The sequence below is a fragment of the Streptomyces sp. NPDC007991 genome, assembly GCF_042958445.1.
Classification (GTDB): domain Bacteria; phylum Actinomycetota; class Actinomycetes; order Streptomycetales; family Streptomycetaceae; genus Streptomyces.
Window position 1 is genome coordinate 1 of record NZ_JBIBJD010000022.1, and the last position, 89,333, is coordinate 89,333.

General features: G+C 68.4%; 123 protein-coding genes. 28 read left to right on the forward strand and 95 right to left on the reverse strand.

The annotated features are described in order from the left end of the window. The first annotated feature begins 156 nt into the window (after positions 1–156). A complete protein-coding gene (locus ACFZDA_RS39420) occupies positions 157–1,050 on the forward strand; it encodes a hypothetical protein (RefSeq protein WP_391090994.1) in 894 nt (297 codons plus the stop codon). 246 nt (positions 1,051–1,296) lie between these two features. Here ACFZDA_RS39420 and ACFZDA_RS39425 read toward each other — a convergent pair whose 3' ends face one another. Together ACFZDA_RS39425 and ACFZDA_RS39430 are read right to left on the reverse strand one after the other, a co-directional pair. Continuing rightward, entirely contained in the window at positions 1,297–2,373 is a 1,077-nt protein-coding gene (locus ACFZDA_RS39425; RefSeq protein WP_391090996.1) for a tyrosine-type recombinase/integrase, read from the reverse strand. Continuing rightward, the gene (locus ACFZDA_RS39430) at positions 2,370–2,645 is read right to left on the reverse strand and encodes a hypothetical protein (RefSeq protein ID WP_391090997.1); all 276 of its coding nucleotides are present in this window, start codon (positions 2,643–2,645) and stop codon (positions 2,370–2,372) included. The genes ACFZDA_RS39425 and ACFZDA_RS39430 overlap by 4 nt, the downstream gene beginning before the upstream one ends. Before the next feature lie 132 nt (positions 2,646–2,777). Here ACFZDA_RS39430 and ACFZDA_RS39435 point away from each other — a divergent pair, with 132 nt between their 5' ends. After that, complete coding sequence (locus ACFZDA_RS39435; protein WP_391090999.1) at positions 2,778–3,290, forward strand: hypothetical protein; 513 nt, start codon at positions 2,778–2,780, stop codon at positions 3,288–3,290. Positions 3,291–3,448: 158 nt separating this feature from the next. On the opposite strand, the gene ACFZDA_RS39440 is transcribed toward ACFZDA_RS39435, so the two are convergent. Together ACFZDA_RS39440 and ACFZDA_RS39445 are read right to left on the reverse strand one after the other, a co-directional pair. Then, positions 3,449–3,676, reverse strand: coding sequence for a DNA-binding protein (locus tag ACFZDA_RS39440; RefSeq protein ID WP_391091001.1), 228 nt, complete (start codon positions 3,674–3,676; stop codon positions 3,449–3,451). 153 nt (positions 3,677–3,829) lie between these two features. Beyond that, positions 3,830–4,114 (reverse strand): hypothetical protein, encoded by a 285-nt coding sequence (locus ACFZDA_RS39445; protein ID WP_391091003.1) that lies wholly within the window; start codon positions 4,112–4,114, stop codon positions 3,830–3,832. Between the two features lie 109 nt (positions 4,115–4,223). Between ACFZDA_RS39445 and ACFZDA_RS39450 the strand changes: the two genes are divergently transcribed. The 3 genes from ACFZDA_RS39450 to ACFZDA_RS39460 are packed head-to-tail and all read left to right on the forward strand — an operon-like array spanning position 4,224 to position 5,024. Then, on the forward strand, positions 4,224–4,595 hold the full coding sequence (locus ACFZDA_RS39450; protein WP_391091005.1) for a type II toxin-antitoxin system Phd/YefM family antitoxin: 372 nt from the start codon (positions 4,224–4,226) through the stop codon (positions 4,593–4,595). Between the two features lie 17 nt (positions 4,596–4,612). Beyond that, a complete protein-coding gene (locus ACFZDA_RS39455; RefSeq protein WP_391091007.1) occupies positions 4,613–4,762 on the forward strand; it encodes a hypothetical protein in 150 nt (49 codons plus the stop codon). A gap of 7 nt (positions 4,763–4,769) precedes the next feature. Next, positions 4,770–5,024 (forward strand): hypothetical protein, encoded by a 255-nt coding sequence (locus ACFZDA_RS39460; protein ID WP_391091009.1) that lies wholly within the window; start codon positions 4,770–4,772, stop codon positions 5,022–5,024. 81 nt (positions 5,025–5,105) lie between these two features. Here the strand turns inward: ACFZDA_RS39460 and ACFZDA_RS39465 are convergent, their stop codons facing one another. The 29 genes from ACFZDA_RS39465 to ACFZDA_RS39605 form a co-directional block, all read right to left on the reverse strand. After that, positions 5,106–5,756 (reverse strand): hypothetical protein, encoded by a 651-nt coding sequence (locus ACFZDA_RS39465; RefSeq protein WP_391091011.1) that lies wholly within the window; start codon positions 5,754–5,756, stop codon positions 5,106–5,108. A gap of 10 nt (positions 5,757–5,766) precedes the next feature. After that, positions 5,767–8,172, reverse strand: a complete 2,406-nt coding sequence (locus ACFZDA_RS39470) for a polysaccharide deacetylase family protein (protein ID WP_391091013.1) — start codon at positions 8,170–8,172, stop codon at positions 5,767–5,769. A gap of 9 nt (positions 8,173–8,181) precedes the next feature. Beyond that, positions 8,182–8,511 (reverse strand): hypothetical protein, encoded by a 330-nt coding sequence (locus ACFZDA_RS39475; protein ID WP_391091015.1) that lies wholly within the window; start codon positions 8,509–8,511, stop codon positions 8,182–8,184. 377 nt (positions 8,512–8,888) lie between these two features. Further along, positions 8,889–9,182, reverse strand: coding sequence for a hypothetical protein (locus ACFZDA_RS39480; RefSeq protein WP_391091017.1), 294 nt, complete (start codon positions 9,180–9,182; stop codon positions 8,889–8,891). A gap of 12 nt (positions 9,183–9,194) precedes the next feature. After that, complete coding sequence (locus ACFZDA_RS39485; protein ID WP_391091019.1) at positions 9,195–9,560, reverse strand: hypothetical protein; 366 nt, start codon at positions 9,558–9,560, stop codon at positions 9,195–9,197. A gap of 2 nt (positions 9,561–9,562) precedes the next feature. Further along, a complete protein-coding gene (locus ACFZDA_RS39490) occupies positions 9,563–10,462 on the reverse strand; it encodes a hypothetical protein (protein WP_391091021.1) in 900 nt (299 codons plus the stop codon). Beyond that, positions 10,462–10,857, reverse strand: a complete 396-nt coding sequence (locus tag ACFZDA_RS39495) for a hypothetical protein (protein ID WP_391091022.1) — start codon at positions 10,855–10,857, stop codon at positions 10,462–10,464. Before ACFZDA_RS39495 ends, ACFZDA_RS39490 begins: the two co-directional genes overlap by 1 nt. 156 nt (positions 10,858–11,013) lie before the next feature. Then, complete coding sequence (locus ACFZDA_RS39500) at positions 11,014–11,349, reverse strand: hypothetical protein (RefSeq protein WP_391091024.1); 336 nt, start codon at positions 11,347–11,349, stop codon at positions 11,014–11,016. After that, on the reverse strand, positions 11,346–13,517 hold the full coding sequence (locus tag ACFZDA_RS39505; protein WP_391091026.1) for a hypothetical protein: 2,172 nt from the start codon (positions 13,515–13,517) through the stop codon (positions 11,346–11,348). Before ACFZDA_RS39505 ends, ACFZDA_RS39500 begins: the two co-directional genes overlap by 4 nt. 275 nt (positions 13,518–13,792) lie before the next feature. Beyond that, positions 13,793–14,896: a hypothetical protein gene (locus tag ACFZDA_RS39510; protein WP_391091028.1), complete on the reverse strand. Its 1,104-nt coding sequence runs from the start codon at positions 14,894–14,896 to the stop codon at positions 13,793–13,795. Next, positions 14,893–15,834, reverse strand: a complete 942-nt coding sequence (locus tag ACFZDA_RS39515) for a hypothetical protein (protein ID WP_391091030.1) — start codon at positions 15,832–15,834, stop codon at positions 14,893–14,895. Before ACFZDA_RS39515 ends, ACFZDA_RS39510 begins: the two co-directional genes overlap by 4 nt. 16 nt (positions 15,835–15,850) lie before the next feature. Continuing rightward, complete coding sequence (locus ACFZDA_RS39520) at positions 15,851–16,744, reverse strand: hypothetical protein (protein ID WP_391091032.1); 894 nt, start codon at positions 16,742–16,744, stop codon at positions 15,851–15,853. Continuing rightward, on the reverse strand, positions 16,734–22,037 hold the full coding sequence (locus ACFZDA_RS39525; protein WP_391091034.1) for a phage tail tape measure protein: 5,304 nt from the start codon (positions 22,035–22,037) through the stop codon (positions 16,734–16,736). The genes ACFZDA_RS39520 and ACFZDA_RS39525 overlap by 11 nt, the downstream gene beginning before the upstream one ends. A 21-nt stretch (positions 22,038–22,058) precedes the next feature. Continuing rightward, positions 22,059–22,304, reverse strand: a complete 246-nt coding sequence (locus tag ACFZDA_RS39530) for a hypothetical protein (RefSeq protein ID WP_391091036.1) — start codon at positions 22,302–22,304, stop codon at positions 22,059–22,061. A 143-nt stretch (positions 22,305–22,447) separates the two neighbouring features. After that, complete coding sequence (locus ACFZDA_RS39535; protein ID WP_391091037.1) at positions 22,448–23,002, reverse strand: hypothetical protein; 555 nt, start codon at positions 23,000–23,002, stop codon at positions 22,448–22,450. A gap of 111 nt (positions 23,003–23,113) precedes the next feature. Beyond that, on the reverse strand, positions 23,114–23,584 hold the full coding sequence (locus ACFZDA_RS39540; RefSeq protein WP_391091039.1) for a hypothetical protein: 471 nt from the start codon (positions 23,582–23,584) through the stop codon (positions 23,114–23,116). Between the two features lie 101 nt (positions 23,585–23,685). Continuing rightward, positions 23,686–24,102 carry a hypothetical protein gene (locus ACFZDA_RS39545; protein WP_391091041.1) on the reverse strand — a complete coding sequence of 139 codons (417 nt, stop codon included), beginning with the start codon at positions 24,100–24,102 and terminating at the stop codon, positions 23,686–23,688. Between the two features lie 26 nt (positions 24,103–24,128). Then, entirely contained in the window at positions 24,129–24,515 is a 387-nt protein-coding gene (locus tag ACFZDA_RS39550) for a hypothetical protein (protein ID WP_391091043.1), read from the reverse strand. After that, a complete protein-coding gene (locus ACFZDA_RS39555) occupies positions 24,512–24,964 on the reverse strand; it encodes a DUF6093 family protein (RefSeq protein WP_391091045.1) in 453 nt (150 codons plus the stop codon). Before ACFZDA_RS39555 ends, ACFZDA_RS39550 begins: the two co-directional genes overlap by 4 nt. After that, positions 24,964–25,353, reverse strand: coding sequence for a hypothetical protein (locus ACFZDA_RS39560; protein WP_391091047.1), 390 nt, complete (start codon positions 25,351–25,353; stop codon positions 24,964–24,966). The genes ACFZDA_RS39555 and ACFZDA_RS39560 overlap by 1 nt, the downstream gene beginning before the upstream one ends. After that, on the reverse strand, positions 25,350–26,195 hold the full coding sequence (locus ACFZDA_RS39565) for a hypothetical protein (protein WP_391091049.1): 846 nt from the start codon (positions 26,193–26,195) through the stop codon (positions 25,350–25,352). The genes ACFZDA_RS39560 and ACFZDA_RS39565 overlap by 4 nt, the downstream gene beginning before the upstream one ends. Beyond that, on the reverse strand, positions 26,192–26,518 hold the full coding sequence (locus ACFZDA_RS39570) for a hypothetical protein (protein ID WP_391091051.1): 327 nt from the start codon (positions 26,516–26,518) through the stop codon (positions 26,192–26,194). Before ACFZDA_RS39570 ends, ACFZDA_RS39565 begins: the two co-directional genes overlap by 4 nt. 98 nt (positions 26,519–26,616) lie before the next feature. Next, positions 26,617–26,907, reverse strand: coding sequence for a hypothetical protein (locus tag ACFZDA_RS39575; protein ID WP_391091052.1), 291 nt, complete (start codon positions 26,905–26,907; stop codon positions 26,617–26,619). 2 nt (positions 26,908–26,909) lie between these two features. Continuing rightward, positions 26,910–27,959, reverse strand: coding sequence for a major capsid protein (locus ACFZDA_RS39580; RefSeq protein WP_391091054.1), 1,050 nt, complete (start codon positions 27,957–27,959; stop codon positions 26,910–26,912). A gap of 15 nt (positions 27,960–27,974) precedes the next feature. Beyond that, positions 27,975–28,391, reverse strand: a complete 417-nt coding sequence (locus ACFZDA_RS39585) for a head decoration protein (protein WP_391091056.1) — start codon at positions 28,389–28,391, stop codon at positions 27,975–27,977. A gap of 108 nt (positions 28,392–28,499) precedes the next feature. Continuing rightward, positions 28,500–29,306 carry a hypothetical protein gene (locus ACFZDA_RS39590; RefSeq protein ID WP_391091058.1) on the reverse strand — a complete coding sequence of 269 codons (807 nt, stop codon included), beginning with the start codon at positions 29,304–29,306 and terminating at the stop codon, positions 28,500–28,502. 65 nt (positions 29,307–29,371) lie between these two features. After that, the gene (locus ACFZDA_RS39595) at positions 29,372–31,225 is read right to left on the reverse strand and encodes a hypothetical protein (protein WP_391091060.1); all 1,854 of its coding nucleotides are present in this window, start codon (positions 31,223–31,225) and stop codon (positions 29,372–29,374) included. An 824-nt stretch (positions 31,226–32,049) separates the two neighbouring features. Next, entirely contained in the window at positions 32,050–33,582 is a 1,533-nt protein-coding gene (locus ACFZDA_RS39600; RefSeq protein WP_391091062.1) for a terminase large subunit domain-containing protein, read from the reverse strand. Then, a complete protein-coding gene (locus tag ACFZDA_RS39605) occupies positions 33,569–34,111 on the reverse strand; it encodes a hypothetical protein (RefSeq protein WP_391091064.1) in 543 nt (180 codons plus the stop codon). Before ACFZDA_RS39605 ends, ACFZDA_RS39600 begins: the two co-directional genes overlap by 14 nt. A 113-nt stretch (positions 34,112–34,224) precedes the next feature. On the opposite strand from ACFZDA_RS39605, the gene ACFZDA_RS39610 reads away from it, so the two are divergent. Next, the gene (locus ACFZDA_RS39610) at positions 34,225–34,656 is read left to right on the forward strand and encodes a hypothetical protein (protein WP_391091066.1); all 432 of its coding nucleotides are present in this window, start codon (positions 34,225–34,227) and stop codon (positions 34,654–34,656) included. Positions 34,657–34,854: 198 nt separating this feature from the next. Here the strand turns inward: ACFZDA_RS39610 and ACFZDA_RS39615 are convergent, their stop codons facing one another. From ACFZDA_RS39615 to ACFZDA_RS39660, 10 genes are all read right to left on the reverse strand, one after another. Continuing rightward, entirely contained in the window at positions 34,855–35,391 is a 537-nt protein-coding gene (locus tag ACFZDA_RS39615) for a hypothetical protein (RefSeq protein WP_391091068.1), read from the reverse strand. 191 nt (positions 35,392–35,582) lie between these two features. After that, positions 35,583–37,751, reverse strand: a complete 2,169-nt coding sequence (locus ACFZDA_RS39620) for a hypothetical protein (protein ID WP_391091070.1) — start codon at positions 37,749–37,751, stop codon at positions 35,583–35,585. Positions 37,752–37,775: 24 nt separating this feature from the next. Beyond that, positions 37,776–39,743: a hypothetical protein gene (locus ACFZDA_RS39625; protein ID WP_391091072.1), complete on the reverse strand. Its 1,968-nt coding sequence runs from the start codon at positions 39,741–39,743 to the stop codon at positions 37,776–37,778. 300 nt (positions 39,744–40,043) lie between these two features. Then, positions 40,044–41,555: a DUF2637 domain-containing protein gene (locus ACFZDA_RS39630; RefSeq protein ID WP_391091074.1), complete on the reverse strand. Its 1,512-nt coding sequence runs from the start codon at positions 41,553–41,555 to the stop codon at positions 40,044–40,046. Positions 41,556–41,575: 20 nt separating this feature from the next. Further along, positions 41,576–41,791 carry a hypothetical protein gene (locus ACFZDA_RS39635; protein WP_391091076.1) on the reverse strand — a complete coding sequence of 72 codons (216 nt, stop codon included), beginning with the start codon at positions 41,789–41,791 and terminating at the stop codon, positions 41,576–41,578. A 15-nt stretch (positions 41,792–41,806) separates the two neighbouring features. Next, on the reverse strand, positions 41,807–41,989 hold the full coding sequence (locus tag ACFZDA_RS39640; protein WP_391091078.1) for a hypothetical protein: 183 nt from the start codon (positions 41,987–41,989) through the stop codon (positions 41,807–41,809). Between the two features lie 97 nt (positions 41,990–42,086). Beyond that, complete coding sequence (locus tag ACFZDA_RS39645; RefSeq protein WP_391091080.1) at positions 42,087–42,587, reverse strand: hypothetical protein; 501 nt, start codon at positions 42,585–42,587, stop codon at positions 42,087–42,089. Further along, positions 42,587–42,901, reverse strand: coding sequence for a hypothetical protein (locus ACFZDA_RS39650; RefSeq protein WP_391091082.1), 315 nt, complete (start codon positions 42,899–42,901; stop codon positions 42,587–42,589). Before ACFZDA_RS39650 ends, ACFZDA_RS39645 begins: the two co-directional genes overlap by 1 nt. After that, positions 42,898–43,191, reverse strand: a complete 294-nt coding sequence (locus tag ACFZDA_RS39655; RefSeq protein ID WP_391091084.1) for a hypothetical protein — start codon at positions 43,189–43,191, stop codon at positions 42,898–42,900. The genes ACFZDA_RS39650 and ACFZDA_RS39655 overlap by 4 nt, the downstream gene beginning before the upstream one ends. Further along, on the reverse strand, positions 43,191–43,352 hold the full coding sequence (locus ACFZDA_RS39660; protein WP_391091085.1) for a hypothetical protein: 162 nt from the start codon (positions 43,350–43,352) through the stop codon (positions 43,191–43,193). The genes ACFZDA_RS39655 and ACFZDA_RS39660 overlap by 1 nt, the downstream gene beginning before the upstream one ends. A 283-nt stretch (positions 43,353–43,635) precedes the next feature. Between ACFZDA_RS39660 and ACFZDA_RS39665 the strand changes: the two genes are divergently transcribed. The 5 genes from ACFZDA_RS39665 to dnaB all read left to right on the forward strand — a co-directional run bounded on the left by ACFZDA_RS39665 (position 43,636) and on the right by dnaB (position 47,942). After that, positions 43,636–43,860, forward strand: coding sequence for a hypothetical protein (locus ACFZDA_RS39665; RefSeq protein ID WP_391091087.1), 225 nt, complete (start codon positions 43,636–43,638; stop codon positions 43,858–43,860). 135 nt (positions 43,861–43,995) lie between these two features. Then, positions 43,996–44,727 carry a GntR family transcriptional regulator gene (locus ACFZDA_RS39670; RefSeq protein ID WP_391091089.1) on the forward strand — a complete coding sequence of 244 codons (732 nt, stop codon included), beginning with the start codon at positions 43,996–43,998 and terminating at the stop codon, positions 44,725–44,727. 239 nt (positions 44,728–44,966) lie between these two features. Next, positions 44,967–45,251 (forward strand): hypothetical protein, encoded by a 285-nt coding sequence (locus ACFZDA_RS39675; protein ID WP_391091091.1) that lies wholly within the window; start codon positions 44,967–44,969, stop codon positions 45,249–45,251. A 230-nt stretch (positions 45,252–45,481) separates the two neighbouring features. Continuing rightward, positions 45,482–46,501: a hypothetical protein gene (locus tag ACFZDA_RS39680; RefSeq protein WP_391091093.1), complete on the forward strand. Its 1,020-nt coding sequence runs from the start codon at positions 45,482–45,484 to the stop codon at positions 46,499–46,501. 43 nt (positions 46,502–46,544) lie between these two features. Continuing rightward, positions 46,545–47,942 carry a replicative DNA helicase gene (gene dnaB / locus ACFZDA_RS39685; RefSeq protein ID WP_391091228.1) on the forward strand — a complete coding sequence of 466 codons (1,398 nt, stop codon included), beginning with the start codon at positions 46,545–46,547 and terminating at the stop codon, positions 47,940–47,942. 369 nt (positions 47,943–48,311) lie between these two features. Here dnaB and ACFZDA_RS39690 read toward each other — a convergent pair whose 3' ends face one another. Next, positions 48,312–48,860, reverse strand: coding sequence for a hypothetical protein (locus ACFZDA_RS39690; RefSeq protein WP_391091095.1), 549 nt, complete (start codon positions 48,858–48,860; stop codon positions 48,312–48,314). Between the two features lie 476 nt (positions 48,861–49,336). On the opposite strand from ACFZDA_RS39690, the gene ACFZDA_RS39695 reads away from it, so the two are divergent. The 10 genes from ACFZDA_RS39695 to ACFZDA_RS39740 all read left to right on the forward strand — a co-directional run bounded on the left by ACFZDA_RS39695 (position 49,337) and on the right by ACFZDA_RS39740 (position 54,750). Then, positions 49,337–49,945, forward strand: a complete 609-nt coding sequence (locus tag ACFZDA_RS39695) for a hypothetical protein (protein WP_391091097.1) — start codon at positions 49,337–49,339, stop codon at positions 49,943–49,945. Between the two features lie 318 nt (positions 49,946–50,263). Beyond that, positions 50,264–50,725: a hypothetical protein gene (locus ACFZDA_RS39700; RefSeq protein WP_391091099.1), complete on the forward strand. Its 462-nt coding sequence runs from the start codon at positions 50,264–50,266 to the stop codon at positions 50,723–50,725. A 2-nt stretch (positions 50,726–50,727) separates the two neighbouring features. Continuing rightward, positions 50,728–51,801 carry a hypothetical protein gene (locus tag ACFZDA_RS39705; protein WP_391091101.1) on the forward strand — a complete coding sequence of 358 codons (1,074 nt, stop codon included), beginning with the start codon at positions 50,728–50,730 and terminating at the stop codon, positions 51,799–51,801. Positions 51,802–51,955: 154 nt separating this feature from the next. Then, a complete protein-coding gene (locus tag ACFZDA_RS39710; protein WP_391091103.1) occupies positions 51,956–52,315 on the forward strand; it encodes a hypothetical protein in 360 nt (119 codons plus the stop codon). A 118-nt stretch (positions 52,316–52,433) separates the two neighbouring features. Then, the gene (locus tag ACFZDA_RS39715) at positions 52,434–52,961 is read left to right on the forward strand and encodes a hypothetical protein (protein ID WP_391091105.1); all 528 of its coding nucleotides are present in this window, start codon (positions 52,434–52,436) and stop codon (positions 52,959–52,961) included. After that, the gene (locus tag ACFZDA_RS39720) at positions 52,958–53,308 is read left to right on the forward strand and encodes a hypothetical protein (RefSeq protein ID WP_391091107.1); all 351 of its coding nucleotides are present in this window, start codon (positions 52,958–52,960) and stop codon (positions 53,306–53,308) included. The genes ACFZDA_RS39715 and ACFZDA_RS39720 overlap by 4 nt, the downstream gene beginning before the upstream one ends. Continuing rightward, entirely contained in the window at positions 53,305–53,712 is a 408-nt protein-coding gene (locus ACFZDA_RS39725; RefSeq protein ID WP_391091109.1) for a hypothetical protein, read from the forward strand. The genes ACFZDA_RS39720 and ACFZDA_RS39725 overlap by 4 nt, the downstream gene beginning before the upstream one ends. Positions 53,713–53,729: 17 nt before the next feature. Further along, positions 53,730–53,867, forward strand: coding sequence for a hypothetical protein (locus ACFZDA_RS39730; protein ID WP_391091111.1), 138 nt, complete (start codon positions 53,730–53,732; stop codon positions 53,865–53,867). Then, complete coding sequence (locus ACFZDA_RS39735) at positions 53,864–54,364, forward strand: hypothetical protein (RefSeq protein ID WP_391091113.1); 501 nt, start codon at positions 53,864–53,866, stop codon at positions 54,362–54,364. The genes ACFZDA_RS39730 and ACFZDA_RS39735 overlap by 4 nt, the downstream gene beginning before the upstream one ends. Beyond that, positions 54,361–54,750: a hypothetical protein gene (locus tag ACFZDA_RS39740; RefSeq protein WP_391091115.1), complete on the forward strand. Its 390-nt coding sequence runs from the start codon at positions 54,361–54,363 to the stop codon at positions 54,748–54,750. The genes ACFZDA_RS39735 and ACFZDA_RS39740 overlap by 4 nt, the downstream gene beginning before the upstream one ends. Here the strand turns inward: ACFZDA_RS39740 and ACFZDA_RS39745 are convergent. Next, entirely contained in the window at positions 54,747–55,823 is a 1,077-nt protein-coding gene (locus tag ACFZDA_RS39745) for a hypothetical protein (protein ID WP_391091117.1), read from the reverse strand. The two genes, ACFZDA_RS39740 and ACFZDA_RS39745, sit on opposite strands and share 4 nt — an antisense overlap. 277 nt (positions 55,824–56,100) lie before the next feature. On the opposite strand from ACFZDA_RS39745, the gene ACFZDA_RS39750 reads away from it, so the two are divergent. After that, positions 56,101–56,304, forward strand: coding sequence for a hypothetical protein (locus tag ACFZDA_RS39750; RefSeq protein ID WP_391091119.1), 204 nt, complete (start codon positions 56,101–56,103; stop codon positions 56,302–56,304). 291 nt (positions 56,305–56,595) lie between these two features. Here the strand turns inward: ACFZDA_RS39750 and ACFZDA_RS39755 are convergent, their stop codons facing one another. From ACFZDA_RS39755 to ACFZDA_RS40000, 50 genes are all read right to left on the reverse strand, one after another. Further along, positions 56,596–57,342 (reverse strand): hypothetical protein, encoded by a 747-nt coding sequence (locus tag ACFZDA_RS39755; RefSeq protein ID WP_391091121.1) that lies wholly within the window; start codon positions 57,340–57,342, stop codon positions 56,596–56,598. A 125-nt stretch (positions 57,343–57,467) separates the two neighbouring features. Beyond that, on the reverse strand, positions 57,468–58,124 hold the full coding sequence (locus ACFZDA_RS39760) for a hypothetical protein (RefSeq protein ID WP_391091123.1): 657 nt from the start codon (positions 58,122–58,124) through the stop codon (positions 57,468–57,470). Between the two features lie 93 nt (positions 58,125–58,217). After that, the gene (locus ACFZDA_RS39765; RefSeq protein WP_391091230.1) at positions 58,218–58,544 is read right to left on the reverse strand and encodes a DUF6233 domain-containing protein; all 327 of its coding nucleotides are present in this window, start codon (positions 58,542–58,544) and stop codon (positions 58,218–58,220) included. A gap of 5 nt (positions 58,545–58,549) precedes the next feature. Continuing rightward, positions 58,550–59,356: an NERD domain-containing protein gene (locus ACFZDA_RS39770; RefSeq protein ID WP_391091125.1), complete on the reverse strand. Its 807-nt coding sequence runs from the start codon at positions 59,354–59,356 to the stop codon at positions 58,550–58,552. After that, positions 59,299–59,700: a hypothetical protein gene (locus ACFZDA_RS39775; protein ID WP_391091127.1), complete on the reverse strand. Its 402-nt coding sequence runs from the start codon at positions 59,698–59,700 to the stop codon at positions 59,299–59,301. Before ACFZDA_RS39775 ends, ACFZDA_RS39770 begins: the two co-directional genes overlap by 58 nt. A 199-nt stretch (positions 59,701–59,899) precedes the next feature. Next, entirely contained in the window at positions 59,900–60,301 is a 402-nt protein-coding gene (locus ACFZDA_RS39780; RefSeq protein WP_391091129.1) for a hypothetical protein, read from the reverse strand. Then, positions 60,298–60,540, reverse strand: coding sequence for a hypothetical protein (locus ACFZDA_RS39785; protein WP_391091131.1), 243 nt, complete (start codon positions 60,538–60,540; stop codon positions 60,298–60,300). The genes ACFZDA_RS39780 and ACFZDA_RS39785 overlap by 4 nt, the downstream gene beginning before the upstream one ends. Positions 60,541–60,584: 44 nt before the next feature. Then, a complete protein-coding gene (locus ACFZDA_RS39790) occupies positions 60,585–60,995 on the reverse strand; it encodes a LuxR C-terminal-related transcriptional regulator (protein WP_391091133.1) in 411 nt (136 codons plus the stop codon). Next, positions 60,992–61,420 (reverse strand): hypothetical protein, encoded by a 429-nt coding sequence (locus ACFZDA_RS39795; RefSeq protein ID WP_391091135.1) that lies wholly within the window; start codon positions 61,418–61,420, stop codon positions 60,992–60,994. The genes ACFZDA_RS39790 and ACFZDA_RS39795 overlap by 4 nt, the downstream gene beginning before the upstream one ends. A gap of 91 nt (positions 61,421–61,511) precedes the next feature. After that, positions 61,512–62,348, reverse strand: coding sequence for a phosphoadenosine phosphosulfate reductase (locus ACFZDA_RS39800; protein ID WP_391091137.1), 837 nt, complete (start codon positions 62,346–62,348; stop codon positions 61,512–61,514). A gap of 164 nt (positions 62,349–62,512) precedes the next feature. Continuing rightward, entirely contained in the window at positions 62,513–63,298 is a 786-nt protein-coding gene (locus ACFZDA_RS39805; RefSeq protein ID WP_391091139.1) for a DNA methyltransferase, read from the reverse strand. Positions 63,299–63,395: 97 nt separating this feature from the next. Beyond that, the gene (locus tag ACFZDA_RS39810; protein ID WP_391091141.1) at positions 63,396–63,548 is read right to left on the reverse strand and encodes a hypothetical protein; all 153 of its coding nucleotides are present in this window, start codon (positions 63,546–63,548) and stop codon (positions 63,396–63,398) included. Between the two features lie 15 nt (positions 63,549–63,563). Continuing rightward, positions 63,564–64,025 (reverse strand): hypothetical protein, encoded by a 462-nt coding sequence (locus ACFZDA_RS39815; protein WP_391091143.1) that lies wholly within the window; start codon positions 64,023–64,025, stop codon positions 63,564–63,566. A 158-nt stretch (positions 64,026–64,183) separates the two neighbouring features. Further along, the gene (locus ACFZDA_RS39820; protein WP_391091145.1) at positions 64,184–64,411 is read right to left on the reverse strand and encodes a hypothetical protein; all 228 of its coding nucleotides are present in this window, start codon (positions 64,409–64,411) and stop codon (positions 64,184–64,186) included. A 154-nt stretch (positions 64,412–64,565) separates the two neighbouring features. Then, positions 64,566–65,135: a hypothetical protein gene (locus ACFZDA_RS39825; protein WP_391091147.1), complete on the reverse strand. Its 570-nt coding sequence runs from the start codon at positions 65,133–65,135 to the stop codon at positions 64,566–64,568. Further along, positions 65,132–65,584, reverse strand: a complete 453-nt coding sequence (locus ACFZDA_RS39830) for a WhiB family transcriptional regulator (RefSeq protein ID WP_391091150.1) — start codon at positions 65,582–65,584, stop codon at positions 65,132–65,134. The genes ACFZDA_RS39825 and ACFZDA_RS39830 overlap by 4 nt, the downstream gene beginning before the upstream one ends. Then, the gene (locus ACFZDA_RS39835; protein ID WP_391091152.1) at positions 65,581–66,183 is read right to left on the reverse strand and encodes a hypothetical protein; all 603 of its coding nucleotides are present in this window, start codon (positions 66,181–66,183) and stop codon (positions 65,581–65,583) included. The genes ACFZDA_RS39830 and ACFZDA_RS39835 overlap by 4 nt, the downstream gene beginning before the upstream one ends. A gap of 214 nt (positions 66,184–66,397) precedes the next feature. Continuing rightward, on the reverse strand, positions 66,398–66,616 hold the full coding sequence (locus ACFZDA_RS39840; protein WP_391091154.1) for a hypothetical protein: 219 nt from the start codon (positions 66,614–66,616) through the stop codon (positions 66,398–66,400). Beyond that, the gene (locus ACFZDA_RS39845) at positions 66,609–66,905 is read right to left on the reverse strand and encodes a hypothetical protein (protein ID WP_391091156.1); all 297 of its coding nucleotides are present in this window, start codon (positions 66,903–66,905) and stop codon (positions 66,609–66,611) included. Before ACFZDA_RS39845 ends, ACFZDA_RS39840 begins: the two co-directional genes overlap by 8 nt. Beyond that, positions 66,898–67,299: a hypothetical protein gene (locus ACFZDA_RS39850; RefSeq protein ID WP_391091158.1), complete on the reverse strand. Its 402-nt coding sequence runs from the start codon at positions 67,297–67,299 to the stop codon at positions 66,898–66,900. Before ACFZDA_RS39850 ends, ACFZDA_RS39845 begins: the two co-directional genes overlap by 8 nt. Further along, the gene (locus ACFZDA_RS39855) at positions 67,296–67,994 is read right to left on the reverse strand and encodes a hypothetical protein (protein WP_391091160.1); all 699 of its coding nucleotides are present in this window, start codon (positions 67,992–67,994) and stop codon (positions 67,296–67,298) included. Before ACFZDA_RS39855 ends, ACFZDA_RS39850 begins: the two co-directional genes overlap by 4 nt. Positions 67,995–68,029: 35 nt before the next feature. Continuing rightward, positions 68,030–68,224: a hypothetical protein gene (locus tag ACFZDA_RS39860; RefSeq protein ID WP_391091162.1), complete on the reverse strand. Its 195-nt coding sequence runs from the start codon at positions 68,222–68,224 to the stop codon at positions 68,030–68,032. Continuing rightward, positions 68,221–68,889 carry a hypothetical protein gene (locus ACFZDA_RS39865; RefSeq protein WP_391091164.1) on the reverse strand — a complete coding sequence of 223 codons (669 nt, stop codon included), beginning with the start codon at positions 68,887–68,889 and terminating at the stop codon, positions 68,221–68,223. Before ACFZDA_RS39865 ends, ACFZDA_RS39860 begins: the two co-directional genes overlap by 4 nt. After that, positions 68,886–69,302 carry a hypothetical protein gene (locus ACFZDA_RS39870; protein ID WP_391091166.1) on the reverse strand — a complete coding sequence of 139 codons (417 nt, stop codon included), beginning with the start codon at positions 69,300–69,302 and terminating at the stop codon, positions 68,886–68,888. Before ACFZDA_RS39870 ends, ACFZDA_RS39865 begins: the two co-directional genes overlap by 4 nt. Then, positions 69,299–69,619: a hypothetical protein gene (locus tag ACFZDA_RS39875; RefSeq protein WP_391091168.1), complete on the reverse strand. Its 321-nt coding sequence runs from the start codon at positions 69,617–69,619 to the stop codon at positions 69,299–69,301. The genes ACFZDA_RS39870 and ACFZDA_RS39875 overlap by 4 nt, the downstream gene beginning before the upstream one ends. Before the next feature lie 12 nt (positions 69,620–69,631). After that, positions 69,632–70,078, reverse strand: coding sequence for a hypothetical protein (locus ACFZDA_RS39880; protein WP_391091171.1), 447 nt, complete (start codon positions 70,076–70,078; stop codon positions 69,632–69,634). A 76-nt stretch (positions 70,079–70,154) separates the two neighbouring features. Then, complete coding sequence (locus tag ACFZDA_RS39885; protein ID WP_391091173.1) at positions 70,155–70,340, reverse strand: hypothetical protein; 186 nt, start codon at positions 70,338–70,340, stop codon at positions 70,155–70,157. A 10-nt stretch (positions 70,341–70,350) separates the two neighbouring features. After that, positions 70,351–70,662 (reverse strand): hypothetical protein, encoded by a 312-nt coding sequence (locus tag ACFZDA_RS39890; protein ID WP_391091175.1) that lies wholly within the window; start codon positions 70,660–70,662, stop codon positions 70,351–70,353. 206 nt (positions 70,663–70,868) lie between these two features. Next, positions 70,869–71,096 (reverse strand): hypothetical protein, encoded by a 228-nt coding sequence (locus ACFZDA_RS39895; RefSeq protein WP_391091176.1) that lies wholly within the window; start codon positions 71,094–71,096, stop codon positions 70,869–70,871. A gap of 138 nt (positions 71,097–71,234) precedes the next feature. Further along, positions 71,235–71,780 (reverse strand): hypothetical protein, encoded by a 546-nt coding sequence (locus ACFZDA_RS39900; protein WP_391091178.1) that lies wholly within the window; start codon positions 71,778–71,780, stop codon positions 71,235–71,237. 232 nt (positions 71,781–72,012) lie between these two features. Next, the gene (locus tag ACFZDA_RS39905) at positions 72,013–72,288 is read right to left on the reverse strand and encodes a hypothetical protein (protein ID WP_391091180.1); all 276 of its coding nucleotides are present in this window, start codon (positions 72,286–72,288) and stop codon (positions 72,013–72,015) included. Between the two features lie 897 nt (positions 72,289–73,185). Next, positions 73,186–74,268 (reverse strand): ParB/RepB/Spo0J family partition protein, encoded by a 1,083-nt coding sequence (locus ACFZDA_RS39910; protein WP_391091181.1) that lies wholly within the window; start codon positions 74,266–74,268, stop codon positions 73,186–73,188. After that, entirely contained in the window at positions 74,265–75,428 is a 1,164-nt protein-coding gene (locus ACFZDA_RS39915) for an AAA family ATPase (protein ID WP_391091183.1), read from the reverse strand. The genes ACFZDA_RS39910 and ACFZDA_RS39915 overlap by 4 nt, the downstream gene beginning before the upstream one ends. A gap of 136 nt (positions 75,429–75,564) precedes the next feature. Next, positions 75,565–75,720, reverse strand: a complete 156-nt coding sequence (locus tag ACFZDA_RS39920) for a hypothetical protein (RefSeq protein ID WP_391091185.1) — start codon at positions 75,718–75,720, stop codon at positions 75,565–75,567. Next, positions 75,720–75,896, reverse strand: a complete 177-nt coding sequence (locus ACFZDA_RS39925) for a hypothetical protein (protein ID WP_391091187.1) — start codon at positions 75,894–75,896, stop codon at positions 75,720–75,722. Before ACFZDA_RS39925 ends, ACFZDA_RS39920 begins: the two co-directional genes overlap by 1 nt. A 69-nt stretch (positions 75,897–75,965) precedes the next feature. Beyond that, positions 75,966–76,184 (reverse strand): hypothetical protein, encoded by a 219-nt coding sequence (locus tag ACFZDA_RS39930; protein WP_391091189.1) that lies wholly within the window; start codon positions 76,182–76,184, stop codon positions 75,966–75,968. Positions 76,185–76,347: 163 nt separating this feature from the next. Beyond that, positions 76,348–76,671, reverse strand: a complete 324-nt coding sequence (locus tag ACFZDA_RS39935) for a hypothetical protein (RefSeq protein WP_391091191.1) — start codon at positions 76,669–76,671, stop codon at positions 76,348–76,350. A 56-nt stretch (positions 76,672–76,727) separates the two neighbouring features. Next, the gene (locus tag ACFZDA_RS39940) at positions 76,728–77,507 is read right to left on the reverse strand and encodes a DciA family protein (protein ID WP_391091193.1); all 780 of its coding nucleotides are present in this window, start codon (positions 77,505–77,507) and stop codon (positions 76,728–76,730) included. After that, a complete protein-coding gene (locus tag ACFZDA_RS39945) occupies positions 77,504–77,881 on the reverse strand; it encodes a hypothetical protein (protein WP_391091195.1) in 378 nt (125 codons plus the stop codon). The genes ACFZDA_RS39940 and ACFZDA_RS39945 overlap by 4 nt, the downstream gene beginning before the upstream one ends. Before the next feature lie 11 nt (positions 77,882–77,892). Next, complete coding sequence (locus ACFZDA_RS39950) at positions 77,893–79,170, reverse strand: winged helix-turn-helix domain-containing protein (RefSeq protein WP_391091196.1); 1,278 nt, start codon at positions 79,168–79,170, stop codon at positions 77,893–77,895. 350 nt (positions 79,171–79,520) lie between these two features. Next, positions 79,521–79,844, reverse strand: a complete 324-nt coding sequence (locus ACFZDA_RS39955; RefSeq protein ID WP_391091197.1) for a hypothetical protein — start codon at positions 79,842–79,844, stop codon at positions 79,521–79,523. Further along, positions 79,841–80,308, reverse strand: coding sequence for a DUF6221 family protein (locus tag ACFZDA_RS39960; RefSeq protein WP_391091199.1), 468 nt, complete (start codon positions 80,306–80,308; stop codon positions 79,841–79,843). The genes ACFZDA_RS39955 and ACFZDA_RS39960 overlap by 4 nt, the downstream gene beginning before the upstream one ends. After that, on the reverse strand, positions 80,305–81,195 hold the full coding sequence (locus ACFZDA_RS39965) for a hypothetical protein (protein ID WP_391091201.1): 891 nt from the start codon (positions 81,193–81,195) through the stop codon (positions 80,305–80,307). Before ACFZDA_RS39965 ends, ACFZDA_RS39960 begins: the two co-directional genes overlap by 4 nt. Before the next feature lie 248 nt (positions 81,196–81,443). Next, positions 81,444–81,872: a hypothetical protein gene (locus ACFZDA_RS39970; protein WP_391091203.1), complete on the reverse strand. Its 429-nt coding sequence runs from the start codon at positions 81,870–81,872 to the stop codon at positions 81,444–81,446. Beyond that, a complete protein-coding gene (locus ACFZDA_RS39975) occupies positions 81,869–82,708 on the reverse strand; it encodes a WhiB family transcriptional regulator (RefSeq protein WP_391091205.1) in 840 nt (279 codons plus the stop codon). Before ACFZDA_RS39975 ends, ACFZDA_RS39970 begins: the two co-directional genes overlap by 4 nt. Continuing rightward, positions 82,705–83,007, reverse strand: coding sequence for a hypothetical protein (locus ACFZDA_RS39980; RefSeq protein WP_391091206.1), 303 nt, complete (start codon positions 83,005–83,007; stop codon positions 82,705–82,707). Before ACFZDA_RS39980 ends, ACFZDA_RS39975 begins: the two co-directional genes overlap by 4 nt. 34 nt (positions 83,008–83,041) lie before the next feature. Continuing rightward, positions 83,042–83,344, reverse strand: a complete 303-nt coding sequence (locus ACFZDA_RS39985; protein ID WP_391091208.1) for a hypothetical protein — start codon at positions 83,342–83,344, stop codon at positions 83,042–83,044. 91 nt (positions 83,345–83,435) lie between these two features. Next, positions 83,436–84,632: a DNA cytosine methyltransferase gene (locus tag ACFZDA_RS39990; protein ID WP_391091210.1), complete on the reverse strand. Its 1,197-nt coding sequence runs from the start codon at positions 84,630–84,632 to the stop codon at positions 83,436–83,438. Beyond that, positions 84,632–85,669, reverse strand: a complete 1,038-nt coding sequence (locus ACFZDA_RS39995; RefSeq protein ID WP_391091212.1) for an AAA family ATPase — start codon at positions 85,667–85,669, stop codon at positions 84,632–84,634. Before ACFZDA_RS39995 ends, ACFZDA_RS39990 begins: the two co-directional genes overlap by 1 nt. Positions 85,670–85,764: 95 nt before the next feature. Next, complete coding sequence (locus ACFZDA_RS40000) at positions 85,765–86,559, reverse strand: hypothetical protein (protein WP_391091214.1); 795 nt, start codon at positions 86,557–86,559, stop codon at positions 85,765–85,767. A 245-nt stretch (positions 86,560–86,804) separates the two neighbouring features. Between ACFZDA_RS40000 and ACFZDA_RS40005 the strand changes: the two genes are divergently transcribed. From ACFZDA_RS40005 to ACFZDA_RS40030, 6 genes are all read left to right on the forward strand, one after another. Next, positions 86,805–87,227: an HNH endonuclease gene (locus ACFZDA_RS40005; RefSeq protein ID WP_391091216.1), complete on the forward strand. Its 423-nt coding sequence runs from the start codon at positions 86,805–86,807 to the stop codon at positions 87,225–87,227. Beyond that, complete coding sequence (locus ACFZDA_RS40010; RefSeq protein ID WP_391091218.1) at positions 87,224–87,649, forward strand: WYL domain-containing protein; 426 nt, start codon at positions 87,224–87,226, stop codon at positions 87,647–87,649. The genes ACFZDA_RS40005 and ACFZDA_RS40010 overlap by 4 nt, the downstream gene beginning before the upstream one ends. Before the next feature lie 9 nt (positions 87,650–87,658). After that, positions 87,659–87,931, forward strand: a complete 273-nt coding sequence (locus ACFZDA_RS40015; RefSeq protein ID WP_391091220.1) for a hypothetical protein — start codon at positions 87,659–87,661, stop codon at positions 87,929–87,931. Positions 87,932–88,059: 128 nt separating this feature from the next. After that, positions 88,060–88,395, forward strand: coding sequence for a hypothetical protein (locus ACFZDA_RS40020; protein ID WP_391091222.1), 336 nt, complete (start codon positions 88,060–88,062; stop codon positions 88,393–88,395). 13 nt (positions 88,396–88,408) lie between these two features. Further along, positions 88,409–88,603, forward strand: coding sequence for a DUF6011 domain-containing protein (locus tag ACFZDA_RS40025; RefSeq protein WP_391091224.1), 195 nt, complete (start codon positions 88,409–88,411; stop codon positions 88,601–88,603). Between the two features lie 57 nt (positions 88,604–88,660). Continuing rightward, positions 88,661–89,143: a hypothetical protein gene (locus tag ACFZDA_RS40030; RefSeq protein WP_391091226.1), complete on the forward strand. Its 483-nt coding sequence runs from the start codon at positions 88,661–88,663 to the stop codon at positions 89,141–89,143. Positions 89,144–89,333 lie beyond the last annotated feature (190 nt).

Here is an 89,333-nt window from a genome sequence, read left to right on the forward strand (position 1 = left end):
TCGAGTAGGTGGCAAAACTTCGGCCCCCACCCACTAACCGCAGTGCGCGCGACCCCCACCCCCGCACTTCCCCACGTCCCGCACCACAACAGCAATGGGGCAGAGGTAGCTCAGAAGTTTTGAAACTTGATCAATGATGCGGGCACACTATGGGGCATGGACGCTGAGGAACTGCTGCACACCTGGCTGGAGAACTCCGTGCTGCGCCACTCCACCCGCGTCGAATACACCCGCGAACTCGCCGGCCCTAAAGGCTTCCTCACCTGGTGCGTGGCTCAGCGGCCCCCCGTCGACGCGCTCACCGCCCGCCCCCAGGACATCGCCGCCTGGGCCGCCCAATGCCACCTGAACCGCTACCTCGACGGACGTCCCTTCGACGGGCCCGACGCCCTCGCCTACCTCGCACAGAAGCACCCCGACGCTGCCCGCTCCCACGACCGGCGCATCACCGCCCTCACCCAGTACTTTGAGGCCGCCCAGGAACGCGGCCTCATCACCCTCCCCCCGAACCTCACCGTCCTGCGCTCCGGTGTCCCCAGACCCGCCGGCGCCAAAAACCGCCTCACCCCCATGGAACGGGCCACCCTCTTCTACTGCATTGGCGTATGGGGCCCCAACCACTCCCGCCACTACCAGCGCGACCGGCTCGCCGTATACCTCCTCCTCGAAGGCCTGCGCCCCTCCCAAGTCGTCCGCGTCGACACCCGCCACCTCTACCCCCAGACCGACCACACCTGGGAGCTGCGCGCCCCCGACGACCACGAGAACACCGGCAAACAGTTCGTCCTGGAGCCGATGACCGGGGCAGCCCTCAAGGAGTACCTGAAGGTCCGGCCCGAACCGGCAGACCCGGGCGTCCACACACTGCTGCTCAACCACAACCGGCAGCCCTTGCAGTACCAGTGGGTGAACAAGGTCGTCGGCCAGATGGCCGCCACACACCCCCTGCTCGCCGACCGGCAGCCCGACCCCGAAACCGGTGAAGCGCAACCCCCCGTCACCGCGGACACCATCGCCCACACCGGGTACTGGGACACACCCGCCAGCTGAGTAGGATCATGATCCGTTCACACACGGCCCCGGGGAGAGTGCACAGCGATGGAATTGGTAGAGGGCGAGTACGAGTTCACCTGCGACGAATGCGACGGGGACGGGTCCGTGCAAGTCGCCCAGGTCGACGAAGACACCGATGAGCCCCAACTCGTCTGGGACAGGTGCGACGACTGCCGCGGGCGAGGAGCAAGCGGCCGAGAAGATCGAATACGGCCAGACCCCACTGCGTATGCCCGCGGCTGGCTAGTCAGCGTCCTCCGCAGGTAGGCGCTCCGCAATTCGGGCAGCGATCCGATAGCCGGGGCTATTGTCGAGCCGTCCGCGGCGCCGGTCGTAACGCCGGGTGGTGCGCGGGTCCTTGTGATCGGCGAAGTCCTGTACGTGGTGCAGCTTGGCGTCTGGCGCGTCAAGGGCGTGGGTGACGGCGTCGTGCTTGAGGACGTGCGGGTGGAACGTGGCCGCGTTGGCGATGCCGGCCTTCTTGGCCAGGCGCCGCACGAGCCGCCACACGTAGGCGGGGTCCAAGGGCTTGCCGGTGCGGGTCTGGAACAGCGGCCCGGTGGTGCGGCCACCTAGGCAGACGTCGATGGCGTGCCCGGTGGCCGGGGGGACGACCTTGGGTTTGCGGCGGCCGCCCTTGAGTCGGACGTTGAGGATGCGGTGGCCCTTGTCGTAGCCGAGGTCTTCGACTTGGGCGCCGAGGGCGGAGTCGAGGCGCAGGGCGACGGTGTACATGGTGAGCAGGAGGGCGTAGGAGCGGGGTCCGTCCTCGTATGCCGCAGCGAGTAGTAGCGCGGACTCTTCTTCGGTGCTGCCTTGGGTGTTGGAGCCGTCTTGGTCCAGTTCGGGGCGGGCGACGAGGTCGAAGGGGTCGAACTCGGCGGCGCGGGCACGGACGGCGTAGGTGTAGAAGGAGGAGCACGCCGACAGGAGGTTCGCCCGTGCGGCGTCGGAGCGCGGCGGGCCCGTCGGGGCCTTCTCGCCGCGGTGGCCGCCCTTGACTGGTTGCATGGTGGGCGCGGTCTCGAGGTGCCGGGAGAACGCTTCGGCCAGGGGGAAGCGGGCCTGGAGAGGGTGCTTGCCGGTGCCGCGGGCGTAGGTGTCCCAGACCCGGTACTGGCGGACGTAGGTGCGGCGGGTGTTGGGGGTCTTCTGTCGGGCGATCCAGGCGCCGACGATGCCGGGGTAGGGATCGCCGTCCGGGTAGTGCTCGGCCAACTCGGTGGCGAAGTTGAGGGCTTCGGGGGGCCAGTCGTCGGCGGCGCTGCGGGTGCGCGCGGCGAGCTGGCCCGGGCGCGCGGTCGGTACGAGTTCAGTCATGACGCTCGGGGGTGTTCTCCGCGACGGATGTACTGACCGCTAAGGCGGTCGAAGATGAGTACCTGCCCGGGCTGAACTCCGATGCTCTGCCGAATCGGCATGGCGTACAGCGCGCAGCCGTCCAGACCCTTGGCGTCCTCTGGGTTGAGAAAGACCTCAAGGTCGTTGGAGTTGGTGATGGTGATCGCCCAGTCTCGACTGCGGTGGATCTCTGACCAGAGTTCGGGGCGCAGTCGCATGAGACGCTCGAACGCTTCTGCAGGGTCGCTCATCGGCAACTCCTTTGGGCCTCCTGGACCCCCCACCGTGAGACGTCCACATAACAGTAATTATGTAGTAGGTGAGGCTTCGTGATCCCCGGAAGGCTAGTCAGAGTGTCGGTGGGGTCCTGTAGAACCGAGCCCATGGAACCCGTCAGCTCCGCCAGCATCAAAGCAGTCGGCAGCATCGCGAGCGCACTCATCAGCCGGTACCGTCCCGTGGGAGTGGCGCGAACCGGGAGCCCCGAGGACCGCGCACAGGCATACCGGCGTTTCCTCGACGCGACGACAGCGGCCTCCCTGCCCTCCCACTGGATACGCCAGCTGCACGGGGCTGGGGTCCCATCCGATGACAACCTGGTCGACCATCTGCTCGCACGCCAGTCAGACGCCAACGTAGAAATGGCGTGCGCTCTGGACGGCATACGGCTGTGCGCTCCCGAGTATGTGATCACCAAAGCCGAGGAGTACATGGCGATCTGGTCGCCGAACACGTCAGTGGATGCGGCGGGGTTCAAGGTACTGCTGCAAGAAGCCACGAACGCCCGCATTGCCTTCCTTAACGCCGCACGCCATGATCTGGACTACAACCCCAAGTGGTGGCAGTTCCTCGCGCGTCGACGAGAGCGGGCCTATCTCAAGGCTCAGAAGTCCTGAGCAGGTCCGGCGTCGAAGAACGGAAGGTTATCCGACGCCACAGCGGATGACCCCCGCGACGAACTACTAGAACGGGCTCGGCTGGTAGATCCAGTAGTAGTTCTGGTAGATCGACTCTCAAGTCCTAGTTATGCGCGTCGCCTGGAGCCGTCCTGTGATTAGGAGTCCTCAAGCAGACGCACCAGCGACGCGGTGATCACGCGGTGGCGAGCGCCGAGCGGGACGAGCTTTACCGGCGCCTCGCCACGGATGATCAACTGGCGGAGGTGCTCCTTCGAAACGCCGAGCGCAGTGGCGGCCATCGGCACGCTGACCGTCGCCGGCCATGCCCGGATCTCGTCCAACGTGGGGCAGTCCGGTTTGTTCGCGACACTGGGCTGTTCCATGGGCAGACGCTATGCGGCGCAGCACGCGCATCGTCACCAGTAGAAGGAAGTAGTAACCCCTCGGGTGAGGAACATTATGACGAGCCAGCTTGCACGTTCCTCGACGCGACAATGCCTCCGCTGCGTGCGGAGGCATCGAGGGCGAGACCGGCTCTACCGGTCCTTGCGAGGATCACCGGCCGCCAGATCGTCCGGCGTGATGGGGCCGAACGCGATCTTGCCAGGGTCGATGCCGAACTGAATCTTCCCGGACGTGATGGCGCCATCCGGGATCTTCGCGTAGTGCACGAGCGGCAGGGGCTCCACCGGCCAAGGGGACGGGCCAGGCGCATGCACCTTAGCCGGACGCCCGCGCTGGCGAATGAAGTAGGCGATGACGGCACCCACGAACCCGCCCATGAAGGCGGCTGTACAGGTGAGGATCGTGGAGAGGTCCATGCCTGCATGATGGCAGACCGCACTGACATTCGGCTGTGGCATGGTCCTGCCCGGTTGAGTGTGCAGAACCCACTTGCGATCACTTCCTTACAGCCCTTAAGGTTTATTCATGGAGAAGTCCTACGGCATCGAAGCCGCCCGCGCGCAGCTCGGCGACATCGCCGACCACGCCCGCACCACCGGCGAGACCATCGCCCTCACCCGGCACGGCCGGACCGTCGCCGTCATCGGGCCCGCCGAAGCGGTCAAGCCCACGCAAGGCATCAAGGTCGGTCTCCACTTCCCGCACGTCGACTGGACCGCCTACCTCCCCGTGGTTCCGAGGACCGGCGAGTTGATCGAGTGGGAAGACCCCGAGCACGGTGGGGGTCGCTGGGAAGTGACCGAGGTGATTCACGTCGCTTCCCCGGACAAGGCCGACATCGCCCTGACGCTGGATCCCGCCGACGAAGACGCCCGCAAGCAAGTCAACGAGAAGTGAGAAGTAGGGACCCGACCATGACGGTTCTCGCCCTAAGCATCCTGTCCCTCGTGGTCAGCATCAGCGCTCTGCTGTACACACGCCGGGGCTACCTGCGGGAGAAGGCGCGGCTGGCTGCGCTGGAGGCCCGCTACCCGCACCTCGTCGACCGCGACACCGAGAAGTGAGGACACCGTGACCGCCATCACCCCCGCCCGCATTCTGGCCAGCACGGTAGCCCGGGATCAGGAAGTGTTCGCCCGTGACGCGGGTTATGCGGCTGAGCTGTTGAAGCTGATCGCCGACACTCCTGACGCCGCGCACGTTGTTGGTGACCTGACACGGCTCTCCCAGCAGGTCTCGGAACTCATCCGTCGCGCCGCCACGATCAAGGCCAGTTCCGAAGCGCTGGGGATGATGGAGACCGTCACTAGCGTCACCGAGAAGTGAGCTTAGGTCTGCCGGAGACAGGGCTGCTCATGCCGCCATCGTACGAGCGTGCCGAGGCAGCGGACGGGCCGGACCTCAGACCTACGAGGCGCCCATCCAGATGGACTGGCCGGCCGTGTTGCTGGACGGGGTGATGTCCGTCAGAGTCGTCCGGCCTGTTCCGTTGATCGCGTACCGGTAGGCGGCTGCGGACTGGTTGACGTTGGCGAACCCCAGGAACGGCATGTTCGTCTTGTAGAGGACCGGGGCCACGGCCGCATTGAACAGCAGCGCACCCCAGTACATGCCGGGGGTCACCGCCTGCGCGGCGGACAGGGTCGCGGACTTGGCGGCGTTGCCGCTGGTGATGACACTGTCCAGGCTGGCGGTGGACAGCAGGGTGCCGGTCGGGCTGATGAGCCCGGCCCAGGACTGCCCGGCGGTCGGGGTGGTCGCAGCGGTGCCCATGAGGAACCACAGCTTGGAGATGGTGGTCGCGCTGCGCACGGGCAGGGCGGTCAAATACACCGTCCCCAGGACGGGCGTGAGGGTGGTGACCGCGAGTTCAGGGCTGTAGGCCCACGACACCATGCCGTGGTCGGAGGGCTGCGGCACACTCGGTGTGGCCAGGGCGCTGCCGGCGACAGTGAGGGTGCCGTCCACGGCCAGGTTCCCGGTGACCGCGGCGTTGCCGGACAGGCGCCATGCGCTGCGGAGGCGGGACCAGGCGAGGGGGAGGTCCTGAAGGGCCACGACGGTCTCCTTAGCTGTAGAGCCGGAGGACGTCGCCCACCGGGAGGACGGGGATACCGCGGGCCGCGATCGCATCCATGATCAGATCGAAGTCGGATTGTGAGCACTGGTTGGCGTTCGCCGCGGTACCGGCGACCACCTCGTGGAAGGTGAGGATCGTCCAGTCGCCGTCCAGTTGGCAGCGGTCCAGCGCTCCCCCGGCGCCGACGAGGTTGGCGGGCAGGCCCTTGGCGGCGGCGCCGGCCAGGGAGCCGATGCCGGTGATGGACCGCATCCGCAGGGGCATCGACGGCGGGAAACTCTCGAGGTTGTCGGCGCTTGAGATGCCGCGGCCGCTGGCGAAGTAGCGGCAGGCGAGGGACTCGATGGAGACGTTGTCGCTGGTCCTCGAGAACCAGCCGCCCGGGTAGGCGAAGCTGTCGGACGCGAACCCGTTGGAGACCATCCACATGCGGGTCTTGCGGATGTCGTCCTCGACGGTGGCCGCCGACAGGGTGTTGTATTTCGCGTTGTGGGCCGCAGCCGTATAGGCATGCCCGGCGACCTCCCACCCGGAGTTGTTCTGCACGGACTGGAGCTGTGCCGTGGTCAGGTATCCGCCGGTACCGATGACGTCGCAGATCGTGTATAGCGTGCCCCTGAACCCCAGAGTGTCCATCTTGGGGCGGGCCGCGGTGAACTGGCTGGCGTAGGAGTCGTCGAAGGTGATGGAGACGACGCCACCCGGGAAGGTCTCCGTCGTGTCCGACACGACCTCCACGGCCTGGAGGTTCACGGTGAGCGCGTTGCCGGTGTTGTCGTCGACCGTCTGCACCAGGAAGTCCGTGAAGCCGGACGTCACGGACGGGACGCCGGTGGATGAGATCGAGTACGTGCCGGCCGCCGAGCGCACATCCGCCCACGACAGCGTCACCACCGCCCACTCACCGGACAGGATCTGGTTCTCCGCTGTGGAGGCGTGGGTGTGCAGGCGCCACTGGAAGTAGTTCGCCAAGCTGCTGGAGCCGACCTGCACGTTGATCTGGTTCAGGTGCGTCACGTCGCTGATCTGGAGGATGAGTCGGATGGCCTTGCCCGTCAGATCCGGCAGGGTACTGGCCAGGCGGCGGATGTTGGCCACGGCACCGGTGCCGGTGGTGACGACCTGGAAGGACTGCGTGCCCCGGCAGAACGTGCCGGTGTCGTTCGCATTCGAGGAGGCCACCCCGGACCCGCTTGCGGTCCACCCGTGCCCGGACTGGAACTGCTGCGACCAACTCGCCTGCCGGTACGCAGGCTGCGGCCCGGGAGCGACCATCGGCAGCGCGAACCCCGACGCGGTGAGCCGGCCGGAGACGTCCAGGTTCCCGGTGACGGACATGCCCGAGGACGGGTCGATGCTGTGCTTCACCGCCCCGTATAGGGCGTCCACGTACTCCACACGGCCTGCGATCTGCGTGTTCTGCGCGTCCGCGGAGAGCCGCATGTAGGCGCGTTGGGTGCCGTCGAAGCCCGTGCCGGACCAGTTGGAGACGATGAGGTCGGCGCCGGTGGCCTCAAGGTCGAGAGCTGACCCGCCGCGTCGGAAGCGGTACCCCTTGTCGTTGTCTCGGACCGTGAGGTCGGCGCCTGAGACTAGGACGGGTCCCGCAGAGTTGACGCCCGACAGCCAGGCAGTGCCCAGCTCTATAGCGGAGACCCTGGTCAGGCAGTCCTGAACGAACCCGTCGAGGTCAGTGACGGTGGTGTTGAGGGTGCCGAGGTCCGTGGATGTGGCGAACTTGTTGTCGGCCCACGTTCGGTCGCCGTGCGGGTCGGTGGCGTTGGTGTGGGCGGTGACCTTGGTGGTGGCGTCGGCGGCCGCCGTGGTGGTGGCGAGGGCTTGGGCGTCGTCGGCCTTGGCCTGCGCGCCTGCCGTGGTTTCGAGGAGTGCCGTGTCGGCGATGCCGTGCACGCTGGTGGTGTCGGCGGCGTGCGCGGTAGTGGACGCCGCTGCGGTCCCAGCCGGATCGGCTGCCACGTCGGTGGCGTCGAGGACGACGACGCCCTGCTGGCCGTTGACCGACTGCACCAGACTGGTGACGGCCCCTTCGCCGGTCTGGGCGTCGGCCAGGGAAGCGCGGATGCTGCCCACCCAGTGCGTTCCGGTGTCGGGAACGACGACATAGGAGACGATCGGCGTGCCGGACAGGGTGCGGCCCTCGGTGATGGCCCACAGGGTGTCGCCCGAGTCGGAGGTGATCTCGGAGTTCGGTGTGAGGTCCACCGACCACACCCCGTCCGTACCAGCAGTGATTGCCTTGGCCTGGATCACCTCCCCCGGCACGCTGGACACGTAGCCGACAGCGGGCTTGCCGGTCACGTCGACCAGAGCCGCCTGCATCTCCACCCGCTGCGGCGCGGACGCCCCGATCAGTTTCCCGGTCACCGTGGTCATCGTGTTCTCCTACTGGCGGCGTCGGTCGAGCAGGCCCAGCGGCATCAGGCTGGACGAACCGGAGTTGTCGCTGGGCTCTTGCTGCTGGCTCGGGGAAGGGGAGGATTCCGGCGTAGGACCGGGGGTAGCGGTGCTGGTCTGCGTGCAGTAGTAGCGCGGCCGGTCCGGATCGAAGTCGTCGACCGGCGTGCAGCGGTAGGTGTTGCCGTCCTGGTCGGTGTACGTCCACTCGCTGGGCGGCGCACCGTCCTTGCCATCCGTTCCGTCAGCGCCGTCCTGCCCGTCTTGGCCCGGGGCGCCGGTGGCGTCCTGACCGGGCGGTCCCGACGGGCCGGGCACCGTGGAGTCCGCGCCCGGCGGCCCGGCCGGTCCTGTAGGGCCCGGGCTGGGCGTGATGGTGGGTGCGGGTTTCCCCGAGGCCCCTGGTGGGCCAGGAGGACCAGGCGGTCCGCTGGGGCCCGGCGCCCCTACCGTCGCCTGCCCCGGTTCCCCCCGCGAACCGGGCGGGCCGGCCACCGGCTTCTTCCCCAACGACTCAACCTGGCGGGCCAAAGCGTCACGCGCTTCGTTCGATGTCCGCAGATCCTCCTGAAGGGTCTGGACGGACAGGATAATCCAGGCGACCGCAAGGCCCAGGACGATCGCGGCAACAGCCGTCAGGGCGTCACCGCGCCGACCTTTGCGTTCCTCGGCCCGTATCTGCGATCTCGTCTTTCTCATCCGGTCCCCCGCGACAGCAGGATGATGACCGGAAGGAGAATCCCGATCAGCGGTACTACGACCGCGCCGATCAGCCACCGGCGCGTAGCGACCAGCTTCTCTGTGTCCTTCTCCCGGAGCGTCTCCAGCGTGGACACCCTCCCGGTCAAGGCTTCATGCCGAAGGTCGTAGATCCTCTGGTCGACCTTCTCGTCCATGCGGCGACCGAGTTGCTGAATGTCGTCGCGGACGTCGGCGAGCCGATCTTCGAGTCGCCGGACCATCTCTCCGGGCGTCGGCTCGTCGCTCATAGTGGGTTCCGGTCAGGCGACCGGCGCGGACGGCTTGCTGGCGGAAAGGGCGGGTGTGGCCGGTGTGACCTGTCCGCGGGTGACGAACATCAGGACCGCCAGGACGAATCCGTTGATGGCTGCCACATGGGTGGGCGCTGCTTCATAGCCGAAAGCGGCGACACCGGAGGCGATCGTAGCGACGGCGGTGGTGAAGGCCTGCACGGCGATCGGCCGGGTGAGTGCCGCGGCGATCGCGCCGAGGATGGCGGAGCACCCGGCGACGATCCAGCCGGCTTCTTCGGCGTCCAGGCCGCCGACGTTGAACGTGACGGCCAGGCCGAGCACGGCGGCGAGGCTGTTCAGCCACAGAGCGGGTTCGCGTCCGAAGATCTTCATGGTCAGGCTCCCTTGGTGATGGTCGCGCGTATCTGCGCGACTTCGCTGCGCAGCGCTTCGAGCTGCTTGAGGATCTCGTCGGTCGCTTCGGCGGCGCGCCGGCTGTGGGCGTAGCCGGAGCCGAGGGCCGTGTTCACGGTGATGCGGCCGTCGGCGAGGCCCTTGTCGGTCGGCCACTGCTTCTTGACCCAGTCGCCGAGGCTGATCTGGTCGGACAGCTGCACGTCGCCCTCCGGGAGTGTGGGAGTGGTGGGGGCTGGCTTGGAGGGGGCGGGGGCGCTGGTGCCCTTGGCGCGGGAGAGGATCGCGGCCATGGGCAGGAGTCCAGGGTCGCCGTGGTCGTTTTCGGGGACGTGCTGGTGCCCGCAGTGCCCGGTGAAGTCGTTCCACTTGGTGGCGCTCATACGGACACCGTTGTTGCCGTAGCTGCCCGGGTAGGCCTTGAACGTGACGTTGCTGGTGAGTGGCACGCCGTGGTTGTCGTGGGCCCACTTGGCGAAGGCGGCCAGGTCGCGGATCGCCCAATCAGGCAGTTCCGGCGTGTACAGGTGGGCGTAGCCGGCCTTCGTCCACTTCGCATGGGTGGTCGGGTCGCAGGTGCCGACGATCTCGACCTGCACCACATTGAGCGTGTTGGTCTCCACGCCTCCGGACTTGTTGACGAGGGCCCGGCTGGAGACGTCGAAGTCGAAGTGCTGATACCAGGCGAGCCGCTTGGCCGCGAAGTCGGGCTTGGCGGTGAAGTTCGGGGCGTTGGATCCACCGTCGTAGGACGGCAGGGACGTTCCCTCCGTCGTGTGCCAGACGACGACGTTGGACTCCATCGCCGAGCCCTGGTATCGCGACCCGTACCAGTAGGTGGTGGATGCGCCGGGGTAGCGCTGCGGTCCGGTCTTGGTCATCAGGACTCCCTCGGGAGGGGGCTGACGCGCGGCACCTGGAGGCGTTCCCAGGCGACTTGGTCGGGGATGCCGGACACGTCGCCGCCCTCCTTGGGGCGCAGCGTGCGCTGGAAGCGGGTGAAGGCGTCGCGGTGGGCGTTGGTCCAGTCCGCGCCCATGGGCCGGCCATCCGAGTGACCCTCGGCCTCGAGGCGGCGGGCCATCGCGCTGACGATCGGCGAGTGGCGGCCGCCGTGGAAGAACTCGGCGCCCGGGTAGGGCTCATAGGCGGCGGTGGTGTCGGCAGCGGTGGGGGCCGGTTCGACGCTGGATGCCGTGTCAGTCTCGGGGCCCGTGCTGCTGGTCTTCTTCCGGGCAGCCGTCGGCTCGTCCTGCTGTGTGGTCGGATCGGGCATGGCCCGGACTCCTGGATCTTCCCCGCGCCCAGGTGAATGGTGTGGCGGACCGCTGCGTGCGATCGTCCCTCTGTGGTGGAGCTGTCGGGCGGAGGGTCGCCCTGGTGATCAGGGTATGGGCGGTCGGGCCGCCCGTTCCCCCGGCTTCCCCGCGGTTCAGGACATCTCAGGCTGGGGGTCCAGCTTCACGACCTCAAGGATCGGCCGGTAGGCGCCGCACGGGCCGCACACCATGCGGATGGTGCCGGCGTTGGAGTACACCTCGGGCTCGGTCGTGGATGTGTTGAGGTTGATGCACGTCTCGGTGACGCATACCGAGGTGACCTCGTACCAGGTGCCCGGCTCCACCGATACGACCACGCCCAGAGTCTCGTCCGGCGGGGGCGGCGGCGGGGGCGGGACCTCTTCTTCCGGCTCTACCGGCTCGATGACGACCGGATCGGATGCCGGCTGCGGTTCGGGCTGGGGGGTGGGCTCAGGTTCAGTGCTCATACTCCGTACGCAATCCATTCGATGACGGTGGCGGTTGTGTTCGTGCGTGTGCACCAGACGGTGAAGCCGGTCGCCGACTGGCTGGTGACGCCGACGCCGGTGACCTGAGTACCGGGCACGGTGGTGGCTGGGCAGGCGACGACGCGGATGTTGGTCCCCTTCAGGCTCAGTCCGGTCACGGCCTGGCTGGTGGGCGTGTTCGCAACGGGGGTGATGGTGAGCCGCCCGGCGGCGACGTTCCCCGCGGAGAGGATGCCGTCGAGGGTGAGGTTGCCGTCCTTGCTGACGGCGAACTTCTCCGTGCCGTTGAGGAGGAGACGCAGCAGGTTCCCCGTGTATCCGGAGGCGGCATTGACGTACAGGGCGCTGCTGGAGGACGCCGCGGGCAGGATTTCCATCCGGCCGCCGGTGATCTGCGCCAGGTTGGCGTACAGGGCCAGGAGGCTTTCCTGACTGGTGTCGGAGCTGTTTCTGTATCCGATCGACGCGGCGGTGCCGGTCATGGCGATACGGCCGCCGATGATGGTGGTGGAGTTGCTGTTGCGGATGCGTTCAGCGACCCAGAAATCGTTACCGAAGAACGTTCTCCACTTCACGTCGGGGAACGTGGAGCCGGTGAACTGTCCGCTGTTCAGGCCGAGGTCTGCCGAGCTGGCGGTGCCGTCGACGACGTTGATGGCTGCCTCGTTGGTGCCGGCGGAGTTCGTGAGGCGGATGGTCGGATAGAGGGCGTCCGGGTCGAGGAACATCAGGCTGCCGTTCGTGCCGACCAGGGCGAGACCGAGGCCGGACATTTCCGCTACGGCGCGGTTGGTGTCGTCGTAGACGAGGACCTTGTTGACGTTCCCTTCGTTGATGGTGACGCGTTCTCCGGTGGCGGCGGTTTGGAGGACGGCGCCGGTGATGGTTCCGCCGGTGATGGTTTTGCCAGTGATGGCGTCGGCGGCGAGGGCGGTGGCGTCGACCGCGCCGGCGAGGATTTTGCTGGCGGTGATGGAGTTAGCTGCGATCTTGTCGCTGGTGACGGCGAGGGCGTCCAACTTGGCGGTGGTGACCGCACCGGATGCGATCTTGTCTGCGTTGACGGCGCCTGTATCCAGCTGCGCGGTCTGGATCGCCCCGGCAACGACCTTCTGGGTGGTGACCGCCCCGTCCTGGATCTGCGTGCCGCCCAGGACCGGGCGTACGGATGCGTTGTCGAAGCGGATGAACCCGGCGGTCGCGGACCCCGATTCCACGCGGGGCACAATGCGTGCCGTGGTGGCTGGCGCAGTTACGGTGCCGGAGATGCGGGTCCACGTCTCCCGTACCGGGCTGGTCACAGCGACCTTGCCGTAGGAGATGACCGCCCCGGCGGCGGTCTCCCACCGGGCGTGGATGCTGAGCTCGGTGCCGACCCAGTCGTTGGACACCCAGTAGTCCACGGCCAGGTTCCACTGCTCGCCGGGCAGGGTTGCGGCGGAGGTGAGCGCCACTGACCGGAACAAGGGTGTGGCGGAGGTGGCGTCAATCTTCAGGGAGGTGGGTGAGCCGTTGCCTGCGGTGGTGTCCTGGCTGGCGAACGTTGATCCGGCGACGAGGGATGCGGTGTAGGGGCCTTCGAAGGACGGCTCGGTGAGGATGCTGGCCCCGCCGGTGACGGTGAGTTTGTCGGTGGTGATGGCGCCGGCCGCGACCTTGTTTGAGGTGACGGAGTTCGCTGCGATGGTGGTTGCGGTCACCGCATTGGTTGCGATCTTTCCGGCCGAGACGGCTGAGGCTGCGATCGCGGGGCCGGTGACCGCGTTGTCGGCGATCTTCCCGACTTCCACAGCCGCGTCCGCCAGGTTCTCTGCCAGGACCGCGGACTCCTGCAACGCAATCGTGCCGACCGCGTCAGCTGCGATCTTCCCTTCCGTCACCGCACCGTCGGCAAGTTTCAGCTCGGTGACCGTTCCGTCCGTGGGCACGACCTGTGTGGGACCGGCCGGGCCTGCCTGCGCGGACGGAGTGCTGGCGGTGCCGGAGGTGGAGCGGGCCAGCAGCCGCACATACACCGGGTCGTCGGTGACCACGACGACGGTGGAGCCCTGCGGCGACTCGATAGTGCCCTGCAGCGTGGTGGCGTCAGGGGTGAATCCGTCCGTGGTGGAGGCGTGGACTTCGACGCGCTGCCAGTCCAGCGGCATCACCGCCCCGTCGGCAAACGCCCCGTCCCAGGAGGCGGTGATCCCGCCCAGGACGGAGGCGAGGATCGGCGTCGTCGGCTGCGGCGGGGGCGGCCCGTTCACAATGTTCACCGCGGTCGTGCCGTCGACTTGCAAACCGACCAGCCCCCTGAGGCTGCCGGTTCCGTCACGGACCTCCAGCGACGTGTCGTCGATGGACGCGTGGGACAGGCGGGCGGAGGCCTCGATACGGTCCAGGCGGGCCCTCAGGGCGTGCAGTTCACGGCCGATATCCACTACTGGCCTCCATACGAGAACATGGCGGCGGGCTTCAGCGAGACGACGGCCTGCGGGCCGCCCGCCGCAGTCGGCTTGATGGACCATCCGGTGACGCGACACCAGCCGGTGTACGACACCCACGGGTTGTGGACGCGGGTGTAGATGTCGTCACCCACCTGCCAGGACCCGAACGGGGCGGCGGGGGTGTCGCGCAGGGTGACCTGTTCGACCGCGCCGAGGGTCTGCCGCCAGGCCCGCTCCCACTCCACGCGCTGCTTGAGAATGTCGACGCCCTTGACCTCAGGGAATGCGGCGGAGGCTTCGAGGCGGAGTCGGCCGTTGCGGACGGCGGAGATCTGCCTGAGCTTGGCGGATCCGTCGCCGGCGCCGGTGCCGATGACGACCTGGGCGTAGTCGTCGCCCGCGAGGGCCTCCTCGGGCTCTTCGATGATGTTGACGCCGCTGGAGAACTCGATGTCTTTGCGGCGTGCCCCAAGCCGCGGCCAGCCCAGTTTGATGCGCTTGACCACGTCCGTCTTGGCGGAGTTCCAGGCGGTGGTGCAGGTGTATTCGGGGGTGCCCTGGTCGGAGACGAGTTCGTCGACCTGGTCCCCGAGGGAGGTCTGGTCGTACCAGTAGGAGTGCCACACCTCGGCTGGGGTGCCGACCTTCGATGTGGATGTCGTTGCATCGACGGTGACGCCCAGGTCGCCGTCGGGGATCGACTGCGCGTACTCCCAGATGTTGCGGATGACGTCGCACCGGTCGGTGTACACGTAGGGGCCGCGGCCTCCGTGCTCGCCGTCCAGGTCATATCGCTTCTGGAGGTACGAAGACCAGGAGGCGGCTTCGATGGCGTAGTCGTTGCCCTGGGCGCGGACGTCCCAGATGAGCCCGCCCCACTCGATCTGCCCGTCGGACTCCACGTAGATCTCGGTGGTGCCCGGGTCGGCAAGGGTCGGGTTGGAGGCAACCAGGCGCGGGGAGAGGGTGCCGCGCAGTTCGCCCGGGCCGGACAGTTCGGGCCCGTACTCCAGGTCCGTGACGGGAAGCGCAGTCGACAGCCACGCCCCGGTGAGGGCGTGCCGGGTGAGGACCCTCACCGGCGGCGCCTCGGTCACCGCGGGGCCTCCTCGAACTGCACATCGGCGACCAGCGTGGTGCCGGAGTCGACGTAGATCCGGCCGACCTGGCTGGTGTCCGCTGCGGCGGCGCGCACGCGAAGGAGCTGGGTGGTTCCGCGGTAGACGGAGGGGATGGTGAGGGTGTCGGCGATGACGGCGCCGATCCGGCGGGCTCCGGTGCCCTGGTTGTCGTCGAGGGTGGTGGGCTGCACGGTGAGGCTCAAGCCGAACGTGGCGGACAGGTAGCCCCAGAAGTTGCCCAGGTCGTAGCGGATCGGGCTGACGTCGATCTTCACGATGGCCTTGGTCGCCCAGTCGGGGATGGTGATGTTCCAGCCCGCGGCCGTGGAGAAATAGCTGTAGCCGGTGCTGGAGCCGATGCCGGTGCTGATGCTGGCCGGGGACTGCGTGACCATGGTGCGGGACTTACGGGGGTTGGCGACCTTCCGCAGGTCGGTGATCATCGCTGTGGTGATGGTGGACGTGGACGCCGGGATGTCGATCCGGGCCAGCGGGATCCCGGTACGTCCGTCGGGGATGGTGGTGGCGGAACTGGAGACGTTGGAGATGACCTGGAAGTAGGCGATCTCATCGACCTCCGGGTCCAGGCTCCCCTCGTACTCGGGGTCCTCCACCCGCACGATGACCATGTCGGAGCGGCCGGCGCCGGATCCGGTGGCGGCGATGTCCACGTCGGAGGAGCCGATGTTGCACACCGAGTAGGTGCCCTGGAAAGTGTTGGCGCGTCCACGGATGACGCCGGAGCCATCGGAGACGATGACGCCGCCGCCGGGGGTGGAGCGCTGGGAGACCTTCAGGTCGTCGCCTTGGGTAATACCCTCAGCGCCGTTGGACAGGTCACGCACGAGCATCCTGAACTGCTGCGCGCTGTGGGTGGCCCCGTTGGTGAGGAGGGGCCGGGGAAACAGGGCCATGGTGTCGGCTCTCCTTCTAGAGGGCTGTATAGGCGTCGCGCCAGGTCACGCGGAGGCGTGCGGAATTGGTGGAGTCGAACGCGGTCCAGCGCATCTCGGACGTGCCGGTCGGCAGGGAGAACAGGTCGATGCGGCTACTCGGGGACAGGTAGGTGGAGGCGTTGCCGCCGTTGTCCCAGGTGACGGTCCGGTAGCCGGGCCGGGTATCGATCTCCACCCAGCGGCCCGCAGCCACGTTCAGCGTGGGCAGGGAGAGGGCGCGGCCGGTGGCGACGTTGGTGATGGTGACGTTCGCGCACGGGCCGAAGATCCGCAGGATGGGCCAAGCGTCGGCGGTTCCATCGTTGGTGACCCATCCGGGCCGGTCCGCGGCAACCGTGCCGTCCTGTACGTAGATGGGCGCTACGACAGGGGCTGCGAACCCCCCGCCGGTGAGCCAGCCCAGCGGCAGCTCGGTGGTGGACTCTTCATCCGCGTAGAGCGTCGGGTCGTGGGCCAGCAGCTCAATGTCCAGGGGCACGTAGCCGTGGATGACCTGCTTGTACTCCGGGTCCAGCTTCCGGGCGCGCACGGTCAGCCGTTTCACCGGCCGGCCGGGCCGCTTGATGCGCAGCGTCATCCCCTGCCCGCCAACGAGCCGCACTGCGGCCGCGTCGGTCGCAGCCTGAAGGGTGGCGACCATGTCGTGACACGCGGCCGGATTCCCGGGGATCTTGATGGCGGCGTCGAACTGGATCTGTCGTCCGGCCCAGTAGTCGGGCCCTGCGAACTGGCCGTCCATGCTGGGCTGGTCCACATCCGATTCCCGCACCGGTGGGCGACCGAGTCCTGTGGTCTCGATGACCTGCACGCTGGTGCCGGCGCCGATGACGACGCCCCCAAGGTCGTACTGCCAGTCCTCAAGCGGCACGGGCGGCCACCCCTCCCCTGCGGGCCCGGCGTACCGAGCGGCCAACCTGCGATGCGATATCCGACGCGGTCGCCCCCGTGCGCACGGCGGTGACGGTCACGTTGGTGGGGCTGGACTCGCGGACGATGACGACCGGCCGGGTCGCGCGGGCGTCGGTCAGGCCCAGGCCGAAGCGGTGCGCCACGTCGTGCAGCACCGGGAGGGCGGAGCGGCGCTTGCTGGGGCTGAGGGGTAGGTATGCCTCCCCGTGCGTCTCCGGCTCAGCGAAACGGATGATGCCGCCGCGGGTGGCGTACATGCCTGCCCGGATGCCGCCGTCGGCGTAGGCCTGGAACCTGTTCGCTTTGATCAGGTCGGCCATGAACCGGTCCGCGCGAGGGCCGAGACTGCTGGAGATCTGCTTCTTGGCCTTGTTCGCCACCTCGATGATCTCGTCCTCGCCGAGTCCGGTGGTGGAGGCCACTTCGTGGATGCCGGTCTTGTTCGACTTGATCGCGGCGATGATCTGCACCAGGGTTTGCACCTGGTCTGCGGTGAGCGAGCTGTTCGCGGTCTTCGCTGCGGCGTTGGCCTTGGCGGCTTTGCCCTTGTCTTTGACTGCGGCGTCGGCGAGTTGCTGCGCGGCCTCGTCGCCTTGCGCTGCCAGCTGCGCGGCGAGGTCGCCGTAGCCCATCGCGGCCAGCTTCGCGAGGTCGTCGGCGAACTCTTTGTTCATCTTGTTCGCGTTGCCGAGTTGCCGCGTGTAGTCCGTCAGGGATGCCTTCGCAGCCTTCTGCAAGTTCCGGAGGGCGGCGGCCATGTCGTTGATGTACTTGGTGCTGCCCGTGGCCATTTTGTGGGCGAGTTTCATGCCGTCCTCGCCCATCGCCGCCAGGGCCTGGGCGACGTCACCGCCGACCCGGTCGGCGACCTTCTCGAGGTCCTTGTTCCAGGCGAGGGTGGCCTTGGAAGCGGACTTGAGTTTCTTCTCGACCGCGCCGATGTCGAAGTACTCGACTTCCTTGGTCTGCCACTTCCCCTTGACCTTGACCTTTACTTTCTTGGTCTTGTGTCCGGCCTGCCCGGCGTCCGAGGCGCTGTAGAGGGAGCCGGTGTTGGGGTCGTAGCGCCAGTCGGTGACGTTGCCGTCGGCGTTCCACTGGATCTGGCTGGGGTCGCCGCCCAGCCGGCGCACGATCTCCTCGGTGATGGCCCGGGAACGGGGTCGCTTAGACGGGGCGAAGGGAACGTAACCCTCACCCTGAGTCTCGGGCTCACCCCACACGCGCCACGATCCGGCGGGGGCGATCTGGGCTACGTGGTTTTCCGCACCCGCGGCGAAGTGGCGGACGCCTCCGCGCTGGATGCCTCCGTTTGCGTAGTAGTCGACCACGGCACCGTCAGCGTGCGCGGACATGCCGCCCTCGCCCTGAACGGGGCGGCTAAGAGTGTTGGACTCGACGATCGTTCGCCTACGGGTGGTGATGAGATGGTTCGTATAGGTGGTGGCCGTTTTGCCGTTGAGGGCGTCCAAGGCGCGGCGCACTGCGGCGATGGCGCCGATGGCCTGACCGTTTGCGGTGAACACCGCCGTCTTGCCGTTGGGTAGCTGCCTGGTCTTCAGGCCTACCGCCTCAAGAGCTCGGATGGCGGCGGCGTTCAGCGTCGAGACGGTGATCTGCTTGGCGCCCGGTGTTCTCTTCACCTGCGCCTGGACCTGCTGGAGTTGCTGGATGGCCTGTGCCGTCTCAGCGTTGACGTGGACGTCCTTGCCGCTGGGGGTGGCGCTCAGCTTCTGAATCAGCTGGTCGAGCTGGTCCCGGGCTTCCTTCGTCGGCGCGGTGATCTTGTATTCGCGGGTGCCGGGAATCAGTTTGATCTTGTAGCCGAGGTCTTCGAGCTCCTTCTTCGCGCCCTCGCCGAGCGCGTCGACCTTGATGGTCTTCTTGTCCGGGAACTGCTCGAACCGGGCCTGCACCGCAAGGAGCTCAGACAGGGTCTGGTCCACGCCCTGCGTCTGAAGCAGGATCGACACCTGCCCAGGGATCAGGCCCAGAGAGTCGGCGACCGCGCCGGCCTGCTTCTCGGTCAGGCCGTAGCCAGTGCCCAGGTCGATGGCGGCCTGACGGGACTTCTCCATCTCCCCGCGGGCCGCGGCCAATGATTCCGGGAGGCCCTTGCCCTGGGACTGGGCGAAGTCGTAGGCGGCGATCGCCGCTGACGCTGACCCGTCGGCGATCGTGTTGAGGGTGTTGAAGAGGGACTGGCCGTTCTTCGTGGTCGTGTCCAGTGCCCCGTTGGCCTGGAGGAGGGCCTTGCCCCAGCCGTCGGCCTTGTCGACACCGGCGGCCATGGCCTCGTTGGCGTTGGTGATGGCCTCGTTCACGCGGGCCTGCGCCGCCTGCAACGAGACGCTGCCGCCGGACAGCAGGTCGAGGGCGTCACGCAGGGCGCGGGTTCGGGAGTCGGCGTCGGCGGTTTTGTCGGCGAGCGCGGCCACGGCAGTTTTCAGCCGGTCGTAGGCGCTGACGCCGTCGCCGGTGCCCTTGGTTGCCGAGTCCAGGTCACGGGCGTTCTTCGCTGCTTGCTTGGCGTCCCCCGACATGCCCCGTAGAGCCTTGGCGGCCGCCCCGTAGGCGCTTGATGACGCTTCGGCGGCTTTCGCCTCCTTGGTCTGCCGCTCCAGCAGGCCCCCACCGTGTGTTCCTGCGGCAGCGACCTCGGCCTGCTTCTTGGCGAGGACTTCCATCTTGGAGGCGAGATCGTCGACGCTTTCGCCCTGTCCGAGGTAGGAGTCGGTCAGGTCGGACAGGCTGTAGCCCATCGTTCCCATGACATCGGCCAGGGACTTGCTGGTGCCCGCGAGTTTGGTGTTCTGGATGTTCTGGGCGGCCTGCTGGCGCACCGATTCGTCGATGACGCCGTTGGACTGGCGCATGGCCTGGGTGAGGCCGTCGATGTTGGCTTTATGCTCGGCGGCCTTCGCTGCGGCCTGCTGCTGGGAGGATGCCAGCATTCCCAGGCCGACGGTCAGGCCGGTGAGGGCGAGGCCCCAGGGGCCGCCCATGGCGCCCATCAGGCCGCCCATGGCGCCGCGTAGTCCGGCTCCTGCGGCTGAGGTGACGCCGCGGACGGCTCCGGCGAATCCGGTAGCGCCTGCGGACGCGGTACGGAAAGCCTCGCCCATGCGGCCGATGAGCGGCACCCGGGTCTGGAGGACGGCGAAGGCGGCGCCGTAGCGGGACAGGGACTGGCCGGCGGATGCGGCCAGCGTCCGCTGCACGGTCATCTGGTCGTTCAGGGAGCGGAAGGCGGTGGTGACCCGCCCGGACACGGTGGAGGCCAGGCCGGCCATGCGGGGCTGGATCCGGGAGACCAGCATCGCGGCCAGGACGAACTGCTGGATGGGGCCGGGCAGCGCCCCGAACGCGGAGACCAACCCGGCAACGATGTGCCCGATCGGGACGAGGATCGCGGACAGGGATCCGATCGCGCTGGCCGCAAGGTCGGCGGCCGTGACGATCGTGTCCAGGGTGGAGGAGACGGTGCTGCCCTCGCCGCTCAGCCCGGCGAACGCCTCAACGACGGGTTCGACGCCATGGCCGAGGTTGGTGAGGACGTCGATGACCATCTTCCCGGCGGACAGCACCAGGTGCAGGAAGTCGGCCAGGGCTTGTGCGCCGAGGTCTTTGAATCCGCCGGCCATGTCGCTGACGGCGTCGGCGATCCCGGAGAACTGTTCCCGGGCGGCTGCGGCGATGTCCGGGCCGAAGAGGGTGGCGGCGTCGTTGATGTAGTCGAAGAACGCTTTGATCTTCGGGGTGGCGGTGTTGAGGCCGTCGGTGACGCCGCGGACCAGGAACTCCAGCCCCGGGGCCATGCCCTGGTAGATCGTCAGGCCGGTCTGGCGGGCCTGCGTCTTCAGCTGGAGCATCGCACCGGCCAGGCCCTTGCCCTTGGCTTCGGCGATCGCTGATGCGGCCCCGGTCTGGGACACGGCCTGCATCAGGTTGTCGAACGATTCGACGCCCTGGTGGGCCAACGCGATCGCACCCGACATGGCAGGCTTGCCCATGGCCTTCTTCACCGCGGCGGCGAAGTCCTGCTGCGTCATGTGGTGCTGCGCCTTGGACAGGCCGTCGATGACGTACCTGAGGCCCTTGAACCGGCCTTGGGCGTCCCACGCCTGGATGCCCATGGCCTCGAGGCCTTCGGTCATCTGCTTCGTGGGAGAGGCCAGGTTGGCGAACATTCCGCGCAGGGTCGTGCCGGCGGTCTGGCCAAGGATGCCCGCCTTACCGAGCATGCCGACCGCAGCGGCGGCTTCCTGCATGTTGACGCCGAGGCCGTGAGCGACGGGCCCGGCATATTTCATCGCGTAGTAGATGTCGATAATGTCACCACTGGCCGCATTTGCGGTGGCGGCCAGTGTGTCGGCGGCAACGCCGGCCTGGTCGGCGCCCATGCCGAACTGGTCCATCATGTCGCCGAGGTACTTCGCGGAGTCTGCGGCGTCGACCTGCGCGGCGGAGGCGAGGACCAGGCTGGCGCGGGTGGCGGAGATGGCCTGGTCGGTACGGAACCCTGCCTTGGCCAACTCGACCATGGCTTCGGCGGCGTCCGCAGCCGTCGCGCCGGGCAGCCGCAGGTCATTACCGAGCTGGTCGGCGGTCGCGGACGCGCGCTGCATCTGCGCGGCGGTGGCGCCGGTGGTGGCGCCGAACGCGTTCATCGCCTGCTGGTACTCGTTGCCCTCCTTGACGAGGTCGGCGGCCCCCATGGTGAGCGCCCCGCCGGACAGCAGCACCGCCATGCTCTTCAGGTGCTCGCGGGTGCGGCTGGTTTCCTCCCGGTAGCGGCGCATGCCCCGCACCCCGGCATCGCCGATACGGCCCATGCGGGCGTCGGCGCGGCGGGCAGCATCGGCCAGGCGCAGCAGGTCCCGGATCGCGGTGTCGATCTGCCCGGACATGCGGGCCAGTTGCTGCCCGGTGGTGCGGGAGTGGTCGCCGAGCGTGTTGACGTGCCGGTTGGCGGTGCGGGCTGCGTCTCCGTACCGGGTCAGGCGCCGGGCGACGGTGCCGGCGTTGTCGCCGAGCCGGTTCAGGTCGCGTGCGGTGCCGCGGGCCGTGCTGCCGAGGGTTCGGATGTGCCGGGACGCGGTTTGGGATGCCTGCCCGAGCTCCCGGACTTCCGTTTTCGCGGTGCGGGCTGCTGTCCCGAGGCTGCGGGCGTTCTTCGCGGCGCTCTTGAGGGCCTGGGCCAGGTCGTTGCCGTGTCCGCGCAGGTCAACGGACAGATTCCAGTTGGCCACCCGGCCCTCCCTTCATGTCGGTCAGTCGTCGTTGTCGGTGCGGCGTTTTTGCAGTTCGCGGATCAGGTCCAGGGCGGCCTGCTGGGAGGCCGGGACCAGGCCGACTTTCATCCCGTGCGGGGGCTCCCCGTCCCGGGACAGTTCGGCCTGCTTGTCGGCGATGACTTCGCAGCCCACGCATTTCTGCACGACGGCCACATACCGGTCTTCTTCGTCTTCGCCGCCGTGGTCCCAGTCGTCGTGCCGGGTGCCGCACTGCGGGCACACGGTGCGCTGGTAGTCGCGGTAGGCGAGGGCTTTGGCCCGGTCCCGTTCGGACCAGCGGCCGTCACCGATGCCGAGGAACTGGCTGTGCGGGATGCGGTACTCCTCGCACAGTTCCAGCTCTCGACGGAAGCGCTCATCTCGGATCAGCCTTTTCCCAGGTCCGCGCGGGTCTCGCCCTGCACCTGCCAGGCCGTGTCGAACAGTTGGGCGGCCTCGCCCTCCGACCAGTCGGTGAGGTATTCGGTGGCCTCGTCGACGGTGATGCCGTCCAGGGAGGAGGCGGCGATCAACTCGGGGCCGAGGGTTTCGGGGTTGAATGCCAGCCCGTCCTCGGCCTGCTCTTCCGTCGCCGGGTGCTCCTTCTTCAGCGCCTCGAAGTCGGGCCGGCGCATCGCCTGGAACCTGAGCACGATCGCGGCGTCGTCGAACGCCCGTTGCGCGGCTTCCGTGTCGGCCTGGGCCGTCGTGAGGGTCTTCTTCAGGTCCTTGTCGCCGGGGTCGGCTTCCGCTGCGATGCGGGCCCGCCGCTCGGCGTACTGGGCCGCTGCGAGGCGCTGCTTGACGTCCTGGTCGTCGCAGATCGTCATCGTCATGACGGGGCGCTGCCGGGCGGCGAGACGCTCCCGGGTCTTGGTCCAGTGCGGATCGCGGTCGACGGCGTTCTGCGGCGGCTGCGCCTTGGTGCTGGTACTGGTCATGGGGTGGTCCTCCAGGGAAGGGGACCTGGCCGGGCGCCACAGTGGACGCCCCTTCCCGAACGCGTGCGGGCCCGGCCAGGCGACTAGGGGGGATCAGCGCTTGGGCGGGGATCAGGTCGCCGGGACGGTGGCGTTGAGCAGCGGCCGGTCGGTGATGGAGAACTTCACCATGATCTTCGCGGCTTCGTTGTCGGCGGTGATGGCCGGACTGTTGGAGGCGACACGGACCGGATGGACGTCCATGCCCTTGGTGCCGCCGGTCTTGCCCTTGCGGCAGATGATGACGAAACCGGTGGTGCCCTTGGCGAGGTCGGTTTCGATGGTGTCGGTGGTGTCGTCCTCGTAGAACGTGAGAGACGAGTCCGAAGCGGAGTCGTCGCCGGGGATCTTCGACACGAACGTGGAGTCCATGTCGGGGGTTTCGATCTCCTGGTTTTCCAGGGAGAACCCGTCGACGGCGGCGATCTGCTTGGTGTAGTCGGTGGCGCCGGTGATCTCGGCGAGGGTGGGCATGTAGCCCGCGTCGGTGATGGTGTCAGCAAAGAGGATCTTCGTGACGCCCTTGCGGTTGAACCTGGCCATGGTGTGGACCCCTACAGCGGCTGATAACTGTGTGGCGGCCACCTGCCTGGTGGCGTCCGCGGGGGTCCCGCCGCGGTGCGGTCTTTCCGCCTGGCCCAGGGTCAGGCGGGGGTCAGGTCAAACCTGAACCTCTGCACGTCATTGATGATGGCATCGTTCGGATCACTCGTTCCCCCGGGCTCTATCTCCACCGAACGGCTGGTGTTCTTCACCCCGGGCAGGTTGAGGGCGTTCACCCACAGCCCGGTGACCGGATCGCGGGCGAGGAACGCGCGGCGGGCCTTGTCGGCCATCCACAGGGCCTGGTCCAAAGTGCCGGCCGATCCGGGCCTGGACGGATCAGGCCCGGACACGGACGTGATCTGCACGATCAGCGTCATGTCCTCGTTGTCATCGGCGAGCGGCGCCCCGGACACGGACGCATCAACGACGTACTGGATGTAGTACGGGGGCTCGGCCTGCGGCATCCGGCCGTCCCCAACCGGCTTACTGGTGGCGGCGGCGAGCAGCGTGTGCACGGCCTTCGCCGCGAGCCTCTTGTCGATCACAGCAGCACCTCCGCAACGGCGAGCCGCATCTGCGCCATGAGGGTGTCCCCGATGAAGGGCAGGGCGGGCTGCACATGCGGGAAGGGCGGCTGGTTGAAGGAGCGTCCCAAGCTGTCAGTGCCGACGAACCCGAACTCCAGGCGGCGGCCTTGCGGGGCCATCGTGCCCAGGGTGCAGATCGCCCCGTGCGGGATGCGCCTCGTCTCGGCTTGCCACGAGTTGCGGTAGGCGCCGGTGATGACGTTCGGGCCGGGCCGCCCGGAGGCGTTACCGCGGATGCGCGCCTTCCCCAGCTCACCTGTGTGCTGCACGCCGCGCGCGATGGCCGGGCCGATGCGGGTGGAGGCCCTCTCGAGTCGCTCGGCGAGTTCGTCGGGGGTCACAGTGCCTCCCGGCGGGGGGCCTGGTTCTGGTCCAGGGGGGTGATGCGGACGACTTCCACCGTTCCGGCCCGCCCGGGGTCCTGACAGGTCCAGGACCGGCCGATCAGCGCCGTGCGCGCCGGGTTGTGCACGGTGACGACAGTGACGAGGGCGTCCTTCGGGGCGACCGGTGCCGTCAGTGGGGTGAGCAACCGGTAACGGGACTTGGTTTCCTGCACCCACGGCTGCCCCGCGTCGGGAGTGGCGGAAATCTCCGACTGGGCGGTCCCGCCCTGCACCGCACCCGGCCCCTCGTACAGCACACCCCCGGGCGGGTACTCCAGCAGGCCGGTGTCGTCGTTCAGGACCGGTTCACCAGTGGCGGGCAGGGTGATACGGACGGTGTCGACGAGGAGGTTCGTCCCGATCCACGCCGTCACCCCTGCCAGGGCTGCATCGAGGCCGGCCATCACACTCCCCTGCCCCGGGCCCAGTCGGCGAGCGTGGCCAGCATCGCGGCGGTCAGGCCGTAGCGTTCGTCGGACAGGTCGTCCCGCTCGAGGGCGGCGCCTTCGAGGGCGGCCGGGTTGATGTTCTTCAGGAAGGCGGCGATCTGCTCGCCGAGGTCGTGCGCAGGGTCGGCGACGGCAACCCGTGCGAGGCCTTCCCAAATGAGGGTGTCGGTTTGCCGGGTGTGCAGGACCAGCATGGGCAGCGAGTCGGCGATGGAGTGCTCCAGCTGGTATCCGACGATCTGTCCGGGGGGCAGTGGGGTGCCGTCCAGGGTGACGGTGGCGTGTCCGGGCTGGGCGTCGATGCGGACGTTGTGCGCCTGCGGTTCGGCTGGCTGCTCGGTCATACGGGGTCTCCTGAGACGAGGCCGCGGCGGCCGTTGAGGTCAGGGCGCGGGATCCAGGACCGTATGCACCCGTGGTGGGCGATGGGGTAGGCGGCCGCGTCGTCAGCGGAGCGGATGGTGCCGCTGGCGTGGTCGGTGTCCTGATGGGAGACGAACCCGCACTCGCTTCCATCCACACACGCAAACCACGCCGCCTCGAGATCCAGCCGACCAGCGTTGATCGCGCCGTGGTTCGCGGTCACCACGCCTTGGTAGCCCAGAGCGGACCGTGCCCAGTCCTTCACCGGGTGCCGGGCGTTGTTGCGGTAGATGACCGTGGACAGCGGATGGTCGGCGGTCAGGCGAGCAGAGTCGATACCAGCGTGGTTGCGGCCCAGGGTGACGGCGCGGGTGGCGTCCTGCGCTGCGCGGGCGAACGCTTGGGCGCGGCGTACTGCTTCTTGGATGCGGCCGATGAGGTCGGTGTAGAAGGTCGCGGTGAGGGCTGTCACGGCGGCCTGATGGTCGGCGCTCCACTGGAACAGGCTGGTGTCGGCGCCGGCTTGGTGCAGGGCCCGCTGGGCGCCGTCGCGGTAGGCGATGGGCAGGTCCTGGGCTGCCCAGCGTTCAGCCAGAGCGCGGGTGAGGCGGTTGAACTCGCCGACTTCCTGGTTGAAGGAAGCCATGACGGTGCGGATACGGGTGGTGGACCCGAGGCCGGGCCGAAGGCGCTCCAGGGTGCGCAGGAGGGCGTCCTGAGCGGTGGCCAGGCGCTGCCACTGCCGGACAAGTTCGGCTGTCGCCGCGGCGATGAGGGCGGTGAGTGCCGCCCGGTCGTCGGTGGCAGGTGCGGCGGTGGTCATCGCCGGGACCGTGCTTTCAGGTAGAGCACGCCGAGGGTGTCGGGGTTACTGCCGGCCGGATCGTCCGGGGCGGGCGGTTGCCCGCTCTCAAGCTGCGCGATCTTCCGTTCGTAGGCCTTGATGTTCTCGGTGTAGGACACGCCGACGACGGAGGTCACGGTCACGGTCGACGGCTGTTCCAGCAGTGCGGCAAGGCGTTCACGCAGGATCTCGAGTGCGACGGCACGGGCGGTGCCCAGACGGGCGTAGCGGGTCTCGAGGTCGCTGGATGGGGTTGCGGCGCCGAGCTGGGCTTTCAGCCAGGCGAGTACGGCGGCGTCCATGCCTGCTGGCCTCCATCAGACGGGTGAGTGCAGGAAGGGGTGGTGCGGGTGCGGGCCCGCCCTGTTGGCGCCCCCACCAGGGGCGGGCCCGCACGCCGCTATTCGCCGCTGGCGCCCTCTCCGGCGGCGTTCCGGCCCCGAGCCGGCTTCTTGGCCGCGGTCTTGCGTGCGGCCTGCTTGTCGCCGTCGTCTCCGGTCTCGTCTTCGCTGGATGACGAGGAGGTGTCGGCGTTCTTCTTCTCGACGGTGGGGAGTTCGCCGTCTTCCCACGCGTCGGGGTTCTTCACGAGCGCCGCGTATTCGGGTGCGGGCTCTTCACCGGCTCGCAGATGCACCATGAGGCGCGTCTGCGGGTCCTTCACGAAGGTGTCCACTGCAAGCTTCGCCATGGTCAGAACACCTTCGCGGTGATGTGGATGTCCGGCACGTACAGCACCGGCATCGCCACGGCGGAGCCCTTGGTCCACACCTGTACGGGGTCGTCCTGCCAGCCGTGGGTGACGATGATCCCCGGCGCCTCTTCCAGCTCGATGGCCGGGTTGTCGCCGGTCGTCAGAGCGATGGATTCGGCGGTGATGCCGTACTGAGTCTCGCCCCACTGGGTGCGGTTCGGCGGCACCATGATCCACCGGTCTACTGGCAGGGGGCGGGCCATGGTGCCGTCGTCCTTCGGGATCTGCACGTCGTAGATCTCGACCGGCGGGAGGTTGTAGCGGGCGCGGACCGCGTCGACCTCGTTCGGGGCCAGCGTGGCGGTGGGCGTGTTGGAGGGGTTCACCGACCCGTAGTAGGCGGCCCGGTAGGCGTCGTTCCCGGAGAGGAGCGCGCGCGCCTGGTAGGAGGTGAGGACCTTCTCCGGCATCGGCGCACCCGAGGCGCGCAGCGTCTCCAGCCACGCCATCTCGTCGGCGATCGGGTCCGACGTCGGGTCGGTCCACGGGGTGGCTGCGGTCGGCATGTTCGCCGACGGCACCTGCGCGTCGTACTCCACCGTCAGGCCGTTCTCGCCGGTCAGCGTGAACTTTCCGTCGGTGAGGAGGTCGCCGACGGCGAGTTCGAGGCGGGAGCGGATGGACTTGGTGTGCGCGGCGACGTCGTCGAACAGCATCTCCACCAGTTCGGAGGCGTCCTGACCGCGCCGGACGGCGAGGAGGATCGTCTCCAGCTCTCCCACGAGGTACTTCTGGCCGAGCGGGGGAAGCTGGCCCTCGGTCTCGATCTGCTTGACCTCGCGGGACGCGATCGGGGTCTGCGCGTCGTAGGCGCGGTACTTCGCGGCGTTGACCCGGCGGCTGGTGCGGCGGGTCTTGTACTTGACACCGTTGATCTGGCGTTCGGGCATGACGTTGCCGGTGAGGGCGTAGGACGCCTCGGTCTGCACGGCTCGCGCGAAGGCGATGATCTCAGTGGCCGTGATGTCCCTGAGCAGGGCTTCAAGCATCAGTGATCACCCTTTTCAGGAGAGGTCGGAGAAGACGATGTGGTCGGTGCGGGATGCTGCGGCCGGGACCGTGAAGGCCACCGGGAGCTTGGAAACGTCGACGTCGCCGACGATGCGCAGCGCGGCACCGATCTTGGTGGAGCCGGTGTTGAATGCGGTGTCGAACTCCAGGAGCCCGGCGAACACTTCGGTGCCGTCGGCGGCGGCGGAGTCGTACGGCCCGTACAGGCCGGATGCGGTGACCTTGCCCAGCGGCGTCCCGGACGGGATCAGGTTGGGCAGTCCGTTCGCGGCGGCCGTGTAGTCGGTGCCGGACGTGAACTGGGCGAGGTCGAGGGTGACCGTCTTGTTGGTTTCGGTGCCATACGTCGACAGCAGCCAGCGGCGGTCTGCGGTGACGGTGGTCTCCGTGGTGGTCGGCTGGATGTCCACGCCGATCTCCTCCCGTGGAAATGGGGATCGTTGATCTTGGGGCGGACACCGGGTGGGGTGTCGTCCACGGGAGGAGAGGCGTGGTCCCTCGGTCTACAGGGCCGCGGGTTAGGCGGCGTCGGGCTTTCGGGCGTAGCCCATCTTCACGGCGCGGGCATGGGCGCGGGCTTTGACGTCGTCCTTGCTGGGCGTGGTGCGGGCCGGGGGGCCGCCGGCGGGGGCGCCTCCGGGGGCGGGGGGAAGCGTGTTGGGCTGCGGGGCGGGCGCGGCCCCGAACAGTTCGGGGCGACGCTGCTTCAGCTTGGTCGCCGCTGCGGCGATGGCGTCGGCTTCGGCGTCCGGGGTGGCCGCGAGGTCGCGCTCCAGCATGGCGAAAGCGTCCTGAAGGTTGGGCTGGTCCTCGAGGTCGACAGCACCCAGCCGGACCAGGGCCATCTCGAGTTGCAGGTCTCGGCGCGCCTTGGCGGTCTCGGCGTCACGCTTGGCGGTCTCCGCTTCGCGGGAGGCGATCGCCTGTTCCTTCTGGGCGAGTTCCTCGGCGCGGCGCTGCTCTTCGGTGAGCATGGCCTTGCGGGCGGCCTGGGCTTCCTTGAAGGACTCGGCGAAGGCCTTCGGGTCGAACGTGTTGACGTCGAAGTCGATGCCGGCGGCTTCGGCTATCTCCCGGTAGGCGGCGTGGCGTCCGCGGCGCCGCTGTTCGGTCATGTTCTGGGTGAACTTTTCCTGCGGCATGACGACCTGGTCGCCGTCGTCGACCGGGGTGGGCGTGGTGCGCTTGGGGGGGACGTCGGCCGGTGTCGGGTTGGGCGGGTCGCCTCCGTCGTTGTAGAACACGGCGAGGGCGGCCGGGCCGAGGTACGGGTGGGCCCAGCCGGAGGCGGCGGTGTGGCCGGGACGGTGCGCGGGGCGACGCATTGGTGACAGTCCTCCCATGGACGATCGTTCAGGCCCCGCGCCTAGATCACAGTGCAGCACAGATGTCACGGGTTGTTCCCCCCGCTCCCTTGCGCCGGGTCCTTGCCGTCGCCCGCCGGGGGCAGGATCGGGGTGGGGGTTTCCGGCTCGTTGGGGGCGCGGCGGCCGAGGAACGCGGCGACCTCGTCGGGGTTGCCGAGGGCATCGGCGAGGTTGCGGGCGTCGACGAAGGAGCGGGCGTCTATCCGCTTCAGCTCCTCCTCGGCGTCCTCGATGGGGAAGCCGGCCTCCATGAGCATGCGGATGCCGGTCTCCTTGCTGATGACGCCCTTCTCCACACCGTTGGCGACCTGCTCGAGGATGCCTGCCTTGTCGGTGGGCTTGTACGGGCCGAACACGAGCCTGGCGGGCAGCGGGGTGATGCCGGCCCAGTCGGGGTGCTGCCCGGCCAGGTGCAGGCGCTGCACGAACTTCAGCAGCAGGGCGTACTTGTGGTCGCGGGCCAGGCGCATGGACCCGATGAGGGAGTCCAGGGGGCCCAGGGAGATGTCCAGGGCGTACCCGGAGGGGGCTTTGGACGGGTCGACGGTGCCGAGTGCGACGGCGGGGAGGCGGGACACCTTGGCGGCCCGGTCCTCAAGGTCGTGGACGTGCTCGCGAAGCTCCCGCAGGGCGGAGGAGGTGTCGACTGCGGTGAGCTTGCCGTTCTCCCCCAGTTTGAACAGGGCGCCGGGGCCGACGTCCATCTGGGCGCGAGGGTCGGTGACGCCGGAGATGGCGACCATGGGCAGGCCGGTGGTGGCGGAGGCGCGCGCGGAGTCGGTGTCGGAGCCGGCAAGCTCGTCGAACACCTGCAACACCTTGGCCAGGGAGCTTTGGCCCCAGTGTTCTTCCGCGGCGGGCACGGTGTTGGGGACGTGCACGACCGGAATGAAGTCCAGGAGCAGGTCGAGGTGGTCAAGGACTTCCCCGTCGGAGCGGGTCGCGAAGGTGGCCTTGTTCAGGGGCAGGGAGTCGACGTCGGTTTCGCCCTTGAGGTCGTCGAGGTTCCAGGTGGCGTCGGTCAGGTAGCAGGTGAGCGTGGTCGGCTGGTCGTTCCACGGGTACAGGCGGGTGATGGTGCCCGTCTCGGGGTCGACAGTGTCGCCTTGGCCGAGAACCGGGACGAGGGTGCCATCCGCGTCTTCGATGGTGCGTACCGCCCGTACGGCACGGCCGTCCTCGTTGACGCCGGCGGCGGTGGCGGGGCCGATGGGGGCGAGTTCGTAGGTGATACGGCGGATGCGGGCCTTCAACTCGCGGCGGGGGTCTTCGGGGAGCTCCCACGCGAAGTGCACACGGGTCGGGAACTCGCCGCCGTCGTCGTCTTCGCCGATCAGCGGGAAGTAGAAGCCGGGGTCAACACTTCGGACGGTGGCGCGCTGCTTGGCGGGGTCCCAGGCGAGCCGGTACACGCCGTCCCCCAGTGCGACGGCTTTGCGTTCGGTCTGCTGGATCCGCATGGGCAGGAGTTCGTCGGTGGCCCAGTCCCGCAGCAGGGTCTGGACGCGTTCGGCGAGGGCGGTGTCGGTGTCGCTGTCGGGGTCTTCGGCGCCGGGCACGGTGATGGTCTGCTCACGTCCCAGCACGTGCGACATGATCGCGTCGATGAATAGGGACGGGTCGCCGAACTCGCGCTTGTCTCGGGCGGTGGGCCCGTCGAGGACTTCGGCGAGTTCGGCGGCCTGGTTGTTGTCGTACGCGGCGAGGAGCTTGTACGCGGCGAGGCGGCGCTCGTCGTGCGGGGGCACCCACGTTGCGCGGGCTTCGGGGAACGCCCGGCGGTACGGCATGCCGCGGGGGTCGGCGTAGATCGGCTTGTAGTTCAGCCAGGACCACGCGTCGATGGTGACGCGCTTGAGGCCGGACATGAGGCCCACCGCTGCTCCTCCACAGCCGTACCACTGCCGTGCGACAGGCCCCGCGCCTAGTGATCAGGGTACGGGGGTTGGGCGGCCGGGTTCCCCCAGAGGTCGGCCAGGGCGTCCCGAGCGGGGCGGCCGGAGAATCGTCAAATCACCAATTCACCCGCACGAGTGACGATTTCGGGGAACGCGACCCGACAATCCGCGCGGTGCGGGGGTCTTGCCGGGAATTCCGACCATGGAGGTCCGGAGGTGTGCTTCGGAGGCCGTAGACTCTCCATCGGGTGTTCGTTATCGACGTGTTCACCACCTTGCCTCCGGCCGCCGCGGCCCGGAGGAACAGGCCCGCTCCGGGATGTTCAATCCCTAGGGCCGAACAAGAGGTGATCATGAACAACGAACAGCCGGACTGGAACTTCTGGTGCTTCATCACCAGCCTCCTGGACCTCTACCTCCAGTTGGCGGCGCACCTGTAGTCCCGAGCCCGGCAGCCCGCTAAGGAATCAGACCGCCTCCCAGCCAGGGGGGCGGTTCTGTTTTGCCCGGCGCTACCGCATCTACAGATGCGCTGACGCCTCAGCCAATGTACATCGGTTTTGCTATTTAGCCGAACCCGCAGAACCCAAATCAGCGACGCTGCGCAATGTGGGTAGCGGCCAACATTGCGGCATCTTTCGAATCGTCAGATCAACGATCTGGCATATGCAGCTTGTATGCCGCCGCTTTGCTGACCTGCGGTGATGCGTGCGTGCTGGCTACTTGCTGCGATGGTGAAGCCATCAGTCGTGACTGCTGGCCAGGCAGCGGGCAGTGATGCGATCACCACTTCCAACGTGCTGCTAGCGGCGGCCGCGGAGCCTCTGATCGCTGTAGTGCTGGGTACCGAGGCCTTCCTGCGCTGGGTCTGCCAGCTCGGTGAGTGCGTGCACGGCGGCGTCCATCCGGTCGGGGCTGTCCATGCCGGGCAGCCAGGTCACCATCTGCCGTTCCAGATCGGGGAACTCCCCAACGTGGTGCACCCGCCCCTGCTCGTACAGCTGGGCGATGGGCTCTGCGCGCAGCCGCTTTCCCTGCTTGGCGTTCACTTCGATGATCCGTGGCATGGGGCGGCCCCCGGTGCGGCCGTCGCGTTCCAGCTCTCGCCAGGCTTGGATGAGGACCTGGCGGGTCATGTCGCCGCCGAAGTTCGTCTCCACCACCCAGGCGTCTGAGCCGATGTCGAGGGCGAGCAGGCACGCCTCGAGGCCCCAGGCGTTGGCGCCGTGGCGGCCGGAGCGGTCTGCGAACAGGTACAGCTCGCCTGCGGTGTCGCGGCCGGCGGCCATGATGCCGGTTTCGTCGTTGGCGGTGCCGGATCCTCCAGAGGGGTCGATGGCGACTAGGGAGCGCGTGAGGTCGACGCCGCGGAACGCTGCGGGGCTGACGCGGTTTCCGGTGATCCATGCCCACTGCCAGACGCCGCCTTCAAGGGGCCTGGGCTGCTGCTGGTAGAGGGCCCACCAGACGCGCTCGCCGACGGACTTGCGGATCCTGGCGTAGTCGTCTTCGTTGTACCGCTCGGGCCAGAGGGCTTCGCCGGGCTGCCGGCCGAGGGGGTCGTCTGCGGTGAGGGCGATGGCGGGGAGGTCGATGACGATCCAGTCGTCGGGTTCTTCTTTGAGGAGCCGCCCGGAAAGGTCGTCGTCGTCCCAGCGCGTGTTCACGAGGAGGACGGAGCCTTGGGGTTCGAGGCGGGTGAGGAGGACGGACTGCCACCAGTCCCAGACGCGTTCCCGCTGAGTGGGGCTGCTGGCGTCTTCTGAGCCTTTAAATGGATCATCGACGACTGCGACGTGAGCGCCGCGGCCTGTCAGAGGTCCACCGACACCGGCGGTGACCATGCCGCCCTCGTGGCCGTCGATATCGAACCTGTTGGCGGCCTGGGATCCGTACTTCAGGTTGATGCCGAGGGTGGGGGCGTGCTCGGTGATCGTGTTGCGGATCCACCGACCGTGGTCGTCAGCGAGGTGAGCGGCGTAAGAGGCGAGCATGAACCGGTGGTCCGGTTGCCGCCGCAGATACCAGGCGGGTCCCCAGCGTGAGGTGCGGCGGGACTTCCCAGCGCGTGGCGGCATGGTCACCATGGCGCGGATGCGTTCCCCGGCGGCAATGCGCTGATAGATCCGGTCGATGATGTCGAGGTGGCGGGCCTGCATCTCTTTGTGGTGGGTGAGGACCGCGGCGAGCGCACCCGGGGAACGGTCCATGGCCATGTCGCGTTCGATGACGGCGAGCTGGGCGCGCAGGTCGTGGGAGGCGCTGCGGATGATGTCCAGGCGCTGCTCGTCGGGCAGGGTCCGGTAGACGGCGAGGAGGCTGCTATTCGCTGCCACTATCCGCCTGGCCTTCGTCCTGCTCGCCGGTTCCGTCGGGTACGGCGCTGGGGGCGGGGTGGAGTCCGATGAGTACTTCGAGTTCAGCGGTGGTGGCTTTGCTCATCTGGAGGGGGCCGCCGTCTGCGCCGGTGACTTCGGCCTTGGCCGGCATGTCGAGGCCGTTGAGTTTTGCGCGGCGGTCCATGAGGCGCAGGACGGTGTCGACGGCCCGCATGTCGATCTCCTCGCCGACGATGTTGCGTTCCTTGTCGAAGACGGGTGTGGGCTGGGTGGCGCGGGGCCAGGCGGCTTCGAGGAGGGCGTCGAGGCGTTCGTTCTCCTGCTGCCGGTAGATGCTGACTTCGGCGGCTTCGGCGTCGCGGTGGGCTTCGAGGGCTCGGTGGAGGTCTTTGCGGGCGGCGTCGGGGCTGCTGTAGCCGATGGCTGCCACGCGTTCGTCGTCGTAGCGGACTCCTTCGCGGCGGAGCTTGAGGAGTTTGGTGCGGCGTACGGCGACTTCGTCAAGCTTGAGTTTGGACCATGCCATGGCGGTGGGGCTCCCGCTGTGTGTGGTTGTGAGGCCCCGCGCCTGTGACGAATGATCGCCGATATTCGCGTTTGGGTTCCCCCGGGCCTGGGGGCGGGGGGACCATGCGCGGCATGGATGAGATGCGTTGGGGGCGGGCCGCAGGGGTTCTGGTGGCTGTGGTGCTTGTGCTGTCGGGGTGCAGCGGGGGCGACGCTGCCGGGGGTGGGAAGCCGTCGGCGCCGGCGTCGGCGTCTTCGGCTGCTGTGGTGGAGCCGCGGGCGGCGTTCGAGGCGTATCAGGGGGTGGCGGCGTCCGGGTGTTCGGATGCGGATGACTGCCAGGCGTTCATGACGCGGAAGCTGGCGGCCGCGGTGAAGGTCAGGGACGCAATGCGGGCGAGGGATGCGTCCGTGTATGCGGAGCCGATCGGCTACGTGAACCTGGCGGAGCGTCAGGCGGACCATTTCGGGCGGGGCAATCTGGGGGCGAAGGGCAACATGCTGGCGGTGAGTACCCCGTTGCAGCGGATGGTGGCGTGGTTCCGGGAGCATCCGGAGGGGTGATGTGGAACGGCCTCGCCACCAGGGGGAGGGTGGCGAGGCCGTCTGCTGCTCGGGCGCCGGGGGGATGGGCCTCGAGCGGTCTGTGGCACGGCCCGGGCCTTGGTAGGGCGCGGGGACACCGGTACCGGTGGTCCGGGCCGTGCAGTTCTGATGCTGCACTACCGGGGCGGGTTTGTCTGAGGCGCGTTCCCCCGGGGGCTACTTGGGGAGCTGGTTGCGGGTGTTGGCCAGGACGGCGACGGTCTTGGTGTGGGCCTGCCGCTGGTCTTGGTGGACGGTGCCGTTGTAGTGCTGGTGGATGACGGGCGGGGCGGCTTCGGCCACCTGCTTGGCGCGCTTGACGAGTCGCGACAGGGCGAGGATCGGTACGGCGAGGCTGGCGGGGACTGCGGCCATGAGGCCGATGACGGTGGGGTCGGCTTGGCTGGAGAAGTGCATGACGCCGGATACGGCTCCGCCGGCGCAGAGGAGGAGGAAGCCGCCGCCGATCATGCGAGCGGTGTCGTCAACTGCTTTCCCGCTCATGGCTGCCCTGCCGGGTTGGTCGACGGGTGGGGTGGTGCCGATGCGGGTGCCGTCCTGCCAGGAGGGGAGGTCGGGGTTGTTGTAGGAGGTGGGCTTCTCGTAGACGGCGTCGACTGCGGCGGCGATCTGCGTGGCACGCTGGAGGGCAGTGTCGGTGGGCTTGCTGGTCTGGGGGGCGGGCTGCTGCGGGTTGGTGAGGTCGGTGTTCACGGGGGCTCCTGGGCGGCGGTCGGTAGGGGTGGAGATGCAGAACGCCCCCGGGTACGACCCGGGGGCGTTCCTGGTCGCTTGCGTGTCAGTCGTCGTCCGTGTCGTTCTTGGACATCTCGTTGAAGTAGATGGCCGCGAAGCGCACGGCGGCGTTCTCGCTGAGTCCGGCCCTCTGAAGGCTGGAGATCAGCTCACTCATGTGGGCCATCGCCTCGTCCATGGGCGTCATCTTCAGGTCCGGGAACTCGTCCGACATCAGGAACCTCACCGCTCGGGGCCGCGTAGGTTCCATCATCGCCCCTTGTGAGCTTGTCCTGTAGGGCGAGTTTCGCGCAGAGGTCTCGGAAGGTGCGGTCAGAGAGGGTGTAGCCGGCCTTGACCATGAGGGGGTACACCTCGGACGGCTTGGCGGGCTTGCCGAGGGTGGCGAACAGTTCGACTGCGAGGTCGTCGTTGGACTTGGGGGCGACACGGGTTTTGGCGAGTTCGATGGCGGCGTCCTGGGCTGCGGCGCGTTCGAGTTCGTCTTCGTCGAGCATGGTCTCGGTGAGTCGCGGGATGGCCATGGTGGCTCCGTGCGGGGTGACTGGGTCGCCGTCTTCGTCGACGGCGCGGCCCAGCAGTTCGTCGTAGGAGGCGGGGGTGGGCCAGGAGCGGTAGAGCTCCCACACCGATTCGTGCATTCGGTCGGGTCCGACGTTGCCGTAGGCGTCGCCGCGGAGGTTGGGGATGCAGCGGGCCCAGCGCTGCCCGTAGGCGAGGCCGGCGGCGCGTGCGGAGACTTCGTCGAGGTCGGGCCGGATGTGTGAGAGTTCCCGGGCGGCGTCCATGAACAGGGTCTGCATGCGCTCGTAGTCGGCGCTGTTCTGGGTGAATGCTTCGGCCATGGTGGCGTAGGCCTTGGCGGGGGCGGGCTGGAAGGGGCCCTTGGTGGCGGACATGTAGACGACGGTGCCGGGGTCGGTGAAGATCGCCATGTCGGGTGCGCCGAACCCGGGGAACAGCATGTGGAGCTCGGATGCGTTGTTGGTGCGTAGTCCGATGCGGCCGGGGGTGAGTTCGTCCATGGCGGCGGTGATGTAGTCGCGGGTGGCGCGCAGGCCGGTGTTGGACACGCGGACGTTGACGGAGCGGCCTTCTTCGATGATGAAGTCGATGCCTTCGAGGACGTCGTCGGGCATGGACTTGGTCTCGTCGATGCGGATGTGAATGGCGGGGATTTCGGGGCGGGCGGGAAGGTTGTCGATGTCCTCGTCTTCGAGGAGGTCGGCGTATTCGGTTTTGCGGGCGGCGATGATCGCCCGGGCGGCCTGGACCATGAGGCGGCATTCGTCTTCGGTGGTGGCGGGCCAGTCGATGAGGGGCACGCCGATGCCGTACCGCAGGTAGGGGTTGATGAAGACGGCGCTCATCTTGGCGGAGGTGTCCATGTCCCAGACGAGGGCGTCGATGCAGCGGATGAGGCCGAGGCCGAGGGTTTTCATCAGGGCGGTCTTGCCGGAGCCCTGGGCGCCGATGGCGATGAACCCTTCGTCCTTGAGGTTGAGGGCGGCTTCGGAGCCGTTGCCGATGATGCCGAATCCGACGGGCTTGTTGATGGTGGTGGGGGTGAGCTTCGGGTAGGGGATCGCGCCGGCCATCATGTTTTTGCGGGTGATGGCGATGAAGACGACGTTGCGGGGCACCTCGGGGCCGCCGGCGGAGAAGGACACGCCGCCGCCCTTGGGGAGGTGGAGGGCTCCGGCGAGTTCGGCTTCGTAGCCGCGGAGGGCGTCGATGTTCAGATGCGCCGGAAGGGTGATCTTCACGGTTTCGCCGACGCCGGAGGGCCAGCGGTCGACGATCGGGTCCGCAACGGCGCCTTCGATGCCGCAGATGTCGTACAGAAGCTGCGCCCAGCCGTCCTGCGCGGCCTTGATCTGCTCGCCCTCTGCGAGGCGCCGGTCCAGCTCGGCTTCGGCTTCACGGGTGGTCTCGCCCCACTTGTCCATACCGATGTTGACAGCGGCTCCAGCGGCCCAGGTGGACACGCCGATGCTCATGGTGAGGAAGGTGGGCTGGGTGGCGAGGGCGTAGGAGAGCCAGCCGGTGGTCGCGAGCCAGGAGGAGGCGCGAGCGACCATGACGCGCCGCCAGGAACCGCGGGCCTTCTCGTAGGCGACGGCCGCGCCGGTGCAGACGATTCCGGCGGTGGCGCCGGCTTGCCAGGGGATGTCGGCGAGGGGGGCGACGAGTGCGCTGGCGCAGGCGAGTTCGGCGCCCCAGGCGGTGAGGCGTCCGGGGGTAACGGCGTCGCGGCTGAAGTCCCACCGCTTCTCAGCGGGCGTCACCAGCTCTGCGGGGATGTCGGTCTTGGTCATGGTCTTCATCTCCTCTCTGGGGGTTTAGCTGCGGCCGGGGCGGCCGACGACGTCCCACTTGGACTCCGACTTCGCGCCCTTGCGGGGCTTGGCGTTCAGCTTGAGTTCGCGCTGGTGAGCACGCTGAGCGGCCTTGATGGCCTTGCGGAGTTCGGCGGCGACGTTCTTCACCTTGGAGGCGGTCGCCAGGACGGTGTCGTCGACGACGTTCTCGGTGGGCCACGTCTTAGCCATGCGCCGGTAGAGCTTGGTGACGGCGTCGGCGACGACTTCGACGCCTCCGGCGGCTCCGGCGACTTCGGACAGGCAGAGGACCATGTGGCCGCGGTCGAAGCCCTTCATGAGGGTGACGAGCTTCTTGGTGCTGGCGTCGGATGCGGGCACCAGCTTGCCCGAGCCGCTGCCGGCCGCGCCGGATTGTGAGCTGCCGGCGGGGAGGGCGAGGCGCTTCTGCCCGGACGACATGATCGCTGCGCGCAGCTTGGCGGCGTCGAGGGTGCCGGCGGCGTTGCGGATGTTCCAGCGTTCCTCGCCGATGCGGGGTTCCATGACGCGGTAGATGTCCTCGCGGTGCGCCTGGACGAACACGACGATGATCGTGTCTGCCATGCGGGCGGCGGTGAGAGCGGAGACGGCGGCGTTGTTGAGGTGCTTGACGACGGAGGGGTGCAGGGGGGCGGTCTTCTGGAGGGCGGCGGCGGCTTCGCGGACGGCGAGGGACAGGTTGCGGCACAGGGCGGGGATCCCGGCGAGTTCGATGACGTGGTCGGCCATGTCGGCGTCGGCGTCGTTGTGGAGGCCGTTGGCGAGTTGTTCGGCCATGGCGACGAGGAGCCGGTATGCGTGTGATCCCCGCATGTCGATCTGTCGGGCGATCGCGACGCCAGCCGTGCGGGTTCCCGCGGGCTGGGTGGTGGCGACGGGGTAGGTCACGGGGGTGCTCCTTCGCTGTTCGGTGCCGGCTGCGAGTGCGAGCAGCTGGTCCTGGCGGTGCAGTTCGAGGTCGACCTTCTTGGTTTCTTCGCGGATGACCTCGAGTTTCACGATGTGGGGGTCGCCCCAGATGCCGCCGCGTGCGGCTTCTTCCGCGGCTTTCTTGCCGGCCCTGATGGCTTTGCGGCGGGCGGTCTTCTCGCGCCTGGCGCGGACCAGGTCGATCCGGTCGTCAACCGGGTCCGTGCCGCCCGTCGGCCCCGTCGGCCCCGTCGGGCCTTTCGGGTTCTTCGGGTCCAGGCCATCGGGTGCGGACGTCGCGGCAGCGTCGTCGTTGCCCTTGGCCGGCTGGTCCCGCTTCCCCCTGCCGGGCTTGTCCTTGTGGCCACGGCCCTTCCACGGCCGGTCGTCGCTGTACTCGCCGCTGTGGTCCTTCCGGGCCTTCGGATCCTTCGGTGTCTTGTTGGTCTTCGGCGCGTTGGGCCCCTTCGGGCCGGCGCCGGGCGTGTCCTTGCCGTTCTTCCGGCCCAGGCCGTTCTTGTCGGCCTTGTCGCGCTTGGGGCCGTGGCCCTTGCCGTCGTTCTTGCCGCGGTTCTTGAACTTGCCGGCGAGGGATTTGCCGGCCTTGCTGAGCTTGTCGGCGACCGGGTCCTTGACCTTGGGCTTGCGGTTCTTGACGCCGCCTTCGAGGCCTGTTCCGGAGCCGTTGCCGGCCTTGGGAGTCTTTGGCGTCTTGTGCTGGCTGGCGCCCCCCGAGCCGTTGGGCGACCGGTGCCGACCGGCACCGCCGCCGTTGTTTCCGCTGCCCCTGCGGCCGCCGGTGTTGCCGCGTCCTCCGCCTGAGCCGGAGCGGTCGCGGCCAGAACGGTCACGGCCCGAGTTGGATCCTCCGGAACCGTTGTCGCTGGCCCCGCTGTTGGTGTTCTCGTCGTGGTCGCGGCGGCGTGCCCGCCACATCGAGGCGGCGAGCAGGACGGGCAGTGCGGTACCGCCGATGATGGCTCCGATGGGGCCGGCGGCGAGGAATCCGAGGCCGATGGCGGCTGTTTCGCCGCTCACGCTGTGTGAGATCGCCGCGTATCCGTTTCGCAGTGAATTGTCACTGTTGGTCTGGGTGCGGCTCGGGGCGGGGCGGGGCGGGGAAGCGCCGCGAGGCTGCTGAACGACCACGAGGGGGCCCTGTGTGGCGTTGTCGGCCCCGCCCCGCCCCGCCCCGCCGCCCGCAATGTCACTCGCAGTAGCGTCCGGGGAGGTCGCTGAGGGGCTGATCTGGAAGGGGGTAATCGGCTGTGCGCTCACCTCCTGCACTTCCTTTCCGTGAGATCGGGCTGGGTTCGGGTGGGGGGCACGAACGGCTCCTCAGGCGGTCTTCTCGGACTTCGGGTTCTGGGTGTTCTCGTACAGCCGCTGGGCGGTCGCGAGCCGGTCGTAGGCGGTGGTCTGGGTCAGTCCGAAGTCGGCCATCACTTCGGAAAGCGGGTAGGCCTTCGGGTCGTCGGCTTCGACCAGGCGGGCGAGGACCGCTTCGACTTCGGCTTGCTTCTTGGCTCCGCGGCCGCCGAGTGCGGAGACCGAACCCGAAGTCGAACCTGAAGTGGTGCCCGGCTTGGGCGCCGAAGCTGAAGCGGTTCCCGAAGTGGAAGGCGAAGTGGCGGCGGCCTGTGCGGCGATGCGCTGGGCGCGTTCCCGAAGCTCCTTCTCCCGGCGCTGCTGGGCCTCGGCTGCTTCCTGCTCGCGGGCCTGGCGTGCGGCTTCGGCCTGAAGGCGGGCTTCCTCGGCGGAGCGCTGGCGGCGCTTCAGTTCGGCTTCGGCTTCGGCTTCCTGCTGCTCCCGGGCGATCGCTGCGAGCTTCGCTTCGGTTTCGGCTACGAGGATCCGGGCTGCTTCGGCTTCGGCTCGGCGCTTCGCTTCGACTTCGAGTCGAGCTGCTTCGGTGGCCGCTTCGGCTTCGGCTCGGGCGCGCGCTTCGGCGGCTTCGGCTTCGGCTACTTCGGCTCGGCGCTTCGCTTCGGCTTCGGCCTTCCGCAGGTCCTCCTGGTGCTTCGCTTCGGCTTCGGCTTCGGCCTTCGCCCGGGCTTCGGCTTCACGCTTCGCTTCGGCTTCCGCCTGCTTCTGTGCTTCGCGCTGCGGGAGTTCGATGGCGTCCTGGATGCTCATGCCGTCGCGGGCGAGTCGGAGAACGAGGAGCTGTGCGGCGTTGGCCTTGCGGCGCCAGGAGCGGCCGTGCTCCTGGCGGAGCTGCCCGATGTAGATGCGGCGCTCCCGCTCCAGTTGGAGGACGGTGTCCCACTTGCGGATACCCCACAGCCGCTGCCGGCGCCACAGGATGAAGGTGCCGGCCGGGTTGAGGAGCCAGCGGGAGGTGTTGGGGCCTTCGAGGTGCTTGTCCGCGACGATCTCGGCGATGCGGCCGATGGCGTGGCGTGCGGCTTCGACGGCGATGACGAAGAGGACGGGGATGACGCCGTGCATGCCGGTGCCGACGGGGTCGGGCCAGGAGACGACGGCGTTGAAGGCGATGGTGGCGGCGGTGAGGCCCCAGGCGGTGTAGCGCAGGAGGGGGTAGGGGATGCGGCGCCAGGTGAGGAGGAGGTCGAGAGCGAGGAAGGCGATGATGCCGGCGTCGACGGCGATGGGGAACGCGTGGGCGAACTCGCCGAAGCCTTTGAGGGCGGCGAGTTTGGTGACGGCGCTGTAGGAGCCGATGAAGCCGAGGGTGGCGATGATGAGGACGGCGCCGACGACGATGCCGGTGAGAATCTTCTGGGTGCGGGTGAGGGGCTGTGGGGTGGGTGTCCCCGGCGCGGTGGGCGCGAGGGGGCCGTCCTGGTGGGGGCGGTTCGGCTCGTTGCCGGCCGGGGTGGTGGTCACGGGGATCAGGTCCTTTCGGGTCAGGCGTTGTGGTGGATGGCGGGCTCGACGGTGGTGGCGGGGGCCGTGTTGGCGGCGAGCTCCTCCAGGGCTCCGGCGATCCGGTCCAGGGCGGAGGCGATGGCGGCCTTGGCGCGGACATCGGCCTCGCGGAGCTGCTGCTGGTTGGGCTTGTCGCAGCTGCGCATGGGCTTGAGGGCGTCGAGGGTCTGGGCGACGAGGTCGGTGGTGTCCATGGGGGTCCTTCCGGTTCAGGCGGCGGGGGTGAGGTCGGCCGGGGCGGCGGTCTGCGCGGTCTTGGTGCGGCGGGCGTGGATGAAGCGGTAGGCGGGGAGGGCGTCGTTCTCGGCGAGGACGAGTTCGGCTTCGAAGTCGGCGCTGGTCCAGGTGCTGGAGTCGTTGCCGTGGGCTTGGGCGAACTCGTGTCCGGTCATCAGCTGCTCCTTTGCGGCTGGTCGATGCGGCCTCCGGCGAGGCCAGAGGGGGTGGGGCCCGGCCGCTGGGGCGGCGGCACGGGCCCTGGTCGGGGGGCTACTTGGGGCGGTTCTGGGACTGCTTGTTGGCCTTGTCGACCTTCTTCGACAGCTCCTTTCGCTGTTCGTCGGTGAGGCACTTCACGGCGGGCACCTCCTTCCGCGGGTCGAGGGCGGCGTTGGCTTCGGCGGCCGGGGTGCGCAGGTCGGGGTCGGTGAGTTCGTGGGCGGTGGTTTTGCCGTGCTGTCGGGCTTCCTCCTGCTGGTCGAAGGGCAGGGTGCGCAGTGCGGGGTTGGTGTCGGCGTTGAACAGGCGGGCGGTGAGGAGTGCGGCGGCTGCGGTGACATCCAGGGCGTCGGGGTCTCCGGTCAGGGCGACTGCGAGCACCTGGGTGGTGGTGATGGTGTGGCGCCGGTGGGCGAGGTTGCGGAATGCGGTGACGATGAGGTCAATGTCGGGGTCGCCGAGGTCGGCGAGCCGGTCGAGGATGTCGCCGAGTTCGGTGCCGTCAACGGACGGGACGGCGTTGCCTTCGGTGTGGACGTGGTGGCCGGCCATCAGAGTTCGCCACCGAGGAGGTGCTCGAAGCCGTGGACGACGTCGTCGATGTCGTCTTCGGTGAGGTCGTCCTCCGCGAGGGGCAGCGGCGCGGCCGCCTCCTCAAGGGCCTGCCGTTCACCGATCGCGAGGGAGGCGTCGACGAGGTTCTCGATGTCCTTCTTGGACAGCCACACGTCTTCGACGTAGCGGCCGGAGGGAAGGCGCAGGGTGACCATGAGGGCGCGGTCGGTGTCGGGGCCGAGGTTCTTCAGGCCGTGGGCGAGCTCGATCGCGGCGAGTTCTTCGGGCGTGTGCTGGGGCTGCTCGCTCATGCCGCACCCCCCACCAGGCGCAGGTGCGACTTGCTGGTGGGCGCGGGGGCCGGGGCGGTGTCGCGGGCCCTGTCCGCCTTGTGGTGCGCGTGCTGGGCGAGGTCCCACAGGTTCGTCACGTCGATGTCGACGTCCTGGAGGTGCTTGCCGTCGGCGATGCGGGTCATCGTGATGCGGATGGTGGGGCCGTCCGGGTGCGGCAGCGCGGCCGTCATGTCGGTTACGGCGGAGACGAACCGGGCGGCGTTGGCGCCGGAGAGCATCTGCTGGGCGAGAGCCTGCTGATCCATCAGACCGTCACCGCCTTGACGACGAACGTGTCGGTGGCGAGGTCCATGACGACGGTGGCGGGGATGCCATCGGCGCGGCGCGCGGCCGCGAACTCCTCCGCCGGCCACGACCCACGAGGGGCGCCAGCAGGGAACGTCTCAAGGACGGTGGAGTCAGACACCGGGTGGACGTTGTCCACGGGGCGCGGTGCCATAGATACGGGTGCTGTGCGATCCTTCATGGGGATCGTGCCTCCTGTTGTGGCAGGTAGGGCGGTTCCTAGTCCTTCGTGGTGTTGCGAGCACCGCTTGGGACGCGCGGCCCCGGTCCGGCTTATGTCGGCCGGGGTCGTGTTCGTTGTGCTGAAACTAGAGTCCATCACCTGGTGGACTTTGTCAACAGGGTTGGGCCATACTGAGGGAGCGACATTGGCGAACGAGAGAAAGAAGGAGGGTCCACCGTTGGTGACCATCCCGCAGATCGCAGAGCGCTGCGGCCTGAGCCGCCAGCGCGTACACCGCATCGCCCGATCGGACCCGAAGTTCCCGAAGCCAGTCTTCGTGGAGGGTTCGACGCGCCCGAAGTACCCGACCGAGAAGGTCGACGAGTACTTCGACACGCGGGTCCTCCAGCCGGGCCGGCGCACCGACTTGGAGGAGAAGCGACAAGCGGAAGAGTCGGGTGAGTGATCGAAAGCCAAGATCCCCATTCACCCCCCACTCGAAGTCCAGGCGGACGAGGAGACTCCCGCCCGACAGAGGACTACAGTAATGCTCTACTGAGTGCTCTACCAACACACTCTCGAGACAGAAAGGGGCGAGTGCATGAGCAGTAGGACCGGATATGCGGAGATCGCCACATACTTCCGTCAGCAGATCGCCGACGGCACGCTCGCTCCTGGCGATCGCCTGCCGTCCCAGCGGGAGGTGCAGGAGCAGTTCGGCGCGTCCATCACGACCGTCAACCGGGCCTTCCAGATCCTGAAGGCCGATGGACTGACGGTAAGCACCGTGGGCCAGGGCACCAAAGTCGCCGACCGACCCAACGTCGCGGCTACCGGAGCGGCGCGGCTACGCCGAATTTCGAGGACTGGCCTGCCGTACGGGCCCAAGGAGAAGTCCATCAAGCACACTGCGGCCATGCGGTCGTGCGCGGACCCCGACATCGCCGCATCGCTGGGTGTTGATCTGCACGACGAGATCGTGCTGCGCACTCGGGTGTTCACGCGTCGGGACGTGCCGACCATCGCTGCGTTCTCCTGCATCCATCCACGGGCCCTGGACGCAGTGCCGGAGCTCATGAGTGGCGAACCTATGGGCCGCTTCTGGCAGGAGATCTACACAGAGCGCACTGACCGAGTCGTGACGAAGCTGCCGGAGCGACGCGGGGCACGCTTCGCATCGACCAACGAGCTTGAGTTGCTGCAAGTCGACGCTCCCCCTCAGGCCGCTGTTCCGGTTCTCGTCCTGGTGAACGTCTTCCATGACGAGGATGGGCCGCTGGAGTACTGGGAGGACATCTACGCGCCTGGCCTGTGGCAGGTCGATGAGGAGTAACCAGGGCTCGGCGGGGACGTTCCCCCTGGTGCCCGGAGAGGAGTTCGGAACGATGCGTAACCCGCCGTGAGAGGCGGGCGGCCGGCCGGTCACCACAACCCGCCGACCGCCCTTGATGGCCGCTGTCCTGCGAAGACATGCGCGGCCCGCACAGACCACCGTTAGAGGAAGGACCTGTACGTGTCGAGCCTAGCGAGAACTTCGAGAACATCGAAGTTCGATGGTCGCAGGGGTGCCCTGTGACTCGAAATGATCCCCCCTTTGTCACCTTCACCACGGGCGCGCAGCTCCTCATCACGGCTGGCCTGGTCGAGAGCATCACCCCAGACGGCCTCAGGTACATCGCCCGAACCGCCGAAGACTGGCCGTTCGGCGACGAGCCGGGCAGGCATCCCTACATCAAGGTCGGCAACGCCCGAACCATGGAGACGGGTGTCTTTCTGGCCTACTTCAAGGCCGGGCCGACTCGCGGTGGCCGTGGCCCCAATCAGGGGGAACGGAAGCGGAGCAAAGCGGAAGAATGATCTCGTTCCCGGCCACCTGTGTCGCAGCCACGGGCCCGGAAACGCGGAACGGCCAGCAGGAGTCGCAGTACCCCTGCCGGCCGTGTCCACAGCAATACCCGCGGAGGCCAATCCGCTGGGTCATGAGTCCTACGCGCGAGAGCAGGTATCTCGGTGTTGAGAGTACCCGGTACTAAGGCAAGGCTGGCAAGTAGCCCCCACATGATCCTCCACACGGTGGAGGGATCCCGGTGAGCTACCAGGGGCAAACGTGGGTCGATGAGGTCGCGTTTCCTAACCTGGAGAAGACCGGCGAACTGATCATCATGCTGCGTGTAGCCAACCACGCGGGCAATGGCCCGAGGAAGATGAGCGGCTGTTTCGCGCGATCCGAGGTCCTGGCAAAGGAGTGCATCATGTCGCCGCGCGCCGCGCAGGCGCACCTGCGGGAGCTGGCCCGTCGCGGGCTGATCATCCCCGGCGATCCAAAGCTGGTCGAGCATATCCGTCCAGACCGGAGGCCTCCGGTCTGGGACCTCGCCGGCGCACACGAGCCGGGCTGCCCCGGCGGTCACGACATCGACGGCGAGTGCCAGCCCTCCGGAACGGGTAGCAAAATCTGCCACCCGTCAGATCAGACACAAACCCGCAGGTCAGCGGGTAGCAGAAATGACCACCCGTCCGCCAGCAAGCCCGCCACGGGTAGCAAAAATCGACGGGCACGGGTAGCAAAATCTGCCACCATAAAGTCTTCTAAGGAATTGAAAGAGTTCTCTCCTCTCCCGGGTGCCTCGCCGTCCTCGGCTGCACCAGGGACCTCTGCTGGCGCTGGAGAGAGAGAAGCGGCAGAGCCGAAGAACGACACCCCTCCCCTTCCGGGCGCTTCCAGTGGAACCAGCGACGGAGACAAGGTCGTCGATGCGTACATCGCCGCCTACATGGATACCGCTGGCCTACCGCCGCGGCCGGATGCGGTTCGGTCGGTGCGCGCGGCGGCTGATGGTCTGCTGTCTGTGGGGCGGTCCGTAGGCAATCTGTGCACCTTGGCCGCCGAGTTGGGCGCTAAGGGCTGGACGGACCTGGTGAAACACGCGCAGATGAACCCTGAGGCTGCAATGCGTGCTGCTTCAGTCGGCAAGCCGTGGTGCGGCGAGTGCAATGACGGCCGTGAGCCGATGTCCCCGGCGCAGCGGATGGTGGAGACCGACACCGGGATGGCCCGCTGCCACTGCCACCCCGGGTACGTGCCCGCGCAGCCGACCCGCGTCTGAGCCACATACCAAAACGGCGGCAGGGGAGCCCGTAGCAAGGCCCCTGCCGCCGTGTGACCCCCTGAACGGAGATCTATTCATGAGCGTACCCGCGCAGGCCCGCAGCGGCGACGACAGCGACTTTGAGCGGCAGCCGCTCCACGACCTGGAAGCCGAACAGTGTGTCCTCGGCGGGATGCTGCTGTCCGCTGATGCCATCGCCGACGTGATCGCCATCCTGAAGGCAGAGCAGTTCGCCGCCCCTAAGCACGAGACGATCTTCCGGGCGATCCTCGGCGTTTACACCGACGGCAACCCCGCCGACCCGATCACCGTCACCGCCGAGCTGACCAAGCACGGCGAACTCGCCAGAATCGGCGGCGCACCCTACCTGCATGCCCTCGTACAGACCGTGCCCACCGCGGCGAACGCCGCTTACTATGCGGATATCGTCCACGAGAAGGCCGTCCTGCGCGGTCTGCACCGGGCCGGCACGGAGATTGCCGCCATGGCCACCGCGCAGGAAGGCGAACTGGCCGACATCTGCAACGCCGCCCAAACCGCCGTCTACACCGCCACCGAGGTCTCCCACGCCGATGAGGAAGACGTCCCCCTCGGCGACGTTATGGAGGGCATGCTCGACGAGATCGACGCCAACCAGAACCGCAAGGACGAAATCACCGGCGTCCCCACCGGGCTTCGCGACCTGGACTCCCTCACCAACGGGCTTCAGCCCGGCCAGCTCATCGTCATCGCCGCCCGCCCCGCCATGGGAAAGTCCACCCTGGCCGTCGACTTTGCCCGCTGCTGCTCCATCAAGCACAACCGCACCAGCCAGATCTTCTCCCTGGAGATGGGCCGCAACGAACTCGCCATGCGCATCAACTCCGCCGAAGCCCGCGTCGGTCTGCACCACATGCGCAACGGCACCATGACCGACGACGACTGGACCCGCCTCGCCCGCCGCATGCCCGACATCCAGGCCGCGCCCCTGTACATCGACGACTCCCCCAACATCACCCTGAACCACATCCGATCCCGGGCCCGGAAGCGCAAGGCGAAGAACGGCCTGGACCTGATCGTCGTGGACTACATCCAGCTCATGGAGTCGGACACGCGGTCCGAGAACCGGCAGCAGGAAGTATCGAAGATCTCCCGCAACCTGAAGCTCCTCGCCAAGGAGCTGGAGGTGCCCGTGATCGCCCTTTCGCAGCTGAACCGCGGACCTGAGCAGCGCACCGACAAGAAGCCCGTCATCTCCGACTTGCGGGAGTCCGGCGCGATTGAGCAGGACGCCGACATGGTGATCCTGCTGCACCGGGAGGACGCCTACGAGAAGGAGTCTCCTCGGGCTGGCGAAGCTGATCTGATCGTGGCGAAGCACCGCAACGGTCCGACCGCCACGATCACTGCGGCGTTCCAGGGGCACTACTCCCGGTTTGTCGACATGGCGCAGACCTGATCCGCTGCGCACGGCGCCCCTGGACCCACCGGTCTGGGGGCGTTGTCGGGACATCCGGCGGGGAACGCGGGATACTGGGCGCATGGGCGAGCAGGCCATGGCCTTCACGGAGCCGCACGGCTGGTCACCGCAACGGTGGCGGCGCTGGCTGTGCCGGCACTGCTATGCGCCCCGGGCACTGCACCCCCGGGCGGAACGGGTGCGAAACCGGCCGATTGGTGATCACCGGTACCTGAGCAGGAGCGCGCCGCACTTCGACGAGGGCTGGTAGTACGCGGCGCCGCGTACTACTCGCCGGTACGCACTATCTGATGCCGCCGCCGTTTCATCGGTCCCGACGTATGCATTGCGGTGCCATGTCCAGCGTCGTCACTCAGCACCTGGACGCGGCGCCGTCAGCATCACTTCCCGCGCCCGTTTCACGAACAAGCGGCGCTGGTCATCGCTTCGCTCCAGAACCCGCCGGTACGCCACCCAGCTGGGCCCATCGCTGTCGAAGCCCCGCCACAGGACATCCCGCAAATCAGTGAGCACCTTGTTCAGGGCCACAGCAGCAGCCTCAACCTCCGTTGTTCCGAGGATCGTCACTCGCTCCAAGAAGGGCCGCAGCCGACTGATCGGCCGAGTCACGGCCTCGTCGAACTGTGCGTAGTACGGCTCCGGATCCGCGTTGGGAGGGACCCGAAACCAGGCTTCGGGCTGATGTTCGAACTGCTCAAAGTCAGCCAGGGCCTGCTCCCATGCCTCCAGGAACTTGATGTAGGCCTCCTGCCGTTGGCCACGCAGCCATTGGCCGTGCTCGACCGCGGCCTGGTCGACTGTCTGCCGGCGGCCGACGACGATGCCGGCGAAGACGCCCGTGATGCCGAAGAAGCCGGCGGCTATGGCGGCGACGATGGCCGCCCATCCCTGGTCCATGCGGTCATCCTGCCGTGCGCGTGCTGGGCGCTACGGCTGCCCGGCGTCCTCGAGGAGCTTCTCCGGGTCGACCTTGCCGTCATGCGGTGGCCGTTACGCCGCACTCCCGCGGTGTCCGGCCTCGTCCGGATCCCCCAACGGCCGCGTCAGCCCGTCATCGTCTGCTGGTCGGCGGCCACGTTCGGTCTCGTCCCGTTCGTAGTGGTGCCAGCACTCCTCGCATCGCACCCCGTCCACCAGCGTCTCGGTTTCTCCGTTCGGACAGTCGGTTCCATCGCCCCGGCCCGCGCACGCCTGCTCTGCGGTGTCCCCCATGGGTGGACCGTGCGTCACGCCGCGCGGACCCGGGAGAGGGGCTGGAGGGGCGCACAGGCGCTCAGGGCAGGCATGGTGCCCCGGGACCCGCCAACCGCCCCACCAGCGCTCCGCAGCCTGGAAGACTGGCCCGGCTGCCGACAACGCCCGAAAGGCCCCCCATGCCCCAATGGAACGACCAGCTCCTCGTGTACGTGGACGACCAATACGACCAGGAGTACGCAGACGACCGCATCTCCCGGTACGGGGCCTACCTACGGCAACGCCCCGACGAGTTCCGCGACGGCTGGTCCGACGAACCAGCGCCGATCGAAACTCCGGAAGAGTTCGCCGTCCACGCATGGCGAGTCGCAACCCCGCCAGTCATGGCCCCCGGGTACGTACGCGTACGCCCCGACCTGCGCCGAGTCACCCTGCACCGCGACGAAGACGACGGCTCCCTGTACGCCGAAATCCACATCCCCCTGCGGCACCACCACATTGGTAGCGGACCCAAGAGGTTCCCGTACGCGTGGCAGGACTGGGATACGGAGACCGCCCTCGCCGGCGACCGATACCTGACCCACCTCGAACCCCGCACCATCCGGCAGACTGCGGTCCTGACGTCGACGGTTGTACGGGTGTCCGGCCGCGAATGGCCGCACCTGATCACGCCCACCGCGTATGAGGGGCGCACGCTTCTGGATGAGGCTCGGCAAGCCGTGTTCACCGTGGCGCAGCACATCAACGACGACGCCGGCCCTATCGTGGCCCGGATCCTGGCCGAGTAACCACAGGGGAACGTGCCCGGCCTGAGCCGAGACACTGGCAGGGCGGCCCGGGTACGTGAGGTTGCTCCCTAAAGCGCCCCCACGACCCCACGGAAGACCGGGTGAGGGGAAACGCTGGTTGAGACCCTCGGGGCGGTCCGCCCGGGGGTTTCTTCATGCCCGGATCCGGGTGACGCATCCCGCACTACGCATTGCGGGGCCATGTCTATGACGGTATGGTGGACGGGTATTCACCCCCACCATCCACGCCGGGGGAACGCCCTGCCCGAAACACGGCAGGCTGCCACTACGCCCCAACACCCGGGAGCCGCCCCCGCCATGACCACACAGACCCTGTACCGGTTCCTATGCGACGGACCCCGCTGCAAAACCACCGAACTCGGCGAAGACCGGAAAGACGCGCCCGACGGATGGCGGATCATCAAGTCCACCGATCACATCCCCGTCCCACCCCCGAGGCCCCCCTACACCCGGCGGCAGCCACGCACCCTGTCCTACCCCGAACAGTGCCGCGGCTCCTTCACCCTCCACCTCTGCCCCCACCACACCACCGCCTTCGACGCCCACCACCCGCGCACCGACGGCGTGTACACCCGCCCTGGCAGAGACGGGCAGGCGTACGTGTCCTGCTCCTGCGGGGTCATGCGGACGGTTCTGTGCGGGACCGGATGGCGGATCGCCTCCGCCGACATGACGGGACCGGCCGCCTACACGGAGAAGGCGTGGTGGCTGCACCTGCCGACCGAACTCCAGTGGTACGCCCAGCCGAAGGAGGCCTGACCATGGCCGAGCCCACCCGCACCCCCTACGCCCACAAGATCCGCTACGGCATCACCGGCGCGCCGATCCTCACCGAGGACGAGATGGACGGCAGCCACGCCCCCGGCGTTGGCCTGAAGCCGGTGCTGATCCAGCTGGTCTACAGCGCGGCCCGGGACGGCAAGCCCGCGACGGTGGACGCGTCCGTCACCGGCAACTGGACGCGCTTCGGCGAGCCCGCCGACGGCCAGGTGACGACGCACTTCAAGAACGGCCCGGAAGGCTGGCCCGCGTGGCTGGCGGCGGAGGCCCGGCTGCACGACCCGGACGCCGCACCCGCCGACTCCGTCGCGCTCCGCGACCGGATCGCCGAGGCGCTCCGCTACTGGGTTCACCCCACTGACCGCAGGACGGCCGCCGATGCGGTGCTGGCGGTGCTGTCCGCGCCGGTGGACCGGGCCGCCGTCCTGACCGAAGCCGCCAACGCTCTGCAACGCCTCGAAGAGATCATTACTTACGGCAGCCGTGATTGGGGCTCCCACCGGAGCGACGCGTGGCTGTACGGCGTCCTAGTCGGTTGGGACTGCGAAAGGGACCACGAGCACGACCAGGCATGCGAGAACGGCTTGGCAATGCTGAACCTTGCAGCCCGGCACAACTGGGGCGAGTCCACAGTGGCGCGGCTGCGACGATCCCGGGCCGCTGTCAATTCGCTGCGCCGTATGGCCGTCGAGGCGCAGCCCACCGCCTGCGCAGAGTGCGGCCACCCGGAGTTGACGCGCAGCGAAGGCGAGGACCCCGTCTCCCCCGGCCGGTGCACCACGTGCCCGGAAGACGGCAACGAGTGGCACGACTACCAGACCGCCGCCGCGGCGCAGCCCACCCAGCCCCGGCAGGACGAGACGCCGCGCCAGCCCGTGGCCTACAGCGGCAAGGGACGCACCTTCTGCGTGGCCTGCCCGCGGCCCAACGGCGAGGACATTCCGCTCACCATCAACGACGTCTACCCGTGGGACCTCTGCCCGAGCTGTGGTCGGCACGTGGTCGATGTCGCCCGGGCTGCCGCCGAGGCGCAGCAGGACGGCCCGCAGTCGTGACGGGTGTCGCCGCGTACCTCGCCCTGGTGGTGGCCGTTTCCGGCCTGCTGTGCGGCCACCAAGGCGTCACTCCACCCCGACCCCGCCGCACCACCTCCCGCACCCGCACAGCGCCCTGAACCCACACCCAGCCCACCACCTACGAGGAAGCCGCATGACCCTCAACTTCCAGCCCGTCAACGAGCCCGCAGACGACGACACCGACTACGACGACACCGGATGCCAGTGCCCGCCCGGCGACAACCAGTACCTCCTCGAGATCGAAGAGGGCCAGGCCGTCCTCGTTCACGCCGCATGCGGCAGGCGACCCTCGCACACCTGGGGCGACTACCAGGACCTCCTCACCATGGACGGCCCGATCCCAGTCACCGTTGAGTGGATGGGGGAAAAGGGATCCCTGTGGGAGGAGCCCGACCCGTGGGTGCAGGTCACCGCGACCAGCGTCCCCGAGGACGTACGCGCGGACGCCCTGGCCCTGTCCCGGAAGCACGCTGCTGAGCGGCACACCGGGTGACGCCCGGCCAGCGGTGGCTGTTCGTGGCCGTGTGCATCACCGTCGCCCTGGCCGTGAACACCGCCTTCTGCCTCACCCGACGCCGACGCATCGCACGCCGAACCGAAAGGACCCGCCCGTGACCGACCAGCCCACCCCGGCCACGCTCACCGAGGAGCAGCTGGCCGACCTCGCCGGGCGCATCAAGCGCACCATCGGCCCCACCATGCTGCTCGGCCTCCAAAACGCCGAACTCCACGACGAACCCGGCACCGAACGCATCCGCGAATGGGTCACCTGGATCGCGGGTGCCATCGCCCCACTCGTCACCGACGAGGTGAACGCCCAGCTCGAGCGGATCCGAGCCTCCGTCACCGAAGGCAAAAGCATCGGGCGGCCGCGCACCGCATCCGACGTGATGGTGGCGCACGAGGTCACCCGCAAAGCGCTCGCCCACGCCCTGGACGCCGGCCTGCACCTGAACTGGCCCCAGCTCGTGGACGAGGCGCAGCGCAGCCGGAACGCCAACGCGGCCTGGAAGGCGGACGTCGACCGCGTCCGCGCCCTGCACACTCTGGGCAAGACGAACGGCTGCTGCAACGACTGCGGCATGGCCTGGCCCTGCACCACCATCCAGGCCCTCGACAACAAGGAGCCCACCACGTGAGCCTGCTGACGACCGCGGCCGCGGCCCTGGGTCTGCTCGCCGCCGGGTACGCCCTCGGCCGCTACAGGCCCGCCCACCGCCTGTCCGACTGGGCGCACTGGCAGAAGTACGACCGGACCATGCGCCGACACAGTGCCCGCTGGTGGGTCGTGTACGTCCTCCTGTCCGTCGAGAATCTCACCCAGGTCGCAGCCTGGCTCGTTCGGAACCCGCGGAAGGCCTGGCACGCCTGGCGCGTCTCCAAGGGGCGCAACGACCCGCCCCTCAGCCCCGCGCTCACCTTCGACCCCGACTGGGCCGCCAAGCGCCGTGCGGCCTCCAACACCGAGGAGGCGCAGCAACCGTGACCGACCCCATGCCCGAGACGACGCACCTGGTGTGGTACTGCCGCCAGTGCGACAAGTCCTGCAAGGTGCAGCCCCCGGACCCCGACCAGGTCGCCTGCAAGTGCAAGAACCCGGTACCCGGCCTGCGCCCCACCAAGGTCACCGTCATGCACCCGCCGAAGACGCGGCCCATGCACGCCCTCAGCGACGAGGAGGCCAGGCTCCGGGCACTGGCCCGTAAGGGCACCCGAGTCCGCGTCACTTTCGAAGGGGAGATCGCCGACGCCTGGCAGTGGTCCAGCGCGGGCAACCGCGGCCTCGGCTTCATCGTCAAGTCGCCGGACGGACGCACCCACACCGTGGACGTGCAGCAGCCCGGACTGCGCATCGAGGCCGTCTCGGACGACGAGGGGGACGAGGAGTGAGGCGCCCTGTCTCGAGGGTGGAGGTGTTACACCGCATCGATGACGTGAAGGGCCGTCTGGAGCAGCCCACACCCCGCCCCTTGGACGGGCAAAAGGCCATCGACCTCACCCCGCGCTACGAACAGCCCACACTCGAAGAGGACGACCAGCCGTGACCGAACAGCCCACCCAGGAGCAGCGCCTCGCCGACAAGCTGTCCCGCCTCTACGACTACCGCGGCATCGACGAACTTCAGCAGGAAGAGCCCGAGCGGGCCCAGGAGCACCGGGACGCGGCCGCAGAGCTCGCTACGTGGATTGAGGAGTGCCCGCGGGAGGAGCGCCGGGCCGCGTTCTCCCGCGGCTACGAGAAGGGCCGGGAGCGGCAGAAGGTCCGCACCGCCGCCGACATGCGGCGCCTCGAGGCTGAGGTCGCCGAGCTGCGCCAAGACCGCGACCCTGATGGTCTGCGCGGCCGTATCCGGGACCTGGAACACGCGCTGGAAGGCTGGGACCGGTTCATGACCGGCCGGATCGTCCCCCGCCCCGATACGCCGCCGGACTGGAAGGCGCAGGCCGCCGAGTACCTGGCCCAGCTCACCGCCGTGCAGCGGGAACTGGCCGTGCTGAAGGGCGTGCAGCCGTCCAACGCGACCCGAGGAGACCAGCCGTGACCGAACAGACCAACGACCTGCACATCCGTGAGCACGTCTACCGGCTCCTCTACGAAGAGCTGGGCTTGTGCTGCGGCTTCCCCGAGGACTCCTACGACCTGGTCCGCGACCTGCTGACAGCCTTCCGCAGCAAGACCGACGCCCTGGCATTGCTCCCCGATGCCGGCGCCCGCTACCTGGTCCTCGCCGTGCTCGACCGGGCCGGCCTGATCGAGCACGGTTCGATCATCGATACTGCCTGGCTGACCCGGAAGGGCGAGTGGTACTGGCATGGACTTACCCGTTTCGACTCCGACGACATCGACGGCGCCGATGGCGTCGGACTCCCTCACGACGGCAAGGCCTGCATGGACTCATGCTTGAAGCCGTTCTGGGGACTCCACTAGGCCGCCGCGCCCCGTCTAGCGCGGTCTAACCCGGCCTCCGGGGTGCTGTCGTCCACCAACCGGTCCGGGGACAGCGCGTACTGGAAGATCAGCTCGTTCAGAGTGCGCACCCCCCACCGCGCCTTCAGCACCGCGATCTCCTCCTCCAGCTTCCGCTTCGACACCCCCAGCTTGCGGGCCGTGGCCGCCTGCGACTCGCCCGCGCACAGATAGCGCATGATGCCCCGCTGCTGACGGTCCGTACGCACCCCATCCGCGCAGGAAACCGTGTCCACAGCGCCCCGCGCGCGCAGCTCCCCCGTCCACGGCTGAGCCCACTGCCACGACGCCTCAAACTGCTTCGCCAGCACCGCAACCACCGCAGGGTCCTTCACCAGCCACGCCGCGTGCGGAGGCGAGCCAGCCACGATGTGATCCGACACGAACGCGTACTCCCGGTCCACGATGACCATGCGTTCGAAGTCCCCCACCAGCGTCGCGTACCGGGCGGGCCGTCCCGTGGTGCGGGCCGACATGGTGCGCGCGTACTCCGCCGTCAAAGGGTGATCCCGCACCGTGTCCCGGTAGAGGGTGCGTATCTCAACCCCCCGCTCCAGAGCGGCACTGTCGCGGGCCACCGCCGTCTCCAGCATCTCCCGCTTACGCGGCCCCCCGGGCTGCGCGGCGAGGATCTCCCGCCGGGCGTCACCGATGAGGTCCTGGAGGCGCGCGTTGACCGCGCCCTGATCGGCGTAGTACACGCTCGCCCCGCCGGCACGCAGCTGCACCTGCCGGTACTCGCGGATCAGATCACGGGACAGGTCCGGCATGCTCGCGACGAGGTCGATGCGGCGGCGCGCTTCGCACAGTTCGCGGGTCACCGCCGCCCGCAAGGCCTGCTGCGGATCCCGGGCCACCGGTTGATGTTCGTCGCTGATGAGTCCCCAGTGCAGCAATTCGGTGCGGGCGTTCGGATGGTCGGTCTGGAGTGTGTCGGCAAGTTCCCATTCTTGCCGGGCAATTGCCCCATACAAGCGGGTTGCTGCTGCGGACAAAGGCCCGCTGTTGTCACTCTCCGAAAAAGCCGTGGCCAACGCTCATCCTTCCGGTACCGGACCATAGATCATCTGCGGGTTCCCGCACCGCGCACACCCGCACACGCAAGCCGTTGAATACCCCACGACGCTACGGCAGATTAGCCGCGGGGCGTCCCCCGACGCTCGTACACCAGATCCTCCCCCGACACCTTGCGCGTCTACTGCCAGAACACGCGTACGGCAAAAGGGGGTTCGCAGCAGGAACAGGTGTATGGGAACGGGTCAGGCGCCCCGCTAACGTTTCCCATAACCGAATGAAAGGGGACCGCCGACCGTGAACAAACTACGGGGAATCCTCGCCGGCATCGCCCTCGCGACCGCAGCGGCCGCCGGAACGCTCGCCATCAACACCGCCACCGGAACCCCACCTGACACCGCATGGGGAGCCGACACCCTCCAGGACACCGGCTGGGGCACACCACCCACCGACCGTACTGGCGGCCCGTCCGTCACCCCGTACGACACCGGCTGGGGCTGACCACCCACAGCACGAGACCGGCCCGGCAGGCGTGCCCCCAGCACCCTGCCGGGCCTCCAGCTGTCAGCGCCTCATGGCAGGCTTCAAGCAGCGCATCGGCCCGCCCCCTGACGGTGGGGGACGGGCCTCGCGCATGTTCGGGACGGTTGTCGGTGGGGCGTGTCATCCTGGGCGGAGCGTTCGCTCGTCTGCTGCGGGAGACCGTGGCACCCGGGGAGGTCCGGTACAGCCGGGCGGGCGCACTGTCTTCCGCCCCACCACGCATCCCCCGTCGTGGTGGGGCGGTCGTGCTTACCGGCGCCAGACGTTCACCTTCTCCGTCGACAGCAACGGAGCCCCCTCCGGGCCCTTCACATAAGACGGCACCCACGTCTGCCGCCTCAGGGACTGGCCCGGGCCATAAGCCTGGTTTCTCCAATGCCCGGAGACGATCCACCTGTGCTTGTAGTTGCGGCCGCTACCGGCGTCTACGTCCCGGTCCTGCGGCGTGTACTGGCGGCGCAGGTCGACCACGGTGACGTCGGGCGAGGGCAGACCATCCCGGGCGTAGGCGCGAGCGGTCGGCCTATCGGCGCGCTCCCGTGAACGGTCGATGAGGAGCGGCTGCTGCATCAGCAGCCACGCCGACGCCAGCGCTGCAACAACCGGCTGAGGAAGCTGCGGATCGATCTCCGCCATCGACAGCGGCTCCCCCGTGACCGGGATCGTGCCGCCGTAGATCGGTAGCAGCGGCGGCATACGGGGCTCATCCAGCGTGAACTCCTGGGCAAGCGGAGCCACCTCTGCCACCAGCCGGGCCCGGGACATCAGCAGCCACACCATCAGCTCCCCCTGGTACGGGCCCCACGCGCACGCCTCCACGGGAACCTGCACACCCTCGGCGTCCATGTGGCCGACGCCTCCCTGCCAGTACAGCAGCCCGCACGGGGCGGGGCGGTCGGCGGTCGCCCACCGTGCGGCGGCCAACTCCTGGCCCGCGTGCATGGCGAGAGCTGCCATATCCTGCTGCACCCAGAACAACTCTCCGACTTCCAGCATGGAAGCCAGGGCATCCAGCCCGGGTGCGACATCCGGGCTGGTCTTGGACCGGAGGGACGAAGTCGGCTCCCGAAGGTGCCGCAGCGTCTGCCGCCGCACCTTCGGGAGCTGGGAGGGGCGCAGGGTCACTCGGCGTCCTTCACGTCGGCCGTGCGCGCCTGGGCCAGGAGCGCACGGCCCTTGTCGGCGATCGTCTTCACGGTCGGCTCCTTCAGGTTGACGCGGCTCGCCAGCATGGCCTGCCCTCCACGCCCCCGAGAGTCGATCATCTTGGCGAAGGCGACCTGCCGGCGCTGGGTGGCCTGCTGGTAGCTCTCCTCGGCCTTGGTGAACTCCTCGTGCGCCCATTCGGCGTCGATCAGACGGGCGTTGTCGTTGCCGGCGTCGCCGTCGTAGACCTCCTTCGCGGAGATGCCTTCGACGTCGGACTCGTCCCAGAGGGGGAGTTCTTCGCCGTCCTCGTCGTAGGAGGGCATGGCACCTGCGGTAGCACCGCGCACCCACTCCTCGTAGGCGGTGATGGCCTCGTCGAGGTCGTCTGTGTCCTGGCAGTCGTACTCGGTGGGGCCGCTGTCGAAGATGGCCCAGCGGTGCTCGCCGTTGGGGTCGGTGTAGGGCAGGAGGGCGAGGTGGTAGGCCTTCTGGCCGATCTCGTCGCAGCTGAAGGTCTCGCGGACCTGGTCGCGTCGTGTGATGGCGGCGTCGATGGCGGCTTCGAAGTCGTCGGCCTGGTCGGCGTCGATGTCGATGTTCTGGATGCTGGAGCGGATGACGCGGAACATGGCGGTTTCCCCCTCTTCTCGGGTGGGCCCGTTCCCTCCCGACACCCATAACTTAGCACCCTCCTAAGCTCAAAGCAAGGGGGGTCCTAAGACTCAGTCCTGCAGGCCCGGCTCCGGGTTGCACACCTGGCACATCTCCACCGTGAGGCTGTCGTCCTCCAGGGCCAGCAGCACCTCGCCCCGCTCCAGGAACCCCGTCTCACCCCGCCAGATCCCGCACCCGCCCCGGTGCAGCACCGTCCGCCGGTCCCGGGCCGGCTCAAGCTTCCACCGCTGCTCCTGCCACGCCCGCTGCGCCGCCCTACGGTCCCGCTCCACCTGCGCCTCAAGGGTGCGGATCTTCGCCCGCGTGTTCTCGAGCTGCCAGGCCAGCCACTCCTCCAGAGCAGACAGCTTGGCCAGGCGTTCCTCAGGCGGCATATCGTTCACATGTTCGATCCTATGGGCATGAAAAAACAGCCCGCCACCTGGGGTGATCCCCCAGATGACGGACTGCACGGAAGGTGCCCCCTCCCCGGTGACACCCTCACGCTAACGTCCTGCTCCGTACGGCGGAAGGACCTCGGCCACGCGAGCGGCGAGCACCGCTGCACCAGCCGGATCCCTCCCCGCGGGGGCAGCGGCCAGAGTCGGCACCAGATGCGCATGGTCCAACACCCACACCGGCCCATCCCAGCCCGGCGCACGCGCCTCCAGCCGGCCACCGGCGAACCATGCACCACCAGCAGCGGCCACACCACCACACCCGGCACACCGAGGGCCTGCGAGACGCGGGCCGCGTACCGAGCCACCGCCTCTATCTGCCCGTGCCGGTCATCCGTACCGCAGTGCACCCGGCCCCGCAGCAGCACCGTGGCGCGTTGGGCGTGCCACCGTTTCGTATCCAGCACCACGACCGCTGTCCCGCACGGGGAGACGAGGACGTGGTCGAGATTTGCGCGGGAGCGGGGTAACGCCCGGTCGTGCAGAACGTGCCAGCCCGCGGCCTGGACTGCGATGAGCATGTTCGCGGTCTGGGCTTCAGCGGCCGCACCGAGGTCCCAGCGGGCTGCCACAGCCTCCCTACGTCGCGCCCCGGCATCCAGGCCCAGCCAGGCCAGGACACGCCGCCACAGACCGCCACGGGCCGCATGCCGCAGCCGTGCGGCCTCACGGGCAGCCGAATCACCGGCGGTCACCGGTACTGCTCCAGATGCTCCCGCGCCTGCCGGGCCAGAGCGCAGCCCGCACACGAGTGGTTCTCACCGATACTGTCGTGGCCGCCCATGATGCGGTACTTGTGCGTCACCTCGGCCAAGTCCACGTACCGCTTCAGCAGAGCCTCGGCATCCTCCGCGCGCTTCCGCAGCACCTCCGGGTCGTCGCCCTCCAGCTCGGTCGCTTCGGTCGCTGTCTGGCCGGATGGCTGGTGCGGGACAGCGCCGACCGCGGAGTCGTTCCACCTCAGCCGCCCCATCACCGGATGCTGGGGACCGCCGTGGTCGGTGCCGTACTCCGGGTCCTGGTGTCCGGCTTCGAAGACGCAGTGTTCGTCGTCGTGCTGGTTCTTGATCCGGGCGGTGCACTTCTCGCTCATGCTGCTCCTTCGAGGGTGGTGGGACCCCAGGTGTCGGGTCCGGGGATGGTGCGTACACGGCGGCCGCGCCACCGGGCAGGCCAGATACGGCCCACCGGCCGGCCCGAACGCTTGCAGGGCGGGGAGCCGTGGCGGGCCAGGAGGCCTCGAGAGCTCATGGCGACGTCTTGCTGGCAGTCGGGGCAGGGGATCCGGATCGTCACGGGGACACCTGGAAGGTCCACCAGCCGTCATAGCCCTCGGGCAAGGCCGGGTAGCTGTCGAGCATCGGGCGCAGCACGGCCAGGTGCTGCTCCTGCTGTTCCAGGGTGACGTTGCCCCAGTGCGACCGGCCGTCCCAGCGGCCGTGGCAGTCGCCTCCGTACCGGCCGTCCGTATAGCGCTCCAGGAACTGGCGGGCGTCGAGGGGCTCGGGGTCGTCGATGAGCGCGTGGAGGTCGCCGATGCAGGCGACCGGCTCCGTCTTGCGGCCTCGGAACCAGACGGCGTTGACGGCGTACCGGGCCCAGGTGTTGCCGGGCTGCCGTTCGGTGCGGCGGAAGGAGGCGAGGTCGACGGCGTAGGGCTTACGGGAGATCAGGAACTTGTCTTCGCGGATCATGCTGCCTTCCGGTTCTTCGAGGGGTGGGGTCGGGCGTGTGCCCGTCGGGGCCGGCCGCGGCGGGTGCGTTGCACGGCGGCTTCCACGGCCAGGGCGAGGGCCACGGACACAGCCGTGCAGGCGAGGATCGCGCCCGGGGTGAGGGTGCGGCTGCCGGTGAGGTGCAGCCACGCCCAGGCGGTGCCGCAGGCTATGGCGCTGACGAGGGCGCACTGGGCGAGGATCGGGGGTATGTGCACAGGCCCTCCCGGGCGTGATCGGTCTTGCCCGCCGGTGGCGGTGTCTAAGATGTCCGGAATTCAGGGGTGTTCGCGGTGGTCTGCCGAGCCGCCCTGCGCCCCCGCCGGTACGCACGCTCCCCTTCAGGGCAGCCCTGGGTGCAAGCCCACGGGTCCTCACCACGCCGCTGATGCGCCATGAACCCCGCGTGGTCACCATGCCGGCGCCTGGGGTCGAGGATCCGCAGCTGCACCGCGATGAACACGGCGTGCGTGATGTTGTTCGCACCCAACTTCCGCAGTACACGAGCACCTGTCGTGCGGACGGTGATGTGCTCGACGACCCAGTCAGCGGCGATCTGCGGGTACGACTCGCCGTGCGCAACGCGGGTGAGGAGCTCGAACTCTCGGTCCGTCAGGGACGGCGTGGGCCCGCCGCTCGAGAACGACGGGCCCGCCTGAACCGGGGCGGTCACGCGGCGCCGCCCTTCTCCGCAGCCTTGGCCGCACGTCGGGCGAGGGCGTCGAGGATGTGCTGGTCCGGGCGCCCCCCATGTGCCTGCGCCAGCTCCACCAGCCGCAGGCGAGTCTCCTTCGACAACTCGGGGCGCTGCTGCCACCAGGCCGCGAGCGGGCCAGCAGCGTTCGCGAACGCGGTGGCGTGCTGCTCGTCGTCGAACGTGACGGGCATACGCCGGCCAGTGCCGATGTGCGTCACGTACCAGGCCTCGTCGTCGATCTCGAACGGCCCCAACAGGCGGGGGAACACGACGAGTCCTTCAGTCTGGGTTCGGATGGCGCCGATTCCCTGCCTGATGGGCAGGACGCCACCGTCCTCAAGGGGCATGTTGAGGACGACGTCGACGTGGACGGTGGGCGCGGTCTCGGGTGTGAGGGTCATGGTGCCTTCCGGGTGAGGTGTCGGATGGTGTGGTGCAGGATGCGCGGGCCCAGCTCGATGACGGCCAACGGCCACAGCAGGAACGCGGCCATCAGGTGAAGCACGAGGAGTCGTCGCAAGCGCCGTCCGCCTCGTCGAACATGGGCAGCAGATCGACGCCCTCAGGGATCGCCTGGGCCAGGGGCTTCGCGAACCGGGTCAGGTACACCGGATCCTTCGGCTGCCCGTTCTCGTCCAGCAACGTGGCGCGGCGTTCGACCAGCGTCGCCTCAAGGTGGCAGGCTTTCGCGAACAGGTCCGGGCGTTCCCGGCGCAGGTTCTGCCACTCCTCAGGGCGTTTCATCGGGCAGAACCAGCACGCGCTCTTGGGCGGCAGCGGCAGCTTGGCCTTGCGGATGATGCGCTGGCAGTCCGTACGGCGCAGCCCCATCTCCAGCAGCGGATACACAACGCGCTCGATCGGTGAGCGTCGCCGGTTCGTGGCCCGGTGCATCTCATCCAGGCTGATCCCGACACCAACGGTGGCCGGGGTGGCCTCGGTGGCGCCCATCCGGGTCAGCTCACGCAGGATCAGCATGAGCTTGTAGTCCTTGGTGCAGTTGCGGTTACCGGGCGCCCCGTTGTCCATCCGCATCGGAATGTCGATGGTCCGGCTCGGCCGCATGACCTGCTGGTAAAGGGTGCGTTCCTCACCAGTGCGCTTGATGATCCGCTTCAACTCAACGATCTTCAGGCCATGGTGTTCGGCGTACGGAATGGCGACGTCGCGGACGTATTCCAGGGTGCGAGGATCTTCGCTGTCGTCGCCCACGTTGCAGAACAGGAACGTCTTGTACGGCAGCCGGCCCTGAGCGGCGAGGACCAGAGCGGCGTTGGACTGCTGGCCTCCCCCGTAACTGAAGACCTCTATCGGGTCGTGGTCTGTCATAGCTGGCCTTTCGTTGCCGAGCTGGTGGCGTAAGAGGAGCTGCCCCACCCCGAGGGGGTTCGGGGTGGGGCAGGTGCCGCGCTGGGGGATGCGCGGCCGGACGGTCCCCGAGGGGGCGGGGACCGGTGGTCAGGCGGCGGGAGCGTCCGGGACGCCGTGAGCGGTCACACCGCCTGCATCCGGGCGACGATCCGTTCGGCTGCCCGGAGTCGCTCTACGGTGAGTTCGGCGAACTCACGCTTGTACTCGACGAGGAAGCAGCGGCGGCCTGTGAGGATGGCCGCGACACCAGTGGATCCGGAGCCAGCGCACGGATCGACGACCAAGTCACCGAGAACGGTGGACGATTCGATGAGCTGCGCCATGACCTGCCACGGCTTCTCTGTCGGATGCCGAAGGACACCACTGGGGCGGGGCCAGCGGATGACAGATCCACGGCGCAGGCGTGCGGTGAGCGCGCCTCGCCCGTCCTTGCGGTCACTCGGCCGCTTGAAGTGCACCCCGAAAGTGATCGGCTCATGGCTGGTTGCCCACGCGGAGGAGACGTCCCCCGACCCGGGGATGACCTTGTCCCAGATGAGTTCCGTCGTGGCACTCAGCCGCAACGGCTTGGACAGCGCCTCGGCGTCGTAGCCGAAGACCATGACGTGCCTCTTGTCGGCCATGCCAATACTTCGGGTACCGTCCGGACCGACCCATTCCCCGAGCACTGCCGGCCAGTCGACTGTGCCGTCGTCTCCTTCGAGCTGATCGAACTGCTTGGACCAGTTGGATCGGTAGCCAATGCCGTACGGCGGGTCGGTGGCCAGCAGCCCGTATTCGCGCGGGACCTGGGCTATCACCTGTGGATCCCGGCAGTCTCCCCAGATGACCGTGACCTGCCCGGAGGCGTACAGGACCTCCCCGCCGGGCGGCGGCTGGATCCTGATGTCGAGCATCTGCGCTGTCATGAAGCCTTCCTTGTCGTAGCGCGATCAAATGAGGTGGCTGCACGCCACGACGGCGAGGGGCGCGGCCGGGCGGCCCCCGGTGGGCGGGGGCCGGTGTTCAGTAGCGGGTCTGCCGCTTCCACGCCTGCCGCTCGCTGCGCTTGACACGCCGGCGGGCCGTCTTGCGGTCCCGGCCCGGGGCCTGACCGCAGCAGTGGCAGTCACGGCCACCCGGGCCGTCCGGGCAGTGGCGTCCGATCATGCGGGCCATGACAGTTCCCCCTTGTCAGTTCTGGTCGAGGTAGTAGGTGTCGGGGTCGTCGGCGATCACCGCGGCCCCGTCCCTCAGGAGACGGATGGGTCCGGTGCCGGAGGCCCGCTCACTGGAGACGGCGAACTGGGCGTTCCCTTCGCCTCGCTGGGACGTGTAGGTGGCCTTCGCCTCCCAGGTGTTGGTGTCCCAGTCCCACCGCTGGAGGGTGAACACCGGCCAGTCCTGCGGGGTCGCGGTGGCGGCATCGACGATCGGGATGGTCTGGGCGGGAGTCGCCGGGACGTCCAGGAACTCGGTACCGGCGTAGCCGTCCCGGCCGACGATGCGGGCAACACCCTCCCCGGACGCCGGGAGTTCCACGGTCCACGTGTAGCCGGCGTGTCGGACATCGGTGCGCGGCCCGAGGTTGGTGCGGGTCCAGGTGTCGGCCTTGGCGGCGGCGGCGAAGACGGCGTCGGTGAGCGTGGTGTCCATGGGGTTCCTCCGTGCGAGGGGTGGGGTGCGGGGTGGCTATTCGGTGGCGTCGCAGGAACAGAGGGTCCGCATGCCGTCCGAGTCGACTTCGATCTGATCGCCGCAGCCCTCGCAGCGAGTGGTCCGCCATTCCGGCTGGTCCGTCATGTGTGGTTCTCCTACTGGCGGTAGTGGTCGGACGGCTCGTCGGCCGGTCCGGTGGTGGGTTCGGGCAGGACCCGGTAGGCGTCGGCCTGGTAGCCGAAGTCGGTCCACTGGGCCGCATGCTGGGGCGCGACCTCCTTCAGTAGGCGCTCACGCACTGCGGTCTCGTCGGCGTCGGGCACGGTCTGGGCGGTGCCGGGGACGGTGTAGCCATCGGGGTCGATAAGCCGCAGTTCAGGCATGGGGTCCCCCGGGTTCCGATGGGTGGGGCTTGGAATACATCCACCGTACCGCGTTAGACATGGCGACGCAATGCACAATGCGGGATTGATGGCAGGCGTACGAAAAGGGGCCCAGCCCCAAGGCCAGACCCCTCAACGCGCGGACACTGTCTGCCTACGCAACAACGGCAAACGCCCCCGCGGCACGAACCGGCACCGGCCTCCCCTCAGCCCGCGCCCGCGCCTTAATCCGCTCCCACGACCGCTTCAACACCGCCGTATCCATCCCCAACCGAGCAGCCAGCACGTCGTAGGCAAGCCCACGACGCAAACCCACCTCAATCGCAAGACGCCGCTCCTCCCGCGTCAAAGCCACAGTCCCCCGACTGTCAGACGCGATAGCCCGGTTCACCGCAACCAGATCCACACCGGCCATGTCCCGCCGCATCTGCGGAGCAAGCTCCCGCACAGCCTTCTCAGAGCGCGTCGTCCGAGACGGCGGGATCCGGTCCCCGTGCTCATCGAACGTGACCCACGCCAGCGCGTCCGTCATCGTCCGGTCCGGATCGGCGATCGCCGCCAGCACCACCGCCAAAGCCTCCAACTCATGCCGGCTCAGGCCCGACAGACGGGTCTTGATGTCCTCAGCGGACCCCTCATGCACATCCACGACCAGGCCGGCCGCCTCAGGCATCAGCGCTTCCACCATGTCGCCGCGCTGCTCCGCATTCAGAGCCTCCATCACACCGACACCTCCTGCTCGGCCAGAGCCTTCTGAACCCGACGGATCGTGTGCGCGTTCGTCCGCATCCGCTGCCCGATCTCCCACGCCGACAAGCCCTCCGCCTCCAGCGCCCGGTACTCATCCAGCCGCTCTTCGACGATCACCTCCCACGCCGGAACACCATCCTTCGAGGTGCGGTACTCCCGAGACTTTCCAGTCGCCAGCTGGTGCCGTTCGTCCTCCGAGAGACCGCCCCACACACCCAGACGCTGATCGGTGTCCAGAGCCCACTCCAAGCAACTCGTCCGCACTGGGCAGCCGCCGCAGACCTTCTTGGCCTGCTCAGTCTGCTGGGCGATGACAATGCCGTTACCGACAGGGAAAAACAGCTCAGGGTCAACCTCGCGGCAGGAGGCGTAGTCACGCCAGTCCGAGGCAGGCTTCGTGACGAGGCAGGTCGGGGTGCTCATGCGGTAGCTCCGGGAAGGGTCGGCCAGGTCGCCTTGTCGAGGGCGGCCCGGTGGGTCTTGGGGAGGTCGGTGATGGGTGCGCCGAGCCAGTCGCGGCCGGCGGCCATCAACGCGACGGCGTCGGCGGCGTTGTCGTTTCCTTCGGTGGCCCAGTCGGGGAAGCGGCGGGCGATGTTGTCGACGACGAGGTTCTTGGGGGCGTTGCCTTTGCCGGTGGCGTAGAGCGCTCGGGCGTTGGGAGTCAGGAGGCCGACGGGGATGTAGCTGCTGGTGAGGTAGAAGTAGATCTCCCACCAGAACCAGCCGCGTTCGTGGGCGCCGCCTCCGCTGCGGGAGGGTGCGGGGAGTTCCATGACGGCGAGGTCGGGGCAGCCGATCGCGGTGCGGACCTGGGCGAGGAGGTCGCGCATGGCTCGGATGCGATCGGCGTGGGGGAGCTGGGTGATGCCGGGGTCCTTGGTGCGGTGCTTCTTGTAGCCGATGACTTCGCACCAGCCGTTGCTGGAGGCGATCCCGGTTCCGGTGAGGGACGGGTCGATACCGATGACGACGGGGGGCCCGAGTGCCGATCGGGTGGGGGCGGGGGCGGTGATGGTCACTGTGGGAGCTCCTGGACGGGTGTGGGGCCGTTGGGGCCGGTTCGGAGGTGGGTGGCGTAGCCGCGGGGGTGTCCCACGTGGACGGCGCGGCAGTACCGGCAGCGGTAGGTGTTGAAGCGGGGTCCGCCTTGGCCGCGTATTTGTCGGGCGCGGCGTCGGGCTGCTCGTCTGCTGGGGAAGCGGGCTTTGCCGTGGCAGGCCCGCAGGTAGGCGTTCACTGGGGCTTGGGCGGGTTGGGTTCGGGGAGTCCGAGGCGTTGGGCGAGGGTGCGGCGTGCGGTGTCGTCCCAGGCGTCTTCGTGGATCCAGGTGGTGACGATGGCGAGGCGTGCGCGGAGGAGGGCGAGGTCGTTCTCGGCGGAGAGGAGGTCGGGGTGCCGGTCTTGGAGTTGGGTGGTAAGGATGTCGGCGTAGGCCTGGTCGCGGTCAGGCATCGGTGGTCTCCGGCGTGGTGAGGCGGACAGCGAGGGCGACCTTCTGCGCGGCCTGGACGTCGTGGCAGGGCCATTCGTCGGCGTCGCGTTCGCAATGATGTCCGGTCTCGTCTGGGGCGTGCAGGAGCGCGGTGTCGGCGAGCCAGAGGCAGAGTTGGCCGTTGAAGTAGCCATCCTGTCGGCGCAGGAGTTCGGCTGCGGTTTGGAGCTCGGCGCGCGGGCTGGTAGGTCCAATGTCTGCCGAGGGTGCGGCGTACAGGGCTTCGAGGTTCTGTGTGGTGTCAGCCATTGCTGTTGCCCCGGTCTTTTCGCATGCGGAGTGCGTCGGACACGGTGTGGCCGTTGACCGTGACCAGTGGGGTCTGCTGCTTGGCGAGCTTCAGTGCGGTGTCGAGGTCGAAGCGGTGGCCGGCCAGCCAGTCGTCATCACGCTCGGAGGGGCGCATTTCGTAGTCCCAGACCCCGTCGGCTCCGAGGACCTGGGAGTGCCGTTTGACGGCCCACAGGTTGCGGCCTCGGTATTCCACGGTGATCTCGAAGACGTGGCTGTCGATGCCGTCCTCGGGTAGGCAGTTCACGGAGTAGTGGGTGGCCTGGACGGTGGGTTCGGGAGTGGTGGGGGCTTCTTCGTGGGCTCGCTGCTGCACGGCGATGTACCAGGTGGGCGTCTGTTCGCTGGTCACGGCTGGGGGTGCTCCTTCGGGGTTTCCGTGTCGGCGCGGGCTGCGATGCTGCCGGCTATCTCCTGGGCGGAGAGGGGCTGGGTTTCGTCGGTGCTCGTGGTGGAGTGGGTGAGTTCGTCTCCGAGGGCGCGTTCACGCTGGTCGGTGAGGGGGACGGGGATGGTTTCGGTGATGTGGTCGCCGAGGAGGTCGGGGCGGGCCCAGGTGGGGCCGGTGTGGACGCCGAGTGCGGTGAGTTCGTCGGGGGTGAGGCGGGGGATGTGGGTGAAGGTGGCGTGGGTTTCGCAGCAGCGGTCGGCGTGGACGCGGGCGGCGGCCGCCGTGGACGGGGAGTCGAGGCGGTAGACGTGGATGGCGCCCATGGGGCAGGTGGCCTGCCACGTGAGGGTGCGGGTCTTCAGGTCGTAGTGGAGGTGGCTGCCGTCCTTCAGGGCCCGTGTCGCGGTGCCGTCGTGGTGGTCGTGCCAGTCGCGGATGCTCGGTGTGGTGATGCCGGCGATGCGGGAGGCGAGGACGGCGTAGCCCTGGAGGTCGGTCATGAACGGGCGGGGGCGGGTGGGCAGGGCGGGGGTGGGCTTGACCAGGGAGAGGCGGGGCTTCTTGGTGGCGGTCTTACGGGGCGCCCGAGTGGTCTTCTTCGCGGCCGCGGCCTTCTTGGCTGGGGCGGGGGTGGTGCGGGGGCTGGTCCTGGGCATGGCCGTTCTCCGTCCTGCGGGTGTGCTGGGGCTGGTCAGGCGGTGCGGTTGGCGAGGAGTGCCAGAAGGCGGCGGTGGCTTCGGTTCTGGTCCTGGACGGCGGCACGGAGCGAGGTGCAGGCGGCGAGGAGCTGAGCGCGGTGCTCCTCATTGCGCTGAATCAGCCACTCGATGACGGTCTCCGGTCGCGATCGAGCCAGCTGCGCGAGGGGAATCTCCGGCGCGGTCATCGGTTCACCACCGTGGCGTAGGTGCGGTTGGTGACGAGGTGCCGGAACGCGGTCTGCTCGAAGGAGCTGTAGCGGCGGGTGCGGAGGTCCTTGTATGTGTCGGCGCACATCAGGGGCTGCCGGCCGTACCGGTCGCGGGGGCAGGTCGCCGGGTGGGAGAGGCCGATGGCGTGGGCGCTCTCGTGCCAGATGACGTTCATGCGGACCGGCTCGGAGAAGTTACGGGTCTTCAACCAGTAGTCGGAGTTGATGTACACGTACGCCCCGTCGGCGGCACCGTTGATGCCGCAGGCTCCGGTGAAGGACGCGTTGGACCGGGTGGGGTCGGGCTTGGACATGTAGCGGTAGGAGATGACGTGCCCTCGGACGCACTGGCCGCGGGTGACGGGGACGATCCGGGTGGTGACGGTGAACTTGACGCCGAGGTTGGCCTGGAGTTCGGCGGCGGTGTTGCGGAGGTAGGGGGTGAGCTTGGTGCGGGAGGTGGTGTCGTGGAAGGCGATCACCCAGGGCTTGGTGTCGATGTGGGTGATGCGGGGGCTGTTGAGCTTCCAGCCGTTGCCGGCAGTGGCCGGGGCGGTCAGGCTGTGGGCGTCGGTGGGGGCGAGGGCGGCGCCGGCGGCGAGGGTGAGGGCGAACGCGGTGGAGATGGCGATGCGTTTCATGCGGGAGTCCCTTCGGGCGTGATGTCGGTCCAGCCGCGCTTCCACCAGTCGGGGGCGAGTTCGGCTATGTGCCAGGTGCCGTCGCTGTGGTGCCAGCCGATGGCCCAGTCCTCGTTGATGCGGGGGTCGGGGTGTCGGGTGACGGCCCGGCAGTCGAAGGTCCAGATGCCGTCGAGGCTGCGGTAGGTGTGGCCGGGCTGGAAGAAGTCGGGGCGGTGGCCCAGGGTTTCGGCCCGGTGCTGGTCGACGAGTGCGGTGGCCCGGGTGTGGTCCCAACCCTCCCATCCGGCGAGGAGGGAGGTGATGGCTTCGGCGGCGGTGCGGGTGGCGTCGCAGGAGCGGCAGGCGAGGCTGCCATTCCAGTCGTGGTGAAACGGGTTGTTGGGGCAGGTCCAGGTGGTGGCGGTGCTCATGCGGCACGCCCGTGAGTGCGGGTCTGACGTCGGCGGCTGGTGTGGAGGCTGCTGGTTTCGCGGCCCTGCTTGCGGGCGAGCGTCGTCTGGGCGAGCTCCGATTCCGCGGCGGCGACGACGTCGAGTTCCAGGCGGAGTTCGGTGACGCGGTCGCTGAATCCGGAGGCGTAGGCGATGGACGCGTAGTCGATCGCTGCGCCCATCAGGACGACCATCTGGTCGACGGTGCGGGTGTGGGAGGCGTCGGCGCGGCCGGCGTAGTAGTCGGGGTTGTTGGCGAACGGGTTGTGCGCGGTCTCGGTGCTGGTCAGGCTCATGGGGGTGGCCTTTCAGGCGGCGGGGGCGGTGGGGGTGTGGATGGCGAGGTTGTTGACGGCGCGGAGGATGTGGCCGATGACCTCGGCGTTGGTGGGCGGCTTACTCGCTCCGGGAGGGGGGCAGCGGGCCCAGTTGGAGACGTGGGAGATGTAGTTCGGGACGTAGAACCCGGGCGCCTGTTCTTCCTCGTCGACGGCTGAGCCGAGGGAGTCGGACAGGGCGCGGATCGCGGCCATGGCGCCGGCGCTGGACTCGATGAGGCGAATGGAGGCCAGCTCGTCGTCGAAGAACTCGGGGGCGTAGCTGCGGGGGCCGACCCATTCGGCGACGATGTAGGCGATGGCGCAGATGTCGAAGCGGTCGATGTGGCCGCGTTGGCCGAACTGTTCGCCGCGGTGGAGGCCGTCGATGTCGATGACGGCAGCCATGTCGGCGAGGGTGTCCTGGGGCTTGCGCATCGGGTCTCCCCTGGGTTGTTATCCCGCCCGGCCGGGGCCCTTGGTCATCCGCGGCCGGGCGGGGAGTGTGGTGGGGTCAGGCGTCCTGGGCCTGCTGGGCGCAGTACTCGCAGAGGTCACGGCCGCCGCGCTTGCAGACCCAGCCGTCCCGCTTTGCCTCACGTCGGGCCTCGCCGACGGTGCGAGCAGAAGGGACGGTGCTGTTGTCCAGTGGCTGGTGACAGCCGTCGCAGAAGACAAAGGCGCGCACGAAAGCGGTCATCGATAGCTCCTCAGGCGGTTTCGCGGTGCTGGTCGGCGCACCAGGGGCACTGGACGCGGCCGAGGTTGTAGCCCTCGCCGTACTCGATGACGTGGGCGTCCTGGTGGTCGGCGTCGAAGATGGCGGGGCAGGTGCAGGAGCAGGCGCACTTGCGGATGTCGCCCTGCGGGAGGCCGACGAGGGCGGCGGCGGCGAGCATGAGGCTCGGGTAGTCGGCGGGGCCGGCGATGTCGGCGGCTTCCATCAGCTCGTCGAAGCTGTCCTGGTCGGCCAGGGTGAGGGTGTTGTAGTCGGCTTCGAGGCGTGCGGAGGCATGGGTCATCACGGCCACGGTGGCTCCTGGGATGGCAGAGAAGGGTCAACGCCCCTGGTGAGAGGGGGTGTTGCCGTCTTGATGTGTCCACCGTACCGCGTTAGACATGGCGACGCAATGCATAGTGCGGGATGTGTTCAAGCGGGCATGCGAAAGCCCCGGCTCCCACTGGGGGGTGACAGGGAACCGGGGCAGCTACAGGGGGCCTGGTGGCGTCAGCCCTTGCCGGAGGTGTCGACCCACGCGGCGTGCACCCGCAGCAGGTCGCTCCAGGAAGCCCAGTTCGCCCGGCCGCGCTTCACGAGCACCACCCCACGCGCGCGGCACTGCCGCTCCAGCGTGCTCTTGGAAATGGGGTGCCCCGTCTCGCGGAACAGTTCGACGGCATCGCCGAGGCTGACCTCGTCGCGGGCGACGAAGGGGCTCATCAGTGCTGTGGCCATGGGTGGCCTCCCGAGGACTCGGCGGCGCCACAGTTCGCAGCTACGGCAGCACCGATACGGGGTGGACCGGTGGGGTCCAGGTGTGGTGAAAGTGTGAAGTTGTGGGGGTCGTGCTCAGTGAGACCCGTGTACCCCGGATCAGGTTGTACGTGCCTGGCGGATTTTCGTTCGAGCGGTCACGTGCTCGTGGGCGAGGCGGGCCAGGGTGAAGGTGTGGGAGAAGCCGTCGTTGTCGACGCAGTCGGTGTTGGTGCACAGGGCGGCCTGCATGTCCCGCTGCCACATCAGGCCCCAGGTGCGGCATTCGGGGCAGCGCTGCTTGCGGATGACGAGCTTGTCGCCGGCGCGCAGCGCGTGTTCGAGGTACTGCCGGTACTCGATGGTGTCGCGGCGCTGCTGGACCGTTTCGTCCGCGTGCTCGGTGTGTTCCCGGCACCAGTCGTAGACGGCGTCTGCTCGGGAGGGGGCGGGGCCGGCTTCGGGGTTGGCGCCGCGGGTGTGAGCGATCACCTCGTTCACGGAGGCCTGGATGTGGTCGAGGGTGGCGAGGGACAGCGGTGCGGGGGCGCTGCGGCTGGCGGAGTGTCCTTCGACGGGGCCTTCGACGGGGTGTTCCCGGAAGTATTCGGCGAGCTGGTGGAGTCTGGCTGCTGCGCCGTCTTGCGGGTTGTCCTCCTGGACCATGGGCGTCCCCGTCCCCTAGTCGGCCGCCGGGGGCGCGGGACGTCCGTACATGCGTGTGCGGGGCGCGCGCCGGAGGCCGGATGTTTCACTCCGGGTCATTCCGGACGGCTCATCATGGCACGGAGGGGGCGCGTGGTGAACAGGCTGCAACAAAAGATCAACGGTTTGTTGCGGAAAGGGTTTGCTCGGCCCTAGCGCAAAGCGGAAGAACACCCGGCATATGCAGACACGTTCAGCGGGTGGCCACCAGGCCGGGAACCTGCCGCATGCCCTCTATGGTCGCCTCAATCTCCCTCAACTGCGCGTCGTCGATGACGCCCTGGGCGTGATGGCCTTGAACGGTGCGCTGGAAAACGTCCAGGGTGCGCAGGAACGTCGTGGCCGTATCAGGGTTGGTGAGGGACTGCCCGGCCTCGTTGAGGGACATCTCGATGGTCTCTGCGAATTCGGCCAGGGGACTGTGCTGCCGGGGCGTGTGGTCCTGGCTGTCGCCGGGTGGTGTGGTCATGGCGTTCCATCGCCCCCTCGCCGTCTGGCGTGCGCCGCGCTTGCGGGGCTTGTCGATAGACACCACGGGCGCCGGGCTCGTCGTGTTCACGAAAGGGGGTTCGGGCTGTTCGGGGGTGGCGGGCTCTGCTGCGGACATAGGGGTGTCCCCCGTTCCTCCGGCAGACATCGGGAAGGTCTCGTACGCCCGTCGAGGTCGGCGTCCGACGGGCCCCCGCGGTGCGGCTGCCAGTCCGAACCGCAGGCGCCCACTCTGGCACCGATTTCAGTGGGTGTGTAATGCCAGGAGCAGTTTTCACCAGCCCGTGACCAGATCCGTCACCGATGTGGCGTGTTTCCTTACTGGAGGTAAGCGCCGGGTGAGATTGCACGTGAAATTGCACAGAGTGGTGGGTATGGGAAAGCCCCCGCATCAGGGCCTTGGGGGATGGTGTTGCCGACAACATCCCGGGGCGCCTGTGGGGGGCCTGAGACCTCACAGCCCCACCGGGTGGGCATGGCCGTGCGATGCACGCCAGTCTAGCTCTGGACCTCATCACGGGGATAGGTGTTGTTCCCTATCCCCGTCGGGGCGTGTGCCGGTGCCGGGTGCCGGTGCCGGGTGGTGGGGCCGCCCGGGGCCGGGGAGCGGGGGCACCTGAAGGGCTGCGAACGCGCCCCCGTGGATCCTCGGCTGGGCGGCCGGCCACCCAGCGAGTGGGGGGTCAGCTCTGTCAGCCAAGACGCCGAAGTGGCGTGGCGGGAAGGGGGTTCACCGCGAGATCACACGATCGGCTGATGAAAAACCCGGGCAACCTGCCCGTATTAGACAGCTCGTCGACAGCTTCCGACCGTATGCACAAAGGAGGCCCCGCCCGACGCCGGTGAGGCGAAGCAGGCGGGGCCCGTGGTTCTGCGGTCAGCGACCGGCTTCCCTCTTCTTCATCTGATGCTCAAGGAGCAGCTCCAGCATCCTGTCGAACTCCTGCGGCGGCATCCGCTCGATCAGGTACCCGGCGGCAGAACGGCCATCGTCATAGGGGAACTTCTTGAGGACCGGCCGCCCTGGCGCCTCCGTGGCGGGTGGCGCCTCTCTCGGCTCCGGGATGCTGTCAGCTCGCTCCGCGCCCGCAAGAGGGGAGTCGTTGGAGATAGGCGCCCGGGCGGCCTCGCGGACTGCGGGAGCCGGTGTCGTGGCAGGCTCCTCGTTTGGGGACTTACCGGCGGGCGTCTCCGGGATTATCACGCCGTGATAACCAGCCGGCCCGGTCGTACGCTCCACCATCGACTGCGGTGCCGGATCCTTGCGGCGGGCTGCCTCGGCTCGCTCGTCAGCCTTGGCCTTCTGCTCTTCAGGGGTCAGTTTGCCGAGGTTGCGGACGTGCTCCACCTTCCGCTCCCCCGTCATGAGGTCCTTCTGGAGTTCAGGCGTGAGCTTCAGCAGGGACAGCTTGCTGGAGATGGTGCCCTGCGGGATTCCCAGCCTCTTGGACGCCTTGATCTGGGACCCGTAGTAGTCCACCAGCTGCTTCAAAGCGTGGGCTTCCTCGAGGTCGGTCATGTCGTCGCGGTGGTAGTTCGCGACGAACGCGGCCTCGAGGAGCGTCTCGTCGGTAGCCAGGCGGGCGTTGTCGACCCGGACCGGGATCATGGGGAGGCCGACGCGGCGGGAGGCCTCGAGGCGGCGGTGGCCGTCGATGACGACGTACTGGGCGCCGGCGTCGAGGTCGTCGGCGCGGTCGGGCCGACTGTGGAGGTAGGCGTCGACGGTGCCGACGACGATGGGCAGGATGACGCCGACTTCGCGTACGGAGTCGACGGTCTCGTCGAGGTTGCGGAGGTGGTTGCGGGGGTTGTCGGGGTTCTCGCTGATCTGCGTCACCGGCAGTTCAGTGATTGCCGCGGTGGAGTCCTCGCCTCCTATCTGGCTGATGGCCTTTCGGCGGGCGCTGCGGACCGCGCCGAAGGAGGGTGCGGGCCCAAGGGTGTCGGCCTTGCTCACCTGCTGGCTCCCTTCGCGACCTGCCGCATGGCCTCTGCCTGGTCACTGTTGGGGGCATAGGACAGCAGTGGCATCTTCTTCCGTACGGCTTCGCGCTGTTCCTTGAGGTCGCCGATGACGGCGAGGACGCGGGGGTCTCCGACGGACTTCCAACTGTCGAGGGTGGAGGTGGCGACGTAGCCGCGGCGGGAGTCGTACTGGTTGACGACCAGGCCGAGGTGGTCGATCTCGAGGGATAGGTCGACGCACAGGTCGTCGATCTGCTGGTCGAGCATGCTGTAGGCGGTCATGGAGGAGTCCTCGGCGAGGACGGGGATGATGACGCCGGAGCGGCCCTTGGGCTCGCTGGGGCGCCGGCGACCGTAGTAGAGGGCGGCGTCCATGGCGATGCCGAGGCTGGGCGGACAGTCGATGATGATGACGTCGTAGTCGCCTTCGAGGGGGCGTAGCGCCATCTCGAGGGCTGCTTCCTTCTGGAAGCCGCGCTTCTGTGTCGCGACGACGGCGATCTTCGCGTCGAGGAGGAAGCCGTCGAAGCAGGCGGGCAGGACGTGGAGCCGCTTCTCGAACCGCAGATCGTCTATCACCACGACGAGGTCGCGGAGGTCTCCCTGTCCGTCGCCGCACATGTGGGAGACCAGGCTGTCGTGGTCGGGTTCGATCTGCGGCACGCCCAGTTGCTCGCTGAGGTGGCCCTGGGGGTCGAAGTCGACGATGAGGACCCGCTTGCCCTGCTCGGCGTAGGCCTGGCCGATGCCGGCGGAGATGGCGGTTTTGCCGACGCCGCCCTTCTGGTTCCCGACGATTTTCCGTTCGGGGTCGGTGGGGCGGTCGCCGTGCTGGGGTGAGGGGTTGTCGTCGAGCCAGTCCTGGACGGATTGGGCGAGGCCCTGGGTGTAGGAGACGCCGCGGGTGGTGCAGGTGGTCTTGAAGTCCTCGTACAGGCCTGGGGGGAGCCAGGTGGAGAACGACTTGGCGCCTGCGGTGTCGATTTCGAAGCCGGTGTGTTCGTTGGTGCGCCAGGCGGTGATGGCGGCTTCGACGGCTTCCTGGATGTCCAGGGTGAGTTCGGCGGCGCGGACTTTGAGCTGCTGTTGGAGAGCGGCAGGCAGCTTGGACGCCACCTTTTCCCGGTCTCCGTCGGGGTAGGGAGAGGCCATGGCGTCACCTTACTGACTCGCGTGGTCAGGTTGGCACCCGGTTCACGGGTTCTGACCCGCTTTCACCCTGCTGGGTCACGGCGGGATTATCACGCCGTGATAGTTGGGGCGGTCCGGTCGGGCTGGGCTCGGATTATCACGGCGTGATAATCGCCGGCTCGTCGTCCTCATCGTCGTCGCTCGTGTATGCCTGGCCGTCGGTGTAGACGGGCTCCCGAAACAGCTCCCGGTACTCGTGGGCGATCGGTGGCCGCGGGTAGTCGGGCTTGGGGCGGACGGCGGTGGTGGGCATCAGTGCCTCCCGGCGAGGGACGGGACCGGGGCCGGCGCGGCCGCCTCGGGTTCCGGCTGAGCGGTGACGGGGATGAGATGGAGCCGTGCCCAGTCGTCGAGCCAGGCGCGTTCGTCGGCGGCTTCGAGGGCGTGCCAGTCGGCGGGGTACCGGGTGACGGTGGTGGGTTGGGGCATGGGCGGCTCCGTTCGTGCAGGGTGATCGCTCACACCGTGCACCAGATCCGCCGTGGTGTTCCCCCGGGTTCAGCGGCAGTGCGAGCACGGCTCCCAGCCGCACAGGCTGTGGTCGCGGCGGACAGCGCGGTCGACGGCGGGCGGGATGGAGTGGTTGACCGCTCGGGCGGTGGCGTAGCAGTCCTCACCGCAGTACGGCTCACGGTCCGGCTCCGCGCTCCACACGGTGGGCGGCTCGTTCCAGATAGCCAGACCGCACAGCGCGCACTTCAGTGGCTTCTTCGGCATCGTCTGCTCCGTTCGTTGGGTCCTTCGCTATGGACAGACGACGTAACTCACGCAGCACCGAACAGGCGGCGGGGTTCGCCGCCAGCTCGCTCTTGACGGGCGCGGGCGCTTCAAGGCGTGGTCGATTGGTGGGTCTGCGCGTCGGCGTAGCTGGCGCTGACCTTCACCGCGCGCTCACCTTCTCTGCGGAGGCGGCTGTGCTGGGTTCGTCGGGATAAACGCACCTCCCATTGTTGAGGTCCCAGAGTGCGCTGGGCATGCCGCAATCGGGTCCGAGCTGGTGGGAGTCGACGAACACGTATCGGTTCCTGGCGCGGTCCATGTGGGGGTCGCAGGCGAAGCTCACCTCGGCGTCGACGTTCCACATGATATGCCAGGTGGCGGGTGCACCGCAGTCGGCGCCGGGGGTGTCCCCGGGTGAGTAGGTGCATGTGCGGTCTGGGTCGTCGATGAAGCGACCCAGCGGGGCGAAGGGGTCGATGGTCACAGGTGCTCCTTTGTCTGCCTCGTGGTGTCCTGCGAGTTGTTGGTTGGGGAGTCTCGTCACGCCGCGCCGAACAGACGGCGCGGAACGTCGCCGCCGGCGCGCTCCTTGCGGGCACGGGCGATGGCGGCGCGGCGGACGGCTTCGCTGCGGTCGACCTCAGCGGACTTGAGGCGGTCGAGTTCCCAGTACGCCTCGCGGTGCTCGTCCTCCGGGAGCCGCTTGGCGCGCAGTGCAGCCTCCTGCCGGGCGATGGCTTCTGCGACGTAGGGGTTGGTGGGGGGCTTGGCGGGCCGGTGGGTGAGGGCGGCTTCGAGGGTGGCCCGGTAGCCGGGCGAGGCAGTCTCGCGGGTCTTCACCGGCGCGTCGGGCACGGGCCCCGTGGCGGCGACCGTGGTCTGGGTGGTGTCGATGGTCCCGACGGGCAGGACGCGGATAGTGCGGACGACGGGCCGGCCCATCTTGTCGTTGATCTGCTTGGCCAGCTGCCCGCCGAGCAGACGGAGCTGGGCGCCGTACGTGTGGGTGGAGGGCCGCAGGTCCAGGCGGCCGGCCTGTTCGTCGTAGTGGACGGGCTGGACCAGGCCGTCGTACTGCGGGCACAGGGTGGGCCACTGGTCGATGACGTTTCCGCCGTCAAGGTTCTGATCCCACCCCTGCTCGGCGGTGAGCTTGCCGAGGATCCCGGCGAGGCCTTGAGGGTCGGCGCGTTCCCCTCGGTGGACGCGCATGGTGGGCCGGGTCTTCTTCGGGGCCACGGCTGGACTGTTCTTGGCGTTGGCGCGGGCGGCGGCGAGCGCCTGCCGGGCGAGATCGGCGCCGGATGCCTGCTGGGTCACTGCGCGCCCCCGTTTATGGCCCGGGCCACGGCGAGGGCGCGCTCTGCACGACCCCGAGCCTCACCGGCCTTGCCTGATACGCGCAGGAGGTCCGCTTCGTATTCGAGCCAGTCAGCGAGGGCGGCCCCGACGCCGGGGTGCACGGCGGCCATGTAGTCGGCGTCGTTGGTGTCGCATTCGGCGCGCTGCTCGCTGGCCTGCGGCTCCCACGTGGCGACCGCGTACGTCCACTCAGCGATCGGGTGTGGACGTGACGGGCCGACCAGGACGTACTCCTGGCCGTTCCAGCACGCGACCCAGGGGGCATCGGTGGTTGTGGCGGTGAGAGACCGCAGCTTGGCGGCGGCAGCGCAGAGTTCGTCAGTGGGAGTCATGGCGGGTCTCCTCAGAAGGCGGGGGCGTAGGTGGCATTGCGGGCGTTGATGGCCTCGAGCGCGAGGGCCTGATCGACGGCCCGGTTCGTGTACAGGCGGCGGGCGTCCTGCTCCCCAAGCGCCTGGACCATGTCGAGGATCAGGTCGGGTTTGGCGGCGGCTTCGGCGCGCAGGTCGAGGACTTCCTGCCGGGTGAGGTCGTCGATGGAGCCCAGCGGCGACAGCTCCACCTCCGGCATCTGCGGGGCGAGACGCTCTCGGATGGCGGCGAACGCCTCGTCCATGGCGCGGCGCGCGGCGGGGCTCTTGGGTCCGGTACCGAGGTCGTCGTAGCCGCTGTGGCGGTCCTTCGCGGCGGCCCGGGACTCTTCCCACATGGCGACGTAGGCGGCGCGCATCGCGGGCGTCATGGCGGCCTTGCCGCGGAGCCGGTCGGCGAGCATCCCGGAGGGGCGCTTGACGCCGTAGGCGGGCATGGGGATGGACTCGGCGACGGCCTGCACCTCGCGGATGGTCCAGCCTGCGTCGGCGAAGTCCTTCAGCACCCAGGCGATGCGCGGTACGGACGCGCCGTGCAGCCACGGAATGACGCTGGTGGCCTGGCGGGCGAGCTGGTAGCGGCGGCCGATCTTGTTGAGCTTCCGGGGCCCGCGCTTGACCGACTTCTTCGCCGACGACTTCCCGTTCCCGCTTGCGAGCTTGCTCTCAGAGGGGAGGTAAGTACGGTCCGCAGTAGAAGTGCCAGTAGAACCACCCTGCATTGGGGTGCAAAGCCGGTTGGCCGAAGAAGACTTGCGGCGGGGGCGGCGGCGTGCCTTCCGGGCGGCCTTCTTGGCGAGCTTCCCCAGGAGGCTGCGGTGCTCGGGGGCGGCTCCGACGGGACGGCGCGTTGCACCCTCGCCGATGGTGCGGATGCCGAGGGCCTCGTCGAAGACGGTGGGGATGACACGCTCGAAGACGGACGCCCGGTTGCCCTCACCGCGGAGGCGGGTGCCCTTGGAGCGGTACACGAGCAGGCCGGCTTCGCGGAGCATGCCGAGGTGGTACTGCACGGTCCGTTCGGCGACCTTCAGCTTCCGGGCGAGGTAGTCGACCCCGGGCCGGCACTCCTTCAACGCGGAGATTTCCTGGGCGATGGCGATGGTGGTGGGGCCGAACTTGGGGCCGTTGTTGCGTGCCGGGGTGTAGAGGCCGCTGCCGTGGATCCAGTGGACGGCTTGCATCCAGGAGTGGGCGCAGGTGGTGATGCGGCCGGTGGTGGTGTGGAGCCACTGGTGTGCGGGGGGCACGTTGAGACGTGTTGTGGGGCACTGGGTGTCGCTCTTGTGGGGGGAGATTCCTCGCGTTTCGGGCGCGCGAGAAGCGCCAAGCTGACAAGAGGGGGTGCGGTGCTGCACTATGTACCTGCCGTCCTGCGGACACGCAAAAGCCCGCTCGGTGGTGGAAGTGGTTCTCTCCGGAACCTGACTCGCTCGACTTCTCGGGCCCGGTCGCCAAACCGGATCCCAGAGTTCGGGCCTTAGCTCGGATGTCAGTCCGAGCCGTTGCACGAGGCCGCGCACGGTGCGCCAACACCAGCGGCCAGCGGTTGAGGGTGAAGCCCCCGCCAAGGGGCTCAGGAACCTCCCGCTACAAGTCGCTACGTCACTTGATCCCCCTCAATGGGTGGGGTCTGCTCTGCCGCCATCTCGTCCAGAAGACGAACGACCCACACGAGGGTCTGGTAGCGGGGCTCGGAATCGGTGCGGAGCGCCTCAGTCTTGAGACGGTCCTTCACCTCGCAAAGGACGGACACCCGGGCGCTCGGCGACCGGTAGGCGACGTGCGCCTCCACGGCACGCATCGCCGAGTTGAGGTCGCAGTCCGTGGTGTCGCGTCGGCTGTGGCCGTGGATGAGCGCGCCGAGGGTGTCACGGAGTTCCTCGGTCGTCATGGGGACATCGCTGCCGGGGAGAACGCTCATCGCCCGCCTCCCGTCCAGCCGTAGCCCCCAGCGATTGTGTGAACCGTGGGGCAGGGGAAGGGAACGAGGTACTGGTAGCCGTCCCCTCCGTCCTGGCTGCATGTGCGGCACTGCATGGCCTCTGGGAAGGGGCTGCCGTCCTGCTGTGGCCTGTGGAGCTCCAGCAGCTTCCGGTCAGCGGCGCAGCGACGCAGGACCGAGGCGGGGTCGTTGAGAGCGATGTGCTCGGCGTTGTTCCAGGCGTTGCGCGTCTCATCCCACGGTTCGTGGCTCATCGTGGGAACCCAAGCGAGTAGCTGGGTGTCATTGCGCTCGCCCGTCAAGACGGTCGCTGTGTGGCCACCCAGATCCAGGTGCGTGTCGTGCGTACGCCAGGCCGTCTGTGTCGCACGGCGTGCCGTCTCTTCCCGCTCGCTGATGGCGGTCTGAAGCCAGGCGAGGATGTCCCCGCCCTGGGCGCTCATGCGGCGGAGGCAAGGTCGGTGAAGCATCCGCAGCCGCCTTCGTCGAAAAGGTCCAGCTGCTCGGGCTGCTCCTCAACGCGCTTCCGCAACGCCGCCAGGGTGAGGGGCTTGGTGTCGCCGCCAGTCCGATCACGCAGTATCGACACGTCCTTGCCGAGCAGGGCGCGCATCTTCACCTCGGCAGCCTCAGCGCGGGCGTATCGGGCGGGGAAAACCTTCAGTAGCCGCGCCCACTGGGCCTGGCCGCCCTTGACGCAGCCGCCGCCGCAGTTGTTGTGGGCAAAGCCGAGCCCGTACAAGCGCGGGTCGATCAGCCCAGCCGCACGCGCCTCGGCGCGCAGTTGATGCTTGTCGCGGTACGGCGGGCGTGTGAGCGGCGCTTCAACCGTCCAGGGCGCCCAACCGTTTTCGATGGCGGGAAGGCGGTGGGTCTCGGTCCAATCGATGCCGACGTACAGCGTGGTGTTCGCCGGGTCTGTGTTCGCAGTCAGCCACTCCCGGCACGGCTCCTGCTTGAGGACGTGGGAGCACTGGGCGATCCGGGTGTTGCCGAGCCACCGCTTGTCTTCGAAGACCTGCCAGGGGTCGCGGCCGTCGGCGACGCGGGTGATCGGGGCGCCGAGCTGCGCGCTGGCCTGCTCGTTGAACGTGTAGAGGTCCTCGTCTTCGGCGAGCGTGTCGGCAAAGAGTAGGACCGTGCTGGCCGCGCCGTGCTCGGCGATGACGTGGCGGGCGGTCGCCCAACTGGTAATGCCGCCAGACCACATAACGACGTGCAGGTGATTGAGGGGAGAGGCCGCGCTGATACTCGACGGCGGTGTGATCTTCACGCCGGAGTCGCGGGTCTCACTATCTGTCTGTCCCGGGGTACGGGTACTCTGGGCCACGTCGGCACCTTCATCTGTTGGGAAACGGTGTGGTGTCGTCAGCCCTCGCGTTCCGGCCTCGCAAACCGGGACCGCCACCACGGTGGCAGCGGGGGCTTCCGACTTTGTCGGACTACGCCTTCCATCCAGCCTCGCAACTGACGGGACGTCTGGCGCAAGGCCTAGCCTATCGGTTCGAACCCCCATCTGTCCCAGCTCCTTCCCTGCGTGTGTCTCGTACGACTAGTCCCACCACCGGTGACGGTTCGTCAGTGCTCCCTGGCTATCTCGCCATCCGCCGGATGCGCCCCACGCTCCGGAGCCACCAGCCGCCGCGACCGGGTCACCATCCCGCCCATCGCGTTGTAGCCAGCCTCCTCGTACAGCCCCGCAATCCGGTCCATCTCATCCCGGTACCGCTCCGGCGACACCGACCTCCGACCCACATGCAACCCAACCGCCAGCGCACGATCCCAAATCCGCTGCACCACCACCGGATCCACATCGGGCTCCAGGTTCTGCGGCAGCTTGTCCGGACGGCCCACCGTCGCCAGCAGGCCGTTCGCAATCAGGCCCGCCAGATGCTCACCCGACGACATCGCCCGACCCGTCAGGACCGCGTCCGTCGACATCACCGCGAACGCCGCCGCCTCATCCTCAGACGGGGCCGGGTTGGTGGAAGGGATCTCGATCGTCATGCTGCGGCTCCAAGGACGTGAGTGGCGGAGAACAGAGGAGTGACAGGGGCGGGGGTGAGGGCGTCGTCCAGCGTCGGCATCGACATCACCCGGCCAGTACGGGGGCGGCGACGGCGAACGGGCCGGGCGGGGGTCTGGTGCCGGTCGGCCAGGGCGGCGTCCCACAGCACCAGCTGCGTCGGCTCCACCACCGCGGCCACCTTCGTAGGCGGAGGTACGGCCGGCACCGACCCGTCATCCGCCACCACGTCCACACCGTCCAGCAGGCCCCGCTCCCGAGCTGCGGCCAGCGCCCGCATCCGGGACGCGTCCTTCGGCAGACCCAGCAGACGCACCAGGCTGGAGCGCTGCCAGTTCGCCGTGCGCACATCCACACCAGCCCGGGCGGCCACCTCGAAGGGGTCCCAGCAGGCGGCCAAGGCCCGGAGGACGGCCTTCTTCTGCGGCGTCTCAAACAGGCGGCCCGGCGCCGCAGCCACCGCATGCCTGGCCTTGATGAGCGCCTTGTGACGCTCCAACGCCCGCCGGCCACCCCACACACCATCCGGCTCCGCCAGGCGCCCGTCCGCCCGGACCGACGAGGCGTACGCATCGCACGCCACCACCACCGGGCACGACACACACACCTCGATCGCGGCAGCCTCCCGGGCCCGGCGTTCCTTCTGCCCCTCCGGCGCGAATGCGTCCGGCCCGTGGTGCGCCCCCACCGGCAGGCTCGGGTCCCCCGCCATCCGCATCGGATCATCCGCATCCGGGGCGCAACCCCGGTACTTGAAGTGCGGGTGCTCCAGCCACTCCCTGTGCAACTGCTCGCTGCTCTTCTCCGACGGCTTCACCTCGGGCCTCCTTCCAGCGGGGGGTCTATTCGGGTGTGGGGGGCGGGCAGAGCCTCATCCAGCACCAAGCTGGCGGCCGACATGACGGCCTGCTGAGCCAGCAGCGGATCAATCCGCCGCCGAAACCGGTCCAGCTCCACGCGGAGCGCGGCGTTGTCCCGGGACACGCAGCCGGCCATCAGCCGCTCTGACACCGCCTCACGCCGCAGACGAGCCTCACGACGCCGCACCACCGCGTAGACGGCGACGGCCGCCACGGTGAGCACCGCAGCGGCCGCCAGGGTTCGAACCGATCTCACGGCACTCACCTCTCTTTCAGGGGAAGGGAAACGGTCAATTCACAGGCGCCGACCGAGTCGGCTCCTCATACAGCGGGGCGATCCGCTCGTACTCGTCGAGCACGATCCGGTCCGCCTCCCTCGCAGTGCGCATCCACGACTCCACGCGCTCCTCCCGCGAAGTACGCGCACGATGCCCGTAAAACCCCGGGAACACATCGCCCGGCAGCCGGCCACGCCGACGCTGACGACGACGCCACCAACACGACACCGCGGCGAAGACGAAGGACGCCGAAAGAATCAGCGGATAGGCCAGGCCCAGCAGCGTTTCGCGCATGACGAACTCTCCGATCGGCATCGGCAACAAGGTGGTGGTGTGTGGTGCCCCAGGACGGGCACTTGGGAGGGCAGCGCCCTCGAGGGCCCGCAGAGCGCGGGCCCGGGGTGGGTCAGGCGGCCTGGGTCAGGGCCTCTTGCAGAAACGGCACACCAGACGCCGCAGACACCACATGCGCGGCGAGCAGTGGAGGCACTGCATCACCGATCTGACGTGACCGCTCGTTCTTGTTCCCTCGGAACGGATAGTTCGCCGGGAATGTCTGGAGGATTGCCCCCTCCACCGGGTCCAGGTTCAGATGCCCGCCGGACTGCTTCCCTCCGACATGACCGACCGTCCCAGACACCGTGTGCGCCGGCCGGTGATGCGCCCAGTGCCGCGGATTGTTCATCGCCTTCAGCATCGCCTGCCGGGATCCGTTCCCGAACGGCTCGGCACCCCCGGTGGCTGTACCACCGCCAGTCACGGTCGGAGCCGGACGCTGCTTGTAGCCCCAGCCCAGCGCCTGCGCCATCGTCACCTGCGGCAGCACCTGGCCGCCGAACAGGTCGTGACCCCAGACTTTCCCGTGCGTCTTCGCGGGTAACGACACCTCACGCACCGATGACGCCACGAGAATCGCCCGCGGCCGCTCCTGCCCGCCGCCGTAGTCCGCCAAGTCCAGGACCCCGACCGCAACCGACCAGCCCAGCCGCCGCAGCTCCTCCGCATACACCCGCCACATCGGCTCAGCCGCCGGAACCTGCTCGAACGCCACCCACTCGAAAGGCACCTGAGGATCCACCGCGCCCAGCAGCTCATGCAGATACCGGGCCGGCTCCAGCATCAGCGCCGTCACGAACGCATCGTCACGCGCCGCCTGGACCAGCTCCTCCTCCGACCGGCGCTTCGACTCCGGCCGCTTCACATCCCGCTTCCGCTGCTCCACAAGCGCCCCGGGGAAGATGGCCTTCCGGACCTCCTCACGGCAGTCCTCGCCACGGAACATCCGCCGAATGCCGTCCGACAGGAGCGGTATGTACTTCCGCCCGATCCCGTTGCCGGCCGCAGAAAGCTTCGTGCACGGCGGGGAGAACAGCAGTCCCCACACCCGGCCCAGGAACGGGGCCAGGTTGAACGTGGAAACGTCCGCCCTCCTGGTCGCCAGCTTGGCGGCCCTCCGGGTCGCGCAAGCGGCGACATCCCATTCGATGCCGAGATCCCGCAGGCCCAGGTGGTGCTTGATGCCCCACGACCAGCCGCCCGGGCCCGCGCAGCCGTCCAGGATCAGGCCCTTCTGCTGCGGGGCCCAGCCCGTGAAGGCGGCCATCAGGCCGCGTTCCTCTCCGCGTCGCCGCCCTGGACGGCCGTCGGGCCGTTCGAAGCCGTGCCCGACGCGCCCTCAGCGGCAGCCTTACGCTGGCCGCCGACGCGGGCGATCAGACCACCCAGCGTCGTCTGCTCCCCAGTGTCCGGGGCGAACAGGGCCGCACCCAGCAGACCCCGCTGGGACAACTCCCCCTGATACAGAGCGAGCAACTGCTCGTAGGTCGCCTCGGGCTTCATGACCCGGTCCACGTAGTCCTGCACGGTGGGCATCGGCGTGCCCTCGCTCAACCACTTCACGATCCTGGCGCCGGTCTCGGTGTTCGGCAGCTCGATCCGCTCACCGGTCTCGAACAGACCCGGATACGAGCACTTCGACACGGTCATCGTGTGCTCCATGTCCAGGTCACCGACGAAGTCGAACTCGTACTCGGCGTCGGCCCGCTGATCAGGCTTGAGGCCGATCTTCGTCGGCTCCTTCTTGCCCCGATCGTTCTCCACCAACTCGTAGGCGACCTTCACCCGAAGCGTCATGATGACGTGCCCCGGGTAGGCCATCACCGCGTCCCACATCTCATGCTCGATGGGCTTCACCGACTTCCAGCCGGACGTGAACGCGTTGCCGGACCGGGAAGCGTTCGTCGTCCGGTCGACCTGCTCCAGCACACCGCCCCGCCCGGACCAGTAGTGCGTACCCGAGTCGATGACCATCACGTCGATCTTCCGCCGGGCACCCACGGCCAGGGCCCGCACGAGAGTCTGCGGACGGAAGTCAGGCATCCGCAGATGCTTGAACGGGAACAGGTGCGCGTAGTGGCTGGCACGGCCGCGCTCGGTGTCACAGACCCCGATCGTCGTGCCCATACCAGTGGCCATAGCCAGCGCGGTGTAGGTCTTACCGGCGTTGGCCGGGCCGGTCAGCGCGATCAGGGCGTTGGTCGCGGGGCGCGTCGCGTCCACGAAGTCCAGCCCGTCGTCCTGGTTTTGGGTGTGCTGAGTCGGACCGCCCGCGTTCGCGGCGGCCTGCGTGCCCTGAGGCATATGAGGTCTCCTATGAGGTTGTACTCAGTGATGTGATGCGGGGCCGCGGGCCGGCCAGGTTGTCGGCGTCCAGGCCGACCCGCCCCCGCGACGCGCTACTCGGCGGCGGGCTCGCCCAGCCGGTCCGTGAGAATCGCCCGGACGATCGCCCCCGGATACACGAGGTAGCCCAGCTGCTCCGACAGCGCGTCAGCCTTCGCCCGCAGACCCGTCAGCAGGTTCTCGTCCATCGGCAGCCACAGCCTTTGGCGCCCCGACTCCGACCAGCTCGTCCTGCGGACCGAGCCCGGCTGCCACGAACCGTCGAGCAAAGCCCGGATGCCGTCCTCGGCAACCTGCTCCACCTCGACACCGCGTTCCTTGGCAGCCTTCTTCCAGTGGCCTACCAGCGACTTCGGGAACCGCATGTCGATACTGTCCGGCTTCGCGGTATTCGACCGCTCGATGCCCAGCTCCTCGCAGATGTGCGACAGGGCAATGTTCGACTCGGTGATCTTGTACCCGGCTTCCTCCTTCAACCGGGCAAGAGCCGCCTGGACATCCTGACGCAGACGCTTGTCGACCTGGAGCTGCACCGTGGCCTTGGAACCGCCCTTGCTGCGCCCCATCGCCGGCGGAAGCCACTCCCCGTCCAGCACCAGCCGGTAAGCCTCCTCGGCCAGAGCGTCCAGGACCACCTCGAACTCCTCGGCAGCGTCCCGCAGCGCCTGCGCCAGGTCGGCCTGCACCGTGAGCGAGAGGGGGCTCGTGTCGCCCTCCTCGGTGCGCTGGAGCAGCAGGTAGCCGCGCGGGCCGGTCACGGCTTCCACGGCGGCTGCCTTCTCGTACTGGCCGGCCTCCTTGAGGAAGGTGACGGTCTCGGCGAGCACGGGGCGGATCGAACCTGCCACGGGGCGGGGTCCTTTCGAAGGGCGCCGCCGATCCGGATAGGACTTGGGGCGGCGCGTGGGGGCGTTTACCACGCCAGTCTCCTCCATTAAGCATTGCGACGCCATGCCTAGACCGGTATGGCGGTGAGGCGGGCGCCCCAACAACCTCAACGATACCCGCACTAGACGTTGTGACGCAACGTCTAGTGCGGTAGTGTGGAATCACGCCGCACCAAGGGGGGAAGATGGGAGACGCGCCATCTGTCATGGACCGGATCACGGAAAGGGTGACGGTCAATGACGCTGGATGTTGGATCTACACGGGGCACCTCGATCGGTACGGCTACGGCCGGATCTCCTATGAGGGCAAGTCTCGCGAGGCCTACCGAATCGCCTACGAGCACAGCGTCGGGCCTGTGCCTGCCGGAATGGAACTGGACCACCTGTGTCGAGTTCGGCAATGCGTGAACCCGAATCACTTGGAAGCGGTCAGCCCCGCCACCAACAAGCTTCGGAGTAACAGCTTTGGTGGCGTGAACGCCCGTAAGACAGCGTGCGTGCACGGCCATCCGTACACCTCCGAGAACACGGGCTACCAGAACAACGGCAAGTACCGGTACTGCAAGGAGTGCCGACGTCGGACGAACCGGTCGAACCGCCAGCGTCGGCAGAAGGGGCAGACACCGTGAAGCTGACCGCGAAGCAGACGACCACCAAGACGCTCACCGACCTCCTTCGCGCCCTGGACAACCGCCACCCGGTCACCATCACCTACGTGGACAGCAAGGGCGACGTCACGATCCGCACGATCGAAATCGCCGAAGTCCACGCCAAAACCGGCGACTACGAGATCGTCGCCATGTGCCGCCTGCGCAACGAGCAGATGAAGACCGACCCCACCATCCGCACCGCACAGCGCTCGTTCGACCTCAGCAAGGTCGTCAGCTACACGGTCCACCGCATGGCCTACGTCCTCACCCGGCCCGAGCCCACCACCTACGAGCGCCCCGCCCCCGCACCGACCGACGACGCCGACGCCCTGTACATCTACGAGCTTCAGCGCGACCCCGACGACGCCGACTACCGTCCCCGCGTACGACTCGCCGCCTAAGGAGCCCCTATGCCGCACCTTCACCTCGTCATCGACACGCCTGACCCCGGGGACTGGCACGGCCGCCTCGACGTCTCTGAAGCCCTCGAAGCGGCTGGCTGGACCGGAGACGACGACGGTCAACTGCTCGGCATGAACGGCGCCTTCTGGGGCGTCACCAATCAGGCAGACGACTCCAGCCTGACCTGCCCCAATGACACGGTCATCGACTTCCCCAGTGACACCCCGACCATCGTTGTTGTCGCTGCCTGCCTTGCCGCAGCGGCGGAAGCGGCCAACTAACACTGGATATGCAGAAGGCCACCTCCCCGAACCGGGGTTGGTGGCCTCACACAGATCGTGCACGCGAAGAGTAACAGCGGACCTCGTCACCGCACCAGACCCATTCATGAACTGGGAGAATCCTTCACATGGCCGAGACGCGCGAACAGAAGATGGCAGAGCTGGCCCGCCGCGCCGCGAACACCATCGACGAACGCGGACTCTTCCAGGGCGACTTCTACGACCCGTGGGAGACCGACCCCGACAAGTGCGCCGTGTGCGCCATCGGAGCCCTCCGCCTCGCCGTCACCGGGCGCCCGGACGCGGAAGCGGACGACGAAGCCCTGGTGCAGGACACCATCACCTCCTTCGCCCGGTTTCTCGGCGTGGACCACGTCCCCGACTGGAGCGACGAGGCCGGGCGGACGACCGCCGACGTACGGGACGCCTACCGCCGCTTCGGGAACAGCCTCCTGGCAGCGTAGGACCCTGGACGCCGTGGCCAGCGAGCAGCAGGAGACCCTCACCGGGCCCGTACCCGGCCAGCGCCGGCGCGTGTGGTGCCGCGGCTGCCGGAGAGAGCTCACCGACCCGGAGGCGCGCTTGCGAGGCTGGGGCAGGGAGTGTGATCCCGATACCCGAAACGGGCACGACCGGCACGACGTCGAGCAAGACCCCATACCCGGCCTGTAGGAGAGGAGCGCCGTGCAAGCGTCCACCGAAGCGCCTGGACTGCTCGGAGACCACCAGATGGTTCTGGTCCGTCAGGACGCCGTCGTACGGGTCTGGCAGTGCACCGCGTGCGGCGTCTGTGCGGAGCACTGGTTCAACGCCCAGTCCCGGTACGAGACAAGGCGATGGATCGACTGGCAGGCCCCGGACGGGCGGACTTGGTACACCGACTCCCGTGACGTCTACAGCGACCCGCCGTCCTGCCCCCTGCCCGGCATCCCGGCCGTGTGCCCGTGGGAACAGCCCTTCGTGCAGCGCTACCGCGGAGCCTGGGGGGACGTTCATCTCGACACTGCAATGCGCACATGGTGTGAGCGGCACCAGCAGGCGGTCAGCGAGTGCACCGACCCCGGGCCGTACTGTCCCGGCTGGATGGCGCACGAGGACGGTGAGCCCGGCATGCCCGGCCCCTGTACGGGGCGGGAGCAGTCGTGCCGCTGTATGTGCCCGGCCTGCTGCGGTGACACCCCCGACATGTACGGCTACGACGGCGACTACTGACACGCCGCGAGGGAGCCGGGGGAACGTCGCGCCGATTCGCGCATAGCGTGTGCTCAGCAGCATCGGACAGGGCCGACGACCCCCTAGCCCAATGATCGAGTAGGTGGCAAAACTTCGGCCCCCACCCACTAACCGCAGTGCGCGCGACCCCCACCCCCGCACTTCCCCACGTCCCGCACCACAACAGCAA

Excerpts from the sequence above, each read along its gene's own strand:
- ACFZDA_RS39420 (WP_391090994.1), top strand. The coding sequence starts at position 157 with ATGGACGCTGAGGAACTGCTGCACACCTGGCTGGAGAACTCCGTGCTG.
- ACFZDA_RS39425 (WP_391090996.1), bottom strand. The coding sequence starts at position 2,373 with ATGACTGAACTCGTACCGACCGCGCGCCCGGGCCAGCTCGCCGCGCGC.
- ACFZDA_RS39430 (WP_391090997.1), bottom strand. The coding sequence starts at position 2,645 with ATGAGCGACCCTGCAGAAGCGTTCGAGCGTCTCATGCGACTGCGCCCC.
- ACFZDA_RS39435 (WP_391090999.1), top strand. The coding sequence starts at position 2,778 with ATGGAACCCGTCAGCTCCGCCAGCATCAAAGCAGTCGGCAGCATCGCG.
- ACFZDA_RS39440 (WP_391091001.1), bottom strand. The coding sequence starts at position 3,676 with ATGGAACAGCCCAGTGTCGCGAACAAACCGGACTGCCCCACGTTGGAC.
- ACFZDA_RS39445 (WP_391091003.1), bottom strand. The coding sequence starts at position 4,114 with ATGGACCTCTCCACGATCCTCACCTGTACAGCCGCCTTCATGGGCGGG.
- ACFZDA_RS39450 (WP_391091005.1), top strand. The coding sequence starts at position 4,224 with ATGGAGAAGTCCTACGGCATCGAAGCCGCCCGCGCGCAGCTCGGCGAC.
- ACFZDA_RS39455 (WP_391091007.1), top strand. The coding sequence starts at position 4,613 with ATGACGGTTCTCGCCCTAAGCATCCTGTCCCTCGTGGTCAGCATCAGC.
- ACFZDA_RS39470 (WP_391091013.1), bottom strand. The coding sequence starts at position 8,172 with ATGACCACGGTGACCGGGAAACTGATCGGGGCGTCCGCGCCGCAGCGG.
- ACFZDA_RS39480 (WP_391091017.1), bottom strand. The coding sequence starts at position 9,182 with ATGAGCGACGAGCCGACGCCCGGAGAGATGGTCCGGCGACTCGAAGAT.
- ACFZDA_RS39485 (WP_391091019.1), bottom strand. The coding sequence starts at position 9,560 with ATGAAGATCTTCGGACGCGAACCCGCTCTGTGGCTGAACAGCCTCGCC.
- ACFZDA_RS39490 (WP_391091021.1), bottom strand. The coding sequence starts at position 10,462 with ATGACCAAGACCGGACCGCAGCGCTACCCCGGCGCATCCACCACCTAC.
- ACFZDA_RS39495 (WP_391091022.1), bottom strand. The coding sequence starts at position 10,857 with ATGCCCGATCCGACCACACAGCAGGACGAGCCGACGGCTGCCCGGAAG.
- ACFZDA_RS39500 (WP_391091024.1), bottom strand. The coding sequence starts at position 11,349 with ATGAGCACTGAACCTGAGCCCACCCCCCAGCCCGAACCGCAGCCGGCA.
- ACFZDA_RS39505 (WP_391091026.1), bottom strand. The coding sequence starts at position 13,517 with ATGCCGCTGGACTGGCAGCGCGTCGAAGTCCACGCCTCCACCACGGAC.
- ACFZDA_RS39515 (WP_391091030.1), bottom strand. The coding sequence starts at position 15,834 with ATGGCCCTGTTTCCCCGGCCCCTCCTCACCAACGGGGCCACCCACAGC.
- ACFZDA_RS39535 (WP_391091037.1), bottom strand. The coding sequence starts at position 23,002 with ATGACCAGTACCAGCACCAAGGCGCAGCCGCCGCAGAACGCCGTCGAC.
- ACFZDA_RS39540 (WP_391091039.1), bottom strand. The coding sequence starts at position 23,584 with ATGGCCAGGTTCAACCGCAAGGGCGTCACGAAGATCCTCTTTGCTGAC.
- ACFZDA_RS39555 (WP_391091045.1), bottom strand. The coding sequence starts at position 24,964 with ATGGCCGGCCTCGATGCAGCCCTGGCAGGGGTGACGGCGTGGATCGGG.
- ACFZDA_RS39560 (WP_391091047.1), bottom strand. The coding sequence starts at position 25,353 with ATGACCGAGCAGCCAGCCGAACCGCAGGCGCACAACGTCCGCATCGAC.
- ACFZDA_RS39565 (WP_391091049.1), bottom strand. The coding sequence starts at position 26,195 with ATGACCACCGCCGCACCTGCCACCGACGACCGGGCGGCACTCACCGCC.
- ACFZDA_RS39570 (WP_391091051.1), bottom strand. The coding sequence starts at position 26,518 with ATGGACGCCGCCGTACTCGCCTGGCTGAAAGCCCAGCTCGGCGCCGCA.
- ACFZDA_RS39575 (WP_391091052.1), bottom strand. The coding sequence starts at position 26,907 with ATGGCGAAGCTTGCAGTGGACACCTTCGTGAAGGACCCGCAGACGCGC.
- ACFZDA_RS39580 (WP_391091054.1), bottom strand. The coding sequence starts at position 27,959 with ATGCTTGAAGCCCTGCTCAGGGACATCACGGCCACTGAGATCATCGCC.
- ACFZDA_RS39590 (WP_391091058.1), bottom strand. The coding sequence starts at position 29,306 with ATGCGTCGCCCCGCGCACCGTCCCGGCCACACCGCCGCCTCCGGCTGG.
- ACFZDA_RS39605 (WP_391091064.1), bottom strand. The coding sequence starts at position 34,111 with ATGGCATGGTCCAAACTCAAGCTTGACGAAGTCGCCGTACGCCGCACC.
- ACFZDA_RS39610 (WP_391091066.1), top strand. The coding sequence starts at position 34,225 with ATGGATGAGATGCGTTGGGGGCGGGCCGCAGGGGTTCTGGTGGCTGTG.
- ACFZDA_RS39620 (WP_391091070.1), bottom strand. The coding sequence starts at position 37,751 with ATGACCAAGACCGACATCCCCGCAGAGCTGGTGACGCCCGCTGAGAAG.
- ACFZDA_RS39635 (WP_391091076.1), bottom strand. The coding sequence starts at position 41,791 with ATGGACACCACCGACCTCGTCGCCCAGACCCTCGACGCCCTCAAGCCC.
- ACFZDA_RS39640 (WP_391091078.1), bottom strand. The coding sequence starts at position 41,989 with ATGACCGGACACGAGTTCGCCCAAGCCCACGGCAACGACTCCAGCACC.
- ACFZDA_RS39645 (WP_391091080.1), bottom strand. The coding sequence starts at position 42,587 with ATGGCCGGCCACCACGTCCACACCGAAGGCAACGCCGTCCCGTCCGTT.
- ACFZDA_RS39650 (WP_391091082.1), bottom strand. The coding sequence starts at position 42,901 with ATGAGCGAGCAGCCCCAGCACACGCCCGAAGAACTCGCCGCGATCGAG.
- ACFZDA_RS39655 (WP_391091084.1), bottom strand. The coding sequence starts at position 43,191 with ATGGATCAGCAGGCTCTCGCCCAGCAGATGCTCTCCGGCGCCAACGCC.
- ACFZDA_RS39670 (WP_391091089.1), top strand. The coding sequence starts at position 43,996 with ATGAGCAGTAGGACCGGATATGCGGAGATCGCCACATACTTCCGTCAG.
- ACFZDA_RS39690 (WP_391091095.1), bottom strand. The coding sequence starts at position 48,860 with ATGGACCAGGGATGGGCGGCCATCGTCGCCGCCATAGCCGCCGGCTTC.
- ACFZDA_RS39695 (WP_391091097.1), top strand. The coding sequence starts at position 49,337 with ATGCCCCAATGGAACGACCAGCTCCTCGTGTACGTGGACGACCAATAC.
- ACFZDA_RS39700 (WP_391091099.1), top strand. The coding sequence starts at position 50,264 with ATGACCACACAGACCCTGTACCGGTTCCTATGCGACGGACCCCGCTGC.
- ACFZDA_RS39705 (WP_391091101.1), top strand. The coding sequence starts at position 50,728 with ATGGCCGAGCCCACCCGCACCCCCTACGCCCACAAGATCCGCTACGGC.
- ACFZDA_RS39710 (WP_391091103.1), top strand. The coding sequence starts at position 51,956 with ATGACCCTCAACTTCCAGCCCGTCAACGAGCCCGCAGACGACGACACC.
- ACFZDA_RS39755 (WP_391091121.1), bottom strand. The coding sequence starts at position 57,342 with ATGCTGGAAGTCGGAGAGTTGTTCTGGGTGCAGCAGGATATGGCAGCT.
- ACFZDA_RS39760 (WP_391091123.1), bottom strand. The coding sequence starts at position 58,124 with ATGTTCCGCGTCATCCGCTCCAGCATCCAGAACATCGACATCGACGCC.
- ACFZDA_RS39765 (WP_391091230.1), bottom strand. The coding sequence starts at position 58,544 with ATGCCGCCTGAGGAACGCCTGGCCAAGCTGTCTGCTCTGGAGGAGTGG.
- ACFZDA_RS39775 (WP_391091127.1), bottom strand. The coding sequence starts at position 59,700 with ATGAGCGAGAAGTGCACCGCCCGGATCAAGAACCAGCACGACGACGAA.
- ACFZDA_RS39780 (WP_391091129.1), bottom strand. The coding sequence starts at position 60,301 with ATGATCCGCGAAGACAAGTTCCTGATCTCCCGTAAGCCCTACGCCGTC.
- ACFZDA_RS39795 (WP_391091135.1), bottom strand. The coding sequence starts at position 61,420 with ATGACCCTCACACCCGAGACCGCGCCCACCGTCCACGTCGACGTCGTC.
- ACFZDA_RS39800 (WP_391091137.1), bottom strand. The coding sequence starts at position 62,348 with ATGACAGACCACGACCCGATAGAGGTCTTCAGTTACGGGGGAGGCCAG.
- ACFZDA_RS39805 (WP_391091139.1), bottom strand. The coding sequence starts at position 63,298 with ATGACAGCGCAGATGCTCGACATCAGGATCCAGCCGCCGCCCGGCGGG.
- ACFZDA_RS39810 (WP_391091141.1), bottom strand. The coding sequence starts at position 63,548 with ATGGCCCGCATGATCGGACGCCACTGCCCGGACGGCCCGGGTGGCCGT.
- ACFZDA_RS39815 (WP_391091143.1), bottom strand. The coding sequence starts at position 64,025 with ATGGACACCACGCTCACCGACGCCGTCTTCGCCGCCGCCGCCAAGGCC.
- ACFZDA_RS39820 (WP_391091145.1), bottom strand. The coding sequence starts at position 64,411 with ATGCCTGAACTGCGGCTTATCGACCCCGATGGCTACACCGTCCCCGGC.
- ACFZDA_RS39830 (WP_391091150.1), bottom strand. The coding sequence starts at position 65,584 with ATGAGCACCCCGACCTGCCTCGTCACGAAGCCTGCCTCGGACTGGCGT.
- ACFZDA_RS39840 (WP_391091154.1), bottom strand. The coding sequence starts at position 66,616 with ATGCCTGACCGCGACCAGGCCTACGCCGACATCCTTACCACCCAACTC.
- ACFZDA_RS39845 (WP_391091156.1), bottom strand. The coding sequence starts at position 66,905 with ATGGCTGACACCACACAGAACCTCGAAGCCCTGTACGCCGCACCCTCG.
- ACFZDA_RS39855 (WP_391091160.1), bottom strand. The coding sequence starts at position 67,994 with ATGCCCAGGACCAGCCCCCGCACCACCCCCGCCCCAGCCAAGAAGGCC.
- ACFZDA_RS39860 (WP_391091162.1), bottom strand. The coding sequence starts at position 68,224 with ATGACCGCGCCGGAGATTCCCCTCGCGCAGCTGGCTCGATCGCGACCG.
- ACFZDA_RS39865 (WP_391091164.1), bottom strand. The coding sequence starts at position 68,889 with ATGAAACGCATCGCCATCTCCACCGCGTTCGCCCTCACCCTCGCCGCC.
- ACFZDA_RS39870 (WP_391091166.1), bottom strand. The coding sequence starts at position 69,302 with ATGAGCACCGCCACCACCTGGACCTGCCCCAACAACCCGTTTCACCAC.
- ACFZDA_RS39875 (WP_391091168.1), bottom strand. The coding sequence starts at position 69,619 with ATGAGCCTGACCAGCACCGAGACCGCGCACAACCCGTTCGCCAACAAC.
- ACFZDA_RS39880 (WP_391091171.1), bottom strand. The coding sequence starts at position 70,078 with ATGCGCAAGCCCCAGGACACCCTCGCCGACATGGCTGCCGTCATCGAC.
- ACFZDA_RS39885 (WP_391091173.1), bottom strand. The coding sequence starts at position 70,340 with ATGACCGCTTTCGTGCGCGCCTTTGTCTTCTGCGACGGCTGTCACCAG.
- ACFZDA_RS39890 (WP_391091175.1), bottom strand. The coding sequence starts at position 70,662 with ATGACCCATGCCTCCGCACGCCTCGAAGCCGACTACAACACCCTCACC.
- ACFZDA_RS39895 (WP_391091176.1), bottom strand. The coding sequence starts at position 71,096 with ATGGCCACAGCACTGATGAGCCCCTTCGTCGCCCGCGACGAGGTCAGC.
- ACFZDA_RS39900 (WP_391091178.1), bottom strand. The coding sequence starts at position 71,780 with ATGGTCCAGGAGGACAACCCGCAAGACGGCGCAGCAGCCAGACTCCAC.
- ACFZDA_RS39905 (WP_391091180.1), bottom strand. The coding sequence starts at position 72,288 with ATGACCACACCACCCGGCGACAGCCAGGACCACACGCCCCGGCAGCAC.
- ACFZDA_RS39915 (WP_391091183.1), bottom strand. The coding sequence starts at position 75,428 with ATGGCCTCTCCCTACCCCGACGGAGACCGGGAAAAGGTGGCGTCCAAG.
- ACFZDA_RS39920 (WP_391091185.1), bottom strand. The coding sequence starts at position 75,720 with ATGCCCACCACCGCCGTCCGCCCCAAGCCCGACTACCCGCGGCCACCG.
- ACFZDA_RS39925 (WP_391091187.1), bottom strand. The coding sequence starts at position 75,896 with ATGCCCCAACCCACCACCGTCACCCGGTACCCCGCCGACTGGCACGCC.
- ACFZDA_RS39930 (WP_391091189.1), bottom strand. The coding sequence starts at position 76,184 with ATGCCGAAGAAGCCACTGAAGTGCGCGCTGTGCGGTCTGGCTATCTGG.
- ACFZDA_RS39945 (WP_391091195.1), bottom strand. The coding sequence starts at position 77,881 with ATGACTCCCACTGACGAACTCTGCGCTGCCGCCGCCAAGCTGCGGTCT.
- ACFZDA_RS39955 (WP_391091197.1), bottom strand. The coding sequence starts at position 79,844 with ATGAGCGTTCTCCCCGGCAGCGATGTCCCCATGACGACCGAGGAACTC.
- ACFZDA_RS39960 (WP_391091199.1), bottom strand. The coding sequence starts at position 80,308 with ATGAGCGCCCAGGGCGGGGACATCCTCGCCTGGCTTCAGACCGCCATC.
- ACFZDA_RS39970 (WP_391091203.1), bottom strand. The coding sequence starts at position 81,872 with ATGACGATCGAGATCCCTTCCACCAACCCGGCCCCGTCTGAGGATGAG.
- ACFZDA_RS39985 (WP_391091208.1), bottom strand. The coding sequence starts at position 83,344 with ATGCCGATCGGAGAGTTCGTCATGCGCGAAACGCTGCTGGGCCTGGCC.
- ACFZDA_RS39990 (WP_391091210.1), bottom strand. The coding sequence starts at position 84,632 with ATGGCCGCCTTCACGGGCTGGGCCCCGCAGCAGAAGGGCCTGATCCTG.
- ACFZDA_RS39995 (WP_391091212.1), bottom strand. The coding sequence starts at position 85,669 with ATGCCTCAGGGCACGCAGGCCGCCGCGAACGCGGGCGGTCCGACTCAG.
- ACFZDA_RS40005 (WP_391091216.1), top strand. The coding sequence starts at position 86,805 with ATGGACCGGATCACGGAAAGGGTGACGGTCAATGACGCTGGATGTTGG.
- ACFZDA_RS40015 (WP_391091220.1), top strand. The coding sequence starts at position 87,659 with ATGCCGCACCTTCACCTCGTCATCGACACGCCTGACCCCGGGGACTGG.
- ACFZDA_RS40020 (WP_391091222.1), top strand. The coding sequence starts at position 88,060 with ATGGCCGAGACGCGCGAACAGAAGATGGCAGAGCTGGCCCGCCGCGCC.
- ACFZDA_RS40030 (WP_391091226.1), top strand. The coding sequence starts at position 88,661 with ATGGTTCTGGTCCGTCAGGACGCCGTCGTACGGGTCTGGCAGTGCACC.